103 protein-coding genes are annotated in these 111429 nt (G+C 63.4%); 44 read left to right on the top strand and 59 right to left on the bottom strand.

Annotation, left to right across the window (positions count from 1 at the left end):
• Positions 1-211: 211 nt before the first annotated feature.
• The 3 genes from ACNFBR_RS08550 to ACNFBR_RS08560 all read right to left on the bottom strand — a co-directional run bounded on the left by ACNFBR_RS08550 (position 212) and on the right by ACNFBR_RS08560 (position 2847).
• Entirely contained in the window at positions 212-724 is a 513-nt protein-coding gene (locus tag ACNFBR_RS08550) for an RHS repeat-associated core domain-containing protein (RefSeq protein WP_416734509.1), read from the bottom strand.
• A gap of 50 nt (positions 725-774) precedes the next feature.
• Positions 775-1722 carry an RHS repeat-associated core domain-containing protein gene (locus tag ACNFBR_RS08555; protein ID WP_416734510.1) on the bottom strand — a complete coding sequence of 316 codons (948 nt, stop codon included), beginning with the start codon at positions 1720-1722 and terminating at the stop codon, positions 775-777.
• A gap of 237 nt (positions 1723-1959) precedes the next feature.
• A complete protein-coding gene (locus tag ACNFBR_RS08560; protein WP_416734511.1) occupies positions 1960-2847 on the bottom strand; it encodes a LysR family transcriptional regulator in 888 nt (295 codons plus the stop codon).
• Between the two features lie 110 nt (positions 2848-2957).
• Between ACNFBR_RS08560 and ACNFBR_RS08565 the strand changes: the two genes are divergently transcribed.
• The 3 genes from ACNFBR_RS08565 (at position 2958) to ACNFBR_RS08575 (ending at position 5970) form a co-directional block, all read left to right on the top strand.
• On the top strand, positions 2958-4019 hold the full coding sequence (locus ACNFBR_RS08565; RefSeq protein WP_416734512.1) for a YeiH family protein: 1062 nt from the start codon (positions 2958-2960) through the stop codon (positions 4017-4019).
• A 160-nt stretch (positions 4020-4179) separates the two neighbouring features.
• Entirely contained in the window at positions 4180-5553 is a 1374-nt protein-coding gene (gene ppnN, locus ACNFBR_RS08570; protein WP_416734513.1) for a nucleotide 5'-monophosphate nucleosidase PpnN, read from the top strand.
• Positions 5554-5649: 96 nt separating this feature from the next.
• A complete protein-coding gene (locus tag ACNFBR_RS08575; protein ID WP_416734514.1) occupies positions 5650-5970 on the top strand; it encodes a DUF2790 domain-containing protein in 321 nt (106 codons plus the stop codon).
• Here the strand turns inward: ACNFBR_RS08575 and ACNFBR_RS08580 are convergent, their stop codons facing one another.
• Positions 5971-6132 (bottom strand): hypothetical protein, encoded by a 162-nt coding sequence (locus tag ACNFBR_RS08580; protein ID WP_416734515.1) that lies wholly within the window; start codon positions 6130-6132, stop codon positions 5971-5973. It lies immediately after the preceding gene.
• A 623-nt stretch (positions 6133-6755) separates the two neighbouring features.
• On the bottom strand, positions 6756-7901 hold the full coding sequence (locus tag ACNFBR_RS08585) for a GGDEF domain-containing protein (RefSeq protein ID WP_416734516.1): 1146 nt from the start codon (positions 7899-7901) through the stop codon (positions 6756-6758).
• 332 nt (positions 7902-8233) lie between these two features.
• Here ACNFBR_RS08585 and ACNFBR_RS08590 point away from each other — a divergent pair, with 332 nt between their 5' ends.
• A complete protein-coding gene (locus ACNFBR_RS08590; protein ID WP_416734920.1) occupies positions 8234-8554 on the top strand; it encodes a hypothetical protein in 321 nt (106 codons plus the stop codon).
• Here the strand turns inward: ACNFBR_RS08590 and ACNFBR_RS08595 are convergent.
• Positions 8499-9440: a LysR substrate-binding domain-containing protein gene (locus ACNFBR_RS08595; protein WP_416734517.1), complete on the bottom strand. Its 942-nt coding sequence runs from the start codon at positions 9438-9440 to the stop codon at positions 8499-8501. The genes ACNFBR_RS08590 and ACNFBR_RS08595 overlap by 56 nt on opposite strands.
• 102 nt (positions 9441-9542) lie before the next feature.
• Here ACNFBR_RS08595 and ACNFBR_RS08600 point away from each other — a divergent pair, with 102 nt between their 5' ends.
• Positions 9543-10502, top strand: a complete 960-nt coding sequence (locus ACNFBR_RS08600) for a DMT family transporter (protein WP_416734518.1) — start codon at positions 9543-9545, stop codon at positions 10500-10502.
• 38 nt (positions 10503-10540) lie between these two features.
• Here the strand turns inward: ACNFBR_RS08600 and pssA are convergent, their stop codons facing one another.
• Positions 10541-11872, bottom strand: coding sequence for a CDP-diacylglycerol--serine O-phosphatidyltransferase (gene pssA / locus ACNFBR_RS08605; protein ID WP_416734519.1), 1332 nt, complete (start codon positions 11870-11872; stop codon positions 10541-10543).
• Positions 11873-12052: 180 nt separating this feature from the next.
• Between pssA and ACNFBR_RS08610 the strand changes: the two genes are divergently transcribed.
• Entirely contained in the window at positions 12053-13060 is a 1008-nt protein-coding gene (locus ACNFBR_RS08610) for a GlxA family transcriptional regulator (RefSeq protein WP_416734520.1), read from the top strand.
• 68 nt (positions 13061-13128) lie between these two features.
• Here the strand turns inward: ACNFBR_RS08610 and ACNFBR_RS08615 are convergent, their stop codons facing one another.
• The 4 genes from ACNFBR_RS08615 to ACNFBR_RS08630 all read right to left on the bottom strand — a co-directional run bounded on the left by ACNFBR_RS08615 (position 13129) and on the right by ACNFBR_RS08630 (position 19602).
• Positions 13129-14463: an MFS transporter gene (locus ACNFBR_RS08615; RefSeq protein WP_416734521.1), complete on the bottom strand. Its 1335-nt coding sequence runs from the start codon at positions 14461-14463 to the stop codon at positions 13129-13131.
• A gap of 166 nt (positions 14464-14629) precedes the next feature.
• Positions 14630-15841, bottom strand: coding sequence for a M24 family metallopeptidase (locus ACNFBR_RS08620; protein WP_416734522.1), 1212 nt, complete (start codon positions 15839-15841; stop codon positions 14630-14632).
• A 263-nt stretch (positions 15842-16104) separates the two neighbouring features.
• A complete protein-coding gene (katG, locus tag ACNFBR_RS08625) occupies positions 16105-18360 on the bottom strand; it encodes a catalase/peroxidase HPI (RefSeq protein WP_416734523.1) in 2256 nt (751 codons plus the stop codon).
• Positions 18361-18723: 363 nt separating this feature from the next.
• A complete protein-coding gene (locus tag ACNFBR_RS08630) occupies positions 18724-19602 on the bottom strand; it encodes a DMT family transporter (RefSeq protein WP_416734524.1) in 879 nt (292 codons plus the stop codon).
• Positions 19603-19846: 244 nt separating this feature from the next.
• Between ACNFBR_RS08630 and ACNFBR_RS08635 the strand changes: the two genes are divergently transcribed.
• A complete protein-coding gene (locus ACNFBR_RS08635; RefSeq protein ID WP_416734525.1) occupies positions 19847-20671 on the top strand; it encodes an aldo/keto reductase in 825 nt (274 codons plus the stop codon).
• A 154-nt stretch (positions 20672-20825) separates the two neighbouring features.
• Here the strand turns inward: ACNFBR_RS08635 and ACNFBR_RS08640 are convergent, their stop codons facing one another.
• From ACNFBR_RS08640 to ACNFBR_RS08650, 3 genes are all read right to left on the bottom strand, one after another.
• Complete coding sequence (locus ACNFBR_RS08640) at positions 20826-22922, bottom strand: putative bifunctional diguanylate cyclase/phosphodiesterase (RefSeq protein WP_416734526.1); 2097 nt, start codon at positions 22920-22922, stop codon at positions 20826-20828.
• A gap of 165 nt (positions 22923-23087) precedes the next feature.
• Entirely contained in the window at positions 23088-23582 is a 495-nt protein-coding gene (locus ACNFBR_RS08645) for a GNAT family N-acetyltransferase (protein WP_416734527.1), read from the bottom strand.
• Between the two features lie 197 nt (positions 23583-23779).
• On the bottom strand, positions 23780-25267 hold the full coding sequence (locus ACNFBR_RS08650; protein ID WP_416734528.1) for an aldehyde dehydrogenase family protein: 1488 nt from the start codon (positions 25265-25267) through the stop codon (positions 23780-23782).
• Between the two features lie 202 nt (positions 25268-25469).
• Between ACNFBR_RS08650 and ACNFBR_RS08655 the strand changes: the two genes are divergently transcribed.
• The 8 genes from ACNFBR_RS08655 (at position 25470) to ACNFBR_RS08690 (ending at position 32237) form a co-directional block, all read left to right on the top strand.
• Complete coding sequence (locus tag ACNFBR_RS08655; protein WP_416734529.1) at positions 25470-26621, top strand: amine dehydrogenase large subunit; 1152 nt, start codon at positions 25470-25472, stop codon at positions 26619-26621.
• A gap of 15 nt (positions 26622-26636) precedes the next feature.
• Positions 26637-27173, top strand: coding sequence for a MauE/DoxX family redox-associated membrane protein (locus ACNFBR_RS08660; RefSeq protein ID WP_416734530.1), 537 nt, complete (start codon positions 26637-26639; stop codon positions 27171-27173).
• 4 nt (positions 27174-27177) lie between these two features.
• Positions 27178-27819, top strand: coding sequence for a methylamine dehydrogenase accessory protein MauD (mauD, locus tag ACNFBR_RS08665; protein ID WP_416734531.1), 642 nt, complete (start codon positions 27178-27180; stop codon positions 27817-27819).
• A gap of 14 nt (positions 27820-27833) precedes the next feature.
• Complete coding sequence (locus ACNFBR_RS08670; RefSeq protein WP_012271870.1) at positions 27834-28355, top strand: methylamine dehydrogenase light chain; 522 nt, start codon at positions 27834-27836, stop codon at positions 28353-28355.
• 4 nt (positions 28356-28359) lie between these two features.
• The gene (locus ACNFBR_RS08675; RefSeq protein ID WP_416734532.1) at positions 28360-28878 is read left to right on the top strand and encodes a cytochrome C; all 519 of its coding nucleotides are present in this window, start codon (positions 28360-28362) and stop codon (positions 28876-28878) included.
• A 329-nt stretch (positions 28879-29207) separates the two neighbouring features.
• Entirely contained in the window at positions 29208-30122 is a 915-nt protein-coding gene (gene feaR, locus ACNFBR_RS08680) for a transcriptional regulator FeaR (protein WP_416734533.1), read from the top strand.
• A 231-nt stretch (positions 30123-30353) separates the two neighbouring features.
• On the top strand, positions 30354-30752 hold the full coding sequence (locus ACNFBR_RS08685) for a c-type cytochrome (protein ID WP_416734534.1): 399 nt from the start codon (positions 30354-30356) through the stop codon (positions 30750-30752).
• Positions 30753-30917: 165 nt separating this feature from the next.
• A complete protein-coding gene (locus tag ACNFBR_RS08690; RefSeq protein ID WP_416734535.1) occupies positions 30918-32237 on the top strand; it encodes a hypothetical protein in 1320 nt (439 codons plus the stop codon).
• A gap of 152 nt (positions 32238-32389) precedes the next feature.
• Here ACNFBR_RS08690 and ACNFBR_RS08695 read toward each other — a convergent pair whose 3' ends face one another.
• Positions 32390-32902: a nuclear transport factor 2 family protein gene (locus ACNFBR_RS08695; protein ID WP_416734536.1), complete on the bottom strand. Its 513-nt coding sequence runs from the start codon at positions 32900-32902 to the stop codon at positions 32390-32392.
• Complete coding sequence (locus ACNFBR_RS08700) at positions 32895-34028, bottom strand: amidase (RefSeq protein ID WP_416734537.1); 1134 nt, start codon at positions 34026-34028, stop codon at positions 32895-32897. The genes ACNFBR_RS08695 and ACNFBR_RS08700 overlap by 8 nt, the downstream gene beginning before the upstream one ends.
• 146 nt (positions 34029-34174) lie before the next feature.
• Between ACNFBR_RS08700 and ACNFBR_RS08705 the strand changes: the two genes are divergently transcribed.
• Positions 34175-34654: a MarR family winged helix-turn-helix transcriptional regulator gene (locus ACNFBR_RS08705; protein WP_416734538.1), complete on the top strand. Its 480-nt coding sequence runs from the start codon at positions 34175-34177 to the stop codon at positions 34652-34654.
• Between the two features lie 114 nt (positions 34655-34768).
• Here the strand turns inward: ACNFBR_RS08705 and ACNFBR_RS08710 are convergent, their stop codons facing one another.
• The 10 genes from ACNFBR_RS08710 to ACNFBR_RS08755 form a co-directional block, all read right to left on the bottom strand.
• The gene (locus tag ACNFBR_RS08710; protein ID WP_416734539.1) at positions 34769-35266 is read right to left on the bottom strand and encodes a flavin reductase; all 498 of its coding nucleotides are present in this window, start codon (positions 35264-35266) and stop codon (positions 34769-34771) included.
• 11 nt (positions 35267-35277) lie between these two features.
• On the bottom strand, positions 35278-36237 hold the full coding sequence (locus ACNFBR_RS08715; protein WP_416734540.1) for a PDR/VanB family oxidoreductase: 960 nt from the start codon (positions 36235-36237) through the stop codon (positions 35278-35280).
• 47 nt (positions 36238-36284) lie between these two features.
• Positions 36285-37025 (bottom strand): SDR family NAD(P)-dependent oxidoreductase, encoded by a 741-nt coding sequence (locus tag ACNFBR_RS08720; RefSeq protein WP_416734541.1) that lies wholly within the window; start codon positions 37023-37025, stop codon positions 36285-36287.
• Positions 37026-37035: 10 nt separating this feature from the next.
• Positions 37036-37512, bottom strand: coding sequence for an aromatic-ring-hydroxylating dioxygenase subunit beta (locus ACNFBR_RS08725; RefSeq protein WP_416734921.1), 477 nt, complete (start codon positions 37510-37512; stop codon positions 37036-37038).
• On the bottom strand, positions 37512-38795 hold the full coding sequence (locus ACNFBR_RS08730; RefSeq protein WP_416734542.1) for an aromatic ring-hydroxylating oxygenase subunit alpha: 1284 nt from the start codon (positions 38793-38795) through the stop codon (positions 37512-37514). The genes ACNFBR_RS08725 and ACNFBR_RS08730 overlap by 1 nt, the downstream gene beginning before the upstream one ends.
• A 16-nt stretch (positions 38796-38811) precedes the next feature.
• Positions 38812-39174 (bottom strand): IacB protein, encoded by a 363-nt coding sequence (locus ACNFBR_RS08735; RefSeq protein ID WP_346646050.1) that lies wholly within the window; start codon positions 39172-39174, stop codon positions 38812-38814.
• A 17-nt stretch (positions 39175-39191) separates the two neighbouring features.
• Positions 39192-40361, bottom strand: a complete 1170-nt coding sequence (iacA, locus tag ACNFBR_RS08740; protein WP_416734543.1) for an indole-3-acetate monooxygenase — start codon at positions 40359-40361, stop codon at positions 39192-39194.
• Between the two features lie 629 nt (positions 40362-40990).
• On the bottom strand, positions 40991-41926 hold the full coding sequence (gene catA / locus ACNFBR_RS08745) for a catechol 1,2-dioxygenase (RefSeq protein ID WP_416734544.1): 936 nt from the start codon (positions 41924-41926) through the stop codon (positions 40991-40993).
• 43 nt (positions 41927-41969) lie between these two features.
• Positions 41970-42260 carry a muconolactone Delta-isomerase gene (gene catC / locus ACNFBR_RS08750; RefSeq protein WP_003256111.1) on the bottom strand — a complete coding sequence of 97 codons (291 nt, stop codon included), beginning with the start codon at positions 42258-42260 and terminating at the stop codon, positions 41970-41972.
• A 21-nt stretch (positions 42261-42281) separates the two neighbouring features.
• Complete coding sequence (locus ACNFBR_RS08755) at positions 42282-43403, bottom strand: muconate cycloisomerase family protein (RefSeq protein WP_416734545.1); 1122 nt, start codon at positions 43401-43403, stop codon at positions 42282-42284.
• 135 nt (positions 43404-43538) lie between these two features.
• Here ACNFBR_RS08755 and catR point away from each other — a divergent pair, with 135 nt between their 5' ends.
• Positions 43539-44414: an HTH-type transcriptional regulator CatR gene (gene catR / locus ACNFBR_RS08760; RefSeq protein ID WP_416734546.1), complete on the top strand. Its 876-nt coding sequence runs from the start codon at positions 43539-43541 to the stop codon at positions 44412-44414.
• A 366-nt stretch (positions 44415-44780) separates the two neighbouring features.
• Here catR and ACNFBR_RS08765 read toward each other — a convergent pair whose 3' ends face one another.
• On the bottom strand, positions 44781-45692 hold the full coding sequence (locus ACNFBR_RS08765; RefSeq protein ID WP_416734547.1) for a LysR substrate-binding domain-containing protein: 912 nt from the start codon (positions 45690-45692) through the stop codon (positions 44781-44783).
• A 97-nt stretch (positions 45693-45789) separates the two neighbouring features.
• On the opposite strand from ACNFBR_RS08765, the gene ACNFBR_RS08770 reads away from it, so the two are divergent.
• The 5 genes from ACNFBR_RS08770 to ACNFBR_RS08790 all read left to right on the top strand — a co-directional run bounded on the left by ACNFBR_RS08770 (position 45790) and on the right by ACNFBR_RS08790 (position 52263).
• Positions 45790-46881, top strand: a complete 1092-nt coding sequence (locus tag ACNFBR_RS08770; RefSeq protein WP_416734548.1) for a tartrate dehydrogenase — start codon at positions 45790-45792, stop codon at positions 46879-46881.
• A gap of 195 nt (positions 46882-47076) precedes the next feature.
• Positions 47077-48675 (top strand): BCCT family transporter, encoded by a 1599-nt coding sequence (locus ACNFBR_RS08775; RefSeq protein ID WP_416734549.1) that lies wholly within the window; start codon positions 47077-47079, stop codon positions 48673-48675.
• A gap of 139 nt (positions 48676-48814) precedes the next feature.
• Positions 48815-49936 carry an aromatic ring-hydroxylating oxygenase subunit alpha gene (locus tag ACNFBR_RS08780; RefSeq protein WP_416734550.1) on the top strand — a complete coding sequence of 374 codons (1122 nt, stop codon included), beginning with the start codon at positions 48815-48817 and terminating at the stop codon, positions 49934-49936.
• A gap of 78 nt (positions 49937-50014) precedes the next feature.
• Entirely contained in the window at positions 50015-50986 is a 972-nt protein-coding gene (locus ACNFBR_RS08785) for a PDR/VanB family oxidoreductase (protein ID WP_416734551.1), read from the top strand.
• A gap of 197 nt (positions 50987-51183) precedes the next feature.
• Positions 51184-52263 (top strand): PAS domain-containing protein, encoded by a 1080-nt coding sequence (locus tag ACNFBR_RS08790; protein WP_416734552.1) that lies wholly within the window; start codon positions 51184-51186, stop codon positions 52261-52263.
• Between the two features lie 133 nt (positions 52264-52396).
• Here the strand turns inward: ACNFBR_RS08790 and ACNFBR_RS08795 are convergent, their stop codons facing one another.
• The 16 genes from ACNFBR_RS08795 to ACNFBR_RS08870 all read right to left on the bottom strand — a co-directional run bounded on the left by ACNFBR_RS08795 (position 52397) and on the right by ACNFBR_RS08870 (position 72925).
• A complete protein-coding gene (locus ACNFBR_RS08795; RefSeq protein WP_416734553.1) occupies positions 52397-53287 on the bottom strand; it encodes a helix-turn-helix transcriptional regulator in 891 nt (296 codons plus the stop codon).
• Entirely contained in the window at positions 53284-54696 is a 1413-nt protein-coding gene (locus tag ACNFBR_RS08800; RefSeq protein WP_416734554.1) for an aminotransferase, read from the bottom strand. Before ACNFBR_RS08800 ends, ACNFBR_RS08795 begins: the two co-directional genes overlap by 4 nt.
• Positions 54697-54730: 34 nt before the next feature.
• Complete coding sequence (locus ACNFBR_RS08805; RefSeq protein WP_416734555.1) at positions 54731-55834, bottom strand: polyamine ABC transporter substrate-binding protein; 1104 nt, start codon at positions 55832-55834, stop codon at positions 54731-54733.
• A 247-nt stretch (positions 55835-56081) separates the two neighbouring features.
• On the bottom strand, positions 56082-56783 hold the full coding sequence (locus ACNFBR_RS08810; RefSeq protein WP_416734556.1) for an NAD(P)H-dependent oxidoreductase: 702 nt from the start codon (positions 56781-56783) through the stop codon (positions 56082-56084).
• Between the two features lie 43 nt (positions 56784-56826).
• A complete protein-coding gene (locus tag ACNFBR_RS08815) occupies positions 56827-58239 on the bottom strand; it encodes an aldehyde dehydrogenase family protein (RefSeq protein ID WP_416734557.1) in 1413 nt (470 codons plus the stop codon).
• Positions 58232-59422: a pyridoxal phosphate-dependent aminotransferase gene (locus ACNFBR_RS08820; RefSeq protein ID WP_416734558.1), complete on the bottom strand. Its 1191-nt coding sequence runs from the start codon at positions 59420-59422 to the stop codon at positions 58232-58234. Before ACNFBR_RS08820 ends, ACNFBR_RS08815 begins: the two co-directional genes overlap by 8 nt.
• Before the next feature lie 24 nt (positions 59423-59446).
• Complete coding sequence (alr, locus tag ACNFBR_RS08825) at positions 59447-60676, bottom strand: alanine racemase (protein WP_416734559.1); 1230 nt, start codon at positions 60674-60676, stop codon at positions 59447-59449.
• Between the two features lie 32 nt (positions 60677-60708).
• On the bottom strand, positions 60709-62316 hold the full coding sequence (locus ACNFBR_RS08830) for a 5-guanidino-2-oxopentanoate decarboxylase (RefSeq protein ID WP_416734560.1): 1608 nt from the start codon (positions 62314-62316) through the stop codon (positions 60709-60711).
• Entirely contained in the window at positions 62309-64426 is a 2118-nt protein-coding gene (locus ACNFBR_RS08835; protein ID WP_416734561.1) for an acetate--CoA ligase family protein, read from the bottom strand. Before ACNFBR_RS08835 ends, ACNFBR_RS08830 begins: the two co-directional genes overlap by 8 nt.
• 17 nt (positions 64427-64443) lie before the next feature.
• On the bottom strand, positions 64444-65604 hold the full coding sequence (locus tag ACNFBR_RS08840; protein ID WP_416734562.1) for an acyl-CoA dehydrogenase family protein: 1161 nt from the start codon (positions 65602-65604) through the stop codon (positions 64444-64446).
• Between the two features lie 33 nt (positions 65605-65637).
• Positions 65638-66432 (bottom strand): enoyl-CoA hydratase/isomerase family protein, encoded by a 795-nt coding sequence (locus ACNFBR_RS08845; protein WP_416734563.1) that lies wholly within the window; start codon positions 66430-66432, stop codon positions 65638-65640.
• Positions 66433-66863: 431 nt separating this feature from the next.
• Positions 66864-68270, bottom strand: a complete 1407-nt coding sequence (locus ACNFBR_RS08850) for an amino acid permease (protein WP_416734564.1) — start codon at positions 68268-68270, stop codon at positions 66864-66866.
• A 196-nt stretch (positions 68271-68466) separates the two neighbouring features.
• Positions 68467-70719 (bottom strand): ATP-binding protein, encoded by a 2253-nt coding sequence (locus ACNFBR_RS08855; RefSeq protein WP_416734565.1) that lies wholly within the window; start codon positions 70717-70719, stop codon positions 68467-68469.
• On the bottom strand, positions 70716-71492 hold the full coding sequence (locus ACNFBR_RS08860) for a substrate-binding periplasmic protein (RefSeq protein WP_416734566.1): 777 nt from the start codon (positions 71490-71492) through the stop codon (positions 70716-70718). The genes ACNFBR_RS08855 and ACNFBR_RS08860 overlap by 4 nt, the downstream gene beginning before the upstream one ends.
• Complete coding sequence (locus tag ACNFBR_RS08865) at positions 71489-72205, bottom strand: response regulator (RefSeq protein ID WP_416734567.1); 717 nt, start codon at positions 72203-72205, stop codon at positions 71489-71491. Before ACNFBR_RS08865 ends, ACNFBR_RS08860 begins: the two co-directional genes overlap by 4 nt.
• A gap of 75 nt (positions 72206-72280) precedes the next feature.
• Entirely contained in the window at positions 72281-72925 is a 645-nt protein-coding gene (locus tag ACNFBR_RS08870; RefSeq protein WP_416734568.1) for a TetR family transcriptional regulator C-terminal domain-containing protein, read from the bottom strand.
• A 99-nt stretch (positions 72926-73024) separates the two neighbouring features.
• Here ACNFBR_RS08870 and ACNFBR_RS08875 point away from each other — a divergent pair, with 99 nt between their 5' ends.
• Complete coding sequence (locus ACNFBR_RS08875; RefSeq protein ID WP_416734569.1) at positions 73025-73771, top strand: enoyl-CoA hydratase; 747 nt, start codon at positions 73025-73027, stop codon at positions 73769-73771.
• 159 nt (positions 73772-73930) lie between these two features.
• Here the strand turns inward: ACNFBR_RS08875 and ACNFBR_RS08880 are convergent, their stop codons facing one another.
• From ACNFBR_RS08880 to ACNFBR_RS08890, 3 genes are read right to left on the bottom strand one after another with little or no spacing between them, the layout of a single operon-like run.
• Positions 73931-74986: a lipocalin-like domain-containing protein gene (locus tag ACNFBR_RS08880; protein ID WP_416734570.1), complete on the bottom strand. Its 1056-nt coding sequence runs from the start codon at positions 74984-74986 to the stop codon at positions 73931-73933.
• Positions 74976-77429 (bottom strand): FtsX-like permease family protein, encoded by a 2454-nt coding sequence (locus ACNFBR_RS08885; protein WP_416734922.1) that lies wholly within the window; start codon positions 77427-77429, stop codon positions 74976-74978. The genes ACNFBR_RS08880 and ACNFBR_RS08885 overlap by 11 nt, the downstream gene beginning before the upstream one ends.
• The gene (locus ACNFBR_RS08890; protein ID WP_416734571.1) at positions 77426-78094 is read right to left on the bottom strand and encodes an ABC transporter ATP-binding protein; all 669 of its coding nucleotides are present in this window, start codon (positions 78092-78094) and stop codon (positions 77426-77428) included. The genes ACNFBR_RS08885 and ACNFBR_RS08890 overlap by 4 nt, the downstream gene beginning before the upstream one ends.
• A gap of 321 nt (positions 78095-78415) precedes the next feature.
• Here ACNFBR_RS08890 and mrdA point away from each other — a divergent pair, with 321 nt between their 5' ends.
• The 5 genes from mrdA (at position 78416) to ACNFBR_RS08915 (ending at position 83924) form a co-directional block, all read left to right on the top strand.
• Positions 78416-80311, top strand: coding sequence for a penicillin-binding protein 2 (gene mrdA, locus ACNFBR_RS08895; RefSeq protein ID WP_416734572.1), 1896 nt, complete (start codon positions 78416-78418; stop codon positions 80309-80311).
• Between the two features lie 297 nt (positions 80312-80608).
• Positions 80609-81169 (top strand): FMN reductase, encoded by a 561-nt coding sequence (gene msuE / locus ACNFBR_RS08900; protein ID WP_416734573.1) that lies wholly within the window; start codon positions 80609-80611, stop codon positions 81167-81169.
• A gap of 9 nt (positions 81170-81178) precedes the next feature.
• Positions 81179-82366, top strand: a complete 1188-nt coding sequence (locus ACNFBR_RS08905) for an acyl-CoA dehydrogenase family protein (protein WP_416734574.1) — start codon at positions 81179-81181, stop codon at positions 82364-82366.
• A gap of 9 nt (positions 82367-82375) precedes the next feature.
• A complete protein-coding gene (gene sfnR, locus ACNFBR_RS08910; RefSeq protein ID WP_416734575.1) occupies positions 82376-83476 on the top strand; it encodes a sigma54-dependent transcriptional activator SfnR in 1101 nt (366 codons plus the stop codon).
• Positions 83477-83606: 130 nt separating this feature from the next.
• The gene (locus ACNFBR_RS08915; protein WP_416734576.1) at positions 83607-83924 is read left to right on the top strand and encodes a DUF2388 domain-containing protein; all 318 of its coding nucleotides are present in this window, start codon (positions 83607-83609) and stop codon (positions 83922-83924) included.
• A 122-nt stretch (positions 83925-84046) separates the two neighbouring features.
• On the opposite strand, the gene glcC is transcribed toward ACNFBR_RS08915, so the two are convergent.
• Positions 84047-84811, bottom strand: coding sequence for a transcriptional regulator GlcC (gene glcC / locus ACNFBR_RS08920; protein ID WP_416734577.1), 765 nt, complete (start codon positions 84809-84811; stop codon positions 84047-84049).
• A gap of 194 nt (positions 84812-85005) precedes the next feature.
• Here glcC and glcD point away from each other — a divergent pair, with 194 nt between their 5' ends.
• From glcD to ACNFBR_RS08940, 4 genes are read left to right on the top strand one after another with little or no spacing between them, the layout of a single operon-like run.
• Positions 85006-86505: a glycolate oxidase subunit GlcD gene (glcD, locus tag ACNFBR_RS08925; protein WP_416734578.1), complete on the top strand. Its 1500-nt coding sequence runs from the start codon at positions 85006-85008 to the stop codon at positions 86503-86505.
• Entirely contained in the window at positions 86505-87557 is a 1053-nt protein-coding gene (gene glcE, locus ACNFBR_RS08930) for a glycolate oxidase subunit GlcE (RefSeq protein WP_416734579.1), read from the top strand. The genes glcD and glcE overlap by 1 nt, the downstream gene beginning before the upstream one ends.
• A gap of 9 nt (positions 87558-87566) precedes the next feature.
• Positions 87567-88802: a glycolate oxidase subunit GlcF gene (glcF, locus tag ACNFBR_RS08935; protein WP_416734580.1), complete on the top strand. Its 1236-nt coding sequence runs from the start codon at positions 87567-87569 to the stop codon at positions 88800-88802.
• The gene (locus tag ACNFBR_RS08940; RefSeq protein WP_416734581.1) at positions 88795-89193 is read left to right on the top strand and encodes a heme-binding protein; all 399 of its coding nucleotides are present in this window, start codon (positions 88795-88797) and stop codon (positions 89191-89193) included. Before glcF ends, ACNFBR_RS08940 begins: the two co-directional genes overlap by 8 nt.
• 114 nt (positions 89194-89307) lie before the next feature.
• Here ACNFBR_RS08940 and ACNFBR_RS08945 read toward each other — a convergent pair whose 3' ends face one another.
• Positions 89308-89886 carry a flavin reductase family protein gene (locus ACNFBR_RS08945; RefSeq protein WP_416734582.1) on the bottom strand — a complete coding sequence of 193 codons (579 nt, stop codon included), beginning with the start codon at positions 89884-89886 and terminating at the stop codon, positions 89308-89310.
• Between the two features lie 196 nt (positions 89887-90082).
• Here ACNFBR_RS08945 and ACNFBR_RS08950 point away from each other — a divergent pair, with 196 nt between their 5' ends.
• Both ACNFBR_RS08950 and ACNFBR_RS08955 read left to right on the top strand, forming a co-directional pair.
• Positions 90083-90421: a hypothetical protein gene (locus ACNFBR_RS08950; RefSeq protein WP_416734583.1), complete on the top strand. Its 339-nt coding sequence runs from the start codon at positions 90083-90085 to the stop codon at positions 90419-90421.
• A gap of 335 nt (positions 90422-90756) precedes the next feature.
• Complete coding sequence (locus ACNFBR_RS08955) at positions 90757-92190, top strand: PLP-dependent aminotransferase family protein (protein ID WP_416734584.1); 1434 nt, start codon at positions 90757-90759, stop codon at positions 92188-92190.
• Here ACNFBR_RS08955 and ACNFBR_RS08960 read toward each other — a convergent pair.
• Positions 92183-93379, bottom strand: a complete 1197-nt coding sequence (locus ACNFBR_RS08960) for a cyanate transporter (RefSeq protein WP_416734585.1) — start codon at positions 93377-93379, stop codon at positions 92183-92185. The genes ACNFBR_RS08955 and ACNFBR_RS08960 overlap by 8 nt on opposite strands.
• Positions 93380-93580: 201 nt before the next feature.
• Here ACNFBR_RS08960 and ACNFBR_RS08965 point away from each other — a divergent pair, with 201 nt between their 5' ends.
• Positions 93581-94018, top strand: coding sequence for a carboxymuconolactone decarboxylase family protein (locus ACNFBR_RS08965; protein ID WP_416734586.1), 438 nt, complete (start codon positions 93581-93583; stop codon positions 94016-94018).
• A 180-nt stretch (positions 94019-94198) separates the two neighbouring features.
• Here ACNFBR_RS08965 and ACNFBR_RS08970 read toward each other — a convergent pair whose 3' ends face one another.
• Entirely contained in the window at positions 94199-95209 is a 1011-nt protein-coding gene (locus ACNFBR_RS08970; RefSeq protein WP_416734587.1) for an AraC family transcriptional regulator ligand-binding domain-containing protein, read from the bottom strand.
• Between the two features lie 168 nt (positions 95210-95377).
• Between ACNFBR_RS08970 and ACNFBR_RS08975 the strand changes: the two genes are divergently transcribed.
• Genes ACNFBR_RS08975 through ACNFBR_RS08985 form a run of 3 tightly spaced genes read left to right on the top strand, consistent with a single transcriptional unit; the run spans position 95378 to position 98018 of the window.
• Positions 95378-96562, top strand: coding sequence for an acetyl-CoA C-acyltransferase family protein (locus tag ACNFBR_RS08975; RefSeq protein ID WP_416734588.1), 1185 nt, complete (start codon positions 95378-95380; stop codon positions 96560-96562).
• Positions 96563-96575: 13 nt separating this feature from the next.
• The gene (locus ACNFBR_RS08980) at positions 96576-97424 is read left to right on the top strand and encodes a 3-hydroxybutyryl-CoA dehydrogenase (RefSeq protein ID WP_416734589.1); all 849 of its coding nucleotides are present in this window, start codon (positions 96576-96578) and stop codon (positions 97422-97424) included.
• Between the two features lie 12 nt (positions 97425-97436).
• Positions 97437-98018, top strand: a complete 582-nt coding sequence (locus ACNFBR_RS08985; protein ID WP_416734590.1) for a TetR/AcrR family transcriptional regulator — start codon at positions 97437-97439, stop codon at positions 98016-98018.
• A gap of 109 nt (positions 98019-98127) precedes the next feature.
• Here the strand turns inward: ACNFBR_RS08985 and ACNFBR_RS08990 are convergent, their stop codons facing one another.
• The 5 genes from ACNFBR_RS08990 to ACNFBR_RS09010 are packed head-to-tail and all read right to left on the bottom strand — an operon-like array spanning position 98128 to position 104627.
• Positions 98128-98505 (bottom strand): response regulator, encoded by a 378-nt coding sequence (locus ACNFBR_RS08990; RefSeq protein ID WP_136914262.1) that lies wholly within the window; start codon positions 98503-98505, stop codon positions 98128-98130.
• Between the two features lie 44 nt (positions 98506-98549).
• A complete protein-coding gene (locus ACNFBR_RS08995; protein ID WP_416734591.1) occupies positions 98550-99776 on the bottom strand; it encodes an ATP-binding protein in 1227 nt (408 codons plus the stop codon).
• Positions 99770-100345: a chemotaxis protein CheB gene (locus tag ACNFBR_RS09000; RefSeq protein WP_416734592.1), complete on the bottom strand. Its 576-nt coding sequence runs from the start codon at positions 100343-100345 to the stop codon at positions 99770-99772. Before ACNFBR_RS09000 ends, ACNFBR_RS08995 begins: the two co-directional genes overlap by 7 nt.
• Positions 100342-101163, bottom strand: a complete 822-nt coding sequence (locus tag ACNFBR_RS09005) for a CheR family methyltransferase (protein WP_416734593.1) — start codon at positions 101161-101163, stop codon at positions 100342-100344. Before ACNFBR_RS09005 ends, ACNFBR_RS09000 begins: the two co-directional genes overlap by 4 nt.
• Positions 101160-104627 carry a response regulator gene (locus ACNFBR_RS09010; RefSeq protein WP_416734594.1) on the bottom strand — a complete coding sequence of 1156 codons (3468 nt, stop codon included), beginning with the start codon at positions 104625-104627 and terminating at the stop codon, positions 101160-101162. The genes ACNFBR_RS09005 and ACNFBR_RS09010 overlap by 4 nt, the downstream gene beginning before the upstream one ends.
• A gap of 247 nt (positions 104628-104874) precedes the next feature.
• Between ACNFBR_RS09010 and ACNFBR_RS09015 the strand changes: the two genes are divergently transcribed.
• Positions 104875-105225, top strand: coding sequence for a response regulator (locus tag ACNFBR_RS09015; RefSeq protein ID WP_416734595.1), 351 nt, complete (start codon positions 104875-104877; stop codon positions 105223-105225).
• A gap of 93 nt (positions 105226-105318) precedes the next feature.
• Here ACNFBR_RS09015 and cobF read toward each other — a convergent pair whose 3' ends face one another.
• The gene (cobF, locus tag ACNFBR_RS09020) at positions 105319-106068 is read right to left on the bottom strand and encodes a precorrin-6A synthase (deacetylating) (RefSeq protein ID WP_416734596.1); all 750 of its coding nucleotides are present in this window, start codon (positions 106066-106068) and stop codon (positions 105319-105321) included.
• A gap of 67 nt (positions 106069-106135) precedes the next feature.
• Positions 106136-107425: an OprD family porin gene (locus ACNFBR_RS09025; RefSeq protein ID WP_416734597.1), complete on the bottom strand. Its 1290-nt coding sequence runs from the start codon at positions 107423-107425 to the stop codon at positions 106136-106138.
• A 360-nt stretch (positions 107426-107785) separates the two neighbouring features.
• On the opposite strand from ACNFBR_RS09025, the gene ACNFBR_RS09030 reads away from it, so the two are divergent.
• From ACNFBR_RS09030 to ACNFBR_RS09040, 3 genes are all read left to right on the top strand, one after another.
• Positions 107786-108145 (top strand): histone-like nucleoid-structuring protein, MvaT/MvaU family, encoded by a 360-nt coding sequence (locus ACNFBR_RS09030; protein WP_416734923.1) that lies wholly within the window; start codon positions 107786-107788, stop codon positions 108143-108145.
• A gap of 225 nt (positions 108146-108370) precedes the next feature.
• Complete coding sequence (gene gloA, locus ACNFBR_RS09035; protein WP_012271788.1) at positions 108371-108898, top strand: lactoylglutathione lyase; 528 nt, start codon at positions 108371-108373, stop codon at positions 108896-108898.
• Positions 108899-108995: 97 nt separating this feature from the next.
• Positions 108996-109238: a hypothetical protein gene (locus ACNFBR_RS09040; protein ID WP_416734598.1), complete on the top strand. Its 243-nt coding sequence runs from the start codon at positions 108996-108998 to the stop codon at positions 109236-109238.
• Between the two features lie 126 nt (positions 109239-109364).
• Here the strand turns inward: ACNFBR_RS09040 and ACNFBR_RS09045 are convergent, their stop codons facing one another.
• Positions 109365-110186: a shikimate 5-dehydrogenase gene (locus ACNFBR_RS09045; RefSeq protein WP_416734599.1), complete on the bottom strand. Its 822-nt coding sequence runs from the start codon at positions 110184-110186 to the stop codon at positions 109365-109367.
• A 162-nt stretch (positions 110187-110348) separates the two neighbouring features.
• Between ACNFBR_RS09045 and ACNFBR_RS09050 the strand changes: the two genes are divergently transcribed.
• Both ACNFBR_RS09050 and ACNFBR_RS09055 read left to right on the top strand, forming a co-directional pair.
• Complete coding sequence (locus ACNFBR_RS09050; protein ID WP_416734600.1) at positions 110349-110702, top strand: hypothetical protein; 354 nt, start codon at positions 110349-110351, stop codon at positions 110700-110702.
• Between the two features lie 94 nt (positions 110703-110796).
• Positions 110797-110979, top strand: coding sequence for a hypothetical protein (locus ACNFBR_RS09055; protein WP_012271784.1), 183 nt, complete (start codon positions 110797-110799; stop codon positions 110977-110979).
• A 79-nt stretch (positions 110980-111058) separates the two neighbouring features.
• Here the strand turns inward: ACNFBR_RS09055 and ACNFBR_RS09060 are convergent, their stop codons facing one another.
• Entirely contained in the window at positions 111059-111373 is a 315-nt protein-coding gene (locus ACNFBR_RS09060) for a chemotaxis protein (RefSeq protein ID WP_416734601.1), read from the bottom strand.
• Between the last annotated feature and the right edge of the window lie 56 nt (positions 111374-111429).

A 111429-nucleotide genomic window follows, 5' to 3' on the forward strand; every position in this document is an offset into this window, starting at 1 on the left:
CAAGTGTCCGATCGAGGTTATGGACGAGGTGATGCAGGAAGCTATGGCTATGCGGCATGATGCTCCAGCTTCAATTCAATAACCGTGTTGCACTCAGCTCCTGTAACCGCCAAGATATTTTTATGAACCGCATATTTACCAGCCGGCAGAAACTCAATAGGACCCCCAAACTCAAAACTCATGCTGAAGCTATCACCATCAAAAGAGTATTTCAAATTCCACTTATTGTACGCATAATGCAGATGATGCTTCTTATATAAACGCGCAACAACAACCTCACCTGAAAATCTGCTTTCGTGCTTTTTTTGGCCGTCTGCCTAAAGTGCTCAAGCTGAGGTCGTAAACTTCTCGGGAATTTTGCTTTATCCAGAGCGAAGCTATCCAATTTGTGTCTGTCTTGACGCGCTTGCGCCCAAGCGCTATACCTGTTTCGCCCAGAAGGGTCTACATAATTCACAGGATCGCCAGAGCAATAAGCATACGCATTCATCCCCCCGCGATCAAACGGGCTTAACCCATCAGGACTGGTAAAACGGCTGACTGTCGGACTGTACATGCGACGACCATTTCCTAGCGGGTACAAGCCACTCACCGCGTCACACCGCTGTCCGGCGAATCCGACTAAGGACGTATGTTGTGATCTGCAGAAAAAACCGTAAGGCGTATAAGTTAGATCAAGACTTAGACAACGCTGGAAGCTGATAATCCGAATGGGAGAATCCATCGTAGAACCACTCCAAGCATCAAGCGCACGTCTGAAATGGAATTAATTTGCTATTGCCTTATGGATGGTACTTGTGCACTCGGGCCTGCATAAGGTGGCGGTGGCACATCAAATGACAGTGTTTCAAAAGATGGAGGTGGATCATAAGGTGGAGGTGGAGGTTCAACGGGGTCACTGAATGGGCTAGGATCGTTGGGCCCAAAGGATCTATAGCCATAGCCTTTAATGCCTTTGGGGAGGATCTCCTTGTCCACCGCGATGATATGCCCTGTTTTACTACTTATCACGAGTTCAGTCGGATGGAAGTCCTCAAAAAAACCTGCCTCAACTTGTCCGAGGCTTACTTTCCCTCCAGCTTTTAACAGTTTCATAGATACATAGTCGCCTCCATCAGGTTTAGCGAGCAAGGCATTAACATCGCCTGCGCTTTGAGCAAAATGCTGGACGAATGGTTTTAGACTCTTTGGTAAATCATTACTTTTTAGTAGTGCAGTAGCACCGGTCTTTTCCACTACACCGAAAAATTTACCCACTCCAGAAACACTAGGCATTCTTAAACGACCAGAAGGGTCTGAGTAGTTGATCGGATCTCCAGCACAATAGGCGTATGCATTCAGCCCTCCGCTAGCAAACGGGCTCAATTCGTCAGGTCCAATGAAACGCCGGAGTGCCGGGCTGAATAATCGATGTCCGTGGCCCAACGGATAGTATCCTGTCTGCGTGTCACGCCGCTCGCCAGTGAAGCCAACCATTGCCAGATTATTCCGGGCGGACGAAAAACCATACGGTGAATAAGCGTCGCAAGCGCGACGGCCATCAGCTTGCACAGCCATCACGGTATTAGCGCCATCAACCTGTAACAACGTAGCCGAGACGTGCACCTGGGCCATCACCGTGCCATTAGCACGCATCAACCGCGTGTTTTCTGAGCCCACTTGACATACCAGCCTACTCTTTGCGTAGAAGAGACGCATAATGGTGGCCTTTGTGTCAGTCATGTCAGATCGTTCTCTATTTGGTAGCGTGCTCTTAAACAGTACATACCAGACGACCGGGCAGCCACTAGCAGTTTTATCAGGTCACATGCCCTTTCAACACCAGGTGGATTAAATATCTACGACTGCCAGGCGAACCGCAGTGAGCTTTGGCATTGGCACCCGGCTGACCTGCGATATCCTAGGGGTTCCGTGCTGTACCTGTGAGAGCAGCCTTGCGCTGCAAAGAGGCCGGTACGGTCAACCCACCTCCTGCATGGCAACACACAACTCAAGAAACCGCGAAGCAGCCCGCGAAGGCGTAGCCGCATGCGGCAACAGAATGGAAAACCGCCGCACCAGCGCCTGGGGTGCAACTTGCAGCCGGTGCAGCGCGCCATCTTCATGGCGAATGGACATTGCCGACACAAAGCCAACGCCCATCCCAGCCCGCACCGCTTCTTTCACCCCTTCTACGCCAGCAATCTCCAGCGCCACACGCATGGCCACCCCGTCACGAGCAAACGCCCGCTCGACAATCTGCCGCACACCCGAGCCGCTCTCGCGCAGTACCAACGGGTAGGCCCCCAGTGACGCCAGCGTCTGCTGGTCACCATCAGCCAAGGGATGACCACGCGGCACGATGGCCACGATTTCGTCTTCGCGCCACGCCGTCACTGCCGTACCCAGCGGCAACTCCTGCCCAGGCGGGCCTTCGATCAGGGCGATGTCGACGCTGTCCAGTGCGGCGACGATCTCCGCCGTGTTCCCATGGGAAGTGGTTACCAGTACGTCGGGATAGCGCCCGTGAAAATCGGCAATCAAGTAAGGCAGCAGGTAGCTCGCCGGCGTAGTGCTGGCGCCGATGCGCAAAGTCCCGCGCTCCAGCCCGCGCATGGCCTCGCGCAGCGCCTGGGCCTGACGGAAGGTTTCCCGCAGTCGCTCGGCGTGCGCCAGCAACTGCTCGCCCGCCGCCGTCAACCTCACGCCACGGCCGGCGCGTTGATAAAGCGGTTCGCCAAAGGCCTCCTGCAACAGCTTGAGCTGGCCGGACACCGCCGGCTGTGACAAGTGCAGGGCCTGTGCCGCGTGGCTGATGTTGCCGTGCTCGGCAACGGTGGCGAACGTTATCAGCTGTTCTGGGGTCATGAATTAAAAATATCAGCTATTCGGATATTTGCCATCCTAAATTACGATTTTTTATAAGCTTATAACCAGATTAACGTAGGCCTTGTCGAAACACTTTCCGGAGGACTCACATGGCCACGGTTCCGTCCAACCCTGCCTTTGCCCCTACCCTCTCCACCCGAGGGCGGCTCAATGGCATCCTGTTCGTTGCGCTGTTCGCGCTTGCCGTCACTCAACTGGCGGCCATGCCCGCCATCGCCAACCTGGGCATCAGCCCGCTGATCGTCGGTATCGTCGCCGGTGCGCTGTATGGCAATGCGCTGCGTGATGGTGTACCGGCAAGCTGGGCGGCAGGTATCAACTTTTCCGCTCGCGGCCTGCTGCGTATCGCCGTGGCATTCTTTGGCCTGCGGGTAAGCCTGCAGGAAATCGCCGAGGTCGGCTGGTCGGGGCTCATCGTATCGGTGCTGGTGGTGTCCAGTACCCTGCTGATCGGCCTGTGGTGCGGCATGAAGCTGTTCAAGCTGGACCGTGATACCGCCTTGCTGACCGCCGCCGGCAGCGCCATCTGCGGCGCCGCCGCCGTGCTGGCATTCGAATCGGCGCTGCGCAGCGCCCCGCATAAAAGCGCCATGGCGGTCGGCAGCGTGGTGCTGTTCGGCACCTTGTCGATGTTCCTTTACCCACTGGCGATCAACGCCGGCTGGCTGAACCTCGACACCATGGGCGCCGGGCTGTTGCTGGGCGGCACCATCCACGAAGTGGCGCAGGTGGTCGGTGCGGCCAGCAACGTCAGCCCCGAGGCCACGCATATCGCCACCATCGTCAAGATGACCCGGGTCATGCTGCTGGTGCCGGTGCTGTTGGTGGTGGGCCTGTGGATCAGCCGTTCGCGCCAGGCTGGCCAAGCGCAGGGCAACGGGCGCATCGCCATGCCCTGGTTTGCTTTCGGCTTCCTTGCACTGGTGCTGGTGAATTCGCTGCAGATACTTCCCGGCAGCGTGACCCAAGCCGTGAACAGCCTGGACACCTTCGCCTTGACCATGGCCATGACTGCCCTGGGGATGGAAACGCGCTTCAGCCAAATCCGCCAGGCCGGGCCAAAGGCCCTGGCTACCGGGGCGATTCTGAACCTGTGGCTGGTCGGTGGTGGGCTGGCGATTACCCTCGGTGTGCAAAAGTTGCTGGGATGATCCGAGACCGATTCGCCTGCTCCCACCCTGTGGGAGCGGGCGAGCCCGCGAAGAAGCCAACTTGATCTCAAGGTTTTTCAGTATCCCCCTCGTTGCCGTCCACATTTCTCGGTATGGTGTTGTCAAAGAAGGATGTTTTACCCGCACAGGAAAGACTTAGATGCCTCAACGCCATGTCATCAATGCATCCGTCAGCCCCAAAGGCAGCCTGGAGACGCTGTCACAACGTGAAGTGCAGCAACTGAGTGAAGTCGGTACCGGTAGCCTTTACACCCTGTTCCGCCAGTGCGCCCTGGCCATCCTCAACACCGGCGCCCATGTCGACAATGCCAAGACTATTCTCGAGGCCTACAAGGACTTCGAGGTCAAGATCCACCAACAAGACCGTGGCGTGCGCCTGGAGCTGCTGAATGCCCCGGCCGACGCTTTCGTCGATGGCGAAATGATCGCCAGCACCCGTGAAATGCTGTTCAGCGCCCTGCGCGACATCGTCTACACCGAAAGCGAACTGGCCAGCCAGCGCATCGACCTGGAGAGCTCCCAGGGCATCACCGATTACGTTTTCCACCTGCTGCGCAACGCACGCACCCTGCGCCCTGGCGTAGAGCCGAAGATGGTGGTGTGCTGGGGCGGCCACTCGATCAGCAGCGAGGAATACCAGTACACCAAGAAGGTCGGCCACGAGCTGGGCCTGCGCAAACTCGACGTGTGCACCGGCTGCGGCCCTGGTGTGATGAAGGGGCCGATGAAGGGCGCCACCATCGCCCATGCCAAGCAGCGCATGCACGGCAGCCGCTACCTGGGCCTGACCGAGCCGGGCATCATCGCCGCCGAGGCGCCTAACCCGATCGTGAACGAACTGGTGATCCTGCCGGACATCGAGAAGCGCCTGGAAGCCTTCGTGCGTGTCGGCCACGGCATCATCATTTTCCCTGGCGGTGCTGGTACGGCAGAGGAGTTCCTCTACCTGCTGGGCATCCTCATGCACCCGGACAACCACGACCTGCCGTTCCCGGTAATACTGACCGGCCCGCGCAGTGCCGAGCCGTACCTGCAACAGCTGCACGCCTTCGTCGGCGCCACCCTGGGTGAGGCAGCCCACCGCCTGTACGAGATCATCATCGACGACCCGGCGGAGGTTGCCCGGCACATGGTCGAAGGGCTCAAGGCCGTGAAGCAGTTCCGCCGCGAGCGCAACGATGCGTTCCACTTCAACTGGTTGCTGAAGATCGAGGAGAGCTTCCAGCGCCCGTTCGACCCGACCCACCAAGCCATGGCCGAGCTGGACCTGCGCCGTGAGTTGCCGCCCCATGAACTGGCGGCCAACCTGCGTCGGGCGTTTTCCGGCATCGTCGCTGGCAACGTCAAGGACAAAGGCATCCGTCTGATCGAGGAGCACGGGCCGTATCAGATCCACGGCGACAGTGCCGTGCTCGACCCACTCGGCCGGCTGCTGCAGGCGTTCGTCGACCAGCACCGGATGAAGCTGCCCGGCGGCGCGGCGTATGTGCCGTGTTACCAGGTGGCGACCTGATCGTCCCTTTCTGAAATGTAAGTTTACCGTCATGCCCCTGTGGGTTGGCCATCGATAGCCTGAGTGCCGAGATGACTGACCTACAGGGGTTCGACGATGAAAGCCTTCCTTTTTGGCGGCGTATTGCTGCTATCGCTGACTGGACAAGCGCTGGCCTTTTCCGATGACCGTGCCGAGCAGTTGCTGGCTGAACACCAGCAGGCGGTTTCGGCGTTTGCGGCCAAGGTTGGCAAGCCGATGCCGACGGTCGAGGATTATCGCTATGGCATGAAGCTGGATATCGCCAGTGTCGTGCGCCAGTCCGGTGACCCTCGAACCTGCACGGTTACGCCGAAACTAATGACGTTCGAAGACAGCCAGGGTCGCTTGCAGACCATTCGCTACAGCGCGCAGTCGCAGTGCATCAACAACAAGTAATCAAAGCCGCCACACCATACATGCGTTGGCTTTGCTCTTGCTCTTGCTCTTGCTCTTGCTCTTGCTCTTGCTCTTGCTCTTGATCTTGATCTTGCTTTTGATCTTGATCTTCGCGACTTCAGGAGGCCGAACGCAGGCCTTGCGGAGGGAGGTGACGGGCATGGATGCCCGTCAAGCGCTGGGCCCCAGGATGGGGCCTGCAGCGCGGTCCTCCCGGGAGCAAGGCCGGAGTGAGGGAACCCCGGAGCGCAGCGCAGGGGCCGGATGATGGGAGCGCAGCGTTTTTTGGTTACTTTTTGTCGCGTTTGACAAAAAGTGACTCGCCGTAAGGGCGAAAAGGTGACTCAGCGTCGCCATCGCAAATGGACTGTTCGCTGAGTCAAAACAGACAAATCTGCTTCTTGCTTCTTGCTTCTTGCTTCTTGGATGTGGGCCTTCACACCGAGTAAACATTCATTCGCGCAGGTGGCGCTGAGTCACCTTTCCGCCCTTACGGCGGGTCACTTTTTGTCAAACGCGACAAAAAGTAACCAAAAAACGCTGGCTCCTATCATCCGGCCCCTACGCTGCGCTCCGGGGTTCCCTCGCTACGGTCTTGCTCCCGGGAGTACGCGCTGCAGGCCCCATCCATGGGGCCTCAGCGCTTGACGGGCATCCATGCCCGTCACCTCCCTTCGCAAGCCCTTCGCTCGGCCTCCTGAAGTCGCAATCGGCGTCGCCTGAACTACCGCGCGCTTAAAAGCCAAAGCCTAAGCCAAAGCCAAAGCCAAAGCCTAAAAAACAGACTAGTGGCTAATGTCTGCCATGGGTCGTTCCACAAACCGAATGCTATCGCGCCCCCCACGCTTGGACTGGTACAACGCCACATCCCCCTGCTCGATCAACGCCGCCAGGCTGGCCGGTGGCTGGTCGAACAGGTTGGCACCAATGCTCAAGGTAACCGCCTGCGGCGTTGGCACCGTCTTGCTTGCATATTGCTGAAACTGCTCACGCAGCAACCCACCTAGTTCCATGACCCGTTCGCTACTCGCCCCACTCAGTAAGATGACGAACTCATCCCCCCCCAAACGCGCCGCCAGCGAACGCTCGGGCAGCAACGTGCGAATCAGCTCGCTCAAGGCAATCAGCAATCGGTCCCCGGCTATATGCCCGTGCAGGTCGTTGACCAGCTTGAAGTTGTCGATGTCGATCAACAGCAACGCCCCAGGTTGCGCTGGGCTCACGTCTTTGAAGAAATGCCCCGCCCGCACCTCCAGCGCACGCCGGTTGTACAAAGCGGTCAGCGGGTCACGGGCTGCCAGCCGGGCGATTCGCTCCTCACGCCGATATCGCACGGTGCCCGTCATCGACAGGGCAATCAGCATGATCGCCATCGTCCCCTCGACCAAGGAAATCTGAATGATCAGCCCGCCAAACGTGGCCAGGTCAATCAACGTACCCGGCGTGATCGCAATGATCGCCTTGGCCACGTAGAACGCCCCATGGATCAGCAACACATAACGCAGCTGCACTGCCCCGACACTCAGCGACCTGCCATGCGGCCGCAACAGGAAACTGGCCTTGAGCGTCAGCGAAGCCACCAACAACGAGTTGACCATCAGCATCACCTTCGACCACTGCGGCCCCACGGGCAACAGCAGCAAGGCGAACCAGGCCACCACGACCATCAGCCAGGCACGCGACAAGCGCTCCTGGGTAAAGCGCAGCACGCCCACCAGGAAAAACCAGTGCGCTACCACCAACAAGCCATTGGCCAACCAGATACCGATAAACAACAAACCGCTCCCACGCAATAACGCGAGGGTGCTACCAACCGTAATCGTGGCGAAACCCGCGCTCCAATACAGCAACGAGGATTCGCGGACACTGCGCCATTCAATTGCCAGGTACAAGGCAGCCGCAGCAGCCAAGGCAACCGAAATGGTCAGCATCGTGGGTGGATCTAGCGCCATATACGCATTGGCCTATCTGGTTAACGAAGAGAGGCCCGATTGTATGCGCTCGTGATGACTTTTCAGAGGGGCCTTGCACGGCTTCCTGCAAAGGATAGCCCAGCCCTTGCAGATGCCCGTGCGAGCGACATGTCATATTGACATCATCGTGTCATTCACACCACAAGAACCTCGGTCGTAATGACCACACTTGATCGGAAAGCGCCGTACTAGAAAGGCTGGCCAACTGGCACGAAAGCTGAAGCGTGATCTTTCGCCACTCACTGCCTTGCGGACCAAAAACCATGAAAAATCTACTGCTTTCTCTGGCGATGACCCTGACCATCGCCCTACCCGCCTGCGCCGACCAGGTGCTCACGCAAAGCGCCGATAATACCGTCGGCTATGGCGCCGGTGGTGTCAGCGGCCTGATGGTCGGCGCCGCGCTTGGCGGCCCGTTCGGCGCCATCGCCGGCGCTGCCCTGGGTGCCTTTGGCGGTGCCGCCGTACAACAAGGCAGCGGGCACAGCGACCCGGCCTACGTGGTGCGCCACGATGACGGCAGCACCCAGCGCTACCGCTCGCCGAATGCCCACTTCAAGCCCGGTGACCAGGTGCGGGTGAGTGGTATTCGCCTGGCCCCGGCGCAGTAAGCCGTTGCCCGGACAAAAAGCTCACCAGTTGACGCCCGTGCGAACTCAGGCGCTCCCAGTCGCGAAAGCACAAGCGCAGCTCCAGGGTGGCCCAGCTTTCCGCCAGGGCCACCCACCGTACTGGCAATTCCTGCGCGGCGCGTACGGCAGCTGTTTCAGGCAGCATGGCCACGCCTGCGCGCTGTGCCACCAACTGGGCGATGGCCTCGAAACTGGGTGCTCGCACGCGCACCTTCAGCGGCATGGCCAGGTTCATTGCCAGTTCTTCGACAAAACGCTGCATCGGCCGCCCAGCCGGTAGGCAGATGAACGCATAGCCCAAGGCATCGACCAGGCGCAGCTGCTCGCGCCCGGCCAGGGGATGGTCGGCGGGCACCAGCATGACCAGGCGCTCGGTGCGAAACGGCAGCGATACCACCCCCTCACTGGGCAAAATGCCGTCGTACACGCCGATCTCGCACTCATTGGCTACCACCACCCGCAACACGTCCACGCTCTTGTGCTCCATCAGTTGCAGGTCGACTTCCGGATAATCCGCCAGAAACGGCCCCAGTATCGCCGGCAGCAGTGTGCTGTTGGACACCGTAGAGGCCGCCAGGCGCAACGTGATGCGGTGCTCGCCAGACAGATGCTGCAAGGTCTCCTGCAGCTTTTGCGCCTCGCCCAATACGCTGCGTGCACCCTCCAGCACCAGACGCCCGGAAGGCGTCAACTGCATGCCATCGGCCCTGCGGGTGAAGAGCACCAAACCACAGCGCTCTTCCAGCAGGCGCAGGCGATTGCTGGCCGCCGACACAGCCACCGGGAAGGTAGCGGCCGCCTTGCTCAGGCTGCCCGTGGCGGCAATGGCCAACAGCAGGCGAAGGTCTGTCAGGTCGAATGGCATGCCTTTCTCCAAAAACGAACACCCTGTTCGATAAAAAGCGATTCTAGCGTGGCGGCCTTCTGTTCAGAATAAGCCTTGCCTTTATTCTGCCGCAGGTACCCCATGAACGCATTCCGTAGCCTGATTCAGCGCCAGTTGCAAAGCGGCGCCCTGTACGCCGTGCTGGCGGCCCTGGGTTTCAGTTTCAAGGCCATCTTCGTCAAGTTGGCTTATGCCGCCGGCCCGGTGGACGCCATCAGCCTGCTGGCATTGCGCATGGGCTTGGCACTGCCATTGTTCGCCTGGCTGGTATGGGCAAGCCGCAGCCAGGGCGGCGCTCCGCTCAGCCTGGGTGACGGGCTGCGCGTCGCCTTGCTCGGGCTGCTGGGCTACTACTTGGCCAGCCTGTTCGACTTCTATGGTTTGCAGTACATCAGCGCCGGGCTGGAGCGGTTGATCCTGTTCACCTACCCAACGCTGGTGCTGGTGTTCCAGGCCATTGCCCTGCGTGAACGGCCAAGCCTGCGCACCTTGTCTGCCATGGGCCTGTGCTACCTGGGGCTGGGCATTGCCTTTGTCCATGACGTCAGTGTCGCCGGGGTTGGCCAGCAGGTGGTGCTGGGTTCGCTGTGGGTGTTCGCCAGCGCGGTGACCTACGCGCTGTACTATTCCGGCACCGGGATGATGCTCAAGCGCATGGGCTCGATGCGCCTGGCCGGGCTGTGCGGTACCGCCTCCTCGCTGATGGTGTTGGCGCATTACCTGATGGTGGCGCCGGTCGGGCAGCTGTGGCAGTTACCGAGCGCAGTGTGGATGAATGCCGGGTTGATGGCCGTGTTCTCCACGGTGTTGCCGATCTACTGGGTTGCGCTGGCGATCCAGCGCCTGGGGCCGACCCATACCGCAGCGGTGGGCAACCTCGGCCCGGTGCTGACCGTGCTGGCATCGTGGGCACTGTTGAGTGAAGCGATTTCGCTGTACCAGATCGTCGGGCTGGCAGTGGTGCTGTTTGCCGTGTCACGCCTCAAGCCGAAGGGTAAGAAGGACGTCGCGGTGGCACCCGGCAAAGGTGCCACCGCCTGAGTTTTCGGCTAGCGGCAGTAGGGTCGGTACAGGTGACGTCAGAGCACCCGCTTGATCAACGGCTCCAGCCGGCTGAAACGCAAACGCCGGAGAAACTTGCGCACTTCCTTAGGGTGTTCGGCCTTGACCCCCAGCGCCTCTGCCGAGCCGATTTTCGCTGCATATCGGCGCAGTTCGTTCAATTCCGCCTCCCGAGGTACCAGCCATTGTCCTTGCGGGTCATCGATCAGCAGGCCATTTTCCAGGTCCAGGTTGAACCCGCGCGGGTTCAGGTTGTTGCCCGTCAGCAGCGAATAGCGCTGGTCGATCCACACGCCCTTGGCATGGAAGGTATGCCCGGGATCGTTCCAGATGCGCACCTGCAACTGGCCACTGGCGATCGCGGCGTGGCGCCGCCGCACGAAGGCACGCAGGTTGTCCTCATATAGATAGGGCAGCGCACCACTGGCACTGAACGGCTCGCCGGGGGCGATGTAGAAGTCGTTGGCGGTACGATCACCGACTATCAACTCCACCCCGACACCCCGCGCCAGGGCATGGTCAAGTTCGCGCATCACCACCCGCGGTGGGTTGAAATACGGCGTACTGATGATGAGCTGCGTACGCGCTGCCGCCAGCAAGGCGCATAGCGCCCGGTTCAGCGGGTTGCCACGGCCCACACCCAGCAGTGGGATCACCCGCAGCCCCTGTTGCTCCCCGGTGCTGGCCGGTGCCTCGTAGGCCATGCGCCGTAGCCGTGCGCGTAAGCGCCTAATGTCACCGCGCAAGTTACGCGTAGAAGGTGGCGCCGGCAGGTCGAGGCGTGGCGTGGCGGTGTGGTGCAGCAAACGTTGCACCAGGCCGACCATGGCATCGGCCAGTGCCGCTGACTGGAACAGGTGGTAACGGTCCAAACGATAACGGTCGAAGCGGTGCAGGTAGACGTTGTTCAAGCTGGCACCGGTATAGATCACGCAGTCATCGATGATGCTGCCCTTCAGGTGCAGCACCCCGAACAGCTCGCGGGTTTGCACGGGCACGCCATGGATGACGATATCCAGCCCGCGCAGCTGGCGCTGAGCCTGGTACCAGGCGGCGTTGCCCGGTTGGCGCCCGGCGCCGAGCAAGCCGCGACGGGCGCGGAACCAATCGACCACGATGGTAATTTCCAGGTCAGGCCGTGCGGCCTTGGCCTGGTACAAGGCATCCAGCACTTCCTGGCCAGCCTCGTCTTCCTGCAGGTACAGCGCGACGATGACAATGCGCCGGGTCGCCGTGCGGATGCGCTCGAACAGGCAGGCCCGGTACGCCTTGGCATCGGGCAGCACCTGGATCGACTCGGGCGCCATGGCGTAGCCTGGCAAGCCCGCCAGCATGGATTCGGGGTTCACTGACTCTCACCTTATCTGTGCAATCACTGTCGGCCCTGCCAGCCGGCGGGCCATTCCTGGCCGTTGCATCCGGGGTGTAAGATCAGCCCGGCAACGACCCATAACAACAAGAACCACGCGAGGCTGTAATTTCTCACTGCCCCTGACGATCCATGCCTCAGCTTGCACAGGAACAGCGCAATGGTCCACCCCGCTTCTGCAAACCTACCGCCGTCTATTGTAAATAGTTGTTCCGTAAAGACCTTCGGCTTTCTGATTTTGCCCAATTTCACCACCATTGGCCTGGCGTCGGCGGTGGAGACCCTGCGCATGGCCAACCTGGCCGCGCGCAAGCCGCTGTTTCGCAGCGTGCTGATCGCCGCGGACGATGCACCGGTGGCGGCCAGCAACGGCATGCGCGTACTGCCCGACTACAGCATTGCCAACGCCCCCGCGCTGGATGCCCTACTGGTGGTCGGCGCCAACCCGATCGACCGTGGCCGTGGCAACCGCCCGTTGATCGACTGGCTGCGCCAACTGGCCCGCCAACGCTTGCCACTGGGCGGCATCTGCACCGGCAGCTACCTGCTGGCCAAGGCCGAGCTGCTCAAGGGTTATCGCTGCACCATCCACTGGGAAGACTTGCCGACCTTGCAGGCGCACTTTCCCGGCATCGTGATTTCCAGCCAGCTGTTCGAACTGGACCGCGACCGTTACACCTGCTCGGGCGGCGTGGCAGCCATGGACATGATGCTGCAACTGGTGGCGCGCGAGGCCGGTGGCCAGGACATCGCGGCCAAGGCCGCCGAACTGCTGCTGTGCGACCGCGTGCGTGGCGAGCGTGAGCGCCAGCGGGTGCCGCTGCGCACCCGGCTCGGCAGCGCCCAACCCAAGCTGAGCCAGGTGGTGGCGATCATGGAAGCCAACCTGGAAGAACCGCTGGGGCTGGAGGAACTGGCCAGCCTCAACGAAGTGACCGTGCGCCAATTGGAACGGCTGTTCCACAAGTACCTGCAACGCACGCCCAGCCAGTATTACCTGGAGCTGCGGCTGTCGCATGCGCGGGAGTTGCTGCTGCGCAGTGACGTGCAGGTGCGCGAGGTGGCGCTGGCCTGCGGCTTCAGCTCGCCGGCGCATTTTTCCAAGAGTTACAGCCGGTTCTTTGGGTTATCGCCGTTGGGAGAGCGGCGGCAGGCTTCGTTGCACTGATTCAGAATTTACCTTGCCTATACCGGCCTCTTCGCGGGCACGCCCGCGAAGAGGGCGGTAAAGGTTGATCAATCCTCCAGGGCCGTGTGGGCCGTTTCCCGGCACATCAACATGGCCACCAGCGCCACCAATGCTGCCGCCAGCAAATACCCCGCCGGCGCCAGCTTGCTGCCTGTCACCTGAATCAGCCAGGTGGCAATGAACGGTGCGGTCCCGCCAAACAGCGCATTGGCCAGATTGAAGCTCAGGGCAAAGCCACTGAAGCGCACCCGGGTCGGGAAGATTTCCGCCAGCAGGCACGGTAAAGTCCCGTCGTTCATCGCCAACATCGCCCCGAAAAGAATCTGGATAGCCAGAATCACCAACAGCGGTTGCCCATCAAGCAGGCGGAACAACGGCACGGTCAACCCCAGGAACAACAGCGAAGCCACCACCAGCATGGTCTTGCGGCCAAACTGGTCGGACAGCCGCCCCATCAGGAAGATCAAGCCGATATAGGTAGCCAACGACACCGTCGAGGCGATGAACGAATCCCGCTCGCTCATGCCCATTTCACTGGACAGATAGGTCGGCATATAGCTCAGCAGCAGGTAGAACGCCACCGCATTCAGGCAGGTTACGCCAATGCCGATGGCCAAGCTGCGCCGGTGTTGCCCCAGCAGTTCGCGCAGCGGCGTCGGTGCCATGCAGGCCTTGTGTTCCAGGCGCTGCTCCATCTCCAGGAACTTGGGCGTGTCCTGCAAGCTCATGCGGATATAGCGGCCCACCAGGCCGAACGGCGCCGCCAACAGGAACGGCAGGCGCCAGCCCCACTCATGCAAGGCTTCGCTACTGAGCAACTCGTGCAGCACCGCGACGAACGCCGCACCGAACAGCAGCCCCGCTGCCGTGCTGGCCGGCACGATGCTGGTGTACAAGCCACGCCGGCTGGGTGGTGCATATTCGGCCAGGAACGCTGCGGCGCCGGCGTATTCGCCCGAGGCGGAAAAGCCCTGCACCAGGCGTATCAATAGCAACAAGCCCGGCGCCCACAGGCCGATTTGCGCATAACCGGGCAGCAGGCCGATGCAGAACGTGGACACCGACATGATCAGAATCGACCACGACAGCGCGTTGCGTCGGCCATGGCGGTCGCCGAAGTGGCCCCAGACAATGCCACCCAGCGGGCGTACCAGGAACGACAGGGCGAATACCGCGAAGGTCGCCAGCAGGCCAGTGGTCTTGTCGGTCTGCGGGAAGAAGGTGGCGGCAATGATGGTGGCCAGGTAGCCGTAGGCGGCGTAGTCGAACCACTCGACGAAGTTGCCCATGAAGCTGGCCCGGGCGGCCTTGCGCAGGGCTTGGCGTTCGGCGTTGTGCGCGGGGCCGGTGACAGCGGATGGGTCAAGGGTGGTGCTGGACATGACGGGTACCCTCTGGTTCTTTTAATTGGAGGCAGGGTCTGGTGGTCATACAGTGATATTTTTGTTGTCTGGGCTGGCCCCTTCGCGGCCAAGGCCGCTCCCACGCGGACCACTACAGGTGCTGCTGTGGGAGCGGCTTTAGCCGCGAAGCAGGCGACGCCGATGCTTACTTGCGAATGATGTTGTGCTCCGGCCCGTACGGGAACTGGGTGATGTTCTCGGCGCCATTGTCGTTGACGATCAGGATGTCATGCTCGCGATAGCCCCCCGCCCCCGGCCGCCCTTCGGGCAGCATGATCATCGGCTCGATCGACACCACCATGCCCGGTTCCAGCACCGTATCGATGTCCTCGCGCAGCTCCAGCCCCGCTTCGCGGCCATAGTAGTGGCTCAAGGTGCCGAACGAGTGGCCATAGCCGAAGGTGCGGTATTGCAGCAGGTCGTGGCGCAGGAAGACCTCGTTCAGTTCACGAGCGATATCGCTGCAGCGCATACCCGGGCGCACCAGTTTCAGCCCGGCTTCGTGCACTTCGACGTTGGCCTGCCACAGGTGCAGGTACTCGTCCGGGCAGTGATCGAGGAACAGCGTACGCTCTAGCGCGGTGTAATAGCCGGCGATCATCGGGAAGCAGTTGAGGCTGAGGATCTCGCCCTTGGCCACCCGACGGCTGGTCACCGGGTTGTGTGCGCCATCGGTATTGAGCCCGGACTGGAACCAGGTCCAGGTGTCCATCAGTTCGGCGTCCGGGAAGCGCTTGGCAATTTCCCGCACCATCGCCTGGGTGGCATGCAGCGCCACCTCGAACTCGGGCACATGCTCACGCAGGGCCTCGACCACCGCCGCCCCGCCGATATCGGCCACCTGCGCACCATGACGGATCAGTGCCTGCTCCTCGGCCGACTTGATCATGCGCATGCGCATGCACGGCGCGCCGATGTCCACCAACTCGGCCTTGGGGTAGCAGGCGGCGAGTTTGCCGTAGTTCTGCAGATTGAGGTGGTCATGCTCCACGCCGATGCGCGAGGCCAGCGGCAACGCCTGCTGGATCGCGACGAAGTAGTTGTCGCGCTGCCAGTCGGTGTAGACGATGTTGTCGGTGCCGACCGTGCGCCGCCAGGGTTGCCCGCCATCGATGTTGGCGCTGATCGAGACCACCTTGTCCTGGGTGATCACCAGCGCGTAGGGGCGACCGAACGAGCAGTAGAGGAAATCGCTGTAGTAGTTGACGTTATGGTACGAGGTAAAAATGGCCGCCTCGATGTCCTGCTCGGCCATGTAGGCCCGCAGCCGAGCGTGGCGGGCAGCGTATTCCTGAGCGGAAAAGGTTGGCTGCACCTTGTCGCCATTGCGGATTTTCAGGGTCTTGGGCATTTGCATGGTCGGGGTTCCTTGTCGTTGTGAGCACGCTGTTCAGGCCGGCCGCCTGAGAAGCATTGCAACAGAACCGACGAGGACGCTTTTGTATCTATCCGACCTGGAATTGGCGGGATCGCCATTGGCCCTGAGGGCTGCTTTGCAGCCCATTCGCGGCACAAGGCCGCTCCCACAGGTCCAACGCAGCCTTCATGGCCTGCGCAAGACCTGTAGGAGCGGCCTTGTGCCGCGAATGGGGCGCAAAGCGCCCCCAATTACCAGCGTTGCTATTTCAAATCAAAGCGGTCCAGCTCCATGACCTTCTGCCAAGCCGCGACAAAGTCCCGCACGAACTTGTCACCGCCATCACTGCTGCCATACACCTCGCTCAACGCCCGCAACTGGGCATGCGAACCAAACACCAAGTCGACCCGGCTACCGCTCCACTTCACCTGCCCGGTCTTGCGGTCGCGGCCTTCAAAGGTTTCGTTGTCCGCCGAAGTCGGCTTCCACTCCACGCCCATGTCCAGCAGGTTGCGGAAGAAGTCGTTGCTCAGGGTACCGGGCTTGTCGGTGAACACACCCAGCTTGCTGCCGCCATGGTTGGCGCCAAGCACACGCAGGCCGCCAATCAGCACGGTCAGCTCCGGCGCGGTCAGGGTCAGCAACTGGGCCTTGTCCAACAACAGCTTCTCGGCCTTGACGCTGTAGCGGGCCTTGGTGAAGTTGCGGAAACCATCGGCCAGCGGCTCCAGTACCGCGAACGACTCGACGTCGGTCTGCGCCTGAGACGCATCGACCCGGCCCGGGCGGAAGCCCACGCTGCCACTGTAACCGGCATCCTTGGCGGCCTTTTCAACAGCTGCGGTACCCGCCAGCACAATCAGGTCGGCCAGGGAGACTTTCTTGCCGCCGTTGTTGAACTCGCCTTGGATTTTCTCCAGTGCCGCCAGCACCTTGTCCACACCCTGGTTGGCAGCCCAGCCCTTCTGCGGCGCCAGGCGCAAGCGGGCGCCATTGGCCCCACCACGCTTGTCGGAGCCACGGAAGGTTGATGCAGATGCCCAGGCAGTGGAGACCAGCTCGCCCACACTCAAGCCCGAGGCCAGGACCTTGGATTTGAGGCCGGCAATGTCTTGCTCGTTGAGCGTGGCTGGATCGGCTTTGGGCAAGGGGTCTTGCCACAGCAACTCTTCATTGGGCATTTCCGGGCCCAGGTAGCGCGCCAGCGGGCCCATGTCGCGGTGGATCAGCTTGTACCAGGCACGGGCGAAGGCATCCGCCAGCTGGTCAGGGTTGTCCTTGAAGCGGCGGGCGATCGGCTCGTAGATCGGGTCGAAGCGCAGCGCCAAGTCAGAGGTCAACATGGACGGGGCATGCTTTTTGCCCGGGTCGTGGGCATCTGGCACCGTTCCCGCGCCTTTGCCCTCTTTTGGCCGCCACTGGTGTGCGCCCGCAGGGCTCTTGGTCAGTTCCCAGTCGAAGTTGAACAGGTTATTCAGGTACTCGTTGCTCCACTTCGTCGGCGTGGAGGTCCAGATCACCTCCAGGCCGCTGGTGATGGCATCCCCACCCTTGCCGCTGCCGAACTTGTTGGCCCAGCCCAGGCCCTGCAGCTCAAGGCCAGCTGCTTCCGGCTCCGGGCCGACGTTGTCGGCAGGGCCAGCGCCGTGGGTCTTGCCGAACGCGTGGCCACCAGCAATCAGCGCAACGGTTTCTTCATCGTTCATGGCCATGCGGCCGAAGGTTTCGCGAATATCCTTGCCCGATTTCACCGGGTCGGGCTCGCCTTCCGGGCCCTCGGGGTTCACATAAATCAGGCCCATCTGCACGGCGGCCAGCGGGTTTTCCAGGTTCCGCTCGGCCGACAGGTCGCGATTCTGCTCTTCACCATGCTTGGCCGGTTCGGCCACCAGGTCACCCTGGCCTGGCGGCTGCGCCTTGACCTGATCCTTGCCATAGCGGGTATCGCCGCCCAGCCAGACCTTTTCCGAGCCCCAGTACACATCTTCGTCCGGTTCCCACACATCGGCGCGTCCGCCGGAGAAGCCGAACGTCTTGAAACCCATGGACTCCAGGGCAACGTTGCCGGTGAGCACGATCAGGTCGGCCCAGGAAATCTTGTTGCCGTACTTCTGCTTGATCGGCCACAGCAAGCGCCGTGCCTTGTCCAGGCTGACGTTGTCCGGCCAGCTGTTGAGCGGGGCGAAACGTTGCTGACCAGAGCCCGCGCCGCCGCGGCCATCGCCAATGCGGTAGGTGCCGGCGCTGTGCCAGGCCATGCGGATGAACAGCGGGCCGTAGTGGCCGAAGTCGGCCGGCCACCAGTCCTGCGAGTCGGTCATCAGGGCGGTCAGGTCTTTCTTCAGGGCCTGGAAGTCGAGGCTCTTGAACGCCTTGGCATAGTCGAAGTCCGGGTCGGGGCTGGACTTCGAGGAATGCTGGTGGAGAATTCTCAGGTTGAGCTGGTCAGGCCACCAGTCACGGTTGGTGGTGCCGCCACCTGCGGTTTGATGGAACGGGCATTTCGATTCGTTCGACATCTGCGGGTACCTTTGGGTCGGTTATCCAGATTTCCGGTCTATGCCAGGTGTTCTTTCAGCCGAGCATGTGGGCTCGTGCCACCCCTCATCAGGTCTACACGGGGCTTGCGAAGCTGTCACGGCGGGTTGGCGTAGCCTTGCACACAGGTGCTGACACGCCGCCCGGTCGCGGAATTCGCGGGGCCACGGGAAAGACTAGTCGAGCTTGGGCAGAGTTCTAATAGAGTGGCTATAGAGCGCTGATAGGCTGGCTCTGTCAGGCCTGCGCGTCACCTGTAGGAGCAGCCTTGTGCTGCGAAGAGGCCAGTACGACCGCTCCATTTCCAATGGCCGTAACGGCCCTTTCGCAGCACAAGGCTGCTCCTACTGGCGCCGCTGCATCCAGGCCGCCCCCAACCCACTGAGGCAGATCACTGAAATACCCACCAGGCTCAGGGTGTCCGGCACCTGCCGATAGAAGACCAACCCAAGCAACCCGGCAAATACGATCTGGCAATAGCTGAACGGTGCCAGCAATGCCGGCGCCGCATGGCGGAAGGCTTGGGTCAGCAGCAGGTGTGCGGACATGCCGAAGCCGCCCAGTGCCAGCATCAGCAGGGCATGGTCCCAACGCGGCACCTCCCAGAAGAACGGCACCAGTGCACTCATTGCCAACGTGTTGCACAGCCCTGCATAGAAGTTGCTGGTGGTCGGGCTGTCATACGCGGCGAGGATGCGCGTCAACAACTGATAAAAGCAGAAGCCCAACGCCGAACCGAACGGGTACAGAATGGCCGGGGTAAACATCGCCCCACCCGGGTGCACCACCACCAGCACGCCGATGAACCCCATCACCACCGCCACCCACTGCCCCACCGTCACCCGCTCTTTCAACAGCGGCGCCGACAGCGCGGTGACCAGCACCGGGGCAAGGAAGTTGACCGCCGTGGCCTCGGCCAGCGGCAGGTACTGCAAGCCGCTAGTGAACAGCAGGCTGGTGCTCAGCAGGCTCAGGGCCCGCAAGGTCTGCAGTACTGGCCGACGGGTGCGCAATACGTTGAGGCCAGACTTGGGCAGGAAGATGCCGGCCATCAGCAATGTATGCACCACATAACGCGCCCACACCACCATGACAATCGGGTACAGGCCACCGAGGAACTTGGACAAGGCATCGTGGCTGGCAAACAGGAACGTCGCCACCACCACCAGGGCGATACCGCGCAGGGGTTGGTTGACGCCGGACAGCGGTGTGCTGGAACTCATGGCTCTCTCGATGACGGCGCGGCGGCATGCCGGGCCCAGGGAAGGCCGCGCAGGCGCGGCCTGGCGGATGCAACAGCTCGAATTCTAGAAGAGATGCCGCAGGATAAGGAAGTTCATTTGCCGCTTGTCCATGCCAGCTGCAATTACCGTTCGCTAATCGACCACTTTCCCCATCGTGCACATGGCCCGTGCGCTGTTGATCACCGACCATCGAGCCACCCCCGCACACCTACAAGGAATTTACATGCAAAGGCTCACCACCCGTAACGGCCTGAACTTGCCTGCAATCGGCCTGGGCACCTGGCCCATGACCGGCAGCGAATGCACCCAAGCCGTGCATCAGGCACTGGACGTGGGTTACCGGCACATCGACACCGCCACTGCCTACGAGAACGAAGCGGCCGTCGGCCAGGCGCTGCGCGACAGCGACGTGCCACGCGAGCAGATCCACCTGACCACCAAAGTGTGGTGGGACCGCCTGGAGCCCAAGGCCATGCGCCAGTCGCTGGAAGACAGCCTACGCGCGCTGGGTACCGAGCAGGTCGACCTGTTCCACATCCACTGGCCCGGCAAGGACTGGGACCTGGCGCGCAGTATCGACACCCTGGTAGCCCTGCGTGACGAGGGCAAGACGCGCCACATTGGCGTGGCCAACTTCCCGTTGGGGCTGCTGCGCCAGGTGGTGGAAACCCTGGGCGCACCGTTGTCGGCGATCCAGGTGGAATACCATGTGTTGCTCGGCCAGCAACCGCTGCTGGACTACGCCCGCAGCCACGACCTGTTGCTCACCGCCTACACCCCGCTGGCACGCGGCCAGGCGGCGGCGCAGCCGGTGATCCAGGCGATTGCCCGCAAGCATGGGGTACTGCCCAGTCAGGTGGCGCTGAAATGGCTACTGGACCAGGACGGCGTGGCAGCGATCCCCAAGGCCAGCAGCCGTGAAAACCAGTTGGCCAACCTGGCAGCGTTGAACGTACAGCTGGATGAACAAGACCGCGCGGCCATTGCCGGGCTGCCGAAGGATCAGCGCGTGGTGAGCCCGGCGTTTGCGCCAGACTGGAACAGCTGAGTCACGCAGAAAACGTGTGGGAGCGGGCGTGCCCGCGAAGAAATCAACGCGGTGACTGGCACCGGCTGCGCCGGTGTTCGCGGGCGTGCCCGCTCCCACAAGAATTGCATAAGCGTTTAGCTTTTGAGCTCCCCGCAAGGGACCGCACAAACCATTAAAGCTGCGTAGTGACCTGCTTCAACCGCTCGCTCGCCGGCGCCGGCCGCCCGTACAGGTAGCCCTGGAAGTGCGAACACCCCTCCGCCGCCAACCGCAGCATCTGCTCTTCCGACTCCACCCCTTCAGCCGTGGTCTTGATCATCAGGCTGTTGGACAGTTCGGTAATGGCGCGGATGATCGACATCGCTTCGCGGCTGTCGCACATGTCATGCACGAACGACTTGTCGATCTTGATCCGGTCGAACGGGAACGAACGCAAGTAGCCCAGCGACGAGTAACCCGTGCCAAAGTCGTCCAGCGAAATGGACACGCCCAGGTCTTTCAGCGCCCGCAAGGTGCGCACGTTTTCCTCGCTGTTGCCCAACAGCACCGACTCGGTGATTTCCAGCTCCAGCCGCTGAGGCACCAAGCCCGAGTCGGCCAGCGCCAGCGCGACGATATGCACAAGGTTGCCATTTTTGAACTGCACCGCCGACAGGTTGACCGATACGGTCTGCTCGCTGTCCCAACTGGCCGCTTCCTGGCACGCCAGGTTCAGTGCACGGGTGCCCAGCTCGTGGATCAACCCGGTTTCTTCGGCGATGGGGATGAAGTCCATGGGCATGACCATGCCACGGGTCGGGTGCTCCCAGCGCAGCAACGCCTCATAACCGGTAACGCTGCTGGTCTGCTGGTCGACTACCGGCTGGTAATGCAGCTGCAACTGGCCCAGGTGCAACGCGGTGCGCAAGTCGGTTTCCACCAGGCGGCGCTGGCGAGCGGCGACGTCCAGCTCCACCTCGAAGCACTCGTAACGGTTACGGCCGTTGCGCTTGGCTTCGTACAGCGCCATGTCGGCGTAGCCGAGCAGTTGCTCGGCCTGGTCGTTGTCATCCGGGGCGATGGCGATGCCAATGCTCACCCCCACGCTGAACTGGTGGCCCTCGATCTGGAACGGCGGGCTGATGGCATTGATCAGGCGCTGCGCGGTGTTGCACGCGGCATCCCGCCCCTCCAGGCCGGTCAGCACCACGGCAAACTCGTCACCGCCCAGGCGGGCCAGGGTGTCGTGCTCGCGCAGCTCGCGGCGCAAGCGCTTGCCCAACTCGCGTAGCAGCTTGTCACCAAAGGCATGGCCAAGGGAGTCGTTGATGTTCTTGAAGTTATCCAGGTCCAGGCACAGTGCGGCGGTCTGCTTGGCATTTTCGCTACCGCGCAGCAGAGCCTGACGCAGACGTTCGTTGAACAGCGTGCGATTGGGCAGCCCGGTCAGCGCATCGTGGTGGGCCATGTGGTGGATCTGCGCATGGGCGGCCAGCTCCTCGGTGGCATCTTCGGCAACGAACAATACGTAATCGGTCTGGCCCTCGCGGTTCTGGCTCAGCAATGTACGGCTGCGCAGGGTGCGGGGACCGCGGGCGGTGTCAACGCGGGTTTCGGCGGCATGGCCCTTGGTGCTGCGGGCACCGCGGGCCAATTGCTGTTCCAGGTAGTCGGCGGCAGCCGGTGCCAGGCACTCGCCAGGCAACTGCCCGATCATGCTGCGCTGCGGCCCACCGAACAGGCGTTCGGCCTGCTGGTTGGCCAACAGGATGCGCTGGCTTTCCAGGTCCTGGACAATAACGCTGGCGGGGATGTTGGCGATCACCGAATCCAGAAACTGCGAGAGCTTGGCCATTTCCTGGCTGTACTGCTCGGCCAGTTCCTTGGCCTGCAGCAGTTCCAGTTCCTGGCGGTGTCGCTCGGAAATGTCGCGGGTGACCTTGGCGAACCCCACCAGTTGCCCGGCATCGTCGTGCACCGCTTCGATCACCACATGGGCGTGGAAGGCCGTGCCGTCCTTGCGCAAGCGCGAACCCATTTCTTCAAAACGCCCGGTGCTGCGCGCCTGCTCCAGGTTGAGCGCTGGCAACCCGGCCGCACGCTCGGCATCGGTGTAGAACAACGAGTAATGCTGGCCGACGATTTCTTCGGCATGGTAGCCCTTGGCGCGCTGGGCGCCGGGGTTCCAATTGGCAACGATACCCTCGGGGGTGAGCAGGTAGATGGCATAATCCACCACGCTCTGGATCAACAGCCGGTACATGATGTCGGGGTTTGCAGCTAGCGACATGAACTTTACCTGAACCTTCGAAGCGCATGAAAAGGAGCCCCGGCATGCAGTGGCCGGGTCATGGAAAGCGTTGATGGCATTATGCCGCTCGTGACGATTTTGTGAAGTAGGTCACAAAAAAGTCGCTTTCCCTCAATGCAAGGACGAACGAAGGCTGGCAAACCCTCAATGGCGGGCGCCACTGACCAGGAAATTGAGCAGATCAGGCTCATCGTCCAATGCAATTGCCTGTGCCGGGCGCGACAGGTTCGCCAGCACGGCGTTGCAGAACGCCACCGCAGGCGGGTCCTGCGCGTAGCAGCGCAACAGCCAGTCGCCCTCGCCGCTCAGCAACTGCAACGCCACTGCCTGGCCGATGCCCTGACGACGGTACTTTTTCAGGATGAACAGGTCGGCCAGCTCCCGTGCATGGATGCTCGGTAGCTCGCTGCGCTCGACCAGCACGAAGCCGGCGATGAAACCGTCCGCCAGCACCAGGTAGGCGCCCCAGCCGTCGTCCTGCCAGTAGCGTTGCAGGTGCTCGTCGTGGATGTAGAAGCGGCCATCCACCTCGACGTCCTCCTGCTCCCAGTCGGACGACTCGTAGGCGTAGAACTGGTAAAGGTTACGGATCAGCGGGGCCTGGTCGGCGGTGGTCGGCAGCAGCGCGATGGGCAGCATGATGGGGCGAGGCTCGGGTAAAAGCTGAATTCTATGCCATCACACACCGCCACTGCATCGCACCAAGCACGCCGCCGTTGTAGGAGCAGCCTTGTGCTGCGAAGAGGCCATTAGCACCCAAGAAACCATTGTGCTCATACGGGCCTCTTCGCAGCACAAGGCTGCTCCTACAAGTGCGGCGCGCGCCTGTAGGCGGGTCAGTACCTGATCATCACCGACTTGAGCTCGGTGTAATCCTCGATGAACGCGCTGCCGAACTCGCGCCCAACCCCCGATGCCTTGGTCCCACCAAAGGGCACCGCCGGGTCGAGGAAGGTGTGCATGTTGACCCACACCGTACCCGCCTCGATCTGCGGGATCAGGCGCAGGGCCTTGGACAAGTCGTTGGTCCACAGGCTGGCGGTCAGCCCGTAAGGGCTGTCATTCATCATCTCCAGCAACTGCGCTTCGTCATCGAACGGCAGCACGCAAACGATCGGGCCGAACGTTTCTTCGTGCAGCAACGGGTCCTGGGCGTCCTTGGCCAGCACCACCGTGGGCTCGACGAAGTAACCCGGCCGCTCGACGGCCCTGGCCCCGCACACCACCGTATTGTTGGCACGGGCACGCTCGAAGAAGCCAAGAATCTTCTGCAGGTGCGCGGCATTGGCCAAGGGCCCGAACTGGGCATCCGGGTCCAGGGCCGAGCCAATCTTCAATTGCCCCAGCGCGGCAGCCAGCTTGCCGGTGAACTCGTCCACCCGGCTGCGGTGCACATACAGGCGCTCTGGCGAGGCGCACACTTGCCCCTGGTGCACATAGGCGGTTTGCACGATGCCAGCGACAGCACCGTCGACATCCACATCGGCCAGCAGCGCCGCAGCGTTCTTGCCGCCCAGTTCCAGCGTGGCGCGGGTCAGGTTGGCCGCCATGGCCGCCTTGCCCACGGCGATGCCGGTCGGCACCGAGCCGGTGAACGCCACCTTGGCCACTTCAGGGTGCTCGATCAGCAGTTGCCCCGCCTGGCCACGCCCGTTGACCACGTTGAACGCACCGGCCGGCACCCCGGCCTCGACCGCCAGTTCGGCGATGCGCAGCAGGGTCAGCGGGGTGAACTCGCTGGGCTTGACCACGATGGTGCAGCCGGTGACCAGCGCCGACGCGATCTTCCAGATGCCGATCATCACCGAGAAATTCCAAGGCACGATCCCCGCCACCACCCCCACCGGCTCACGCAAGGTGAAGGCGGTGTAACGCTCGCCACCCACCGAGGGCAGCGACGGGGTCATGGTCTGCCCGGTGATCTTGCTCGCCCAACCGGCGAAATAACGCAAGAACACCACGCTCTGGGCGATCTCCAGCCCGCGCGACAGGTTGATCGACTTGCCCGAGCACAGAGTTTCCAGCTGCGCCAACTCCTCGGCATTGGCCTCTATCAGGTCGGCCAGGCGGTTCAGCACCACGCCTTTCTGGTACGGCGAAACTTCAGCCCAGCTGCCCTTGAAGGCTTGCCGGGCGCTGCGCACGGCGCGTGCCACCTCGGCGGCGCTCGCCTCGGCGACACGGCTGATGACCGCGCCGCTGGACGGGTCGTGAATGTCCACCGAAGGCCCGGCCTCACCCGCCTGGTAGCGGCCCTCGATGAAATGGCCATGGGGCCTGGCGAGGAACTCGACCACGGCGGGTAACAGCTGGATATCGCTCATGACATGCACTCCTGGATGGCGGCGCCAACGTGGCGCTGGGCCGATCTTCAAGCGCCCGCCTGCCCGCCTGCCAGCCCTGTGCGGCGTTTTGTCAGGCAGCCTCAAGAGAATGTCACGCAGGCCAAATCACCACGGCGTGCCAGGCGGCACACTGCGATGACTGCGATTTCTGCACAAACCATAACAACATCGGAGATAGCCAATGCGTCGCGTCGACAGGCTCAGCATCTCGGCAGCCCTGGCCTTGGCCTTGGCGGCAGGCAGCAATGCGGTGCGGGCCGACCTGCCCGCCGAAGAGATCGGCCACAACACCTTGCCGTTCCCGCCAGACCCTCACCGGGTCTACATCCTGGATGTGGACTTCAAGAACCCCATCGCCGGCAAGGTGGTGGTGGTGGACCCCAAGGCCAAGCGCATGCTCGGCATGACCACCAACGCCTTCGTTGCCCCTACCGCGCTGAGCCCGGACAACCGCACGCTGTATTCGGCCAACCTGTTCTACTCACGCGGCACCTACGGCGAACGCACCGATGTGTTGGTGGCCTGGGACACCCAGACCCTGCAGCCGACCTGGGAGGTGGTACTGCCGGCCAAGCGCGCCTCGACCCTGACCGAGAAGTACGCCATGGGCGTCAGCGCCGACAACAAGCTGGCCTACGTCTTCAACCTGACGCCATCGACTTCGGTAACCGTGGTCGACACTCAGACGCGCAAGGTCGCCAGTGAAGTGCCGATCAGTGGCTGCGTGCTCAACTACCCGGTGGGCAAGCGCAGCTTTGCCTCCCTGTGCGGTGACGGCCAGCTACTGGTAGTCACCCTGGATGACGCGGGCAAGGAAGTGTCGCGCACGCAAACGCCGTTCTTCGACCCAAACAAAGTGCGCCTCAACGAGCGCGCCATCGCCAATGGCGACACTTACTACTTCACCACCACCCAGGGCGAGGTGTACCCAGTGGCCTTCGAGGGCGGCAAGGCCAAACCGCTGCCCACCTGGTCGCTGGTCAGCGACGAAGAGCGCAAACAAGGCTGGGCACCGGGCGGCTGGCAGGCCCTGGCCGTGGCGCCGGGCCTTAACCGCCTGTATGCACTGATGCACGACCAGCACACCGACGGCAAATGGGAAGACCCAAGCACCACCATCTGGGCCTTCGACCTCAAGACCGGCAAGAAACTCGGCACGCTGGAGTCGCCCAAGCCGGTGTGGAGCCTGCAAGCCAGCCACGACAAGGCACCGATCCTGGTGGCCACCGACCTGGAAGGCGGCGTGCAGTTCTTTGACCTCACCACCGGCAAGCACAGCGGCGCCATGGACCAGATCGCCGACACCCCTGTGCTCACCCTGGCCCCTTGGTAAGCAGGAGAACGGACCATGCTCGACCCTGTCCTCGTGATTGCCAGCAGCACCGCAATCGCCGCACTGCTGGCCAGCGCCGCCAGCCACAAGCTGCGTAACCGGCGCGCGTTCAACACCATTGTCCGGGCCTATCAGTTGCTGCCGGCGCCGCTGGCGCCCGTCGCCACAGCCAGCCTGGCACTGATCGAACTGGCCTTGGCCCTGGCCCTGCTGCTGCCCGCCTGGCGCACCGGTGCGGCATTGGGGGTGACCCTGCTGATGGCGCTGTATGCCAGCGCCATTGGCCTGAACCTGTGGCGCGGCCGGCGTGACATCGACTGCGGTTGCTCCGGCCCCGGCGCCGCGCAGCCACTGCGCCCGGTGTTGCTGCTGCGCAACCTGGCAATCGCCCTGCTTGCCGGCCTTGCCGCGTGGCCCATGGCCGAACGCGCGCTGGGTGTGCTGGATATTTTCGTGGTGATCGCGGCGGCAGCCGTGGCGCTGCTGCTTCATGTCGCGGTGGATGGCCTGCTGGCCAACCAGCCGCGCCTTGCCAAATTGACCGGGAGATAACCCCATGCAACTGCTTATCGCATCGAACATTTTGCTCTGGCTGCTGCTGATCGCGGTCGCCTTCACCGTCATGGCCCTGGTGCGCCAGATTGGCGTGCTGCATGGCCGCATCGCCCCCGCCGGTGCGCTGATGGTGGACAAAGGCGTCACCGTGAACGACCCCGCGCCACAAGTGACTGCCGCCGACCGCCACGGCCGCCCGGTGAACATCGGCTACCGCGGCGAGCGTTCGCAACTGCTGTTTTTCCTCGCCCCCGGCTGCCCGGTGTGCAAATCGCTGCTGCCGGCGGTGAAATCGATCGCCAAGGACAACAGCGGCTCGCTGGAAGTGATCTATGTCAGCGACGGCGATTTCGCCGAGCAACAGGCGCTGATCGAGGCCAACGGCTTGCAGCAAGCCAGCTATGTGGTCGGCCCGGAAGTGGGCATGACCTACCAGATCGGCAAACTGCCCTATGCGGTATTGATCGACGCAGCCGGCACCCTGCGCGCCAAAGGCCTGGTCAACTCGCGCGAGCACCTGGACAGCCTGTTCGAAACCCTGCACCTGGGCAGCGCCAGCCTGCAGCACTACCTGCACGGCGACCCGGCGCACAGCCATGACCACGAGCACGCCCACACCCACCAGCACAGCGCGCAGCACTGACCGCGGAGCCGACCATGAGTTTTCTCGACAAACTGTTTGAACGCTCCAGCCGCCACGTCGCCGACACCACCTCGCGGCGCAAGGTACTGGCACGCCTGGGTTCGCTGATCGTCGCCGGCGCCGCACTGCCGGTGCTGCTGCCAATCGACCGCACCGCCAAGGCCCTGGCCGCCGAGCAACCGAAGATGGGCGACCCAGGTGACCCGACCAGTTGCGACTACTGGCGCAACTGCTCGATCGACGGCTTCCTGTGCTCCTGCTGCGGCGGCTCGATCACGTCCTGCCCGCCCGGCACCGAGGCGTCGCTGGTGACCTGGATCGGCACCTGCCGCAACCCGGCCGACGGCAAGAACTACATCATTTCGTACAACGACTGCTGCGGTAAGCACGCCTGCGGCCAGTGCGCCTGCTCGCGCAATGACGATGAACAGCCACTGTATCGGCCTTTCAACAACAACGACATCAACTGGTGCCTGGGTGCGGCCTCGAAGATCTACAACTGCACCGTCACCATCATCCGTGGCGTGGCGGTGTAGCGCCATGCGCGGTGTGACGCTGTTGCTGGTGGTGTGCCTGCTGGCCCCCGTGGCCCAGGCCAGGACCCTGCCAAACCCCAACCAGCGGCCAGCCCCCGGCAACGAAGTAGCACCGGTGCCGATTGCCCAGGCCGGCTACTCGGTGCCGGTGAACTACCAGCTGCAGTGCGCCGGCTGCCACCGTGACCACGGCGAAGGCTCGGCGGCCAACGACACACCGCGTATGCAGGGCTTTGTCGGCAACTTCCTGCGGGTGCCCGGCGGCCGCGAGTTCCTGGTGCGGGTGCCGGGCATTTCTCAGTCCGCACTGAACGACCAGCAGATCGCCGACCTGCTCAACTGGTTGCTGACGCGCGATGGCATGGCCGGTAACAGTTCGCCCGAACAGTGGCCGGCCTATACCGGCGCGGAAGTGCACCGGGTGCGCCAACAGAGCATGCTCAACCTGCCCACGGTGCGGGCAGGCTTGATCGAGGCCATGCGCGCCAGGGGGATTGCCATAGGCGACGGCCTTGGCCAATGACGATATTCGCAAGCGTTGTGCCTTCAGCCCGCCCGCTCAGCGGGCTTTTTTGTGCCTGTGCACGGCTCGGCACCACGAAACACCCAGTGGGTAGTTTTTGCACATTCTTGCAGCACGAGGCTCGCAAAAATCCTCAGCACACCTTGCTCTGGCAAGCCGGAAAACAATTTTAAATTTATAAATATCAATATTTTAAGATTAAGGCATATATTTCATACGTCTTACAGGGCCTGCTTTTTGCTTGAATATTCAAGTGAATTTTAAACTTAAAGCAACACACCAAGAGTCGCCCAAGCGACCCGTTTCAACGCTACCCGTGCGAGGCCCCCATGATCCCTGCAACCCGCGTTACCGACGACCGTTTCCAGGCCTGGCTCAGCCAGGTCAATGAAGCCTGTGGCCACTTCAACGGCCGCAAGCTCGACCCGGGGTTTGTCGGCCAGCTGGAAAAGTGCCAGGCAGGCCAGATCTCCATGAGCATCGTCGACATGACCCAGGTAAACCTGTTCCGCGGCCCGCGGGAAATCCGCGCCAGCGGTGCCGACAACTACTATGCCGTGCTGCAGATGGCCGGTACGTCGCATATCGAACACCAGGGTGCGCGCATCGAGTTGCAGGCCGGCGACCTCACCTTGATCGACGCCAGCGCGCCCCTGGACATGCACTTCCACCAGCGCTCGCGGCAGCTGTCGCTGATCCTGCCGCGCGCGCAGGTAGAAAGCGGCACCCGTGGCAGCGGCGTGGCCTGCGCCAAACGTATCGAGGCGCAGTCCCCCCTGGCCAGCATGGCTCGGCTGATGATGCTCGAAACGGGGCGTACCCGGCACATGACCGACCACGAAAGCCAGGCCGTGCTCGATGCGTTGATCGCCCTGCTGCGCCCGGCCATCAGCCACGACACGGTACCCGGCAGCCATGAGCGCATGTTCCGCAAGGCTCTGGCGCTGATCGACCAACGCATTACCTGCGAGCAACTCACGCCGGAATTCATTGCCCGTGAAGTGGGGATCTCGATGCGTAGCCTGTACCGCATCTTTGCCAAGCATGGGTTGGTGATTGCCCAGTACATCCGCAACCGCCGCCTCGACTTCTGCGCCGAGCACCTGCGCAACCCGGCGATGGACCAGAAGGTGTCGTCGCTGGGCTACGCCTGGGGCTTCTCCGATTCGAGCTATTTCAGCACGGCGTTCAAGGCACGATTTGGGGTGACGCCTGGGGAGTATCGGCGCCAGCATGCCAATTGACCGCAGACCTGTACCGGCCTCTTCGCGGGCACGCCCGCTCCCACAGGTGAATCACCGCCTGAGAGGACAGTGAGATACCTGTGGGAGCGGGCGTGCCCGCGAAGAGGCCGATACAGATCCCATTGTGGCAATGCCAGAAAACACCTTGGCAGGCACACTAAAACCCAGCGACCGACACTGGCGCACAATCCTGCCAAATACCAACAAGAACCCACCCAGGACCCGTGCGTGATGCCCACCTTCGCCCCCCGCAATTTCGCAATCCCGTTCCTGCTCGCCAGCCTGGCCAGCCCCCTCGCCCTGGCCGAAGACTGCGCCGCGCCAAAACGCCAGCAAGGCGAGCAGGTTTTCGCCCGTGACTGCGCAGCCTGCCATTCGGCGCAAAAAGACGGCCCGGTAATGATGGGCCCCAACCTTCACGACGTGGTCGGCCGCACCCCCGGCAGCGTGCCAGGCGCCAACTACTCCCAAGCCATGAAAAGCCGCCAGGCCAGCTGGACGGCGCAAGCCATCGGCGCCTTCATCGAGCAACCCCAGGCCGCAGTCCCCGGCACCTACATGCCCTACGCCGGGCTACCGGATGCTGGCGAACGCCAGGCGGTAACCTGCTTCCTCGCCGGGCTCAAATAGCCCTCTGCACCAAGGCCTCATTACGGGGCCTTGTGTTTTTTATCGGCCTGGCACAGTGCCAAACACAACTGGCAGCCAGGGCAAAAGCCCGTGCCAGGGCTTCCTGCATGATGGCTGGCATGTCTTCGGGACTTCTGCCAAACCCATAACAAAGGAAGCCAGACCATGCACCACCGCCCATTCCGCTTCACCTTGGCCGCGCTGTTGGCCGGGGCTTCGCTGGGTACCTGCGCGCAAGAGCTATACAGCGATGCCGAGCGCCATCTGAATGCCAATGTCGAAGCCGTGTTCGGTGTATTCCACAGCGAAGAAAGCTACGCCATCGCCCGCGACCAACCCGGCTCCACATCATGGCGCGAGGGCTACGTCAAATACGGCCTGAGCGGTGACCAACGCCTGGGCAGCGCCGGTTCAGTGTACGGTGCCTTCGCCCTGCTCAGCTCAGGCACCTGGGGTGACGGCGACGCCGCCGGCTTCAGCGATGGCAGCGAGCGCACCACCAAGATCGAGGACGCCTACCTGGGCTGGAAGTCCGGCAACCTGGTGCCGCTGCTGGGCGAAGACGGCATCGACCTGTCGTTCGGCAAGCAGATGATCGCGGTGGGCGATGGCTTCCTGATCCAGGGCGATTCGTTGAACGTTGGCCACGGCCTGGCCGAGGGTGAGTTCAACCGTGGCGGCGCGTACTACCTGGCCGCGCGCAAGAGCTTCGACAAAACCGCCGTGCTGCGCCTGGGTGGCAGCAAAGGCTGGCGCGGCGACCTGATGTGGCTGCAGTCGGACAACCGCGCCCAAGCCAATACCGAAATGCACGTGGCCACCTTGGAGCATGTGGCGGACGCGGGTACGGTCGGGCTGACCTACATCGGCACTACCCATGTCGACGAGCAGTACGCCTCGCCGCTGCAGCAGGAACGCGATGGCATGAAGACCTACAGCATTCGTGGCCAAGGCAATGCCGGGGTGGAGAACCTGTTCCTGTCCGGCGAATATGCCAAGCAGGACAAACCGCACACCAAGACGGAGGACGCCTGGTATCTGGAAGCGGGCTGGACCTTCGCCGGCCTGCCGTGGACACCGAACGTCAGCTACCGCTACAGCCGGTTCTCGGAGCAGTACGACACGCTGTTCTATGGCCTGGGCCGTGGGCTGGGCACCTGGTTCCAGGGTGAAGTGGCGGGCAACTATGCCGGGCCGTTCAACAGCAATGCGCGGATCCAGAAGGTGGGGCTGACGGTAAGCCCGACACCGTCGTTGAATGTGGGGCTGATGGGCTTCAAGTTCGACACCCTCGACCGCAGCCTGGGCAATGTGGATGGCCACGAGGTGGACCTGTACGCGGAATGGACCATCAATGAGCACCTGATGGTGGTGCCACTGGTGGGGCTGTACACGCCGGAGCGCAGCGCCGAGCAAGGCGGCACACAGTTGGGCAATGACAACAACAACCTGTATAGCCAGATCGTGTTCGTCAGTACCTTCTGAACAACGGACGCCGCCCCCTTGTAGGAGCGGCCTTGTGCCGCGAATGGGCCGCGGAGCGGCCCCATGATTTCAGCCTTGATGCATGAGCCGCCGGGGCCGCGCTGCGGCCCATTCGCGGCACAAGGCCGCTCCTACACTGACCGCGTGGAGGCTTATCGAGTAGGCACTGGCAGGGGTGCTTCACTGTTCCAGGCGGTGACCGGCCGGCTGAACTGGTTCTCGGTCTGGAAATGCGCCATGCGCCACTGCCCCTCCTCCAGCACAAAGCGCACCGTCAGCCGCGCAGCATTCAGGTGTGATGCACCGTCGGCAAAGGTGCTGGTCTGCAACATCACCCAGCGCCCCACTCCCTGCTCGCCATCCATCTCGATCACCTCACTGGTGAGAAAGTGCACGTTCAAGGCAAAGTGCGCCGGCGTTTTCATGTAGGTGGCAAACATTGCACGGATCGCCTCACGCCCACGGTACCCGCCAAAACTGGCGGCATACCGGGCGCCCTTGCCTTCCCACACGGCATCACGGGTGAACAAGCCGGCCAGTTCGTCCAGCGGGGTATTGGCATCGAGTTGGTCGCACAGTTCCATATAGCGATTGATGCACACCCGAATGGCCTGCTGGTGCTCGAACACCTGCAAACGGGCCTGCAACTCATGCAAGTCAGTCATTGCTGCCCCCGTTACCGCCATACAGGTTGAGCAGCAAGCGCTCGGCCACTGCCAGCAATTTTTCGTCCGCACCTTTGGCCCCCACCAGTTGCAGACCCACTGGCAGGCCGGCCTCGCTACCCAGTGGAATGCTCAACGCCGGGTGCCCGGACAGGTTGAACGGCCGTACCAGCGAGGTCATGCCGAGTACCGCGCGGGTGTCGCCGGCCTCCTCCAGCCGCAGCGGGAAGTCCGGCATGGTCGGCAACGCCAGTACATCGTAACGGGCGAGGGCCTGGTCGACTTCCTCGGTAAACCGTTGGCGTATCGCCTCTGCCTCAGCCAGCGCGGCATCACTGGTCTGCCCCGCCGCCGCCAGGCGCCCGGCGATGTCACTGCCGACCTTGCCGGTTTCCAGCAAGTGGCCACAGGCCTGGAAGGTCTCGCGGTTGATCACCACCATGCCGGCCTCGTAAGCGGCGCCAAAGTGCTTGAGCTCGACATTGCCCAGTACCAGGCCACTGGCACTCAAGGCACCCTGTACCACCTTGTGGATGCCCGCCTCGGCAGTAACCCGCAGCACACCGATACGGGCCTTGGCGGGTACCTGGGCGGGGACGAAGCTTGGGTCGATCATGCCCATGGCGCGCACCAGCATCGGCAGGCTCGCGGCGAACGGGCCAACGCAGTCGAGGCTGCTGTAGGCCGGCATCACCCCCTGGCGGCTGACCCGGCCAAAGGTCGGCTTCAGGCCGAACACCCCACAGCAACAGGCTGGCACGCGCACCGAGCCACCGGTGTCGGTGCCCAGGCTGAAGTCCACCAGCCCAGCGGCCACTGCAGCCGCCGAGCCGCTGGACGAGCCACCGGGAATGCGCCCCGGGAAACGCGGGTTGGCCGCCGTACCGGTATGGCGGTTGATGCCGGTCGTGCCGAAGGCCAACTCATGCAGGCCGACCTTGGCCGTCAGGCATGCCCCGGCAGCCAGCAAGTGGCTGACCACTTCGGCATGCCGCTCGGCCAACGGCGCATCCTCCAGCGCCTGGCTGGAGGCGCGGGTCGCGGTGCCGGCAACATCGATGGTGTCCTTGATGGCGACCCGTGGGCCATTGCCGCCAAGGGCGAGGGTTTCTACGATTATTGTCATTGTCATGCCGCCCTTAAAAATATGGATGCTTGCCAAATACATGAAATGTCAACTGAACATTCCAGTATTTCGATGCACCTTGGTGATAGCCAAACAGGCGGAAACGTCTATCATGTCGCGACTGTTTCCGCACAAGTAGTGAAGCGATGAGCACCTCGAAGAACAAAGGCCACAGCCATCACGACCCGGCCAGCGATGAATTTCGCAAGGAAGACTTCCCCTTCTACTGGCTGGCCCGTGTGCACGGCCGCTATACCCAGAACATGGAACGGCTGCTGAAGAAGATCGACCTCGACGTGCCGCGCTGGCGCGTGCTGTGGATCCTCAACGAGAACGGTGAATCGAGCATTTCCGAAATCTCCACCCATGCCATTGCCAAGCTGTCGACCATCACCAAGATCGTCTACCGCATGAAGGATGACGGCCTGGTCGACACCGCGCCCAGCCCCGAGGACGGCCGCGTGACCCAGGTGCGCATCACCGCGGCCGGGCTGCAAAGCATCGCACGCATGCAGGATGTGACTCGGGACTTGTTCCAGCGCAGCTTCAAGGGGCTGACCGAGGCGCAGGTGCAGCGCTTGAACAAAACGCTCGAGGTGGTTTTCCATAACCTGGACACCTTCTAACAGGCCGCCTCACCGCAATCCTGTAGGAGCAGCCTTGTGCTGCGAAGAGGCCGGTACAGCCACAACAGCTACTGGCCTCTTCGCAGCACAAGGCTGCTCCTACAAGGCGCGCGCTCAGCAGGCCTTGGAGGTATCGCACACCCGGTGATAGGCCCGGTTGAAATACACCAGCCCATCATCCGCACCGCCTTGGCGAATATCCTGGATCTCGCAGTAGAAGATGCTGTGCGAGCCCACCTCATGCACCTGGGCAATGCGGCAATCGAAATTCACCAGCGCCTCCTGCATCACCGGCGCCCCGCTCTCCAGTACCGTCCACAAGGTGGAAGCAAAGCGCTCCTCCATGCTCAGGTTGCGGTTGGCGAAAGCACCGGACAACTGCTGGTGCGTGCCGGCCAGTACGTTCACGCACAGCGCGCCATTGGCCTTGAACTGCTCGTTGGAATACGAAGCTCGGTTCATGCACACCAGCAAGGTGGGTGGTGAGTCGGTCACGCTGCACACCGCCGAAGCCGTGAAGCCGAAGCGCCCGGCAGGGCCATCGGTGGTGATGACTGAAACGGCGCCACCGAGCATGGCCATCGCGTTGCGAAAACGGGTTGTATCTACCATAGTCATGCTCCTCAGATGTCCAGCACCAGCTTGTTCGACTTGGCCCGCGAGCAGCACACCAGGATCTGGTCGTTCGCTGCCTTTTCTTCATCGGTCAGGTACACATCGCGGTGGTCGGGCTCGCCCTCCAGCACCTCGCACATGCAAGTGCCGCACACGCCCTGCTCGCAGGAAATATCGATGCGGATACCCACCTGGGCCAACGCATCGAGAATGGTCTGGCCCTGGGCGACCTGTACGGTCTTGTTGCTGCGCGCAGCGACCACTTCGAAGCCTTGGCCAGTGGCGTCGACCTCGACCTGGAAGTACTCCTTGTGGATTTGGCCCTCGGCGTAACCCTGCTGGCGAGCACCTGCGATCACCCAGTCCATGAAGCCCGACGGGCCGCAGGTGTACAGATGCGTGCCGGGTACGCCAGCACCGAGCACATCGGCCAGGTTCAGGCGCTGAGCCGCCTCTTCATCGTCAAAATGGGTCACTACCCGTGCCGCGAACGGCGCATCGGCCAGCGCTTGGAGAAACGCACTGCGGCTACGCGAGCGACCGCAGTAGTGCAACTCGAAATCGGCGCCTTGCTGGTGCAGGGCGTGGGCCATGGCGATCATGGGTGTGATGCCGATGCCACCGCCCAGCAGGATCGAGCGGGTAGCGCCAGCCGCCAGCGGGAACAAGTTGCGCGGCGTGCTGATCCGCACCTCGCGGCCTTCCATCAGGGCCTCGTGCACCCCCACCGAACCGCCTCGGGACGCCGGGTCTTTCAAGACGCCCAGGCGATACACCGACGCGTCGGCCGGGTCGCTGCACAGCGAATACTGGCGCACCAGGCCGGGCGCCACATGGATGTCCACGTGCGCGCCCGCTTCGAATGCCGGCAAGGCGCCACCGTCGGCACGACCGAGGTCGAGTACGACCACATCGGCCCCTTGGATCTCGCGCTTGCGCACGACTACGTTCAACAATTCTTCATTCATGCTCGGTGTCCTGTAGTAGCCAGGGGCGCTCAGGCACCCCATCAATGTCAACGCATGAACAGGCCGCCGTTCACATCCCAAGTCGCCCCGGTGGTGAAGTAGGCCTCGGGCCGTGCCAGTTGCACGATCAAGTCACCCAGGAAGTCGGCGTCACCCAGGCGCTGCACCGGGATGTTGGCCAGCAGCCCTGCCAGGCGTTCGCTGGGCACAGCAGCATGCACCGCCGGCGAGTCGATCGGGCCGGGGGCGATGGCGTTGACGGTGACGCCGCGAGCGGCGAACTCCTTGGCAAACACCTTGGTCAGGGTGACGATCGCGCCCTTGCTCGCCGCGTAGTGCGCGCCGGTGGCGGTGCCGCCGTTCTGCCCAGCCAGCGAGGCCATGTTGATGATCCGCCCGTAACCAGCCTCGGCCAGGTACGCGCCGAACACCTGGCAGCCGAGGAACACGCTGCGCAGGTTCAGGCCGACCACGGCGTCGAACTCTTCCGGGCTGATCTGCATCAGTGGCGTGGTCCTGGTCACGGCGGCGTTGTTCACCACCGCATGCAAGGCACCGAAGTGTTCCAGCACTTGGGCCAGTGCCTGCTCGAAATCAGCCTTGCTGCCGACATCCAGCTTCACCGCCAACGTGCGTCCAGCCTGCGGTTGCAACTGCTCGGCGGTGGCCTGGGCAAGTGCCAGGTCACGGTCCGAGACCACCACGTCGAAGCCTGCGGCCAGCAACCGGGCGCAGAAACGCTGACCCAACCCCTGGCCAGCGCCGGTCACCAATGCGACTTGGTTCATGGCCATCTCCTCAGAGGATGTAGCCGATACCGGCGAGGGTATCGTCGCTGTTGATCAGGCTGATCACCTTGCGGTGGATCTTGAACCCGCCTTCGGCACGCACCAGGGTGTAGGTGAGGTCGGCGCTGTAGTGCTTGAGGCTTTCCTTGCGAAACTCGCGCACGTTCTGCGCAGCACGCACGGTCAGGTTGACGCCGTCGTCCGAAAGCACACGGATACGCGAAATCGTGCGCACGGTACGTGGCTGCGGGCTGGTGGAGATCGACTCGCCACCAATCAGCCGCTGCACACGCAAGCGGCGCATGTGATGGTCGTCATAGGCATAGTTGAGGGTGTTCTCGTAGTCGGTTTCCCTGGGGTCGATCGGGATGATGTAGCTCCCTTTCTCGGTCCACAGGTTGAGCCAGGCGTCGTACTCGCCATGGTCGAGCATGTCGCCTTCCTGCCAAATGAACGCGGTGACTTCGTTAAACAGGTTCAGGTTCATCATTTGGCCTCCGCGCTCATCATCTTCTTCCACTGCTGGTACGCCGCGCGCATGCCGGTCTCGGCGCTGACGTCGGAAATCAGCCCATCGACACTGGGTTTTTCGCCTGGTAGGCCACGGTTGAGCATGATCCACAGGTCCTCACCGGCGCGGGCGCCTTTTTGCACCCGCTCCCAGGCCTCGGAATCGTCCGGCGTGCCAAAGCCCATGGGCCCCTGGAAGTGTTCGTGCAGGCGCAGGCGGTAGCGGTTGGCCGCTGCCGGGCCACCGTCCATGGTGATCACCGCGTGATGGATTTCGGTTTCGCTCACCGAAATCGGCTGCAGCACGCGGAAGAACGCCATCGAGCAGGCCACATTGGGGAACAGGTTGAGGTTGAAACCCGAACCGCCGACCGCACGCACGATACGCCGTACCTGCAACTCGTCGATGCCTTCGTCGCGCAGCTCGGCGGCAAGGCTCTCGAACCGCTCCGGGATCGGTTTGTCGAGGTCGGCCTCCAGGTCGACCAGCTCGGGAATCATCACCATCACGCTGTGGCCGTTGCCCAGGTCCTCGACGTAGCCGGGGCCTTTGACGAAGTCGAACAGCTCCAGGGTCTGTTCGTCGACCGAGGACAGGAAGCTTTTATGCACCAGCGGGAAGTGATAGGCGTCAGTGGTGTTTTCCAGCTGGATTTTCCAGTTGCCAGGGAAGCGGAAGCGGTGTTCGCCCGGTACCTTGATGCCGTAGCCGGCACCCTGCTTCATGAACAGGTCCATCCACTTCTTCGCCGCGCCAAGGAAGTCCTGCAACGGTTCGATATCGTCCTTGAAAGTGGCGAAGACCATGCCGGCGTAACTTTCGGTGCGCAGGCTGACCAAGGGCAGCTCGGCTTTGTCCAGGCAGTCGCCGTAGCTTTCCGGGTGCGGAATACCGCGCAGCGAACCGTCCAGGGCATAGCCCCAGCCGTGGTAGGGGCAGACGAAGCTGTTGGTCTTGCCCTTCTTGTGCTCGCACACGGTCGCGCCCCGGTGGCGGCAACGGTTGAGCAGCACGTTGATGGCCTTCTTGCGGTCGCGTACCACGATCACCGGCTGCTTGCCGATGTAGGTGGTCTTGTAGCTGCCGGCCTCGGGGACTTCGCTTTCATGGGCGACCCAGATCCAGGTGCTGTGGAAGATTTTCTCCAGCTCGGCATCGAACAGCGCCGGGTCGGTATACAAGGAGGTGTGCACGCGGTCGGGCTGTACCAGCTCGGCCGGGTCGATTGCCAGGTTGATGGCGGGGATCAGGTTGCTCACGGGATTATTCCTCTTCTCAGGCGCGCTGGATGATCAGTTCACGGCCGACACGGGCCTCGACCTTGGCGTAGCGCCACAGCTTGTACGGCCCCTCGCCCACTGCCGTGGTGCGGAACAGGTTGCAGGCGGCGTGCACGGTTTCGATGTTGGGCACATCGGCCAGCAGGTAGGTGGTCCAGGGGAAGCCGTCGGACGGCCCGACCATGGCCTGGTCGTCATCCATGTTGCCCAGCACGCGCACCCCGGGCAGGTCGTGGATGCCGTTCCACATGGCGCTGAAGGCGGCCCACACCTGCAGCTGCTCTTCACGCGGGGCATCGAAGAAGTTCTGGTTGATGCCCATGCAGAACAGCACGCGCAAGGCTTTGGTGTCGCTCATGACAAATCTCCCGAGGGTTACAGGTAGCCCGGCAGGGGCTGTTTGCCGAAGAACATGGCTCCGGCGTTCTGGTAGGTGACATCGCCCATGAAGGCGTGCTGGGTGACCACTTGCGCGTCGTTGACGCAACGCGCCAGAGGGCTCTCGTTGTAGATGCCGGTCATGCCGGACAGCAGTTGCGCACTGCGCGCCACTTCGGCGGCGACGCGCGCGGCATGGGTCGAGGACAGGCGCAAGAGGTTGGTCACCGCCACCGGCACCGGGTCGCCAGCCAGCACATGGCCCCAGGCCTGCTCGATGGCTTCGTAGAAGAACGCCCGCGCCGAACGCAGCGCGGCTTCGGCCTTGGCCACGTCCACCTGGGCCAGTGGCCGGTCGGCCAGGGCTGGTGCGCCGGTGACCGAGATACGCCCGCTGGCCATGCCCGACAGTTCGTCCAGTGCGGCGCGGGCAATGCCCAGGCCGACCACCGACAGCACCTGGGTGGCGAACGACAGCGACGGGTAGCGGAAGAACGGCTCGTCCAGGTTCGGCTTGCCGCCGCGCACGAAGGTCCACTGCTCGCCCACCCGCGCATCCTCGACCACCAGGTCGTGGCTACCGGTGCCGAGCAGGCCAACGGTGTCCCAGGTTTCCTCGATGCGCGCCTGGCTGCGCGGCAGCACAGCCAGGCGCGGCAGGTCGAGCTTGTCACCGTTGCGCGGGGTGATGCCGACGCCAACGATATCGGCGCCCATCGCGCCGCTGGAGTATTTCCAGCGGCCGTTGACCTTGAAACCGCCGGGCACGGTTTCCGCCGGCTGTGGCGGGAAGATGCCACCGGCAAACACGGTGTCGGGGCTGTTGCCGTAGATTTCGGCGATGGTTTCCAGCGGCAGCGCAGCCAGGTACACCGGGCTCATGCCGAAGCTGGCGACCCAGCCGGCAGAGCCGTCGGCGTGGGCGATGCGTTCGATCATTTCGCAGAAGGCCGCTGGCGAGCACTCAAGCCCGCCAAAGCGCTTGGGCACCAGGGCGCGGTACACGCCGTGCGCCTTGAACGCATCGATCACGTCGCGGGAAATATGGCGCTGGCGATCGAACTCGCCGAGGCGGGCACGCTCACGAACGCCGTCAAGCAAGGCCTCGAAAGCAGGGCCGGAGGCAAGCGCCGACACGGGCGCGTCACGCAGGCAAAGCGAATCCATGGATGATCTCCGTCTCAGGCGCGGTTTGGGTGGTAAGGCTGGGGATGACGGGCGGCGCTGGCCGTTGGCAAGCACCAGCCACGCAGGGAAGCGAAGGCGGGTTGGGGCGGCATATCTGTCTCTCTTGTTTTGGGTGCCGGTGACAGATATTTGCGATTATTTACGTGAATTGTCAATTGAATTTTCACGGTAAAAATACAGAAAAAACCCTTAAAAAGCCGCCCAATTGGACAGGTAAATCCACGCAACACAATGATTTACATTGGTTATTTTGTAATGAATCAGGATTTCAACGCTTACATCGGCGGCAAATTTTTTAGACCACTTTTCACGTATTTCAATGAGCGCTATTTCGAAAGGACGGGGGGGGGAAAATCAGGCGGGAAATGCAGAGGGGTTTTCAGCAGACGGCAAAAAGCCCAGGCCCTCCCCGCACGGAAAGGCCCAGGCAAAATAAAACTAGGCGCATGCAACTCTCGAGCTTGATTGGCCCCTGTGGGAGCGGGCGTGCCCGCGAATCAGGCAACGCGGTGAATGGCACCGGCCATGCCGGTGTTCGCGGGCACGCCCGCTCCCACAGAGATCGTGCAAGCCATCACGTTCTGAGCAATGCAGTAACTACAGCCCGTTCAGCCTTCCTGCAAGGCTCGCGGCCGATGGCTGCGCGCCTCGGCTTCCGGCGCCTTGGCCGCCTGCAGGTGGAAGTCGAACGCAAGCTCGGCAAAGCGCTCGCCTTGTACGCCACGGTCACGCGCCGCCGCCGCATCCTCGACAAAACGCAGCTCGCCGATCAGCCCGTCACGGGTGGCATAGGCAAAGTCGTCCCACAGGTACTGGTCACCGGCAAAGTTGATCTGCGTGGTCAAGTGACGGTGACCCGGCGCCGAGATAAAGAAGTGCACGTGTGCCGGGCGTTGGCCGTGGCGGCCGAGTTGGTCCAGGCATTCCTGGGTCGGCCCCTGCGGGTCGCAACCATACCCCGACGGCACGATCGAGCGCGCGCGGTAGCGGCCCTCGGCATCGGTGATGATGCGCCGGCGCAGGTTGTACTCGGACTGGGTCGAATCGAAGTACGAATAGGTACCCTGGGTGTTGGCGTGCCACAGGTCGACCGTGGCACCGGCCAGCGGCTTGCCATCGGCATCGAACACCTGGCCTTGGAGGAACATCACCACGCCTGGGTCGGTGCCGTCGTCCATGCGCGCCTCGCCTTGCGCCAGCGGCGCCCCGGCGACGTACAGCGGCCCTTCAATGGTACGCGGAGTGCCACCGCCAAGGCCGGCTTCGGCATCCTTGGCATCCTGCAGCAGGTCGAGGAAGTGCTCGATGCCCAGGCCAGCGGCCAGCAGGCCCGCCTCGTTACGGCCACCCAGGCGGTTGAGGTAATCAACGGCGTGCCAGAACTCGTCCTCGGTAATTTCCAGGTCTTCGACCAGGCGTGCAGTGTCTTGCAACACGCGCAGGATGATCTGCTTGAAACGCGGGTTACCTTCGGCGTGATCCAGGCCAGCGGCCTGGTTGAAGAAGGCTTGAATGTCGGCAGTGTGGGAAATTTTCACGGTCATCGTGCTTACCTCATATTGTTCTTGTCAGGCAGACAGGTACGGCTCAGCGGTCGTCGCTGTGGATCGACGAGGGATGCCGGCACAGGCCGTCGACCTCGATGTCCATGTACGGGAACAGTGGCAGTTGCATCAGCGTGTCATGCAGGGCCTCGACGCTTGGGACATCGAACACGCTGTAGTTGGCGTAGTGCCCGGCAATACGCCACAGGTGGCGCCAGGTGCCTTCGCGCTGCAGGCGCTGGGCCAGTTCCTTTTCGTCGGCCTTGAGCTGGGCGGCCTTGGCCGGGTCCATGTCGACCGGCAGTTTCACGGTCATCTTCACGTGGAACAGCATGGTTATCTCCTTGCTTGCTTATCAGCGACGGGCGAAACGCGCCAGGCGCTGTTCGTCCAGGGTCAGGCCCAGGCCTGGGGTATGGGGGATGTGCAGTTGGAAGTCGCGGTATTGAGGCGGCTCGTTGACGATCTCCTCGGTCAGCAGCAGTGGCCCGAACAGCTCGGTGCCCCAGGTGAGCTGGCGCAGGGTGAGGAAGGCATGGGCCGAGGCCAGGGTGCCGATCGAGCCTTCGAGCATGGTGCCGCCGTACAAGGCGATGCCCGCGGCCTCGGCGATCTGCGCAGTACGCAGGACAGCACGCGGGCCACCGTTCTTGGCGATTTTCAGGGCGAAGATGCTGGCGGCACCGTCGGCGGCCAGGCTGAAGGCATCTTCGACGCTTTCGATCGATTCATCGGCCATGATCGGTGCCGGGCTGCGCTGGTTCAGGCGCACCTGGCCACCACGGTTGATGCGCGAAATCGGCTGTTCGATCAGGTCGATGCCGTTGTCGCCGAGCACCTGGCAGGCACGGATGGCCTGAGACTCGTCCCAGTACTGGTTGACGTCGACCCGCACGCTGGCGCTGTCGCCCAGTTCGCGCTTGATCGCCACCACGTGCTTGAGGTCCTGCGCCACCGGGTTGGCACCGATCTTCAGCTTGAACACCCGGTGCCGGCGAATTTCCAGCATGTGCTGAGCTTCGGCGATATCGCGGGCGGTGTCGCCGCTGGCCAGCGTCCAGGCCACTTCCAGGCTGTCCCGCACGCGGCCGCCCAGCAGTTCACTGACCGGCAGGCCCAGGCGCTTGCCCTGGGCGTCGAGCAAGGCGCTTTCGAGGCCCGACTTGGCAAAGGTGTTGCCCTTGGCCAGCTTGTCCAGTTTGAGCATGGCGGCGTTGATGTTGTCTGCCGGCAGGCCGATCAGTGCGGGCGCCAGGTGCGCGTCGATATTGGCCTTGATGCCCTCGGGGCTTTCGTAGCCATAGGCCAGGCCACCGATGGTGGTGGCCTCGCCGATACCCTCTACGCCATCGCTGCAGCGCACGCGCAATACCACCAGGGTCTGCTGCTGCATGGTGTGCATTGCCAGCTTGTGCGGGCGAATGGTCGGCAGGTCGACGATAATTGCATCTATACGTTCAATCAGCGCGCTTGTCATTGTTGCCAGGTCCCGTCAGGTCGGGCTGCGAGTTGCAGGCCCGAATGGTGCATTTACTTGATTGTTCAAGGATTGCGCGAGACCCTGATGAGCGTCCAATATCAAATGAATCTCCCACCATACCCTGGAGGTCTGATGGAGCTGCGCCATTTGCGTTACTTCAAGGTCCTGGCCGAAACCCTGAACTTCACCCGCGCCGCCGAGCTGCTGCACATCGCCCAGCCCCCGCTGAGCCGGCAGATCAGCCAATTGGAGGACCAGCTCGGCACCCTGCTGGTGGTGCGCGAACGCCCGCTGCGGCTGACCGAAGCGGGTCGCTTTTTCTATGAGCAGACCTGTACCGTGCTGCAGCAGTTGCAGAACATCAGCGACAACACCCGCCGCATCGGCCAGGGCCAGCGCCAGTGGTTAGGTATCGGCTTTGCGCCCTCCACCCTCTACACCGTGCTGCCGGAGCTGATTCGCGAATTGCGCCAGGACAGCGAACTGGAACTGGGCCTGAGCGAGATGACCACGCTGCAGCAGGTGGAGGCGCTTAAAAGCGGGCGCATCGACATCGCCTTCGGGCGCATTCGCATCGATGACCCGGCCATTCACCAGCAGGTGCTGTGCGAGGACCCGCTGGTGGCCGTGCTGCCCAAGGGCCACCCGCTGGCGGGTAGCCCGCTCAGCCTGGCCCAACTGGCGGGCGAAGCGTTCATCCTCTACCCGGCCAACCCCCGGCCCAGTTACGCCGACCATGTGCTGGCGCTGTTCGCGCAGCACGGCATGAGTATCCGCGTCAGCCAGTGGGCCAACGAACTGCAGACTGCCATCGGCCTGGTGGCCGTCGGCGTGGGGGTGACCCTGGTACCGGCGTCGGTACGACAACAGCACCGGGCCGATATCGAGTATGTCAGCCTGCTCGATAGCGGCGCCGTCAGCCCGATCATCCTTAGCCGGCGCAAAGGTGATGTGAGCCCCATGGTGCAGCGGTGCCTGGGGTTGATTGCACAGCACCTTCCTTTGTAGGAGCAGCCTTGTGCTGCGAAGAGGCCATTGCAACCGAAGATAATCTTCAGCCTTACCGGCCTCTTCGCAGCACAAGGCTGCTCCTACAGGCTGATGCGGTAGCCTGACTGATGGTGCAAGGCAGTTGACCCCACAAAAAAACAAAAGATACCGGTGCCCTGAAGGCCACCGCGCTCCGCTTTTGATTTTTGTAGGAGCAGCCTTGCGCTGCGAAGAGGCCATTGCAACCGAAGATAATCTTCAGCCTTACCGGCCTCTTCGCAGCACAAGGCTGCTCCTACAGGGTGATGCGGTAGCCTGACTGATAGTGCAAGGCAGTTGATCCCACAAAAATCAACAGCGGAGCGCGTATGATTTGGGAGCGACCTACCCCGGCAAACTGTAACGCTCGGCAAAATACTGCCGGAAAAAGTCCACCGCCACCCGCACCTTGGCCGAGCTGGCCAGCGGCGAGGCGTACACCGCCCAGATATCCGCCGGCTGGTGGTAGTCCTCCAGCACTTGCACCAAGCGCCCGTCCTGCAGGCTGTCGTGCACATCCCACCACGAGCGCAGCAGTATCCCGCGACCGTCCAGGCACCACTGGTGCGCCACTTCGCCATGGTTGGTCGACAGCCCGCCCGTTACCCGCACACCCTCCTCACCTTCCGGGCCCATCAGCTGCCATACGCCGAACGGGTGGTCGCGCTCCTTGATCACCAGGCAGTCATGGCTGGCCAGGTCTCCCAGCGCCTTGGGCATACCGCGCCGGGCCAGGTAAGCGGGCGCGGCACAGAGTACCCGCCGGTTACGCGCCAACGGCTTGGCGATCAGGTTGGGGGCAATGGCATTGCCCACGCGAATGTCCAGGTCTACGCCTTCGGCAATCAAGTCCACCAGGCGGTCGTGCACGTCCAGGCGAATGTCCAACCGTGGGTAGCGCTCGGCCAGCTCCGACAAGGCCGGCGCCACAAAGCGCCTGCCCAGGCCCAGGCTGCTGGCAATGCGCAATTGCCCGGCCGGCTCGCGGTGCTGGGCACTGATGTCATCGCCCATACGCTGCACCGCATCGAATATCTGCAACGCCCACTGGTACACCCGCTCGCCCTCCTCGCTCACCGTCACCCGCCGGGTAGTGCGGTGCAACAGGCGCACTTCCAAGGTTTGCTCGAGCATGCGGATGCGCTTGCTGATGTACGCCGCCGACATGCCCAGTTCGTCGGCCACGGCCGCGAAACTGGCACGCTTGGCCACCTGCAGGAAGATGTTGAGGTCGTCGAGGTTGGGTAGATTATTCACGTAGCGTGTTCCAAGAATCCATGAATGGCCAGATTATCTCCGGTTCAAGCCGCTATAGCATAACCAGCACCTGTTCCCTGGACAACGAGTGCACCCCATGAGCAAGACATTCAGAATTGCGGCAATCCCCGGCGATGGCATCGGCAACGAAGTACTGCCAGAAGGCATTCGCGTCGTCGAGGCCGCAGCGCGCAAGCATGGCCTGGACATCAGCTTCGAGTTCTTCGAGTGGGCCAGCTGCGATTATTACCTCGCCCACGGCAAGATGATGCCGGACGACTGGTTCGAACAGCTCAAGGATTTTGACGCCCTGTACTTCGGTGCCGTGGGCTGGCCAGACAAGGTGCCGGACCACATCTCGCTGTGGGGTTCGCTGCTCAAGTTCCGCCGCGACTTCGACCAGTATGTGAACATTCGCCCGGTGCGCCTGTTCCCTGGCGTACCTTGCCCGCTGGCTGGCCGTGAACCAGGCGACATCGACTTCGTGGTCATCCGCGAAAACACCGAAGGCGAATACTCGTCGCTGGGCGGGCGCATGTTCGAAGGCACCGAGAACGAGTTCGTGCTGCAGGAGTCGGTATTCACCCGTCGCGGCGTCGACCGCATCCTCAAGTACGCGTTCGACGTGGCCCAGACCCGCGAGCGCAAGCATGTCACCTCGGCGACCAAGTCCAACGGCATGGCCGTGAGCATGCCGTACTGGGACGAACGGACTGCGGCGATGGCTGCCAATTATCCGGAAATCAGCTGGGACAAGCAGCACATCGATATCCTCTGCGCGCGCTTCGTGCTGCAGCCGGACCGCTTTGACGTGGTAGTGGCTTCGAACCTGTTCGGCGACATCCTCTCCGACCTCGGCCCAGCCTGCGCCGGCACCATCGGCATCGCGCCATCGGCCAACCTCAACCCCGAGCGCAAATTCCCGTCGCTGTTCGAACCGGTGCACGGTTCGGCTCCGGACATCTACGGCAAGAACATCGCCAACCCGATCGCGATGATCTGGTCGGGTGCGCTGATGCTCGACTTCCTCGGCAACGACGGCGCCGACCCACGCTACCGCGCCGCCCACGACGACATCCTCAAGGCGATCGAACACGTCATCGCCGCCGGTGATGTCACCCGCGACATGGGTGGCCAGCAGTCCACCCAGCAAGTGGGCCAGGCCATCACCGCGCTGGTCGAAGCCTGATGCACAGGGGGCCGATTGTCAGAAGTGTCTGACAATCGGCCCCTTGCCTCTTGCGAGCAGCGAAGATTGTATGCAAAATCTGTTAACCATTAGATATTAGTAAACTAAAGGTTAACAACCACGGAAGGAGTTGCACCGCTACACCCCGGATGCCTGCCGGGTATGACAAGTACGCCAACGTCCCAGGAGACGATGATGTCGCACAAGAATAAAAAGATTGATGTGTTCCTGATTACCGTGAGCCTGATTGCCGTGCTGCTCACCGTAATCGGCCTTGCAGCCTTCCCCGCCCAAGCTGAAAGCGCTGCAAACCAGTTGTTCGAACTGTCCACCCGCACCTTCGGTACCAGTGTGCAGGTGCTGGTGTTCGCCAGTACCCTGGCCGTGCTGTACCTGGCTTTCAGCAAGTACGGCAACATCCGCCTGGGCAGTGGCAAGCCTGAATACGCCACCGCCACCTGGGTGTTCATGTTCATCTGTGCCGGCATGGGGTCCTCGACCCTGTACTGGGGCGTGATGGAATGGGCCTACTATTACCAGACCCCAGGCCTGAACATCGCCGCCGCCACCCCCAAGGCGCTGGAATACAGCGTGGGTTACTCGTTCTTCCACTGGGGCATCAGCGCCTGGTCGATCTACGCCTTGGCGTCGCTGGCCATGGCCTACCACTTCCATGTACGCAAGAAGAGCGGCCTGAACCTGGCCTCGATCGTCGAAGCGGTGACCGGCTTCAAGGCCACCGGCCCGGTAGGTCGCAGCGTCGACCTGATCTTCCTGCTGACCATGATGGGCGCGCTGACCGTATCGCTGGCCCTGACGGCTTCCACCCTGACCCGCGGCCTGCATGACCTGACCGGCACCCCGGACACCTTCACCGTGCAATTGATGGTGATCGGCGGCGTGGCGGTGATGTTCTCGCTCAGTTCCTACATCGGCATCGATGGCGGCCTGCAGCGCCTGAGCAAGATGGTGTGCATCGGCGCCCTGGTGTTCGCCGCCGTGATCCTGTTGGTCGGCCCGACCCAGTTCACCATCAACAACACGGCCAATTCGATTGGCCTGATGATCCAGAACTACGTGCACATGAGCCTGTTCACCGACCCGGCCGGCGACGGTGCCTTCACCCGCAACTGGACAGTGTTCTACTGGCTGTGGTGGGTGTCGTACGCCCCGGGCGTGGCCATGTTCGTGACCCGCGTTTCGCGCGGCCGGCAGATCAAGGAAGTGGTCCTGGCTTTGCTGCTGGGTGGCAGCTTCGGTTGCTGGTTCTTCTTCGGCGCGCTGGAAAGCTACAGCATGCACCAGTTCATCACCGGCGCGGTGGATGTGCCGAAGATGCTCGCCGAACAAGGCGGCGAATCGGCTGTCACGCACCTGCTGCTGGCCTTGCCATGGGGCCAAGTGTTCCTTGGCGTGTACCTGTTCATCATGGCCATCTTCTGTGCCTCGCACATGGATGCCGCAGCCTACGCGGTGGCTGCCACCAGCACCCGCAACCTGCGTGAAGGCGACGACCCGACGCCAACCCACCGCCTGTTCTGGTGCGTGGTGCTGACCCTGGTGCCGTTGGCCATGCTGTTCGCCAAGGCCTCGCTATCGACCATGAAAACCGCCGTAGTGCTGACCGCCATCCCGTTCATGGTGATTCTGCTGGTGAAGATCTACGGCTTCTTCAAGTGGATGATCGCTGACTACGGCCAGGTATCGGCCCACGTCATCGAAGAAGAAGCTGCACGCATGGCCGGTGAGGAATCTACCGAACAGGCCCCGCGCAGCGCTGCCGCCGTGCACTGATAACCCTTGTAGGCGCGAGTTTGCTCGCGATGGGGCTGCAAAGCAGCCCCTTGATCACTGCAAATTTTTTTGCCTGATCTGTTAACCAACAGATACGTGTTAACCAACAACTACAAACCGAGCTTGTGAGAACCCTGTCATGAACGACTTCAAACGCCTGCCCGCCGATTTCTGCGCGAACGCCGACGAGGCCTTCACCATCCCCGCCAACTTCTACACCCAAGGCGCGGTATTCGAGCACGAAAAGGAAGCCATCTTCGCCCGCAGCTGGATCTGCGTAGGCCACCGCAGCGAAGTGGCAGACAACAACGCCTACATCACCCGTGAAGTGATTGGCGAAAGCATCATCGTCGTACGTGGCCGTGACAGCGTGCTGCGCGCGTTCTACAACGTCTGCCCGCACCGTGGCCACCAGTTGCTCAGCGGCAGCGGCAAGGCCAAGAACGTCATCACCTGCCCGTACCACGCCTGGACCTTCAAGCTCGACGGCGAACTGGCCCACGCGCGCAACTGCGACAACGTGGTCAACTTCGACAAGGAAAACTCCACCCTGGTGCAACTGCGCGTAGAGGAATACGCCGGTTTCATCTTCATCAACATGGACATGGACGCAGGCTCCGTCGAAGACCAGCTGCCAGGCCTGCAAGCGCGCATGCGCGAAGCCTGCGCGGTGATCGACGACCTGCACCTGGCTGCGCGCTTCGTCAGCGACACCCCGGCCAACTGGAAGTCGATCGTCGACAACTACCTCGAGTGCTACCACTGCGCCCCTGCCCACCCCGGTTTCTCCGACTCGGTGGACGTTGGCCAGTACAGCCACAGCCTGCACGGCAACTGGACCCTGCAATATGGCCTGGCCAAGCCTTCGGAGCAGTCGTTCAAGTTCGATGACAACGTCAAAGACCCGTCGTTCGCCGGCTTCTGGGCCTGGCCGTGCACCATGTTCAACGTGCCGCCAGGGGCCAACTTCATGACCGTGATCTACGAGTTCCCGGTCGATGCCGAAACCACCCTGCAGCACTACGACATCTATTTCCTCAACAAGGACATCACCGAGGAACAGCAGAAGCTGATCGACTGGTACCGCGAAGTGTTCCGCCCAGAAGACCTGCGCCTGGTTGAAAGCGTGCAGAAAGGCCTGAAGTCACGCGGCTACCGCGGCCAGGGCCGGATCATGGCCGACCGCCAGCGCAGCGGCATGAGCGAGCACGGCATTGCCCACTTCCACAACCTGATCGCCGTGGCCCACCTCGACGATTGATGGCAACCGCTCCACGTTTATATGCACGTAAAGGTGCGCGGCAGGGCCTGCCGCGCACCCAGGCAGTCGAGGTGACCCATGGCCAACACTTATGAAATGTTCAGCGTACGCGTGACCGACGTGGAACAAGCCACGCCGCTGATCAAGCGCTTTACCCTGGCCCGCGAAGACGGCGCGGCGATGCCCGCCTTCACCGGCGGCAGCCATGTCATCGTGCAGATGCAAGGCGCCGACGGCAGCCAGTTCAGCAACGCCTACTCGCTGATGAGCGACCCGCGCGACACCCGCAGCTACCAGATTGGCGTGCGCCTGGAAGAGCAGTCCAAGGGTGGCTCGGCGTTCATGCACCAGCAGGTGGAAGTCGGTACCTGCCTGACCATCTCCTCGCCCAACAACCTGTTCGCCCTCGACCCTTCGGCTGGCCGTCATGTGTTGATTGCCGGCGGCATCGGCATTACCCCGTTCCTGGCCCAGTTGCACGAACTGGAAGGCGGCAGCGCCGACTATGAACTGCACTATGCCTTCCGCGCGCCGGAGCACGGCGCGTTCCAGGACCAGCTGGCCAGCGGCCCGCATGCTGCCAACACCCATTTCTACATCGACAGCCTCGACCGCAAGCTCGACCTCAAGGTCCTTTGCGCAGGGCTGGACGAGCAAGCGCACCTGTACGTGTGCGGCCCCAAACCGCTGATCGACGCGGTCATCGCCTGCGCCGCCGAGGCCGGCATCGCCGAGCATCGCGTGCATTGGGAACAGTTCGCCGCCACCCCGGTCACCGGCAGTGCCTTCACCGTGGTCCTGGCACAGTCGGGTGTGGAACTGCAGGTGGAAGAAGGCATGACCATTCTGCAGGCCATCGAGAAGTCCAAGGCTGCCAAGGTCGAGTGCCTGTGCCGCGAAGGTGTGTGCGGCACCTGCGAAACGGCCATCCTCGAAGGTGAAGCCGAGCATTACGACCAGTACCTGAGCGACGAAGAAAAAGCCGCCCAGCAGAGCATCATGCTATGCGTCTCGCGTGCCCGTACGGCGCGGCTGGTGCTTGACTTGTAAGTATTGAAGGTTTGTGCGGGCTTCTGTGGGAGCGGGCTTGCCCGCGAACACGGGCGAAGCCCGTGCCAGCCACCGCGGTGTCTGCTTCGCGGGCAAGCCCGCTCCTACAGGTACTGCGTCCCGCGCCCCAACGTCAACCCAAAGTTGACAAGTTGCGTATACTGGCAGGCTCTTGCCCAGATCAGGACACCCTGCCGATGTTGGAAAACAGCTTCGCCTTCCGCCTCAAGGAACTGCTCGAGCATCACAAGCTGACCCTGCAAGCCGTGGGCACGGCCCTGGGCATCTCCCGCACCGCCGTGCATAAATGGACCCGGGGCGGTGAGATCGACTACGACAACCTGCGCAAGCTGGCCGACTTTCTCAAGGTCAACTGGATCTGGCTGCGCTATGGCGACGAAGCGCTGCAAAACATCCAGCAACCGCAGGTGGTCGAGCTGCCCATGACCGACCTGCGCCGGCGCCTGACCGCCGAGATCATGGAAAGCGAAACCCGCATGAAGCTGGCCCAGGAAGGTGCGCGCATCGTCACCTGGGAGTGGAACCTGATCAGCGACGAAGTCACCTACTCGCCCAATGTCGAGCAGGTGTATGGCTGGCCTGTCCATCACAACGAAGACTTCTGGAAGCACCTCCCCGACGAAGACGTGCAGCGCATGCAGGTGATGTACGCCGATGCGGTGGCCGACGGCAGCGGTTGTGAATGTGACTTCCGCATTACCCGCCCAGACGGTGAAGTGCGCTGGATTTCCTCCCGCGCCACGGTAGTGCGTGACAGTGCCGGCCGCTCGGTGAAAATGGTCGGCATCAGCATGGACAACACCGAACGCCAGGTGGCCCAACAGGCGCTGAGCCAAAGCGAGGAGCGCTTTCGGGCGATCTTCGAGCTGGCCTGGGGCGCCCTCGCCTACATTGCCCCAGACGGCACCTGGCAGCGGGTCAACAACAGCCTGTGCGAGCTGCTGGGCTACCGTGCCGACGAGCTGTATGGCATGACCTTCCAGCAGATCACCCACACCGACGACCTGGCGCAAAACCTGCAATTGCTGCAGCGCATGCTGGCCGGTGAAACCGAGCGTTACGAGGTGGAAAAACGCGTGCGCCACAAGAACGGCGAATACATCTGGGTACGCGCCCGTACTTCGCTGCAGCGCCGAGACAACGGCGAACCGGAACACCTGATCAGCGTGTTCGAGGACATCAGCGCCGAACGCCAGGAGCATGAGCGGCTACAGGCGCACATTTCCGCCCTGGAAGCCCGCCTAGCGGGTTCGTGACCTACTCGAAATTTCAGAACTGACGCGATCCCTGTGGGAGCGGGCGTGCCCGCGAAACAGGCACCGCGGTGGATGGCACGAGCTTCGCCCGTGTTCGCGGGCACGCCCGCTCCCACAGGGACAGCGATAACTTCTAAATATCGAGGTGATCGCTGCGCAACCAGTCGATAAACCGTGCAAACAGCTCCGACTGCGAGTTGATCTCCAGCTTCAGGTACAGGTTCTTCCTGTGCATGCGCACGGTCTCCGGCGAGATGCCCAGTTCCAGCGCGGTGGACTTCACCGAATGCCCACGCAGGATCATGTGTGCCACTTCCCGTTCACGGTCGGTCAGCACCTGGCAGCCAAAGCTGTCGAACGCCGCCTGCAGGCTGCCGCGCTCGGCTGAGGCAGGCTCGGGTTCCAGGTTGTGCCGGGCATAGCGCCCCAGCAGTTCGCGGACCATCGGTTCCAGCGCACGCAACAGGTCGATCTGCCCGGCACTCAGGCGCGTGCCACTGCAACCCTGGAACAGGCTCAGCGACAGTTTGCGGCCTGCGCTGAGGTCGACGATGTAGTAGCTGTCTTCACTACACCCCGTACCCAGGTAATAGGCCTTGTAATAGTCGCTGTCGAAGAAGTTGTCGGGGGCGATTTCCTGCAGGTGGTAAAAGCCTTCGGCCAGCCCACCTTGCACGGCCAGGCAAAACGGGTCGAGCAGGTAGCCTGCGCTGAAATAGCGCTCCAGCACAGCGGCGCGGTGCAGTTCGGGTATGCCTTGCTGGTAGAGCAACTGCGGCGCACGCCCCTGGCACTCCAAACTGATCATCATCGACTCCACCTGCACCAGTTGGCCGATGGCAGCGGCCACATACGCCAGGGCTTCGGGGGTTTCGCTTTGCGCCAGCGCGCGCTGCAGCGCCGCGTGCCACTGCTGCAGCGCGCCCAATGTAAGGGTAAGCGGGGTGTCGGAGGAGGCCTGGGTCATGCCCGGCAGTCTAGCCTGCCAGGCACGCCCGCGCACAGCCCTTTGCGCCAGGTTCATCGGCCCTGGTACAGGCCAAGCGCAGTGAGTTCACGCGCGGTTTCGATGATGCACTGGCGCAGCGTCTCGACGATCTCGTCCACCTGCGCATGGGTGATGATCAACGGCGGCGACATCACGTTCAGATGCATGATCGGGCGCACCAGCAACCCTTTGGCCTGGGCCTTGCTGTGGATGCGCTCGCCAATGTTCACCTCATCGGCGAACAGTGCCTTGCTGGCCTTGTCGGCAACGAACTCGACGCAAGCCATCAGCTTCATGCAGCGCACATCCCCCACCAACGGCAGCTCGCGCAGGCTCTGCAGGCGCTGTTCAAGGTAACCGCCAACGTCCTTGACGTGATCGAGCAGCTGCTCGCGCTCGATGATCTCGATGTTCTTCAGCGCCGCCGTGCAGCACACCGGGTGGCCACTGTAGGTGAACCCGTGAGTGAAGCAGCGGCCCTTGCCCGGCTCGGCGATCACCTCCCAGATACGCTCGGAGAAGATGCACGCGCCCAGCGGCAGGTAGGCCGAGGTCAGGCCTTTGGCGGTGGTGATGATGTCGGGGGTGACGCCGAACAGTTCTTCGCTGGCGAAGAAGGTCCCCAGGCGCCCGAACGAGGTCACCACTTCGTCGGCGACGAACAGGATGTCGTAGGTCTGGCACAGCTGCCACATGCGCAGGAAGTAACCCTTGGGCGGAATGATCACCCCGCCCGAGCCCATGATCGGCTCGGCGAAGAACGCCGCCACGTTGTCGGCGCCCAGCGACAGGATCTTGTCCTCGAACTCGGCCACCAGGTAGTCGAGGAACTCGGCCTCGTCCATGTCGTCCGGCGCGCGGTACGGGTTGGGGTTGGAGACGTGATGGATCAGGTCATGCTGGTAATCGAACTCCGGCACTCGGTCGGCGGCCTTGTTGCCAATCGACATGGTCAGGGTGGTGGAGCCGTGGTAAGCGTTGTAGCGGGCGATGATGTGCTTCTTGTGCGGCTTGCCGCGGCAGTTCTGGTAGTACTGGATCAGCCGGTAGGCGGTATCGACCGCCGTCGAGCCCCCGGTAGTGAGGAACACATGGTTCAAGTCGCCCGGCGCCAACTGCGCGAGCTTCTGGCACAGTTCGATGGCGACGTCGTTGGCCATGTCGGAGAACGGGTTTGAATAGGCCAGCTGGCGCACCTGGTCGGCAATGGCCAGGGCCATTTCCTCGCGGCCCAGGCCGATATTGGTGCACCACATGCCACCGACGGCATCGAGGAAGCGGTTGCCGTGGGTGTCGCGAATGTAGGCGCCCTCACCGGCGACGATGTTCAATGCACCTTGCTCACGGTGCTCGTCGAACACATGGTAGCCGTGCATGTAGTGGGCCTTGTCGGCTTCCACCAGCGGGTCGTGGGCAATGACGAATGCTTTGCTTGGGGTGGCCATGGGCAGCTCCTTGGCGGGAATCGTTGGGCAGTGTTCAGAAACCGGTCTTGACCGTGCTCCAGACCCGGGTGATGGCGCGCATGTCCTTCGGGCTCTGGGTTTTCTGCGCGAACAGGCGTTCGCGGGTCGATGCGTCGGGGTAGATGGCCGGGTCCTGACGGATGTCATCACGCACCAGCGCGGTCGCGGCAGCGTTGCTGTTGGCGTAGTGGATGTAGTCGGTGACCTTGGCCATGGTCTGCGGCTGCAGCAGGAACTCGATGAAGCGGTGCGCATTGGCCGCGTGCGGCGCATCCTTGGGGATGTACAGGTTGTCGAACCAGATCAACGAACCTTCCTGGGGGATGAAGAACGACAGCTTGATGTCCTTCTTCGCCTCCACTGCGCGGGCCTGGGCGGTGGCATAGTCGCCGGACCAGGTCAGCGCCAGGCAGACATCGCCATTGGGCAGGCTGGTGAGGTAATTCACCGAGTCGAACTTGCGAATGTAGGGGCGGATGCCCAGCAGCAATTGCTCGGCCGCCTTGAGGTCGGCGGGCGATGCGCTGCGTGGGTCCTTGCCCAGGTACTGCAGGGCCAGCGGGATGACCTCGGTGGGGGCGTCCATCAGGGTGACACCGCAGTCGGCGAAGCGCGAGACGATCTTGGGGTCGAACAACATGGCCAGCGAACCGATCGGCGCGTCGGGCATGCGCGCGGTGATCTTGTCGACGTTGTAGGTGACCCCCGAGCTGCCCCAGGTGTAGGGCGCCGAATATTTCAGGCCCGGGTCGTAGCCCTGCAGGTTGTTCACCACTTGCTGGTCGAGGTTGTGCCAGCTGGGCAGTTGCTGCTTGTCCAGTGCCTGGAACACACCGGCGCTGATCAGCGGGGGGACCAGGGAAGCGTTGAGCATGACCAGGTCGTAGCCGGAACGGCCGGTGAGCAGTTTGGTCTGCACCGTTTCGTAGCCGTCGAAGGTGTCGTAGATGACCTTGATGCCGGTGGCCTTCTCGAAGTCGGCCAGGGTGGTTTCGCCGATGTAGTCGGTCCAGTTGTACAACCGCAACGTGTTACCGCTGTCCACCTCTGCCGCCTGGGCCAGGCTGGCGCCCGACGCCAGCAGCAGACCACCGATCACCTTCAGTACCTTGCGCATGGCAACTCCATCGTGTGAGTGCTCCGGATCGAGCCGATGGGTTCACTATCGGGGGATTTGCCGAGGGCGGACATACCCCGAATGTGTGGGTGGTCGTTTTTGTCGCTACGAGCAGGCTTTTGTAGGAGCAGTCTTGTGCTGCGAAGAGGCCGGTACGGACGAAGCATTTGTATCGTCCGTACCGGCCTCTTCGCAGCACAAGGCTGCTCCTACAGATTCACCGCCAGTATTGAAAGCAGTGTGGGGATCAGGTGAGGGGGTACAACGCCTCATCGAACTGCGCCAGCCGCGGGAACACCAAGGGTTGGTCGTCCGACAGCTGCTCCAGGCGCTGCTGGTATTGCTGCAGAAAATCCTGCCGCGCCTCGGCACTGATATACGGCACATGCCAGGCCACGAACGGCGGCAGCACGTCAAAGCCGACATAGGCCAGCGTGCCCCGCAGTATCGGCCGCAGCATATCCTCCAGCGGCCCATGAATCGCCCCCTCGCCAAACATGTGCTCACGCCCGCCCAGGGTCACGGTCACCAAGGCCTTCTTGCCGGCCAAACCGCCCTGGTCGTAGAAGCGCTTGCCGCCGTAACACACCCCCGACACCAGCACCCGGTCGATCCAGCCCTTGAGCATGGCCGGTGCCGAGAACCAGAAGATCGGGAAGTTCAGCACCAGCAAGTCAGCCCACAACAGCTTGTCCAGCTCCTGCTGGATATCCGTGGCAATGGCGCCGCGCTTGACGCCCTGACGCTGCTCCAGCGCATACACCAGGTACTCGGGGTTCTCGCGCTGGGTAAAGTCATCGGCACTGGCCACCGGGTTCCAGCCCATGGCGTACAGGTCGCTGACTTGCACCTGATGGCCCTGGGCGCGGAAGGTTGCCACAGCCTGGTCACGCAGGGCGGCCGTGAACGATTGCGGCTCGGGGTGAGCGTGGACGATCAGTACATTCACAAACATTCTCCTCAGACGAAACAGGTTGTCTTGCCGCAGTGGCTCAGCACTGCACCGCTTTGACCTCGACGAATTCCGCCAGGCCCTCCTCGCCCCACTCACGGCCGTTGCCCGACTGCTTGTAGCCACCGAACGGCGCCTGGTAGTTGAACCCGCCACCGTTGACGAAGCACTGCCCGGCACGTATCTGCCGCGCCAAGGCCAGGCCCTGCTCGCGGCTGCCAGCCCACACTGCACTGGACAAACCGAACGGCGAGTCATTGGCCAGTGCCAGGGCCTGGGCTTCGTCGGCATAAGGTATCAGGCACAGCACCGGGCCAAAGATTTCCTCCTGGGCGATGCGCATGCGGTTGTCGACGTCGGCGAACAACGTCGGCGCCACGTAGAAACCGCGCTCGAAGCCGCCACGATCACCACCGCACAACAAGCGCGCGCCCTCCTCCTGGCCCAGGCGAATGTAATCGAGCACCGTGCGTCGCTGGCCTGCCGAACACATCGGCCCGAGGAAGCTGGCCGGGTCACGCGGATCACCCATGACCAGTGCACGGGTTTCGGCCTCGGCAATCTCCAGTGCCTCGGCATAGCGGCTGGCCGGTAGTAGCATGCGGGTCAGCGCCGTACAGGTCTGCCCGGAGTTGATCATCACATCCTGCACGCCATGGCGCACCGCCGCGTGAAGGTCGGCATCGGCGGTAATCAGCAGCGGCGATTTGCCGCCCAGTTCCAGGCATACACGCTTCACCGTCGGCGCCGCCGTCTGCGCCACCCGCACGCCGGCACCGGTAGAACCGGTGAAAGACACCATGTCCACCTGCGGGTGCCGGGCCAATGCCTCGCCCACCTTCGCCCCTGGGCCGCTGACCAGGTTGAACACCCCGGCAGGCAGGCCAATGGCCTCGATCATCTCGGCCAACAGAAACGCGTGCAGCGGTGTTTCCTGGCTGGGCTTGACCACGACGGTACATCCGGCAGCCAGGGCTGGCGCCAGCTTGCCAATCATCTGGTGCAGCGGGTAGTTCCACGGGTTGATGAATGCGCACACGCCAACGGCTTCGCGGTACACCAGCGAGTTGCCGACTTCGCGCACTTCATCCATCAGCCCGGCCAGCTCCGCGTACTGCTCCAACCCGGTGATCGGGCCTTCGACCTGCACCGCCTGGCACCACTGCACTGGCATGCCCAGCTCGTCGGTGATGACCGCTGCCATTTCCGCCACACGGTTTTTCAGCTGCGTGGCCAATGCCCGGATATACCCCGCGCGCACGCTGGCCGGTGTGCGCGACCAGCCGTCGAAGGCCCGCCGCGCCGCCATCACCGCCCGCTCGACATCCGCCTCGTCGCCTAGCGGTACTCGGCCGATGGCCTGCTCGCTGGCCGGGTCGATCACCTCGGCCATGCCCTGCCCGCTCGGCACCTGCCAGGCGCCGTCGATGTACAGCCGCGCATACTCACGCATCGGCCTGCTCCTGGATCAGTTCGCCGGCACAGCGGGCAATGCGCTGGCAGGCGTCAGCCAGGGCCTCCATGTCGAGTACCAAACCCAGGCGGATATGCCCGGCGGCGCTCGGCCCAAAGGCCTCACCGGCCAGCACCGACACGCCCTGGCTGTCCAGCAGGCGGTCGGCAAAGGCCTGGGCGCTGAGGCCGGTTTCACGGATGTCGACCATCACGAACATGCCGCCGTCGGGCTTGAGTGCCTTTATCCCAGGGCAGCCTGCCAGTTGCTCGCATACCAGGTCGCGGCGCTGGCGGTAGGCTTCACGCATGGCGTCCAGCTCAGGCAGTTGCTGCTCCAACGCCACCACGGCGGCGTCCTGGATAAAGTCCGGCGAGCCATACAGCATGCACAACGCAAGGTTTTCCAGGTGCGTGGCCAGCTCGGCCGAGCCGACTACCCAGCCCATGCGCCAGCCGGTCATGGCATGCGACTTCGACAGGCTGTTCAGCGTGGCTGTGCGCTCGGCCATGCCCGGCAGGCTGGCCGGGCTGACATGCTCGCCTTCATACAAAAGCTCGCTGTACACCTCGTCGGAAATCAGCCAAAGATCATGGGCAATGCACAGCTCGGCCAGGGCTTCCCAGGTGGCGCGCGGCAGGCTCGCCCCCGAAGGGTTGTGCGGGCTGTTCAGGGCCAGCGCGCGGGTGCGCGGGGTGATGCGTTCGGCAACGTCATGCGGGCACACGCGAAAGCCGTTCTCCGGCTTGACCGGTACCGGCACCACCTTGGCGCCACAGGCCCCGAACACCGCCTCGTAGGTGACATACATCGGTTCGGCGACGATCACCTCGTCGCCCGGGTCGAGCACGCACTGGGCCACGCAGTACAGCGCGCACTGGGCCCCCGCCAGCACCGTCACCTGGTCGGCGCTGACCGCCTGGCCGCTGCGCTGCCGGTGGCGGTTGGCGATGGCCTGGCGCAGCGCCAGCTTGCCGCGTACATCGGCGTAGTGGGTATGGCCGGCCCGCAAGCTGTCGATGGCCGCCTCGACGATGGGCGCGGGGGTGTCGAAGTCCGGGTCACCCACCGACAGCAACAAGATGTCCTTGCCCTCGGCCTGTAGCGCCAGGGCGCGGTAGTGGATGTCCCAGGCCGCGGCTCCGTCGCCGGCGATGCGTTGGGTGAGCGTGGCGTAGCGCATGGCAATCTCCCTTCCAATGGCGGTTTAGTCGACGAGAATCTTCGGGTTGGAACTGCCCCACACGGTGTACAAGTCGGCGAGCAGCGCGCCGTTGATTTCTTCCATTTCGGCCTGGGTGATCTCGCCCCCGGCCTGCTTGCCGAACAGCACTACTTCGTTACCTCCCTTCACGTCCGGGAAGTCGGTGACATCGACCATCAGCGTGTTCATCGACACCTTGCCCACCACCGGCACGCGGTGGCCGTTGATCAACACATGGCCCTTGTTGGTGAACACCCGGCGGTAGCCATCGGAGTACCCGACCGTGATGTTGGCCAGGCGCGAATCACGGGCCAGGGTAAAGGTGCGGTCATAGCCCACGGTGTTCCCGGCCGGGTAGCTGTGCACCGCCGCCACGTGCGACTTGAACTGCATGGCACGTTTGTACTCGGTGCGCTCGGGCACGGTATCGCCGAACAGCGCGCCGCCGGTACGCACCATGTCCAGGCGCGCCTCCGGCACCTCCAGCGTAGCGAACGAGTTGGCCGCGTGCAGGGTGAGCTGGCGGCGGTCGAGCTTGGCGTGCTTGATCAGCCAGTCGGTCTGTTCGTTGAATGCCGCCAGGCCCTTGCGTACATCGTCCTTGTCTTCCACGGCGAAGTGGGTCATTAGCGCGACCAGCTTGAGGTGCTTCTGGTCGGTGATCTGCAACGCTTCGCCACGGCCGGACCAGGTGCCCATCTCCACCCCGTTGCGGCTCATGCCGCTGGAGTTGAGCGCCATGTGAATACGCAGGGTCTTGCCGTGGCGCGCGGCAATCGCATCGACCTGGCGGGCGAATTCGGCGCTGCCCACCAGTTCTTCCATGTCGTACTGCAAGGCATCTTCCAGCTCGCTCAGGCTGGCCAGGCGTACCCGCACCAGTTGCCCGGTGAAGCCGCTGGCGCGGACCACGCGGGCCTCCTCGTTGCTGGCCACCGCCACGCACGGCACGCCCTGGGCGATGATCGATGGCATCACCAGGCCGATCCCGTGGCCATAGGCATCGGCCTTGAGCACGGCGCACAACTTGGACTTGCCGGCCAGCTCCGCCTGCAGGGTGCGGATGTTGTGCTGCAGGGCGCTGGCGCTGATTTCGACCCAGGCGTTGCTGTTCTGCACGGTCAGTGCGTTGGTGCCGTTGTCCATCGACAACGGCGGTGCGGCATATAGTGGAGCCTGGCCGGTGATCAGCAGGGCCAGGGAGGCGGCCAAAAGGGTGCGGCGAAATGGCATGGTGTTTACCCTAGTTCTTATCGTTGTGCGTGTTAACAAACGCAGGTGTGTTTGAGTTCGATGAAGCTTACGCCTGGGGTGGCGAAACCGCTGGCCAGGTCGGCCTGCAATGCATCCAGGTCGCGTGGCTGGCGCACTGCGCAACCGAAGGCGCGAGCCAGGCCGATGAAGTCCGGGTTGCGCGGCAGCACGCCGACCGGCTCGATATCCAGGCCGAGCATATCGTCGCGGATCTGGCCGAGGGCGTCATTGTTCCACAGCAACACCACCAACGGCCGCTGCAGTTCCTCCACCGCCGTGGCCAGCTCCTGGGCGGTGTAGAGGAAGCCGCCATCGCCAACCAGCACCAGGCCAGGACGGTGGTCGGTGGCGAACATACCGCCGATGCCGGCCGGCAGGCCGTAACCGAGAGTGCCGTAGCCGGTGGGGTGCAGCCAGCTGCGTGGCGCCCGGCTGGCAAAGGCGTAGTTGCCGGTGTAGGCCAGCTGGGTCATGTCGCTGCTGATGAAGGCATCGTCGGGCAGCACGGCGGCAATGCGGTCCAGAATGGCCTGGTGGGTGGCCTGCAACGGTGCATGCCCATTGCGGATGGCCTGGCGCAGGTCGGCCACCGCCGCGCTGGCTTGGGCGGGGTCGCGCTGGAGTGCTGGCAGGTGATCGAGCAAACCGGCCACGGTTTGCCGGGCATCACCCTGCAGGGCAATGGCACAAGGGTAGAAATCGTTGAACTTGCGCGGGTCGATGTCCACCCGCAGCAGCTCGCCGTTGATCGGCAGGCGTTCACGCCAGAAGTCGGTGTCGGCCATTTCGGTGCCGACGGCCAGCACCACGTCGGCCTGGCTGATCAGGTGCCAGCCGGGCTCGACGCACAGGCTGGCGCCGGCATTGAGTGGCGCGTCCGGCGCCAGCAAGCCCTTGCCGGCCACGCTGGTGAACAGGGGCGCCGCCAACCGGGTGCTCAACTGCGCCAGTTGCTCGGCCGCATCCAGCGCGCCACCACCGGCAATGATCATCGGCCGCTTGGCCGCTGCCAGCTTGAGGGCGGCCTGGTCAAGGGTTTCGCGGCACGGCAGGCCTCGCGCGGGGCGACGCACCACCTCATCGCTCCAGTCACGGCTGACGCGCGCCGCCAGCACGTCCAGCGGCACCGAGATGTGCACCGGGCGCGGCCGTTCGCTGTCGAACACGGCCCAGGCGCGGGCGATCAGCTCAGGCAGGTCGTCACCGCGCAGGGCCACGGCCGAAAACGCGGTGATTGGCGCCGTCATGGCGCGCTGGTCCTGGGTTTCATGCAGGCAGCCCCAGCCCTTGCCCAGGCTGGCGGTGTGGTTGACGCTGGAAATCACCAGCAGCGGCACCGAGTCGGCATAGGCCTGGCCGATGGCGGTGGCCACGTTGGTCACACCCGGACCGGTGATGACGAAGCACACCCCTGGCTTGCCGCTGACCCGGGCGTAGCCGTCGGCCATGAAGCCGGCGCCCTGCTCGTGGCGAGTCAGTACGTGGCGGATGCCGCTGCCCGGCAGGCCCCGATAAAGCTCCAGGGTGTGTACCCCCGGGATGCCGAACACGGTCTCCACGCCGTAGTTGGCCAACAGGCGCACCAGCGCCTGGCCGGCCGTCAGGGTAAGGTCATTCATGTCGTTCTCCTTGCGCCTGGCCGAGGCGGATCAGCGCGTCGACCGCGGTGGTGCCGTTAGCACCGACCATCAATGGGTTCACATCCAGCTCCAGCAACCGTTCGGCGTTTTCGCAGGCGTAGTCGGCCACCGCGCGGATGGCCGCGACCAAGGCGTCGAGGTCGGCGGCCGGGCGGCCACGGAAGCCTTGCAGCAGGCTGGCACTGCGCAGGTTCAGCAATGCCGCGCGGATGGCGCTGTCGGTGGTGGGCAGCAGCAGGCTGACACTGTCCTTGAGCAGTTCGACCAGCACGCCGCCGGCGCCGATCACCAGGGCCAGGGCAAAGTCGTGTTCACGCTTGATGCCGACTATCAACTCGGCCAACGACGGCTCGGCCATGGGTTCGAGCAGCACGTGATCGAACGCAACCTGCGGGGCGTAGGCAGCGATGCGCTGGCGCATCTGCACCAGGGCCGCTTCCAGGGCGGCGGCATCGCGCAGGTTCAGCGCCACCGCACCGGCTTCGGTCTTGTGCGGCAACTGCGCGCTGACCGCCTTGAGCACCAGCGGGTAGCCAACGCGGGCAGCGTCGGCCACGGCGCGCTCGGGCGTACTCAGCACGCCCGCTGGCACGGGCAAGCCGAAGGCGCGCAGAGCTTGTTTGGATTGCCATTCGTCCAGCAAGCGGCTTTCGCCCGTGAGGGCCTGCGGGCAAAGCGGAACCCGCACAGCCTCACCCTGCTCCAGCAGCCGCTGGCGGTTGCGCTGATAAGCGACGATGCTGCCCCAGGCCGCCAGGCCGTCTTCCACGCCCTGCAGGGCGGCGATGCCCCGCGCATGCAGGCGCTCGCGCGCGCTGGCAGGCAACAATTCCGGAAATGCCGAGGTGACGAAACCGAGCTTGCCGTGACGTTCCAGGGCATCGCAGTACAGCCCTAGCAGCAGGTCACACTCCTTGCGCTCGCCGGTGAACGCCGCCGGATAGTCCAGCACCAGCATGGCCGCGTCGGCGGCGCCGCTCAGGGTGCTGTCGAGCATGCGTTGCAGTGCAGCTTCGTCGCCCCAGATGGCCGTGGTGAAGTCCAGCGGGTTGACCAGGTTGGCATAGGCCGGCAACACCTGGGCCAGTGCCGCCACCTGCCCTTGCTCCAGCTTTGGCAACTGCAACTGGTTGCGCTCGGCATAGTCGGCTATCAGCCCGGCATCGCCGCCTGAGCAGGCCAGCGCAATCAGTTCGCCCGAGGCCGGCAAGCGCCCGCAGGCGGCGGCCTTGAGCGTTTCGACAAAGCTCACCGGGCCGCTGACGCGGATCACGCCCAGACGCTGGAACAGGCTGTCGTACAGGGCATCGGAGCCGGACAACGAGCTGGTGTGGCTAAGCGCCAGTTCGGCGCCGATCTGCGAAACGCCCGTCTTCAGTGCAATGATCGGCGTGCCTTGCCGCAGCGCCTTGCAAGCGGCGCGGGCAAAGCCCGGTACGTTCTTCAAGCCTTCCAGGTGCAGGCCGATGGCGGTGACCCGTGGGTCGTCGAGCAGCACATCCATCAGCTCGGCCACGCCCAGTTGCGCCTGGTTGCCGACCGAGGCCATGTAGGCCACCGGCAGTGAGCGGTCGCTCATGGACAGGTTGTAGGCGAAGTTGCCACTTTGCGTCAGGATCGCCACGCCCTTCTCCACCTGCTGGCCACCATGCGCCACCGGCCACAGGGCGGCGCCGTGCAGGTAGTCAAGCAGGCCGTAGCAGTTGGGGCCGAGCAAGGCCATGTTGCCGGCGGCGTCGAGCAGGCGCTGCTGCAACTGGCGCCCCTCCTCGCCGCTTTCGGCAAAGCCCGAGGCATAGCAGATGGCGCCACCGGCGCCGCGTGCGGCCAGCTCGGCAACGCACTGCACGGTCAGCTCACGGTTGGTGGCGATGAACACCGCGTCCGGGGCGTAGGGCAAGTCGGCCACGCGAGCCACACAGGGGATGCCCTCGAGGCTTTCATGCTGAGGGTTGACCAGAAACAGTTCGCCGCCAAAGCCGCCTTCGGCGCAGCGCTTGAGCGCCCGCGCCATGCTGCGCCCGCCGACGAAGGCCAGGTGCCGGGGCGCCAGCAGGCGCTTGAGATTGTCACGAATCGATTGCGACATGGGTGTTCTCCTGGCGCTTAGCGCAGCAGCGGACGCAGCAGTTCGCGGGCGATAATGTGCCGCTGGATTTCCGAGGTGCCCTCCCAGATGCGTTCGATGCGCGCGTTGCGCCAGATGCGCTCCACCGGCCCTTCGTCCATCAAACCCATGCCACCGAAGATCTGCACGGCTTCGTCGGCGACCTTGCCCAGCGTTTCGCTGGCAAACAGCTTGGCCATGCCGGCTTCGCCATCGGTCATGCTGCCCTGGTCCATCTTCCAGGCGGTATGCAGGGTGAGCATCTCGGCGGCGCGAATCTGCGTGGCCATGTCGGCCAGCTTGAACGATACCCCCTGGTAGCTGCCGATGGCCTGGCCGAACTGCTTGCGGTCGGCGGCCCATTGCAGCGACAGGTCGAGCGCGCGCTGGGCCTGGCCCACGCAGTTGGCGGCAACCATCACCCGGCCAGCGGTAAGCCAGGCGTTGGCCACTTCCCAGCCCTTGCCAACTTCGCCCAGCACCTTGCTGGCCGGCACCCGGCAGTCGTCGAAGAACAGCTCGTAGGTGTGGTAGCCACGGTTACTCACGCATTTTGGGCCACGGCGGATGGTCATGCCCGGCGTCCCCCGGTCGACCAGCAAGGCGGTCACCGCATTGCGCTTGCGCCCGTTGTGCTCGTAGGTGTCGGTGACCGCGAAGACGATGGCGAAATCGGCATGGCCGGCGTGGCTGATGAAGTGCTTGCTACCGTTGATGACAAAGTCATCGCCCTGGCGCACGGCGCGGGTCTTGATGGCGTTGGCATCGGAGCCGGCGCCCGGCTCGGTGAGGGCGAAGCAATCGATTTTCTCACCCTGCACGCACGGCAGCAGGTAGTCGTCGATCTGCTCGTCCTTGCAGGCCATAAGGATTTTCGACGGACGCGCAACGAATACATGCAGGGCCCAGGACACCTTGGACAGCTCACGCTCGATCAGCGCCTGGGACAGGTAATCCAGGCCGCCACCGCCAACTTCCTCGGGCATGTTGAAGGCATAGAACCCGGCAGCGATGGCCTTGCCCCGAATCTGCGCGGCCAGTTCGGGTGATACGGCATCGGCGCGGTCCACCGCTTCTTCATGGGGCAGCAACTCTTTGGCAACAAAGCTGCGTACCGCTTCCACCAACATTTCTTGTTCTTGGGTCAGTTGGAAATTCATCTGCGAAGGTCCTGATGTGGGTCGAATATCGGGTTACTGGCCGGTGAAACGGGGGGCGCGGCGTTCCATCGAGGCCTGCAGGGCCTCGGCGCCATCCTGGCTACGGCCGCACAGCAGGCCGGCGTGGCGCTCGGCTTCCAACTGTTCGGCCAGGGTGCGTCGGGCACCGTCGCGGATCAGCTGCTTGGTCTGCGCATAGGCGAACGTCGGGCCGTTGGCCAGGCGCCCGGCAAGCTCGGCGGCAACGGCGGGCAACTGCTCGTCGGCGCACACTTCGCTGACCAGCCCGGCGGCCAAGGCGCGTTCGGCCCCCCACAGCTCGTCGAGGAACAGCAAGCGCTTGGCCTGTTCGCTGCCGATCAGCCGTGGCAAATGCCAGCTGGCACCGGCATCGGGGCTGTAGCCCATGCTGGTGTAGCCGGCCTTGAAGCGCGCCGAGGCAGCGGCGATGCGCAGGTCGCAGCACAGGCTGAGGTCCATGCCCCCCCCCACGGCGGTGCCGTTGATGGCGGCGATGGTGGGTTTGGCGAGGCTGTGCAGGCGCAACATCAGGGCATGGGCGGTTTCGGTCCAGCCGTAGCTTTCCAGGGTACCCGCGGCTTCGGCGGCCGCCCATTCGGCCAGGTCGGCGCCGGCGCAGAAGCTACGGCCGCTGCCGGTCAGCACCACCGCGCGCACAGCCGGATCACGGTCATGGCTGTCGAGCAAGGCATGCAATTGCTTGAGGGTGGGGATGTCCAGCGCATTGCGCTGCTCGGGGCGGTTGAGGGTGATCCAGGCAACGCCGGCTTCGACCTTGCTCAACAGTGACGACGACGGGGTGGTCATGGGGGGCCTCGGTGTTGTTGTGATGGTTTGGGGAGGACTTGATGAGGGAGATACTAAACGAGTGTTCAACAAGGCGGGATGGGCTGTTACAACTTCGCACAACTCGGGTTTCGGTGTTACACAGCTGGTTTTCGCCTTTGCATTTTCAGGGTCTGTGAGATCGAGCGCCGCCCGCGCGGCGCATCGCGAGCAAGCTCGCTCCTACATTTGTTTCGGGCCAGTTTTTTCTGCGCCACCGCACGCGACCGCCTTGGCGCTTGGCTCGATATCGAATGGTACGAACAAGGGGTTCGCGCGCGTTTCTCACAGGAATGATTGGCCCGAAACAAATGTAGGAGCGAGCTTGCTCGCGATGCGCCGCGCGGGCGGCGCTCGATCTCACTGGCTACAAAAATCCTCAGACGAACACTTAAAACCAACGAGCCATGAATTCACGCCCCCGGCGCGCTCGGCTCGAAGGCCGCTTGCCGGCGACGATTGACGAAGTAGTACGCCGCATAGCACAGGGTAATGAAACCAAACCCCCAGTACAGCGACGGCCGCTGGGTTTCATCCAGTGCCAGGAACACGAACAGCGAGCTGCACAGGGTGATGCACAGCAGCGGCACCAACGGATACAGCGGCGCTTTGTACTTCAGGTCCTGCAACTGCCCGCCGTCACGCAGGTAGGCTTTGCGGAAGCGGTACTGCGCCAGGGCGATGACGATCCAGGTCACGGTACCCGACATGCCACTCACCGCCATCAGCACCATGAACAGCGTGTCGGCGGCAATGAAGCTGGTCATCAACGAGATCAGCGCAAAGCACAGGGTGATGCTCAGCGCCCGCAGCGGCACGCCACGCTTGCTCAGTGGCGACAGGCTTTTCGGGGCCATGCCGCTCTTGGACATGGCCCAAAGGATGCGCGTGGAGGCATACAGCCCCGAGTTACCCACCGAAAGGATGGCGGTGAGGATGACGAAGTTCATCAGGTCGGCGGCGTAAGGGATGCCGACCATGTCGAACACCTGCACGAACGGGCTTTCCATCAACCCGGCCTGCTCGTACGGCACGATGGCCGACAGCACGGCAATCGCCAGCACGTAGAAGATCAGCACGCGGAACACCACGTTGCGCACTGCCCGTGGGATGCTTTTTTCCGGGTGTTCGGTCTCGCCAGCGGCCACGCCCATGATTTCGCAGCCCTGGAAGGCATAGACCACGGTCATCATCACTGCGAATACCGCCGACAGGCCGTGGGGGAACAGCGACTCGCCCACCAGGTTGTTCAGCATCGGTGCGGGTGCCCCGCTGCTCAGCGGGATGGCGCCGAAGATCACCAGCAGGCCAATGACGATGAAGCCAAGGATGGTCGCCACCTTGATGCCGGAGAACCAGTATTCGGCCTCGCCGAAGGCGCGGGTGGCCAGGGCGTTGAGGCCGAACAGCACCACCACGAACAGCGCCGACCAGTACCAGATCGGCACCTCCGGGAACCAGCGGGTCATCAACATGCCGGCAGCCGTGAACTCCAGGCCCACGGTGGTGGCCCAGCTCATCCAGTACACCCAGCCGATCATGAAGCCGGTGGCCGGGCCGATGAACTTGGTGGCATGGGCCTGGAACGAACCGGACACCGGCATCTGCACCGACAGCTCGCCCAGGCAGACCATGACCAGGTACATCAGCAAGCCCGCGACCAGATAGGCCAGGATCGCACCCACCGGCCCGCCCTGGTTGATGGTCACGCCCGAGCCCATGAACAGGCCGGTGCCAATTACCCCACCCAGCGACAGCATGAAGATGTGTCGGCTTTTCAGGGCGCGGGTGAGCTGGATCTTTTCAACGGCGTCAGTCATGGCACACCTCGCCATTGCGACCGGTGCGTGGGGTGGTGCGAGAGAGGGGCTGAGCGCTACGGCATGTCATTATTCTTGTCTCCAATAAGCCTCATGGACCGCGTGCAACACGGTTGCCATGGATTATTGGAAACGGATGTAAGGCGCCGTTGTACGAACGGATCGAAGATGTAAAAAGTCGTAAGTTTTTTGTACGTCAGCGCTGAATCAGCTGTTCCAGGGTGGCGCGGGCCTGACTTAGCTGGGTGGCCAGCGGTTCGCCGAGGGCTTGCAAGGCCTGTACGTCATGCTGGCGGGCCGCCTCCTCCAGGCCATGTAACAACGCGGCCAGCCCGGTAAACCCCAGGGAATCGCAACTGCCGGCCAAACGGTGGGCCAGGTGCAGCACTTCGGTGAAGTCCTGGGCCGGCAGTGCCTCGGCCAGCGCGGCGGCATGTTGCTCCAGCGACTGGCGCAGCACCTTCAACAGGCCTTGCAGCTTCTGTTCGCCCAACAGCGAGCGGTGGGTGTCCAGCAATGACCAGTCCATGTCTGCGTCGGCGCTGGCCATTTCGCCGGGCGCTGCCTCGGCCAATGCCTTGCGCAGGTCGTCCAGTCGCAAGGGCTTGGCCAGTACGCCTTGCATACCAGCGTCCAGGTAGCCCGATACCTGGCCCGGCTGCACGCCGGCCGTCAGTGCCAGGATGCGGCTATGCCGGTTCGGCCCAGGCAAGGCACGCAGCTGTCGGCATAATTCCACCCCGCTCATGCCCGGCAAGTGCACGTCGAGCAGGACCAGGTCGAAGCGCCGCTGAGCACACGCCCGCAGGGCTTGCCCGGCGTCTTCGGCAAAGCTCACTCGGTGACCGTCGCGCAACAGCAGGCCTGCCGCCACCTCGCGGTTCAGCGCAACGTCCTCGACCACCAGGATATCCAGGCGGGGTAACGGCAAAGGCGCTGGCGAGCCCGCAGGCACGGGCTGCCCGCGAGCCACATCGAGCTCGAACCAGAAGCAACTGCCCTGCCCTTGCACGCTCTCAAGGCCGATGCAGCCTCCGAGCTTTTCCACCAAATGCTTGCAGATCGCCAAGCCCAGGCCAGTGCCACCATAACGCCGGGCCACAGCTTCGCTGGCCTGGACGAAGCGGTCGAAGATTTTCGCCTGCACGGCGGGCTCGATGCCGATGCCATTGTCCCGGACCGACAGCCGCAAGCGCTGCGAGCGCTCGGTACCGGCGAGCACCTGTACCCTAAGCTGCACCTGGCCATGCTCGGTGAACTTGATGGCATTGGCCAGCAGGTTGCTCAGCACCTGGCGCAGGTATTGTTCGGCGCCATGCTGGTACGCGGCAACCTGCTCATCGACCTGCAGTTGCAGGGTGTCGGCGTTCTCCATGGCCATGGGTTCGAGCAACGCCAGCACCTCCTGGCACAACTGACGCAAGGAAAACCCCACCAGCTCGGCGCGGCTCTCGCCCTCTTCGAGGCGGGCGAAATACAGCACTTCGTTGAGGATCGCCAGCAGCCCCTCGCCGGCCTTGTACAAGGCCTCGACGCGCTGGCGATCGGCCGCCTCCAGGCGCCCGCCGCGCAGCAATTCGGCCATGCCCAAAATACCGTTGAGCGGCGTGCGCAGTTCATGGCTCATGGTCGCCAGAAAGCGCGACTTGGCCAGGTTGGCAGCTTCGGCCTCGTCCTTGGCCCGGGCCAGGCTGGCCGTACGCCGCTCGACCATGGCCTGCAATTCGTCACGCTTGCCCTGCAGTTCCAGGCGGTCGCGCTCACGGCGCTCGACATCGCTGAGGATGGCGCGGCGCATATCGTCCAGCGCGTTGGCCACCGTGTCGATTTCGTCGGGGCGCGATGAACGGCGGCGGCCCAGGCGCAACGGTTCCTGCCACTGGCCGGCGCCAATCCGGCGGGCAAACTCGGCCATCACTTGCAGGTGGCGGGTGACCAGGCGGTAGAACAGCCCCGACAGGGCCACCGCCAGGCCGCACAGAAAAACGCCCATCCACAGCAGGCTGGCGAGGCCCGTGGCGTACAGACGACGGTGCACCGCGCCCAGGTCGATGCTGACTTCCAGCTCGCCCAGGTGCCTGGCCGGCCCGGAGGGTGGCTGATAGTCGAGGGGGAAGCGCTCGATGCGTAGCGGCCCTTTGGGATCGGCCTCGCCGCGTAACAGTTGAAAATCATCACTGACCAGCCGCACCCGCGCCACATCGGAAAAGTCCACCAGGCCACGCAACTGCACATCCAGCTGGGCCTCGTCCAAATCCCACAGGCTGCGCTCCAGGCTGGCCAGGTAGCCGGCGCGGATCAACGCCATGCGTGCGTCTATATCGCGCATTTCGCGGCGGTACTCGAAGTACAGCTGCACGCCACTGGCCAACACGGTGAAGCACAAACTGAACAGCAGGATGAACAACAGCAGGCGACGCAGCAGGCCATCTGTGCGCAGGCGGATCATCGGGCGTCCGCCGGCAGCTTGATCATGTCACGGTAGGTGACTTCGCTTTGCTCCAGCCAGCGCTCGATCTCGCCGGCCTGGTTCATGCGCCGCAGTTGCGCGTCGATTTCATCCATGTGTTGGCTCAAGGGGGACTGCCGCGACACGGCTACACGCAGATAGTCCACGCTCAGGGCGGTGGGCAACACGCGGATATCCTGCGCGCCGGGCAAGTGCTCGATGAACAATTGGCCCGTACGCCGCTCCTGGATCACGTAGTCGATACGGCCGCGAATCAGCTTGCCGAAGTTCTGCTGGCTGGACGACACCCGCTCGATGTTCTGATGACGGGCGACGAAGCGGTCGAATTCGGCGCCATAACTTTCGCCGTACAACAGGCCACCACGGTAGCCAGCCAGGTCTTCCAATTGCTGGAACTGCACCGGCCGCTTGCGGTTGTAGAATACGGCCACTTCCTCACGTATTACCGGCACCGTGGAAAAACGCATACGCTGGTCGCGCTGGTCGCTGTTGTAGGCCAGCACCACGTCCACCTGCCCTGCAGCGGCGTCCATCAGGCAGCGCTTCCAGTTGCCCAGCACCACGGTTTGCACCGGGTAGCCCATGCGTGCGAACAGCTCGCGCACCACCGTTGGGGCCAGGCCTCGCACCTGGTGACCGTCGCTCCAGGAAATGGGTGGGTACACCGGGTAGTCGCAGTAACGCACCGGGTCACTGGCACTGGCCTGCGCGGCCAGCAACGCCAGCGCCAGCAGCCACGCGCGGTGGCTCATGCTGCCACGCTGGCGGTGAACAGGTAGCCGGTGCCATGAATGGTGATGATCAGTTGCGGCTCTGCCGGGTCGTCATGCAGCTTGCGCCGCAGGCGGCCGACCAGCACATCGATGGAGCGGTCGTTGGGCACCCACTCACGGTTGCGAATCTGGTCCATCAACTGGTCGCGGCTGAGGGTGTGGCCGCTGTTGCGCAGGAACACGCTGAGCAGCTGGAATTCACCGTGGGTCAGCAGGGTTTGCCCGCCACGGGCATCGATCAGGCGGCGGCGGTCGATGTCCAGTGCCCAGTCGGCGAACTGCTTCAGCGACTGTGTGCAAGCCGGTGCCGGGTGCACTTCACGGGCATGGCGCACGCGGCGGATCAGGTTTTTCGCGCGGGACACCAGCTCACGGGGGTTGAGTGGTTTGATGACATAGTCGTCGGCGCCGCATTCCAGGCCGACGATGCGGTCGATGTCATCGTTGCGCCCGGTGATGAGAATGATGCCGACCTCCGAGCGCACCCGCAGCTCGCGGGTCAGGGTAAGGCCATCCTTGCCGGGCAAGCGGATGTCCAGCAGCACCAGGTCGACATCCTGGCTGCCGAGCAGGGCCTCGGCCCTCTCCGCCGTGTCGGCGCAGTGTACATCGTAGCCTTCCTGGGACAGATAGGCCTGCAGCAAGTCACGAATAAGCGGATCGTCATCGACGATCAATACCCGAGGCGTCATTGCGTGTCGTCTCTTTTTTTATTGGTGTTGTTCTACACACTCGCGACAGCAGCGTACTCGTTACTGAACAGGTGATCAACAGCCCTCTGGCAGACTGAAGCGCCGCCGACCGCCGGCCTGCAGGCCGTCGACCCAGGCTTCGCAGATGATCACGCCCTGCTCTGGGCTGAAGGTGCCGGGGTTGAGCCCCGACTCCAGCCACAGGCCGTCGAGCAAGGCGCTCAGGCTGATCGCCGCCAGGTCGGCATCGAAGCCCTGCCAGTGCTCTTCCTCGGCGAGTTTGGCCAGCAGCCGGCTGAGTTCGTTACGGTATTCGCCGTAGGAGTGATCATGTACCTGGTTGATCGCGTCGGCGGTTTTCACCGCGCCCCAGAAGGCCAACCAGGCATCGAGCAGTTGCGGGTCGAGCAGCTCGGCGCAAAAAGAGGCGCGGAAGAACGCCGACAGCCGCTCGCGGGCATTGGGCGCGGCCTGGGCCATGGCCTCGCGCAGCAAGCCCATCACCCGACCCGTGACGGCCATGTAGGCCTCGGCCACCAGTTCGTCCTTACCCGCGTAATGATGGCTGATCAGCCCGACCGAAACCCCGGCCTCGGCCGAGATCTTGCGGATAGATGCCCCCTGAAACCCGTGGCGCTTAAGGCACACCAAGGTCGCCTCGACCAGATTGGCTTTGCGCAATTCCGGCAGCATGCGGTGGTAGCGGGCTTCCTGAGTCATCGGCGGGTCTCGGGTTAGGGGCTGGACTGAACGACTGTACAACAAGCCGGACAGCGTGATAAACCCTTGTCCCTGCCCACAACGATAAAAGCGGCTGCCATGAACGACCTGATCTCACGCGACCTGGACCAAGGCCTGCTGACCCTGGCCTTCAACCGCCCCGACAAGCTCAATGCCCTGAACACCGCCATGTACCAACAGCTGGGCGACCTGCTGCTGACGGCAAGCGATGACCCGGATGTCGATGCCATCATCATCACCGGTGGGCCGCACTGCTTCAGCGCAGGCAACGACCTGCGCGACTTTCTCGACAACCCGCCCGCCGACCAGGACAGCCCGGTGTTCCGCCTGATGCGGGTGGTCATGGGCCTGGACAAGCCGCTGATTGCTGCGGTCAGTGGCCCGGCGATCGGCATCGGGGCCACCCTGTTGCTGCATTGCGACCAGGTGCTGGTCAGCCGCTCGACCAAACTGCGTATGCCCTTCGCGCCGTTGGGTGTATGCCCGGAGTTTGGCTCCAGCCTGTTGCTACCGCGCTTGCTGGGCCAGGCCCGCGCCGCCCGCCTGCTGCTGGGTAACGCCTTGCTCGATGGCGAGCAGATGGTGGCCTGGGGGCTGGCCAATGAGCTGCATGAGGACGGCGAACAGTGCCTGGCGGCTGCCCGCACGCTGGCGCGACAGCTGCAAGGTTATCCGCAGGCGGCACTGCGCATCAGCAAGCGGCTGCTCAAGGACAGCCAGCGGGCGGAGCTGGAAGAAACAGTGGCGCGGGAAAGCCGGTTGTTCGTCGAATGCTTGCGCACAGAAGAGGCGCGGGCCGTGTTGCGTGGGTTGATCAAAGACTGAAAACCTGGGGCACATCGGCCCCACGCCCTGTGCGGTACCTGTAGGAGCAGCCTTGTGCTGCGAAGAGGCCATTGCAGCCGAAGAGGGTCTTTCGCCCTACCGGCCTCTTCGCAGCACAAGGCTGCTCCTACAAGTACGGCGCCGGTCAGAAGGCTAGCGCTAATACCCGGTCATCTCCAGATACCCGCGCCCACCAACACGCCCGCTCAGCCGCACCGGCCCTTCCCAATACGGGAACCGTGTCTGCATCCACGCCTGCGGCTCCACGGCATCAACCTGCACATCAACCCCATGTTCAGGTACCTGCACCCGCCACCGTGTCGGTACCTTTTTGCCGTTTTTCTGCGCAGACCAAGCCTGCGCCTGCAACTGGATCTGCGCAGCGTCCAGCGCTACCACCTCACCCTGCGGCCCAACCCAGGTCCCGGCGCGATAAGCCTCCCCCTGCGCCTCGCGTACCTGAAACAGCATCAGCTTTGCGCCACTGTCCAGATGCAGCGAAAACCAGTCCCAGCCCGTTTGCCCCGCGGCCAGGGGCTGGCTGCTCCATTCCCGGTCCAGCCAGGCCTGGCCGCTGACCGCGATGCACATGCCTTCACGCTCCACTTCCCCATGCACGCGGTAAAACGGCTGACTGTAATAGTAAGAAGCCTGCCCCTTGCCGGACTTCTCGCTGTAACCCTGATCGCCGTGCAGCACCAAAGGCCGATCACTGCGCAAATGCAAGTCGTAGCGAAAGCCCTCGCCACCGGCAACCATCTGCAGGCTTTCGATGCCGCCCCGGCCCTGCAACGACCAATCATTGATCCACGCCTGGAACGGCTGGGCCTGCACCCCGGCCTGGCCGATACCACCACGCGCCAGGGTTTCGCCAGACTGGTGCCCGCCCGGGCCAGTCAGCGCCGCGTGGCCCATCCACACATTCGGGCTGCTCCAGCCAGCGGTTTCCGGACCAGGCCGCAGGGCCGAGCGGAACAGGGTCCACTGCACGCCCCAGTCACGCCCTTGGGCGTCGCTGAGGTTGGCGGTGACATACCACCATTCGATTCGAAAGCCATCATGAGGGCCATGATCACGCGGGAACTCCAGGCGCTGCTCACGGACCACCTGGTTGAACCCATCCACCTGCTGCCCGAGCCCGGCATAGCCTTGCGGCGCCGGCTGGTCACAGCCGCTTAACAGGCAGCACAGCAACAACCAGGCCTTAGGCTTCATCGGCAAACGGCCTCAACAGTTCGCGGGGCTGGCGATGCGCCAGTTGCCACAGCGGCCAGGCGCTGGCCAGCAGGCTGACCAACAGGCCCAGCGCTGCCAGTTGCAGCAACTGCGCCGGGAACACGTAGAGCGGCAGGCGCCAGCCGAACGCTTGTACGTTGACTACCGCCACCAGGCACCAGGCCAGCAACACACCCAACGGGACTGCCAACAGCACCGTGATACTGCTCAGCATCAGTGTCTGCCCCAAGCTCAGCCACACCAGTTGCCTGCGCTGCACGCCCAACGCCCACAGCGGTGCCAGCTGGCTCAGCCGCACCTGGCCCAGCGTCAGCAAATTGATGAACAGCGCCACCCCGGCCACGCCAAGTGTGAGGCTATTGAGCGCGGCGGTGGCAGCGAAAGTACGGTTGAATACCTCGGTAGACCAGCGTTTCAAGCGGGCCTGCTCCACCACACGGCTGTCGTCCAGGGCGAAATGCCGTTGCAACGCGGCCTTGATGACGGGCACTTGCTCAGTGGGCAGGTCCACGCTCAGCCCGCTGAGCGCTGCCTGTGGCCAATGCGTGCGCAACCAGCCGGCATTGACCAGTACATGGCCCTTGGGGTTGCCGTAATCGGCATAGATCCCCACTACCGTCATGGCCTGCGAAGGCAGCGCCAGACGGTCGCCCAGTTGCAACTTCAAGCGCCTGGCCAGCTGTTCACTGAGCATCACGGCATGCCCGCTGGCCAGCTTTTCCCAAGCGCGAGGCTGCTGCTCCAGCAACGGCCAACGCTTGAGGTAGAGCGGATGATCGACAATCCCCTGGAGCTGCACCGGCCAGCTGCGCAACTGCGCTTCCACACGCCAGCCGGGCAGGACCACGCTGGCTGCCGATTGCTGCCCTAGCCACTGGGCAATCTGCAGACCTTGGGCGGTATCCCGAGGGGTGACATACAGGTCGGCTGACAGGCGCAGGTCCAGCCAGCCGACAAAGGTCTTGCGAAAGCCCTCGGTCATGCTGCCCACGCCGACACTGGCAGCCAGCGCCAGCAACAGGGCCATCAGCGCCAGGCTCAGGGCTGGCAGTTGCTGGCGACTGTCGGCAACGAACCATTGCGCCAAGGGCCGCCGGCAAGTGCGCGTCAACAGGGCCAGTACCCGGTCGAGCAAGGCCGGCAACAACAGCGCCGCCGCCAATAGCAGCCCAGCCAGCATGGCAAACGCGCTGACCAGGCTGTTACCCAGCACGCCACAACCCACTGCTTGCAACACCAGCAAGCCCGATGCACAGGCCTGGCGCCTCAACCACGGCCCCTGCGCGAGCCGCCAGGCCTGGGGATGCGCCAGCGCCAGCAATGGCAACCGGGCCGCACGCCATACACTGCTCATCCCCGCCAGCAGTGCACCCAGCACACACATGAGCACCCCTGCCATCCACCACCACGCGGGCAGGTTCAGTGTGCCGGCGACCTGGGCGCCATACAGGCCGCGCAAGCTGGCAGCCACATCGGGCAACAACCACGCAGCCAACGCATAGCCGCTGGCTACTCCGGCCAATCCGCCCAGAACTGCGAACAGGCCAAGCTCTAGCGCCAAGGCACACAACAGAGTGTTCAAGCTGACACCACAGGCGCGCAGGTTGCGAAGCAAACCACGGCGCTGCTCCAGCGCCAGACCGATGGCGGCATGGGCGATAAACAGGCCCACGACGAACGCCAGCAGGCCGAGGGCGGTCAGGTTGAGGTGGAAGCTCTCGGTCAGCCGCTGCAAGCCGCCGTCGTCCTGCTGAGGTTGCAACTCCAGGAAAACCGCGATATCAGCAGGCAGCGGCGCCGGCTTTCCAGCCACCAGCAAACGTGACAACTGCCCAGGTGCGTGCAGCAACCGCTGGGCATGGCCGATGTCGACCACCATCACCCCAGGCGCCAACGCAGGCTGCATGAGCATGGGCGGGAGCAGTTGCCCTTCGCTGTCGCGCACTGCCGCCCCAAGCGCTGCGCCCAGTTGGCGCAAGGTGTCTGGCCCGACCCACGTTTGCCCGGGTGTACCGATGAATGCCTGGACGTCGAATGCTTGCGGCTGCACGCCGGCAATGCTGCTGGTCGGCGGCAGGCTCAAAGGGTCGATGCCAAGCAGACGCACGCTGCGAGCGGGCTCCCCAGGCAAGCGCAAGCGCCCTTCCAGCACTGGCGTCACCGCCCAACCCAGCTTGCGCAACTGCACGTACAGCCGCTGGTCGAAGCGCTCACCGTTGCGCGGTACCCACTGCGCCTGTAACGGACCGGCCAGCACGGTACTGGCCCGGGCGTAGTCGCTGCGTGCCTGGCTATTGAGCGCCTGCACGCCCGTCCATAGCGCCGTGGCCAGCCACAGGCCGGTGAAAATGCTGAAAAACTGCACACGATGGCGCCGCCAATGGCTGAGCAACGCCATCAGGGCTATCGACAAATGCCTCAACATCCCTGTTCTGGCTTAACGCGGCCGGCCTGCAAGTAGCAACGCTGCTGCAAGCGTGCCGCCAACCGGGGGCTGTGGGTCACCATCAGCACACCGCTGCCGGCTTCGGCGACCAACTGCAGCAGCAGGTTCAGCACCTCGTCACTGCTGGCTTCATCCAGGCTGCCGGTGGGTTCGTCGGCCAACACCCAGGCCGGGCGCCCGGCCAGCGCGCGGCCGATGGCGACCCGCTGCTGCTGGCCGCCGGACAATTGTTCCGGGTAACGCGCAAGCAGGTCCGCAAGGCCCAGGCGCTGCGCCAGGTAAGCCGCCCAATGCGGGTCATGCCGCCCGGCCAGACGGGCCTGGAAGGTTAGGTTCAGGCCCACGTCCAGGCTGCTGATCAGGTTGTACTGCTGGAACACCAGGCCAATTCCCTCCCGCCGCCACTGCGCCAGCGACGCTTCCGAACGGCCGTCGAGCGGAACGTCATCGATCAGGATGCGGCCGCTGTCGGCCCGGTCTAGGCCAGCCACCAAGTGCAGCAAGGTGCTCTTGCCGCTGCCCGACTCGCCCATCAACGCCAGGCTGCTGCCGCGCGCCAGGCGCAGATCGACACCCTGCAAGACCGGGAGTGGGCCTTGGGGGGTGGAGAATGACTTGTGGAGGTTTTCGATGGCTAGCATCGAGGGGCCTTGGTGAGCGATGTGTCTGCTTAGTAATAGCAGGTACTGACCCGCAGGGGCTTAGAGGCGGTTGGTGGTCTGTTCGAAAGCCGCGGTTCGCACGAACACCTGAAGGGATACGCTGTGCACCCTGTCCAGAACAGCTCAGCCATGAACAAATCTTCATGTTTGCCGCCAACGCCCTGATCACGGGACACACAGGCGTAACCAGGGTGCCGCCAATCGCGGCTCGCCTTGAGGGCGCGGGATGTGTTGCGTAGCATCCCCGGCCCGTTCGCGCGCCCGCACGGCGAGCGCGATACCTGTAGAAAAGAGCCCCTGATGCCGCAACCCATCCCCCTCAAGGACCACGAAAAGGAAAAACACCTGGTCAACCGCCGGCTTCTGGCCTGCGCCGCCCTGGTGTTCAGCCTGTGTGCCGTGCTGGTGGGCCGGCTCTATGTGCTGCAAGTGCTGCAGCACGACCAGCAGACAGCGGTGTCGGAAAACAACCGCGTACACGTGCTGCCCATCGCCCCAGAACGCGGGCTGATCTATGACCGCAACGGTGTGGTGCTGGCCGACAACAAGCCCAGCTTCGACCTGACCATGACCCGCGAGAGGGCCGGCGGCGATTCGGCCAAGGTACTCGACACCCTGACCCAAGTGCTCGGTTTGACCGAGGACGACCGCAAGCAGTTCGACAAGGACCTGCGCCGTGGCCGCAAGCCGTTCGAGCCGGTGACCCTGATGGTGGGCCTGAGTGAAGAGCAAATCGCCCTGGTCGCGGTCAACCAGTTCCGCCTGCCGGGCCTGGAGGTTGAACCGCAGTTCATCCGCGAGTACCCGCTGGCCGAGCATTTCGCCCATTCGGTAGGTTATGTGGGGCGCATCAACGAAAAAGAGGCCAAGGTCCTCGACAGCACCGAATACCGTGGCACCCAGTCGATCGGCAAGACCGGCATCGAGCACTTCTATGAAAGCCAGCTGCACGGTCACGTCGGCTACGAAGAGGTCGAGACCAACGCCCAGGGCCGGGTGATGCGCGTGCTCAACCACAAGGACCCGACCCCAGGGCAGGACATCGTCCTGACCCTGGACGCCCACTTGCAGGTGGCCGCGGAAAAGGCCCTGGGCGACCGCCGTGGTTCGGTGGTGGTACTGGACCCGGCCAATGGCGACGTGCTGGCGATGGTCAGCAACCCCAGCTTCGACCCCAACCTGTTCGTCAAGGGCATCAGCTTCAAGCAGTACGCCGCCCTGCGCGACTCCATCGACCGGCCACTGTTCAACCGCGTGCTGCGCGGCCTGTATGCCCCGGGCTCCACGGTGAAGCCGGAAGTGGCCATCGCCGGCCTGGACAGCGGCGTGATCACCCCCGGCAGCCGGGTGTTCGACCCTGGCTACTATGAGCTGCCCAACTACGACCACAAATACCGCAACTGGAACCGCAGTGGCGACGGCTGGGTGGACATGTACACCGCCATCATGCGCTCCAACGACACCTACTTCTACGACCTGGCACACAAGCTGGGCATCGACCGCCTGCACGATTACATGGCCGAATTCGGCCTGGGCCAGAAGGTGTCGCTGGACATGTTCGAGGAGGCCTCGGGGTTGATGCCCTCGGCCGAGTGGAAGCGCGCCACGCGGCGCCAGGCCTGGTTCCCGGGCGAGACACTGATCCTCGGCATTGGCCAGGGCTACATGCAGGTCACCCCGCTGCAACTGGCCCAAGCCACCAGCCTGCTGGCGAGCAAAGGCGTGTGGCACCGCCCGCACCTGGCCATGACCGTGGGCGGCGATGCGCCGGTCGACCCCAACCCGATGCCCAACATCGTGCTGCACGACAAGCATGCCTGGGACCAGGTCAGCCAGGGCATGCAGATGGTCATGCATGACCCGCGCGGTATCGCCCGCGCGGCGGCCGCCGGTGCGCAGTACCGCATTGCCGGCAAGAGTGGTACCGCGCAGGTAGTGGCGATCAAACAGGGGGAACGCTACAACCGCGACAAAACCCTGGAACGGCACCGTGACAACGCGCTGTTCGTCGGCTTTGCCCCGGCTGACCACCCGAGCATGGTGGTGGCCGTGATGATCGAGAACGGCGAGGCGGGGGGGCGAGTGGCAGGGCCGGTGGTGCGGGAGGTGATGGATGCTTACCTGCTGGATGAACAGGGGCATTTGAAAGCGGAATTTGCAGGCGGGGTATCCCCTCGGAACGTGCCACACACTTAGGGTGCTTGGGGTTGCTTCGCCGCACCAGGCAACCCCTTAAAGATATAACTGGAATAACAATATGAATTCTTATTCTTTTTTTATCATTCATTAATCCTCTATAACTCTCCCAACTGTACAGCCGCCAACACCCGGCCAACTGTCTGCAGCGCAACACTCGATCAACAGAAAACGCCCGCACGGCAACAGCAGCGCAGCCATGATAATGCGCTAACTTGTTGATTTAAAAAGTAATTAAAACCAGGCACGACGATTGCTCAAGCAAAGTCCCGCTCAACCAGAACCGGAGACCTGCCCATGAGCACCCCACTGAACGTCGTCGCCCTGTCCGGCGGCACTTCCCGCCCTTCGCGCACCCTGGCCCTGACCGAGGCCATCCTCGCCGAGCTGGCCGAACACCTGCACATCAAGCCGCACCTGATCGAACTGGGCGAGATTGCCCGACCGCTGGGCAGCGCCCTGTGGCGCAGCGAACTGCCCGATAGCGTCGAACAGCAACTGCGCCTGGTGGAACGGGCCGACCTGCTGGTGGTGACCACACCCGTGTACCGAGGCAGCTTCACCGGCCACTTCAAGCACCTGTTCGACCTGATCGGCCAGGACGCCTTGGTCGACACCCCGGTACTGCTCGCGGCCACCGGTGGCAGCGAACGCCACGCGTTGGTACTCGATCACCAACTGCGCCCGCTGTTCATCTTCCTGCAGGCCCTGACGCTGCCCATCGGCGTGTTCGCCAGCCAGGCGGAAATGGCTGAATACCGGGTTTCCAGCGACGCCCTCGCGGCCCGTATCCGCCTGGCCGCCGAGCGTGCCGTGCCGCTGTTCGGTGCCCACCACGCACTGCGTAAAAGCGCCTGAGGAGCGGCCATGAATGCACGTGTAACTACCCCACTGCTTCCGGCCTTGGCGATCGCCCGCGAATTGGCCGGGCAGTTCGCCCAGACCGCCGTCGAACGTGACGAGCGCGGTGGCACGCCGAAAGCCGAGCGCGACGCTTTGCGTGACAGCGGCTTGCTGTCACTGGCAATCCCGCAGGCTTTCGGCGGCCAGGGCGCCAGCTGGCACGACACCTTCGCGGTGGTGCGCGAGTTTGCGCGGGTCGACAGCTCCGTCGCCCACGTATTCGGCTTTCACCACCTGATGCTGGCCACCGTGCGTCTGTTCTCGCGCCCGGACCAATGGCAACCGTGGTTCGAACAGACCGCCCGCAAACAGTGGTTCTGGGGCAATGCCCTGAACCCGCTGGACACCCGCACCGTGGTCAAGCACTTCGACGGCTGGTGCGAGTTCTCGGGCAAGAAAAGCTTCTGCTCCGGCGCCAGCGATTCGGAAATGCTGATTGCCTCGGCGGTGGACGAACGTGCCGGCGGCAAGCTGCTGATTGCCGCCATCCCCAGCGGCCGCACGGGCATCAGCCTGCACAGCGATTGGAACAACATTGGCCAGCGCCAGACCGACAGTGGCAGCGCCACCTTCGAGCGGGTACGGGTCGAGCACAACGAACTGCTGCTCGACCCCGGCCCCTTGAGCACCCCGTTCGCTGCCTTGCGCCCACTGATAGCCCAGCTGCACTTCGCCAACCTGTTCCTCGGCATTGCCGAAGGCGCCTTCGACGAAGCCCGCCAGTACACCCTCAGGGAAAGCCGGCCGTGGTTCCGCTCCAGCGCCGCCAGCAGCGCCGAAGACCCGTACGTACTGCGCCATTACGGCGAGTTCTGGGTTGGCCTGGAAAGCGTGCGCCTGCTGATCGACCGGGCCGCGCGCCAGCTGGATGCCGCCTGGGCCAAGGAACACGCGCTCACGGCACAAGAGCGCGGCGACCTGGCCCTGGCCATCGGTACCGCCAAGGTCGCCGCCAGCCGCCATGGCCTGGACATCTGCAATCGCCTGTTCGAGGTCACCGGTGCCCGCGCCACCCATGCCTCGCTGCGCTTCGACCGGCACTGGCGCAACTTGCGCACGCAAACCCTGCACGACCCCGTGGACTATCGCATCCACGAACTCGGCGAGTGGGCCCTCAACGACAAGCGCCCTGCTCCATCCTTCTACTCCTGAGGACTGCCCATGCAACTGCTGACCCTCCCCCCGTCACCGACACTGGCCACCTCGATCAGGGCGACCGCACAGGTCTTCGAAGACCCCAGGTCGCAGGCGCTGCTCGCCCACTTGCAACAGGTCGCTCCCAGCGAGGCCAGCGTCCTGATCATTGGCGAAACCGGCACGGGCAAGGAGCTGGTCGCACGCCACATCCACAACCTCAGCGGCCGGCGCAACGGCCCGTTCGTTGCTGTCAACTGCGGCGCGTTCTCCGAGTCGCTGGTGGAAGCCGAGCTGTTCGGCCATGAAAAAGGCGCCTTCACCGGCGCCCTCGCGGCCAAGGCCGGCTGGTTCGAAGAGGCCAACGGCGGCACCTTGTTCCTCGACGAAATTGGCGACTTGCCGCTGCCGATCCAGGTCAAGCTGCTGCGCGTGCTGCAAGAACGCGAGGTGGTGCGGCTGGGCTCGCGCAAGAGCATCCCGATCAATGTGCGGGTACTGGCCGCGACCAATGTACAGCTGGAAAAGGCCATCAATGCCGGACATTTCCGTGAAGACCTGTATTACCGGCTGAACGTGGTGACCTTGCAGTTGCACCCGTTGCGCGACCGCCCGGGCGACATCCTGCCGCTGGCCCGACATTTCATCCGCAGTTACAGCGACCGGCTGGGTTACGGGCCGGTGGAACTGAGCCCCAAGGCCCAGGCGAAACTGGTGGAGTACAGCTGGCCAGGCAACATTCGCGAACTGGAAAACGTGATTCACCACAGTTTGCTGACCTGCGGCGATGGGACGATCCAGGCCCAGGACCTGCGCTTGTCCAACTTGCGTATCGAGCGGCAGGAAGAGGAAGCAACGGGCAATGGCGTGGACGATTTGCTGCAACGGGCGTTCAGCCGCTTGTACGAGGAGCAACCGAACGACCTGTACGAGAAGGTGGAAAATGCCCTGCTGCGCTCGGCCTACCGGTTCTGCCACTACAACCAGGTACATACTGCGCAGTTGCTGGGGTTGTCGCGCAACATCACACGCACGCGGCTGATTGCGATTGGCGAACTGGTGGTGAACAAGCGGCGGGGGCAGGAGCAACAGGTGCTGGACAATCGGGTGGTGCGGTTGTCGATCTGAGCCTTGAGCACTGCGCTGTACCTGTCCCTCACGTCATTACAGCCAGGAAAGGGAACTACCCGCACTCGCCTGCTCTCTTAAACACTGAGTGGTTTATTTCCCTGTGCTTCACGCTACTGGAGAACACGCCATGCGCCACCTACTCCTCGCCCCTGCGCTGCTGCTCCTGCTGCCTGCCGGTGCCGCCCTGGCCCGCGTCGATGCGGGCGACGTCGCCACCTCGGCCGGTATTTCCGCTTCGCTGTATTCGACCTTCAAGGACGACAAACGGATTATCCCGGCCCGTGACGAGCTTTCAGCGTTCGTCGCCAGCGGCGGTGCCATCCGTGGCGCCTATGTGGAGTCGGCGCTGGAACAAGCCCGCAAGGACCACCCAGGGTTGCAGGCCAATGATGAAGAACTGGCCCGGGCCATTCTCGCCCAGGATGACCGTATAGCCGACCATTGAGGTCAGCCTGTAACGGCCTCTTCGCGGGCAAGCCCGCTCCCACAGGGAACGCACCAAGCCTGATGGCTGTGAGGTTCCTGTGGGAGCGGGCTTGCCCGCGAAGAGGCCGGTACAGGGTTACTTCACCCCCAACCATCCATGCGCATGGTCGCCCTGACCAAGCGCTGCTCTTCCTGCTCGATCTCGCGCAAACTGTCGCGTATGCCGTTGATGTGCTCACGCGCCGCCCGCTGTGCCTGCTCGGGCTGCTGCTCCATCACCGCGTGATACAACCGCGCATGCTGCCGGTCGATCTGGCGTTTCTGCGCGGGCCGGCAATACAGGTTATTGACCGAAGCGAACACCGTGCTCAAGGTCAGGTCACTGAGCGATTGCAGCGTGTGCACCAGCACTGGGTTATGCGACGCCTCGCTGATCGCACGGTGAAAGGCATGGTCACGACGGGCGTGCTCACGGGCATCGAGCGCTTCTGCGGCCTGGTGGGCGGCCAGCATTTCTTCGTAGCGCCGGCGGATCAGCAAACGGTCGACCTCGGTGGCACGTAACGCCGCCAACCGCGCCGACTCCGCCTCCAGCAACGCCCGTACCTCCAGCAGGTCGAACAGCGTGCGTGGTTGCGAGCTGAACAGGTGCATCAACGGCGTGACGCCCACTTGCCCGGTCAGGTCGGCGACGAACGAGCCGCGCCCCTGCTCGGTGTCGATGATGCCGCGCCCCCGCAAGATGCGCAGGCCTTCGCGCAGGGCCGAGCGCGAACAGCCCAGCTTGTCCACCAGCCGCCGCTCCGACGGCAGCGCCTGGCCGACTTTCAGCACGCCTTCGACGATCAGCCGCTCGACCCGCTCGGCCACCTGATCGGCGACCTTGGCCTTGCCCTCAGTACCCATCACACCGCTCCTACTGGTAGGACCACTTGCACCGCTGACACCAATCTAGCCGGACAAAGCCATCAATAACCACTGCCTGGTAGAAAAACTGGTAGGACCAGTACCTGACGCACTCGACCACAGCCGCTGGCACGCGCACGCTGCCAGGGTGACCGCTTTGCCAACAACAACAAAAACCGTTGCCGAGTGAGCCGATGAATATCCTGTACGACGAACGCGTCGATGGCGCGCTGCCCAGCGTGGACCAGGCAGACCTGTTGCAGGTACTGCGCGCTGCCCTGCCAGACCTTGAGATCCTGCACCGCGAAGAAGACCTTAAACCCTACGAATGCGACGGCCTGTCGGCCTATCGCACAGTGCCTCTGCTGGTGGTGCTGCCTGAGCGCCTGGAGCAAGTGCAAACGCTGTTGAAGCTCTGCCACCAGCGCGGTGTACCCGTGGTAGCCCGTGGCGCCGGTACCGGCCTGTCGGGCGGTGCCCTGCCGCTGGCCAAGGGCATCCTGCTGGTGATGGCACGCTTCAACCGCATTCTTGAGGTCAACCCACAGGGTCGCTACGCCCGTGTACAGCCAGGTGTACGCAACCTGGCCATCTCCCAGGCCGCCGCGCCCCATGGTATGTACTACGCACCCGACCCGTCCTCGCAAATTGCCTGCTCCATCGGTGGCAACGTCGCCGAAAACGCCGGCGGCGTGCACTGCCTCAAGTACGGCCTTACCGTGCACAACCTGCTCAAGGTGGAAATCCTCACGGTCGAGGGCGAACGCCTGACCCTCGGCAGCGATGCCCTGGACAGCCCAGGTTTCGACCTGCTGGCCTTGTTCACCGGCTCCGAAGGCATGCTCGGTATCGTCACCGAAGTGACCGTCAAGCTGCTGCCCAAGCCCCAGGTGGCGCGGGTACTGCTGGCCAGTTTCGACAGTGTCGAGGACGCCGGCCGGGCAGTTGCCGAAATCATCGCGGCCGGCATCATTCCTGGCGGCCTGGAGATGATGGACAACCTGGCGATTCGCGCCGCGGAAGATTTCATCCATGCCGGCTACCCGGTGGACGCGGCGGCGATCCTGCTGTGCGAGCTGGATGGCGTGGAGGCCGATGTACATGACGACTGCGAACGGGTCGCCGCCGTACTGGCACAAGCCGGGGCCCGCGAGGTGCGCCTGGCCTGCGACGAAGCCGAGCGCGTGCGCTTCTGGGCCGGGCGCAAGAATGCCTTCCCGGCGGTAGGGCGCATTTCCCCGGACTACTACTGCATGGACGGCACCATCCCACGCCGCGAACTGCCACGGGTGCTCAAGGGCATCAGTGACCTGTCCGCGGAATACGGCCTGCGCGTGGCCAACGTGTTCCATGCCGGTGACGGCAACATGCACCCGCTGATCCTGTTCGATGCCAACCTGCCCGGCGAGCTGGAGCGCGCCGAAGCCATCGGCGGCAAGATCCTCGAACTGTGTGTGGCGGTGGGCGGCAGCATCACCGGTGAACACGGCGTGGGCCGCGAGAAGATCAACCAGATGTGCGCGCAGTTCAACAGCGACGAAATCACCCTGTTCCACGCGGTGAAAGCCGCCTTCGACCCGCAGGGCCTGCTCAACCCCGGCAAGAACATCCCCACCCTGCACCGCTGCGCCGAATTCGGCGCCATGCACGTGCACCACGGGCAACTGCCCTTCCCCGAGTTGGAGCGCTTCTGATGAGCATGGACCGCGACATGAGCCAGGCGCTGCTGGAGCAGGTCAACCAGGCGCTGAACCAGCGCACGCCACTGCTCATCCAGGGCAGCGGCAGCAAGGCGATGCTCGGCAACCCGGTGGCCGGCGAAGCGCTCGACAGCCGTAGCCACCGCGGCATCGTCAGCTACGATCCGACCGAGCTGGTACTCACCGCCCGCGCCGGCACGCCGTTGCGCGAGATCGAGGCGGCCCTGCACGAGGCCGGCCAGATGCTGCCCTGCGAGCCCCCGCACCTGGGCCCCGAAGCCACGTTGGGCGGCATGGTCGCGGCTGGGTTGTCTGGCCCTAGGCGACCGTGGGCCGGGTCGGTGCGCGATTATGTACTCGGTACACGTGTGATCACCGGCCACGGCAAGCTGCTGCGCTTTGGTGGCGAGGTGATGAAGAACGTGGCCGGCTACGATGTGTCCCGCCTGATGGCGGGCAGCTTCGGTTGCCTGGGGTTGCTGACCGAGGTTTCTCTTAAAGTGCTGCCACGCCCGCGCCAATGCCTGAGCCTGCGCCTGCCGATGAGCCAGCATGAAGCGCTGGCCGAGCTGGCCGAATGGGGCCAGCAACCACTGCCTATCAGCGCCGCCTGCCATGACGGCGAAGCACTGTACCTGCGCCTTGAAGGCGGCGAAGGCTCGGTGCAGTCGGCATCCCTGCGGCTGGGGGGCGAAACACTCGATAGCCAATTCTGGAGCGACCTGGGCGAACAGCGCCTGGCGTTCTTTGCCGGCACCACACCGCTGTGGCGCCTGTCAGTGCCCAACGCCACCGGTGAGTTGAACCTGCCCGGTCCGCAGTTGATCGATTGGGGGGGTGCCCAACGCTGGCTCAAGTCCAGCGCACCGGCACAGGTCATTCGCGATCAGGTCGCCAAGGTCGGTGGCCACGCCACCTGCTACGCCCCCGGTGCCGCCAGCAGCCCACCGCTGCCCGCCGCACTGATGCGCTACCACCGCGCCCTCAAGCAGCAGCTCGACCCCCAGGGGGTATTCAACCCCGGTCGGCTATACCCGGACCTATGAGGCCAGACCATGCAAACCAACCTCAGCGAAGCATCCCGCCGCCTGGCCCGCGCCGAAGAGGCCGAAAGCATCTTGCGCTCCTGCGTGCACTGCGGTTTCTGCACTGCCACCTGCCCCACCTACCAACTGCTGGGCGACGAACTGGACGGCCCGCGCGGGCGCATCTACCTGATCAAGCAACTGCTCGAAGGCGAGCCGGTCACCCGCAGCACGCAACTGCACCTGGACCGCTGCCTGACCTGCCGCAACTGCGAAACCACCTGCCCGTCCGGGGTGAAGTACCACGACCTGCTGGACATTGGCCGTGCAGAGGTGGAACAGCAGGTGCCACGCCCGCTCGGCCAACGCCTGCTGCGCCAGGGCCTGCGTGCGGTAGTGCCACGCCCGGCACTGTTCAAGGCCCTTACCCGCAGCGGCCAGGCGCTGCGCCCACTGCTGCCGGCCACGCTCAAGCGCAAGCTGCCGGCGCGCATTACGCCACCCGGCGAACGCCCCGCGCCGCGCCACGCGCGCCAGGTGCTGATGCTGGAAGGCTGCGTGCAGCCGGCCCTGTCGCCCAATACCAATGCCGCTGCTGCGCGCCTGCTCGACCGCCTGGGCATCAGCGTACAACCGATTCGGCAGGCCGCTTGCTGTGGCGCGGTGGACTATCACCTGAATGCCCAAGAGCAAGGCCTGCAGCGAGCGCGGCGCAACATCGACGCCTGGTGGCCAGCCATCGAAGCGGGTGCCGAGGCTATCGTGCAAACCGCCAGCGGCTGTGGCGCGTTTGTCCGCGACTACGGCCACTTGCTGGAAAAAGACCCTCTTTACGCCACCAAGGCGGCACGGGTCAGCGCGCTGTCCCGCGATCTGGTAGAAGTACTGCGCGATGAGCCGGTCGAGCAACTGGGTCTGTGCGCCGAACAGCGCCTGGCCTTCCACTGCCCGTGCACCCTGCAGCACGCGCTGAAGCTGGGCGGTGTGGTGGAAGCATTGCTGATGCGGCTGGGCTTTACTCTGACCTCGGTGCCCGATGGCCACCTGTGCTGTGGCTCGGCTGGCACCTATTCGTTGACCCAGCCTGAATTGTCGCTGCAACTGCGCGACAATCGCCTGAATGCACTGGAAAGCGGCAAACCGCAAGTCATTGCCACTGCCAACATCGGCTGCCAGGCCCACCTCGACGGGGCTGGGCGCACGCCAGTGCGGCACTGGATCGAAATCGTCGAAGCAGCCTTGAACCCGGAGAACCCCCATGCATAGCAAGCTCGTGATTGGCCAGGCCGAAATCACCCGCGTACTGACCGCCGCCCGCCAGGAGGCTCAGGCCCAACAATGGAACGTGACCATCGCCGTGGTCGACGACGGCGGCCACCCGTTGGCTCTGGAGCGCCTGGATGGCTGCGCGCCGGCCAGTGCCTACATCGCGATGGAAAAGGCGCGCACGGCGGCGTTGGGGCGCAAGGAGACGCGGGATTATGAAGAAATGGTCAATGGTGGCCGTACGGCATTCGTGACCGCACCCCTGCTGACCAGCCTGGAAGGTGGCGTGCCGCTGCGGGTGGAAGGCCAGGTAGTCGGTGCCATTGGCGTGTCCGGGGTCAAGTCCGAGCAGGATGCCCAGGTGGCCAAGGCAGGCGCTGCCGCCCTCTGAGTCCTGTGTCGGCCTCTTCGCGGGCTTGCCCGCTCCCACAGAATAGGGACAGGCCTTCAGGCCTGCGCAGTACCTGTGGGAGCGGGCAAGCCCGCGAAGAGGCCGACACAGGCGTCACTGCGACTCAACCACCAGCGCCTCGCCAATCGCATAAAAATGCCCACCGGCCACGTAGTGCAGGCTGCGCCACTGCGGGTCGGCACTCTCATAGGCCCAGTGCCCGTCCCGGAACACCCGGTCATCGGCCCAGGCTGCCACCACCTCGCCGATGAACAGGTCATAGGTATTCTGGTTGTGCGGCTCGTCGATCACCCGGCACATCAACCACGCCGAGCAGCCCTGCACCAACGGCGCCGCATGCCCTTCGACCCGCGCCAATTGCACACCAATGCTGGCCAATTTATCAGGCTGGTCGAACAGGCTGCGGGTACCGACTTGGTGGGTCAGTTGCGCCTGTGCCGCGGTCGGCACCTGGATCACGAACCAGCCGCTGCCCTCCACCAACTGCCGAGTGCGGGCGATCTTGTCGAGCACCACGGTCACCTTGGGCGGGTCGAAGTCCAGTGCGCACGCCCAGGCCGCGGCCATGACGTTGTCCACCCCTTCATGGCTGGCCGACACCAGCACCGTCGGGCCGTGGTTCAGCAGGCGATAGGCCTTTTTCAGGTCGACAGGCTGGAAATGGCTGTTCATGGCAATCCTCGGCAGGGCGGGTGTCAGACGCCGGATTGTGCCGCAGACACTTGTCTCCCGCCAGTCTAGGCTGCCACCCCTTAACGCTCAGAAATTTCCCACAACACTCCCAGAAGCGTCCTACTTGCTGACGCTACCCTCAGAAAACAAGATCAGCATCGGACAACGCAAGGTCGCTATCCAGAGGAGGCTCCGTATGCACTTGTACGCCCGCTCCATCGCCGAACTGCGCAGCAGCCTGCGCGAAATGCTCGCCCATGACATCAGTAACCCCGATGAAGACCCTCACCTGTCGGGCGTGATGTTCTTTTGCGCCACCGACGAACACTCACGGCAACTGATCGAACGTATCGAGTTGCTGGCCAGCGAGGTGTTCTTCGACCTGAATGGGCGGGCCATTTCAGAGCACATGAAAGCGGCGGCGGTGGACGGCGTGCGCATCAAGCGCAACCGCAAGGCGCCGGCGGACGAGACGGTGATCCGTATAGCGGTGGCGGACAAGGGTTTTATCACGGTGAGTACGGCCCGGTTCTGAGCGCATGCCTTGCCATCTTCGGTGCCTGCGAGATCGAGCGCCGCCCGCGCGGCGCATCGCGAGCGAAGCTCGCTCCTACATTTGTTTCGGGCCAATTATTCCTGTGGAATTTGCGCGCGAACGCCTTGGCGCATGGCGCGATATCGCGTCGTGCAAACAAGGCGGTCGCGCGCGCCTGTCACAGGCGATACTGGCCCGAAACAAATGTAGGAGCGAGCTTCGCTCGCGATGCGCCGCGCGGGCGGCGCTCGATCTCACAGGCACCAAAATCCTAACGACAAACACCCGCCCCCCCAATCCGCTATCCTGAGCACTCTCCCGCTCCGGACCGCCCCATGGAACTGCACATTCGCCTGGAGGGCCGCAAAGGCCTGGCCGACCAGCTATACCAGCAATTACGCGACGGTATCGACAGCGGCCACCTGGCCGCCGGCACCCAACTGCCGCCAACCCGCCTGCTGGCCGAACGACTGGGCGTATCGCGCAAAACCGTGGCCGAGGCCTATTCACGGCTGACCTACGACAACCTGCTCAGTGGCGTGGTCGGCCGAGGCACCTTCGTCAGCCCGCGCCATCCCCTGCGCAACAATGAATCAGCCACCCTCCCCCTGGCCGGCGCCGCATCCCTGGAGCGCTGGCAGCAGCGCGCCACCGTGCTCGGCCAACGTCAGTTGCAAGCGCCCTCGCGCTATGACTTCGTCGGCGGTGCATCGAGCAAGGCGCAGTTCCCCTTCGACCAGTGGCGCAGCTGCCTGAACTACGCCCTGCGCCGTAGCCAGCGCCATACCGAGCGACAGTTCCCGGCCCAGGGCCTGCCGGAACTGCGCGAGGCCATTGCCCACCACATCGCCTACGCGCGCGGCGTGCACTGCAGCGCTGCTGACCTGTTGGTGTGCAATGGCGCCCAACAGGCGCTAGACCTGATCGCCCGGGTGCTGGTCGAACCCGGCTGCCAGGTGGCCATGGAAGACCCCGGCTACCCGCCGGCACGGCAACTGTTCCTGGCCCTGGGTGCGCGGCTGCAATCCGTACCGGTGGATGATGAAGGCATGTGCGTGGAACAGATCGCCGCCGGCACCCGGCTCATCTACGTAACACCCTCGCACCAGTTCCCACTGGGCATGCCGATGAGTGAGCCCCGTCGGCACGCCCTGCTGGCGCGGGCTGCCGAGTTGGGTGCATTGATCATCGAAGACGACTACGACTGTGAGTTCCGCTACCACGGGCCTGCCTCGGACGCGCTGCAGCGTTTGGACCGGCACGGGCTGGTGGCCTATGTAGGGACCTTCTCCAAGACCTTGCTGCCCGAGCTGCGCCTGGGCTATGCCGTGCTACCGCCCGCCGTGCTGCAGGCAGCTTGCGTGGCCAAGCACCTCAGCGACTGGCACAGCCCGACGTTGCTGCAGTGGGCACTGGCGCGCTTTTTGAGCGAAGGCCACCTGCACAAGCACATCCGCCGTTGCCACGAGGTCTATAGCGCCCGTCGCGAACGCATCCTGGCGCGCCTGGGCGGCGACCTGGCACCGTGGTTCAGCGCCATCCCCGCCAGTGCGGGCTTTCACCTCAGCGCCCTGGCCACACCCGAGGTGAATGTGGAGTTGTTGGCCAACCTGGCACGCAAGGTAGAGGTCGGCCTGTATTCGCTGGCACCGTTTTTCAACGAAGCGCCGGTACGCCCAGGGCTGTTGCTGGGCTTCGGCGCCATCGAACTGCTGGACATCGACCCGGCGCTGGACCGGGTGCGCGATACCCTGCAACGCCTCAGCTGACCGTCGCGGCCTTGCCCGCTGCTGACGGACGGGCGATGGCCGCCGCGTAGCCGCGCGGGTTGAAGCACGCGGTCACCAGCAGCATGGCCAGCACAGTCACGGTCAGCAGTGTCCACGAAGCCTGGAAGTCACCACTCACGTCTCGCAGCCAGCCTGTGATGTACGGCACGATGCCGGTGATGATGAAGCCGATGCCCTGCACGAACGCCGCCAGGCTGCCGGCTTCGGCAGGGGTCTTCAGGTGTTCCAGGGTCAACGTCAGGCTCTGGCTGAAGCAGGCGCCCAGGCCAAAGCCGATCATGGCCACCCACAGCCCCGAAGCCACCGTAGGTGCCAACAGCAAGCCGAGGAAGCCCGCCAGCTGGATCGCCAGTGCCAGCCACAGGCCAGGGCGCCGATCTACCCAGCGCCGTAGCAGCAACGGCAGGCCGAGCGCACCGGCTACCTGGAAGACGGTCATCAGGCCAACCAGGTCGGCGCCGCCCTGGGCGCTGCCGCCATGCTCGATATGGTAGGCCGGCAACCAGGCCACCATGCTGGTGTAGCCGCCGTTGATCAGGCCAAAGTACAGGGCCAGCAACCACGCCCGGCGGGTGCCGAACCAGTGGCCGCCGGCGGCCCCTGCCAGCGTCGGTGCTTCCTGGCGTGGTCGCAGCACGGCCCAGGCCAGCACCGCCAGCACTGCCGGGATCGCCCAGACCCCAAGGCCGGCCTGCCAGTGACCGAAATGGCCGCTGATATGTGGCCCGAGTACCGCAGCCAGGCCGCCACCACTCATCAGCGCCGCCGAATACAAGCCCATCGCCGCGGCCAAACGCCCAGGGAACCAGCGGTTGACCAGGCCTGGCATCATGCCCTGCACCACCGCCACGCCCAGGCCGGCGACCACCGCACTGGCGATCAGCGCCCAGGCACTGTCCAGTTGCAGGCGCCACAGGCAGGCCAGAGCAATCGCGGCCAGGCCCCCGAGCATGCCGCCATGCTCGCTGATCCAGCGGCGTAGCCAGGGTTGCAGCAACGGCACCAGGCCCATGCACAGCACCGGCAGCGCCGTTAGCAAGGCGGCCTGCTGGTAACCCAGACCGGTGCTGGCGCGCATGGGTTCGAGTAACGGGCCGATACTGGTCAGGATCGGCCGCAGGTTCAGCGCCAGCAGGATCACCAGCAACAGGTTCAGTGCAGCTCTCATTGTGAATCGGTTCTCTTGAAGCAAGACCTGGCCATTATCCCGGCTTGGCAGGCCTGGCAGAAATGAAGAGATTGGATGCATGTCAGTGGTCGCCTGAATGGGCGATTGGCCTCCTGACCAAGCGCACGATTGGCTATCGGGGTGGCCAATGGTCGGCGCTACAGTAGCGCCATCACCACCCCACAGTTTTTGGAGACTGCCATGCATAACCGTATCGAATGGGCTAAACACGCACCCGAGGCCTACAAGGCCATGGTCGGTCTGGAACAAGCCCTGGCCAAGAGTGGCCTTGAGAGTTCGCTGCTGGAGCTGGTACGCCTGCGCGCTTCGCAGATCAACGGCTGCGCCTACTGCGTCAACCTGCACGCCAACGATGCGCGCAAGGCCGGAGAGACCGAGGCTCGCCTGCAAACCCTGTGTGTGTGGCAGGAAACCAACTACTTCACGGCGCGCGAACGTGCGGCGCTGGCCTGGGTCGAGAGCCTGACCCGCTTGCCTGAACTGGGTGCGCCGCAAGGGCAATATGAGGCGCTGCAGGAACACTTCGAGCCGGCCGAGGTGGCCAACTTGACCTTGGCGATTGCCACCATCAATGCCTGGAACCGCTTCGGAGTAGGGTTTGCCATGGTGCCTGCCTGATCTTTCTACAGGTACAGCGTACCCCTTCGGGTCGGCGCCGGACCTGTAGGAGCAGCCTTGTGCTGCGAAGAGGTCATTGCAGCCGAAGACGGTCGTTAGCCATACCGGCCTCTTCGCAGCACAAGGCTGCTCCTACAGATTCCGCGCATGCCTTGATGGCTTGCGCGGTACAGCTAGCAACTAACGGCTGGCCAAACGCGCCCGGTAGCTCCCCGGGCTCTGCCCGGTCCACTTCTTGAACGCCCGGTGAAATGCGCTGGGCTCCTGAAACCCCGCCTGCTCGGCAATTTCGGCAATGCTCAGCGCCCCTTCCCGCAACCGCTCGAAGGCCATCGCCCGGCGCACCTCATCCTTGATCTGCTGGTAGGAGCGCCCTTCCCGCTCCAGCTGCCGGCGGAAGGTACTGGCACTGACCCCCTGCCGCTGCGCCAGCGCGGCCAATGTCGGCCACTGCCCATAACGCAGGGCCCGCAGGTGGCGGTACACCTCGGCCACCAGCCCGTTCTGGTTGCGAAAGCGGATCACCAACCCCTGCGGGGCACTGCGCAGAAAGGTCTTCAAGGCTGCCAGGTCCTGCACCACCGGCAGGCGCAGGTAAGCACTGTCGAACTCCACCTCGGTGCGCCCGCTGCCCAGGCGCAAGTCCGGCCCCCACAGCAGCAGATCGTCATCCTGAGCCGGGCGCGATACCGCCAGTTCGGTACGGTCGATGGCAACTCGCCGCCCGGCCAGCCAGCACAGCATGCCGATCATCAGCACCAGGTAGGTTTCCTCGGCATACACCCGGGTCAGCGGGTCGGCAATGTTCGACTGCACGCTGATCAGCGCCCGCCCGCCACGTACTGTCAGGCTGCCGCGCAGGTCACGCAGGAACAGGCCGAAACCGCCCATGCACTGACGCAAGGCCTTTTCCAGTGTGGGTTCAAGGATCAAGCCCCGGCAGATCAGGGCAAAACTGCCCAGCGGCATGCCGTGGCTGTCGAGGCGAAAGAACTCATCGTCCAGGCGCTGAATCAACGCCAGCCACAACTGGGCGAACGCCTTGGCCGGCACCCGCGCCTGGGGCTGATCGAGCAGTTGCGGGGCAATGCCCACCGCCAGCAACTGGGCATCGCGCTCGGCGGGGCTGTCGCGCAGGGCGTGGAGCATGGCGTTGAGGAAGTACACGGCGACTGAATCGCTATCGCGCATGGCGGCCTTCGCTGTCTATGCTGAGTGGCAAAAAGTGCCAGGTTGTTTGAACAGATCCGGCATAGGCTGCAACAGAGCCTTTGCCTAGACTCGATCCCACTTCGGGACCGCCGGCCATTCTCGCAGAGCCTGGCCCTGTCCCGCCATGCCTTCGCAATCGGAGCCCCTATGAGCAGCGCAGAAATCTTCGTCGTCAGTGCCGTCCGTTCAGCCATCGGTGGCTTTGGCGGTTCTCTCAAGGACCTGCCACTGGCCGACCTGGCCAGCGCCGTGACCCGCGCCGCCATCGAGCGTTCGGGCCTGGCCGCCGAGCAAGTCGGCCACCTGGTGATGGGCACGGTAATCCCGACCGAGCCGCGTGACGCTTACCTGGCGCGGGTAGCGGCAATGAATGCCGGCATCCCCAAGGAAACCCCGGCATTCAACGTCAACCGTCTGTGCGGCTCTGGCCTGCAGGCTATCGTCTCGGCGGCCCAGGGCCTGTTGCTGGGCGACACCGACGTGGCCGTGGCGGCCGGCGCCGAATCCATGAGCCGTGGCCCGTACTTGCTGCCACAGGCCCGCTGGGGCGCGCGCATGGGTGACCTGCAAGGCATCGACTACACCGTCGGCGTACTGCAGGACCCCTTCCAGCACTTCCACATGGGCATCACTGCCGAGAACGTCGCGGCCAAGCACGGCATCAGCCGCGAAATGCAGGACGAACTCGCCCTGACCAGCCAGCGCCGCGCCGCCCGCGCCATTGCCGAAGGCCGCTTTGCCAGCCAGATCGTGCCGCTGGAGCTGAAAACCCGCAAAGGCAGCGTGCAGTTCAGTGCAGACGAGCATGTGCGTGCAGATGTGACCGCCGAGCAACTGGCCGGTATGAAGCCTGTATTCAAGAAAGACGGCACTGTCACCGCCGGCAACGCCAGCGGCATCAACGATGGTGCCGCCGGCCTGGTGCTGGCCACAGGTGACGCGGTGCGCCGCCTCGGCCTGAAGCCGCTGGCACGCCTGGTGGGTTATGCACATGCCGGTGTCGAGCCCGAATTGATGGGCCTGGGCCCGATCCCGGCCACCCGCAAGGTGCTGGAGAAGACCGGCCTGAAGCTGCAGGACCTGGACGTGATCGAGTCCAACGAAGCCTTTGCCGCCCAGGCCTGCGCCGTGGCCCGCGAACTGGGCTTCGACCCGGAAAAGGTCAACCCTAACGGTTCGGGCATTTCCCTGGGCCACCCAGTGGGTGCCACTGGCGCGATCATCGCCACCAAGGCGATCCATGAACTACAGCGCATCCAGGGCCGCTACGCCCTGGCCACCATGTGCATCGGCGGCGGCCAAGGCATCGCCGTGGTCTTCGAGCGCGTCTGAGGGAGACGGACACATGAGCATTGAACACATCGCCGTGATCGGCGCCGGCACCATGGGCAACGGCATTGCCCAGGTGTGTGCGGCAGCTGGCTACCAGGTGCTGCTGGTGGATGTTTCCGACGCGGCGCTGGAGCGCGGCGTGGCCACCTTGAGCAAAAACCTCGAGCGCCAGGTCAGCAAAGGCACTCTCGACGCCGACAAGGCCGCCGCCGCGAAAGCCCGTATCCGTACCAGCACCGACTACGCCCAGCTCAACGCTGCGCAAATGGTGATCGAAGCCGCTACCGAAAACCTGCAGCTCAAGCAGCGCATCCTGCAGCAGGTGGCCGCCAACGTCGCCGCCGACTGCCTGATCGCCACCAACACTTCGTCGCTGTCGGTCACCCAGCTGGCCGCCAGCATCGAGCACCCCGAGCGCTTCATCGGCGTGCACTTCTTCAACCCGGTGCCCATGATGGCGCTGGTCGAGATCATTCGCGGCCTGCAGACCAGCGACAGCACCTACGCCCAGGCGCTGGTGGTGACCGAAAAGGTCGGCAAGACGCCGATCACCGCGGGCAACCGCCCGGGCTTCGTGGTCAACCGCATCCTGGTGCCGATGATCAACGAGGCGATCTTCGTGCGCCAGGAAGGCCTGGCCAGTGCCGAGGACATCGACACCGGCATGCGCCTGGGCTGCAACCAACCGATCGGCCCGCTGGCCCTGGCCGACCTGATCGGCCTGGACACCTTGCTGGCGATCATGGAGGCCTTCCATGAAGGCTTCAACGACAGCAAATACCGCCCTGCCCCGCTGCTCAAGGAAATGGTCGCGGCCGGTTGGCTGGGGCGCAAGAGCGGCCGCGGTTTCTTCACCTACTGAGGACAAAGCGCCATGCCCCCGGTCAATGCCGCAATGCGCTGTGCCAACTTTGAAGAGCGACGTGACCGGGCCATGGCATTGTTTGCCGAAAAAGGCTTTGGCCAGGTCAGCATGCGCGAGCTGGCGGCCCACGTGGGGCTGACCGCCGGCTCGCTGTACCATCATTTCCCCAGCAAGCAGGACCTGCTGTACGACTTGATCGAGGAGTTGTACGAGGAACTGCAGGCCACCTTGGACCAGGGGCGACGGGCCATGGCACGCGGGGCGTCGGCGTTGAGTTGCCTGATTGCCGCGCACTGGCAGTTGCATGCCGAGCGGCCGCTGCAGTTTCGCCTGGCCGAGCGGGACTTGTGCTGCCTGAGTGATGAGCAGCGGGCGCGCCTGGCGTTGTCGCGCAAGCGTTACGAGGCGGGGTTGCTACGCCTGATCGCACCGCAGGCGAAGTTGCAGGGGGAGGCGTTGGTGGCGACAGCGCATGTGGTGGCGACGTTGCTGAACCAGTTGCCGGGGATGTTGAAGGCCTTGCCCGAGGAGCAAGGGCTGGCGCTGATGGAAAGCATGCTGATGGGGGGTATTGAGCGGACCCTGCGGTAACCGGTTGCAGCCTCTTCGCGGGCAAGCCCGCTCCCACAGGTACACCGCAGGTTTCAAGCACAGTGGGATACCTGTAGGGGCGGGCTTGCCCGCGAAGAGGCCAGCACAGTTAACGCAGGAGTGCCTGGATCTGCTCGTGCAACGTGTCCAGGTCAAACGGTTTGGCCAGGATCGGCGCCTTGCGGGTGATCGGGCTGCCAGACTCGAGAATCTCCGCCGGGTAGCCACTGATGAAAATTACCTTCAGGTCTGGCCGCAGCTTCACCGCTGGCTCGGCAATGTCCACCCCGGAGATTCCCCCCGGCAAGCGGAAGTCCGTCACCATCAGGTCCAGGTGCGGTTTGCTGGCCAGGATGGCGAACGCCTGCTCGCCATCTTCGGCCACCAGCACGTGGTACCCCTCACCCGCCAGGTAATCGCGCAAAATCATGCGTATCGCCGGCTCATCCTCGACGACCAGAACCACATCTTGTGCATCTTCACTCATGTTAACGCCTTGAAATACTTACAGTTGGCCATCAGACCCCAGGCTTACGCAGAGGTTGCCCGCGCCTGGTCGTTTTGTTGTTCGTATGTTGCCAGCGGCAATTGCAAGGTGAAGGTGGCGCCTTTGCCCTCTTCACTTTCAACCCGTATGTGCCCGCCATGGGCTTGGACGATCTGTTCCGAGATGTACAACCCCAACCCCAACCCGCCACTGGCCTGCTGAGCGGCGACCCGCTCGAACTGCTGGAAAATGCGCTGCTGGTTGGCCGCGCCAATGCCGATGCCCTGGTCCTGCACTTCTACGCACGCCAGGCCATCCTGCTCGAACACGCGCACCTGCACCGGCTTGCGTTCGCCGTAACGCAACGCATTGGACAACAGGTTGGCCACCACTTGCTCAATGCGAAACTCGTCCCACTCACCCTGCAGCGCTTCGCAGCGTTGCAGTTCCACGTGGGTTTCCAGCGCCGTCGCTTGCGCGGCAAAGTTCTCTACCAGCCCGCGCACCAGTTGCCCCAGGTCGAACACCTTGGGGCGCAGCGACAGCTTGCCGGTGCGAATGCGCGAGACATCCAGCATGTCCTCGATCAGGCGGATCAGGCTGTTGATCTGCCGTTCGTCGCGCTCGACCATGGCCTGCAGCTTGTCGCCGCTGAACGCGGCAAGGTTGCTACGTGCCAGGTGCATCTTGCGCAGTTGGGTTTCCAGAATCAGCCCATTGAGTGGCGTGCGCACTTCGTGGGCGACGATCGACATGAAGTCATCACGCATGCGCACGGCATGCTCCAGCTCAGCGCGCGCCGTCTGCAACTGGGCCAACAGCAACTCCTGCTCCTGGCGGCTACGCTCCAGGGCCTGCAACTGGCGGTCGAGCACCTTGCGCTGGCGATACAGGTCGACGAACACCGACACCTTGCTCTTCACCGCCAGGGTGTCGAGTGGCTTGTACAGGAAGTCCACCGCACCGCTCTCATAGCCCTTGAAGGCATAGTTCATCTCGCGCCCGGCAGCGGTGACGAAGACGATAGGAATATTGCGGGTCTTTTCCGTGCCACGCATCAGCTCGGCCAGCTCGAAGCCGTTCATGCCCGGCATCTGCACATCGAGGATGGCCAGGGCGAACTCGTGTTCGAGCAACAGCGACAACGCGGCTTCGGCGGACTGGGCCTGGTGCACCTCGCGGTCTTCGCCCTGGATCAGGGCGTCGAGGGCCAGCAGGTTCTCCGGCAGGTCGTCGACGATCAGCAGTTTGGCGATGGTGTGGCTTAGCATGCGCTGGGTTCCAGGGCGGCGAGCAACTGCTCGATGCCACTCAGAGAAAGAATATGGTCGGGCTGGTGCAAGGCCAAGGCGGCCTCCGGCATCAGCGCAACCTGTGCGTCATGAGGGTCCTGGACGATGGTCCGGCCCCCATTGTTCTTGATATAGGCAAGCCCTTGAGCACCATCTTCGTTGGCACCGGTGAGCAGCACGCCAAGCAGGCCATCGCCATAGGCGTCGGCAGCGGACATGAACAGGTAGTCGATTGCCGGCCTGGAAAAATGCACCGGCGGCTCCTGGCTCAACGACAGGGTGAAATCGCATTCCACCGAGAGGTGGTAGCCCGGCCCGGCCACGTAGATTTGCCCGGGGCGCAGCGGCTCCTTGTCCCGTGCCTCGTGCACCGGCCGGTGCAGGCGGCGCTGCAACACCGTGGCCAGCTGACTGTGGCGGCCATCCGGCAAGTGCAACACGCACAACACCGGGAGGGTGAAGCCGGCTGGCAACCCACCCAGCACCGTGAACAGCGCCGTCACGCCGCCTGCCGAGGCACCGATCACCACCGCGCGTACGCCGTTCATGATTTACGGTAGATCCGTTCGGGCTTGACCAGCGGCTCGAAACGCTCGCTGTAGGCGGAAAAGTCCACCGACTCCTTGCTGCCCAGCACCAGGAAGCCGCGGTGGCACAGCGACTCATGGAACAGGCCAAGGGCGCGGTCCTGCAGCTCTTTGTTGAAGTAGATGAGCACATTGCGGCACGACACCAGCTGGGTTTCGGAAAACACGCTGTCGGTGGCCAGGCTGTGGTCGGCGAAGGTCACATTGTCGCGCAGCGTGCTGTCCATGATGGCGTTGCCGTAGGCCGCCGTGTAGTACTCGGCAAAGTCCCGGCGACCGCCGGCGATGCGGTAGTTCTCGGCGTACTCGCGCATGCTCTGCATCGAGTAGATGCCCTGCTTGGCTTTGTCCAGGGAATGCGGGTTGATGTCGGTGGCATAGATGATGGTGCGCTCCAGCAGGCCTTCTTCGCGCAGCAGGATGGCCATCGAGTACACCTCCTCGCCCGTGCTGCAGCCGGCAATCCACACCTTGATCGACGGCCAGGTGCGCAGCAGCGGCACCACCTCGTTACGCAGCGCCAGGAAGTGCCCCGGGTCGCGAAACATCTCGCTGACCGGGATTGTCAGGTACTGCAGCAACTGCATGAACATGCCAGGGTCGTGCAGCACGCGCTCCTGCAGCGCCGACACCGTCAGGCAGTCGAACTGACGCAGCGCATGCAGGATCCGGCGCTTGATCGACGCGCCGGAATAGTTGCGAAAATCGTAGCTGTACTTGAGGTAGATGGCCTCGATCAGCAAGCGGATTTCAATGTCGGTGTTACGTTCGCTAGTCAAATTCGCTCCAGTTGCGGCAGCCATACACGGATCAACGAGAACAAACGGTCCAGGTCGATCGGTTTGGCCAGGTAATCATTGGCCCCGGCCTGCAGACAACGCTGCTGGTCATCCTTCATGGCCTTGGCGGTCACGGCGATGATCGGCAGCTTGCGCCAGCGCGGTTGCTGGCGGATCAGGCGGGTGGCCTCGAAACCGTCCATTTCCGGCATCATCACGTCCATCAGCACCAGGTCGATGTCGTCATGCTGCTCCAGGCGCTCGATGGCCTCGCGGCCGTTACGGCCGATCTCGACGATCGCGCCCTTGTGCTCCAGGGCGCTGGTGAGGGCAAAGATGTTGCGCACATCGTCGTCCACCAGCAGCACCTTGCGCCCCTCGAACACCTTGTCGCGGCTGCGAGCGGTCTTGAGCATGCGCTGGCGCTCGTTGGACAACTGCGATTCGACCTTGTGCAGGAACAGCGTCACTTCGTCGAGCAGGCGCTCCGGCGAGCGCGCGCCCTTGATGATGATTGAGCGCGAGTACTTGAGCAGGTCGGCTTCTTCTTCACGGGTCAGGTTGCGCCCGGTGTACACGATGACGGGCGGGAACGAACGGATATCCTCGGCGGTCATGCGCTTGAGCAGCTCGTTACCGAGCATGTCCGGCAGCTTCAGGTCGATGATCATGCAGTCGTAGATGTTCTCGCGCAGCAACGCAAGGGCATCCTGGGCCATGGCCACGGCGGTGATCTCGACATCGTCGTCGCCGATCAGGCGGGCAATGCTCTCGCGTTGCAGGTCGTCGTCTTCCACCAGCAGGATATGCTTGAGCTTCTGGGTCAGCTTCGCTTCCAGGCGGGCGAACACTTCCTTGAGCTCTTCGCGGCTGGTGGGCTTGACGGCGTAACCGACGGCGCCCATGTGCATGGCGGCCTCGACCCGGTCTTCCACGGAAATGATATGCACCGGTATGTGCCGGGTGCCAGCCAGCTCCTTCAGGCGTTGCAGCACCGTCAAGCCGGAATGGTCGGGCAGGCGCATGTCCAGCAGGATCGCATCGGGGATGTACTGGGCGGCCAGCTCGAAGCCTTCGTCGGCACCCTGCGCCACCAGGCAGCTGTAACCCAGTTCATGGGCCAGGTCGAAGAGGATGCGGGCAAAGTTCGGTTCGTCTTCGATCACCAGGATGCAGCGGTTGCTGAACGGTGCACGCTCGCGGTCGTCGGCAAATGCCAGCGCCGGGCGTTTAGGTGCCGGCACTACCGGCACCTGCGGCGCGGGGGGCAAGGTATCGACCGCCGGGCGCAGGCTCAGCGGCTCGACGTCCTGCGCCAGGCGCTCGAAGTGCTCTGGCAGGATCAGGCTGAACACGCTGCCCTGGCCAGGGCTGCTGTCGACGTTGATTTGGCCGCCCAGCAGATGCGCCAGGTCACGGGAAATCGACAGGCCCAGGCCGGTGCCGCCATAACGGCGGTTGCTGGTGCCATCGACCTGATGGAAGGCACCGAAAATCGCCTGCTGCTGGTCAGCGGCAATGCCGATGCCGGTATCGCGCACGGCAAACACGATGCCGGTACCAGGTTGGTAACCGATGTTCAGGCTGACCTGGCCGCGCTCGGTGAATTTGATGGCGTTGGACAACAGGTTCTTGAGAATCTGTTCCAGGCGCTGGCGATCCGTGAACAGGGTGGCCGGCACCTGCGCCTCGGCCGTGACTTCGAAGGCCAGGCCCTTGTGCCCGGCCAACGGTTCGAACATACCGCGCAGGCCCTCGACCAGGCGCTCCACCTGGGTGTTTTCCGGGCGCACTTCGAGCTTGCCGGCCTCGACCTTGGCGATATCGAGAATATCGTTGATCAGGTTGAGCAGATCATTGCCGGCCGAGTAGATGGACTCGGCGAACTTCACCTGTTCGTCGCTGAGGTTGCCTTCGCCGTTCTCCGCCAGCAGCTTGGCCAGAATCAACGAGCTGTTCAGTGGCGTGCGCAGCTCATGGGACATATTGGCGAGGAATTCGGACTTGTACTTGCTCGAGCGCTGCAATTCGTCGGCACGTGCCTGCAGCTCTTCCTGGGCCTGGACCAGTTCGTCGTTCTTGCGGTCCAGCGCCTCGGTGCGCTCGGACAACTGCTCGTTGGTCTGCTCCAGCTCCGCCTGCTGGGTTTCCAGATGGGCCTGGGACTCCTTGAGCACGCGAGATTGCTCTTCCAACTCTTCGTTGGCGGTTTTCAGCTCTTCCTGCTGCACTTGCAGCTCTTCGTTGAGCTGTTGGGTCTCGGCCAGCACCTCCTGCAGGCGCTGGCGGTAGCGGGCGCTTTCGATGGAGATGCCGAGGTTGCCGCCCAGGCGCTCCATCAGCTCGTTGTCGCGCGCCTGCAAGGGGCGCAGGAAGCCCAGTTCGACCACACCGTTGATCTGGCCATCGTCGATCGCGGGCATCAGCAAGGCATTGCGTGGCAAGCCGCTGCCCAGGCCGGAACTCAGGCGGTAGTAATCTTCCGGCAGGTTTTCAAGGCACAGCAAGCGGCCTTCGCGCACGGCCTGGGCCAACAGCCCATCATGATCGCCCTTGACCTGCTCCCGAGCCTGCTCCTCGGCATCCAGGCCATAGGTGGCCACCCGTACCAGGCGGCCATGCTCATCACGCACGTAAACCGCCCCCACCACACTGCCCAGATACGTGGCAAAGAAACGCAGAATGTTGTCACCGAGCATGGGCAAGGTCAGTTGGCCCAGCACCTGTTCGGCCAGTTGGGTCTGCCCGTTGCGCAGCCAGGCCTGGTGCTCCAGGCGCTCGGCCGCACGCTGCTGGGCCTTGGCGTTTTCTTCGTAAGTGCCAGACAACGCCAGCAGGTCGCGCCGGCCCAGGTAGGCCAGCAAGGCGCTGAGGCCGACGATGAACAGCACGAACACAGAAATGGCCGTGACGGTAACGCTGCTGACCTTTTCGTTGCGGGCCATGCGCAACTGCTGTTCGGTGCCGATCAGGCCGTCGAACTCCTTGCGGATCTCGTCAGTCAGGCGCTTGCCGCGGCCATTGCCGATCGACGCCTGATAATCGCCCTGGCTACGGCGCAAGGCAATCATCTCGCTGCCGAAGGTGTTCCAGGCTTGTTGCAAGGCGATCAGCCGGTCGATACGGTCGACCTGCTGCGGGTTGTCCTCGACCATGCCGCGCAGGCTTTGCAGGCTGCCAAGAATGCGTGGCTTGGCCACCTCGTAGGGGTCTAGAAAACGCTCGTCGCCCGTGATCAGGAAGCCGCGCATGCCGGTTTCCATGTCGATCGACAGCTTGACCGTTTCGTTGGCATTGCCGATCACCCGGTCGGTGTGCTCGACCCACTGCATGGCCGAAAGCAGGTAGTTGATCACCGCGACGAAGGCCACGGCCCCCAGCAGGCCCACCCCCAGGGGGAGGCCGATGTTGCGGCTCAACAGCTTGCGAAAGCTTCGCTGGTCCATCGAGGCTGCTTGAATCATGAGAAAACGCCCGAGCAAGAAAAGTCCATTGAAAGAGTGGCGGATCAGTCATTGTTGTTATCTGCCACTGCGCCGTCCTGATTAGCGAGTCTAACCAGCTTTGACGGGTCTGGCAGGGCATTTAGCCAGTATTTGAAGGTTGTGTTCGGCAATCGTTCCATCTATTTGCATGGATCGGTATCCTCGGGAACTTCTGATGCCACGCGGTGCACAGATTAAAGACACTCATTTGTACAGGATCCGAACCATGCACCTTCTGGTAGTCGAAGACGACGACATCGTACGCATGCTGATGGTCGAAGTGCTCGACGAGCTGGGTTACACCGTCATCGAGGCAGAAGACGCCGCAGCCGCCTTGCGGGTACTCGAAGACCCTAGCCAGACGCTGGCACTGATGATGACCGATGTGGGCCTGCCGGACATGCGCGGCGAGGCGCTGGCGATTAAAGCGCGCGAACTGCGGCCGCTGCTGCCGGTACTGTTCGCCAGTGGTTATGCCGATAGCTTCAATGTGCCCGACGGCATGCACCTGATCGGCAAGCCGTTCAGCATCGACCAACTGCGAGACAAGGTGCTGGCTATTCTGGGTAACCCTTGAGAACGGTATCGCCTGTTTCGCGGGCTTGCCCGCTCCCACAGGCCTGCCACAGGCGCCAAGGGCAGTACAACACCTGTCACGGATTGACGCTGACTACAGCTCCCTGCGTAAAAGGTAGGTGTCCATGATCCATCCCTTGCGCCGCCTCTCGCGCTCGCGCACCTCCAAAATGCGTGCCTTCACCGCTTGCAACGGCCCGGCGATCAGCACCTCGTCCTCTGTCCCCAGATACGCGCCCCAATAGATCATCAACGCCGGGTCATCGAGCTGGGCAAACGCGCACTGGCGGTCGAGCATCACCACAACATTCTCGACAGGCCCGTACCCGCCCAGGCGCCGCCCCGGCAGCACGGTCAGCGGCTCACCGATGCGGTTGAGCGGAACTTGGTGGCGTGCCGCCAGCGCCTGCACGCTGCTGATCCCAGGGATCACCTGCAAGCGCAGCGCCACGCCGCGCTCGCGGACCAGATCGAGAATACGCAGGGTGCTGTCGTATAGGGTCGGTTCACCCCACAGCAGAAAGGCGCCGGTTTCCCCGTCGCCCATTTCCTGCCCGATCAGCTGGGCATACAGCGCAGCACGCTGCCGGTGCCAGCCCTGCACCGCGCCCAGGTAGTCATCCGCCTGGCTATCGCGCAGCGGGTCGGCCACTTGCACCAGCCGATAACCGCCCTCGGGGCGGTAGCGTTGCAGAATGGCTTTGCGCTGGCGCACCAGTTCGTCCTTGTCGCTGCCCTTGTCGAGCACGAAGAACACACAAGCGCTACGCAGCGCATCGACCGCCTCATAGGTAACCTGGCGCGGGTCACCCGAGCCGATACCAATCAACAACAGGTCTTTCATCGCCCTGCCCTGTGCGGGAACCAGCAGTCATTGTCAGGCGGCTACCAGTATTTGGCAAAGCGACCGCTCAGAAGATCGAGAAGTTGTAACTGACAATGACCCGTGTTTCATCCATGTCACGCGCCCATTTTTCATAATTGCTGCGGTAAGTGGAATTACGCAGGCGCACGCTGACGTCCTTGAAAGTGCCACTTTGCACTTGGTACTTGAACTCCGTGTCGCGTTCCCATTCCTTGCCTTCAGCTTGGCTGCCCGGCACGTCGATAGAGTCGCCATTGATGTAACGGGTGAAGAAGGTCAAGCCGGGCACACCCAATGCCTTGAAATCATAGTCGTAGCGTACTTGCCAGGAGCGCTCCTGGGCCGCGGCGAAGTCGTTGACCTGGGCGTAGTTGACCAAGTAGGGGTTGCTGCCATCCAGATAGGGCATGGCACTGTCGCCATACATGCGCTGCCAGCCGACGCTGACCTTGTGGCCACCCAGGCTGTAGCCAAGCATACCGCTGAAGGCGCGGTGGTCGATGGCGCCGGCGCGGGCATTGCCGATGTCATCGCTCTTGATCAGGCGCAGGTCGGCGGACAGGCTGCCCACCGCCAACGGCTGGCTGGCCACCAGGCCGAGGAAGTGCTGGCGGTAGATGTTTTCCAGCTTGGCGACCTGGTACTGGGCACTGACCCGCTCATTGAAACGGTAATCGACACCGGCCAGGTCGAAGTGGTCGGCTTCGATATCGCAGGCATAGCGCTTGTTCTTGCAGTGCACGCGAATGTCCTGGCGGTCGGTGGAGTCCCGCGCGGTATATTTGTCCAGACGCGCCAGGGTGAACTTCAAGTCGCGCAGCTCTTCGGAGGTCAACATGGCGCCATGGAACATGGTCGGCAGCAGGCGGCCATCGTTGTATTTGAGCAACGGCACATCCGGCATCATCGAACCGTACTTGAGCACGGTATTGGAAACCTTGACCTTGGCCGCCAGGCCCATCTTCGCGTACTGATCGGCCGAGTGCCGCGGGTCATGGCCGGAGGACGGCAGCAAACCACTGTTACTGTCGGCCGGGCTGGAGTCCAGTTTGAAGCCGAACATGCCCAGTGCATCCACACCAAAGCCTACCGGCCCTTGCGTATAACCCGACTGCACATTGAGGATGAAGCCTTGTGCCCATTCTTCGCGCTTGGACGCGCCCTGGCTGGAACTGCTGTGCCCGTCGCGGAAATCTCGGTTGAAGTAGACATTGCGTGCTTCGACCTTGGCACTGCTGTCTTCAAGAAAACCGGCGGCCTGGGCATTGACGCCGGCACACAACAGGAACAGGCCGGCAACACGGCGCCCAGGGGCGTGAGGGAAAGGGGCAAACATCCGAAAAAACATCCAAATTGAAGACAAGTTAACAACCTGTGGCACACACTGGCCACGGTACTGCGGCGGGGCCGAACAATAGCCGGCCATCATCTGAAATGATCGCGCAACCGCTCTGTCACGGGCCATTGGACCATGGTCTAAGCGACTGGGCAGGCAACCGCAGAAAAACCGCGAATTACCGCACGCAAAACTAGGAAAGTTCCCGCCTTACTTATAAAAAGTTAGCGGTTTACCCCGTACTCATGAATGACTACACTCGATATCAGCGAACAGCGAAACCCACCTGCGTGGCCGGCGTTTTACTCTTCTTCAATGTTCGTCACGCCCTGCCACGACCGACGTACAGGAGTGATTACAGTGTCCAGACTTGCAGAGTTTCGTGCTGCCGAAAAAGCGCTCCAGGAACAGATGGCGCAACTGGAAGCGTTGAAAAAGGATGCCGGCCTCAAACGCGAAATCGAATTCGAGCAGAAACTAGTCGGCCTGATGAAAAGCTATGACAAGAGCCTGCGCGATATCATCGCCATTCTCGACCCGAAGGCGGTGGCCCGCGTCTCCAGCGCAGCGCCCAAGCAACAACGCCGTCCGCGCGTGGTGAAGGTTTACCAGAATCCGCACACCGGCGAGCGGATCGAGACCAAAGGCGGCAACCACCGCGGCCTCAAGGCTTGGAAAGAACAGTATGGGGCTAGCACGGTGGAGAGCTGGGTGCGCTGATGAAACATCCACACCGGCTTCACACTTTTTTCACAAGAGCTGGCTCAGTATCGAGACAGCTAAAGGACTAGCGACCCCATCACGCGCCCGCACATGCGGGCCTCTAATTCCAGCGCCCTGCCTTGTGCAGGGCGCTTTCATTTGCGCATTCGGCGCACTGCCGTATCATGGCCAGCCTGTCTGTTTTGCCGGCGCCCTGCGCCCGGCCCCGTCTCAGGAGTTCCCATGAGCCTGCACGATCTGCAAACCCTGCCTGGCGTCACCGCGCAGCCTGACGCTGCCACCGCCCAGTTCGTCTTCAACCACACCATGCTGCGCGTCAAGGACATCGAGAAGTCGCTGGACTTCTACACCCGTGTGCTGGGCTTCCGCCTGGTGGACAAGCGTGACTTCCCTGAAGCTGCTTTCAGCCTGTACTTCCTGGCCCTGGTCGACCCGGCGCAAATCCCCGCCGATGACACCGCACGCCACCAGTGGATGAAGTCGATCCCTGGCGTGCTTGAGCTGACTCACAACCACGGCACCGAAAACGATGCCGAGTTCGCCTACCACAACGGCAACACCGACCCGCGTGGTTTCGGCCACATCTGCATTTCGGTTCCTGACGTGCGCGCCGCTTGCGCACGCTTCGAAGCACTGGACGTACCGTTCCAGAAACGCCTGCAGGACGGGCGCATGAACCACCTGGCCTTCGTCAAGGACCCGGACGGTTACTGGGTCGAAGTGATCCAGCCGACCGAGCTCAAAGGCTAAGCGTTCGTCGTGGCTCGCTCGTCGGGCCGGGAACTCCCGGCCCCTCGCTGTGGTATATGAAGGTAACTGCTTCACATGCCACAGCGAGGTAAGGACGATGCAATCTCTTCACTGTGAATACCGCGAGCACACCATCACCGCCAGCGTGATGCCCCACCCCGACTCTCCCCTGCCCTATGCCGCCGGCTGCCTGATCACCACACCCGACGGGCACACCAGCAAGCGCATGTCGATGCCGATGCAGTTTTTCTCCGACCTTGAGAATGCGCAGCATGTGTCGCTGGCCCATGGCCGGTCGCTGGTCGACCATCAGCTGGATGACGGGCACAAGCTGTTCTGACCCTGTCATATTCTGTACCGGCCTTTTCGCGGCTAAAACCGCTGCCACAGGTACTTCACTGCATCTGAAAACCGTGCGGTACCTGTGGGAGCGGCTTTAGCCGCGCAAGGGCCAGTACAGCAATAATCAGATGTCCTGGGCGTACGCCACCGCAGCGTCCACCTGCGCCCGCGTCGGCCTTACCCCGGTGTACAGCACAAACTGCTCCAGCGCCTGCAACGCAATAACCTCCAGCCCAGTAATCACCGGCTTGCCCAACGCCTGGGCCCGACGGATCAACGGCGTCTGCGCCGGCATCGCCACCACATCGAACACCCGCTCCGCCGCCGCAATGGCCTGCTCGGAAAATGCCAGCGCCTCGGCCTCCGGCCCGCCTGCCATGCCGATCGGCGTCACGTTCACCAGCATCGGCGGGCAGATGTCACCCAGATCAGGCACCCAGCGATAACCACAGACATCCGCCAGCTGCCGCCCGGCCTGTTCATTGCGCGCCACGATGATGCCTTCGGCAAACCCGGCATCGCGCAGGGCGCTGGCCACGGCCTTGGCCATACCACCGCTGCCGCGCAGGGCAAAGGCGGTGCACGGGTCGACCTGGTGCTGCGCCAGCAACTGGCGCACGGCCAGGTAATCCGTGTTGTAAGCCTTCAACTGGCCATTGCTATTGACCAAGGTATTGACCGATTCGATGGCTGCAGCAGAAGGGTCGACTTCATCGACCAGGGCAATGCAAGCCTCCTTGTAGGGCATCGACACCCCACAGCCACGGATACCCAAGGCACGGATGCCCGCCACCGCCGCTGGCAGGTCATCGGTGCGCATGGCCTTGTAGTAGAAGTCCAGGCCCAACTGTTGGTACAGGTGGTTGTGAAAGCGCACGCCAAAGGTGCCAGGGCGACCAGCCAAGGAAATGCACAGAACGGTATCTCTGCTGGGAGTTGTCGACATAACCTGCTCCTTAGTCATAACTGAAACGTTTGTTCAGCGTAACAGAGGCAACCGCTGGTCGTTCCTTACACAACCTTTACCGTTTCCCTGTGCTCAGCTGACGGAGACTGGAGTCATAGTAGTAAGGCCCCAAGCGTGGGGTTTTCCTGCGAGGTTGTTTTTATGAACCGTCTCATTCCCGGAATCGCCCTTCTGGTCGGTGCCCTGGCCATCAGCGGGCCTGCCTCAGCCCACGGCGGTTATGGCGGCCATGGTGGCGGTGGTTGGTATGGGCCAGGCCCACTGCTGGGTGCCGCCATGGTCGGCGCTGTGGTCGGGGCGACGGTCTATGGCGGGCGTGACCGCACCGTGTATGTCGAACGCCAGCCAGTCTATTACGCGCCGGCGCCGGTGTACGTGCAACCGCCACCACAGCCGGTGTACTACCAGCCGTACTACGCGCCGGCGCCGCCACCCCCCGGCTACCGGACCTATTACGGCCCTCCACCGGTGTACTACGGCCCGCCGCGCTGGTAATGGTTGATAGAACTAATGAGCACTATCGAGGAAGTTGATTTCAAAGCGTTCCGGCTGCTGCGTATGGTAGAGCCATGTTTCACAGGAGGTCCTCATGGCCACTATCCAGATCATGTCCGTTGTTGGTAGCGCCGTCCCCGTTTCACTGCGTGAGCAGGGCTTGTTGGCGTGCTGGTACCTGGTGCGCAACGGCGAAGCCGTAAGCGGCCCGATGCCGACCCTGGCCTCGGCCCAGGCCTTGGTTGAACAGTTGCAACCAGGCACCTTGGTCGCCTGACCCGAATTTGTTGTGCGTTGCTCCCTACGCCCTTGTCGCCCGCCAATTTGGCGGGCTTTTTTTTGCCTGGCCGGTCCTCTCAGGATGGATCGCCACGGCTCTGCTGACGGGTCAGGGCCATGACCCTGCCTTGCAGCCGCCCCACGGTCAACACCAGCTCGTTTCGCTCCTTGGCGAGCTGATCAGCTGCGGCCTGAGCCTCCCTTCGTGCGTTCCGTTCGATGTCCAGCAACTCTGTCAGACGCCTGATGACTGCGATATCCGCGCGGTCCAAGGCGCGCTCGAGGGCATCCTTGGACAGCCACTTGCGCAGCCACAGAAACGCACCTAGCAACACAGTGCCCGTACCGCTCAGCCAAGTGACTGTGCCCGGGCCGAGGTCGGTCGGATCCATGTGAACCTCATTACAGATGATGATGTGATCAGCCCTGGAGAAAAATGTCTCGGTGG

Source organism: Pseudomonas sp. NY11955 (genome assembly GCF_048068035.1).
In the GTDB taxonomy this organism is placed as follows: Bacteria; Pseudomonadota; Gammaproteobacteria; order Pseudomonadales; family Pseudomonadaceae; genus Aquipseudomonas.

What these genes read in the sequence shown, in the direction of transcription:
- ACNFBR_RS08720 (WP_416734541.1), bottom strand. Translation starts at nt 37,025, where the DNA reads ATGAACCAAGTCGCATTGGTGACCGGCGCTGGCCAGGGGTTGGGTCAG.
- ACNFBR_RS08645 (WP_416734527.1), bottom strand. Translation starts at nt 23,582, where the DNA reads ATGCTGCCCATCGCGCTGCTGCCGACCACCGCCGACCAGGCCCCGCTG.
- ACNFBR_RS08580 (WP_416734515.1), bottom strand. Translation starts at nt 6,132, where the DNA reads ATGCCCGTCACCTCCCTCCGCAAGGCCTGCGTTCGGCCTCCTGAAGTC.
- ACNFBR_RS08690 (WP_416734535.1), top strand. Translation starts at nt 30,918, where the DNA reads ATGCACCACCGCCCATTCCGCTTCACCTTGGCCGCGCTGTTGGCCGGG.
- ACNFBR_RS08875 (WP_416734569.1), top strand. Translation starts at nt 73,025, where the DNA reads ATGAACGACCTGATCTCACGCGACCTGGACCAAGGCCTGCTGACCCTG.
- msuE (WP_416734573.1), top strand. Translation starts at nt 80,609, where the DNA reads ATGAGCACCCCACTGAACGTCGTCGCCCTGTCCGGCGGCACTTCCCGC.
- glcD (WP_416734578.1), top strand. Translation starts at nt 85,006, where the DNA reads ATGAATATCCTGTACGACGAACGCGTCGATGGCGCGCTGCCCAGCGTG.
- ACNFBR_RS08775 (WP_416734549.1), top strand. Translation starts at nt 47,077, where the DNA reads ATGTCGCACAAGAATAAAAAGATTGATGTGTTCCTGATTACCGTGAGC.
- ACNFBR_RS08685 (WP_416734534.1), top strand. Translation starts at nt 30,354, where the DNA reads ATGCCCACCTTCGCCCCCCGCAATTTCGCAATCCCGTTCCTGCTCGCC.
- ACNFBR_RS08855 (WP_416734565.1), bottom strand. Translation starts at nt 70,719, where the DNA reads ATGATCCGCCTGCGCACAGATGGCCTGCTGCGTCGCCTGCTGTTGTTC.
- ACNFBR_RS08845 (WP_416734563.1), bottom strand. Translation starts at nt 66,432, where the DNA reads ATGACCACCCCGTCGTCGTCACTGTTGAGCAAGGTCGAAGCCGGCGTT.
- ACNFBR_RS08655 (WP_416734529.1), top strand. Translation starts at nt 25,470, where the DNA reads ATGCGTCGCGTCGACAGGCTCAGCATCTCGGCAGCCCTGGCCTTGGCC.
- ACNFBR_RS08650 (WP_416734528.1), bottom strand. Translation starts at nt 25,267, where the DNA reads ATGAGCGATATCCAGCTGTTACCCGCCGTGGTCGAGTTCCTCGCCAGG.
- ACNFBR_RS08670 (WP_012271870.1), top strand. Translation starts at nt 27,834, where the DNA reads ATGAGTTTTCTCGACAAACTGTTTGAACGCTCCAGCCGCCACGTCGCC.
- ACNFBR_RS08800 (WP_416734554.1), bottom strand. Translation starts at nt 54,696, where the DNA reads ATGGCCACCCCAAGCAAAGCATTCGTCATTGCCCACGACCCGCTGGTG.
- ACNFBR_RS09055 (WP_012271784.1), top strand. Translation starts at nt 110,797, where the DNA reads ATGGCCACTATCCAGATCATGTCCGTTGTTGGTAGCGCCGTCCCCGTT.
- mauD (WP_416734531.1), top strand. Translation starts at nt 27,178, where the DNA reads ATGCAACTGCTTATCGCATCGAACATTTTGCTCTGGCTGCTGCTGATC.
- ACNFBR_RS08725 (WP_416734921.1), bottom strand. Translation starts at nt 37,512, where the DNA reads ATGAACCTGAACCTGTTTAACGAAGTCACCGCGTTCATTTGGCAGGAA.
- ACNFBR_RS08660 (WP_416734530.1), top strand. Translation starts at nt 26,637, where the DNA reads ATGCTCGACCCTGTCCTCGTGATTGCCAGCAGCACCGCAATCGCCGCA.
- ACNFBR_RS08560 (WP_416734511.1), bottom strand. Translation starts at nt 2,847, where the DNA reads ATGACCCCAGAACAGCTGATAACGTTCGCCACCGTTGCCGAGCACGGC.
- ACNFBR_RS09010 (WP_416734594.1), bottom strand. Translation starts at nt 104,627, where the DNA reads ATGATTCAAGCAGCCTCGATGGACCAGCGAAGCTTTCGCAAGCTGTTG.
- ACNFBR_RS08755 (WP_416734545.1), bottom strand. Translation starts at nt 43,403, where the DNA reads ATGACAAGCGCGCTGATTGAACGTATAGATGCAATTATCGTCGACCTG.
- ACNFBR_RS08700 (WP_416734537.1), bottom strand. Translation starts at nt 34,028, where the DNA reads ATGACAATAATCGTAGAAACCCTCGCCCTTGGCGGCAATGGCCCACGG.
- ACNFBR_RS08640 (WP_416734526.1), bottom strand. Translation starts at nt 22,922, where the DNA reads ATGTCGCTAGCTGCAAACCCCGACATCATGTACCGGCTGTTGATCCAG.
- ACNFBR_RS08835 (WP_416734561.1), bottom strand. Translation starts at nt 64,426, where the DNA reads ATGTCGCAATCGATTCGTGACAATCTCAAGCGCCTGCTGGCGCCCCGG.
- ACNFBR_RS08735 (WP_346646050.1), bottom strand. Translation starts at nt 39,174, where the DNA reads ATGAGCGACACCAAAGCCTTGCGCGTGCTGTTCTGCATGGGCATCAAC.
- ACNFBR_RS08600 (WP_416734518.1), top strand. Translation starts at nt 9,543, where the DNA reads ATGAACGCATTCCGTAGCCTGATTCAGCGCCAGTTGCAAAGCGGCGCC.
- ACNFBR_RS08970 (WP_416734587.1), bottom strand. Translation starts at nt 95,209, where the DNA reads ATGCGCGATAGCGATTCAGTCGCCGTGTACTTCCTCAACGCCATGCTC.
- ACNFBR_RS08615 (WP_416734521.1), bottom strand. Translation starts at nt 14,463, where the DNA reads ATGTCCAGCACCACCCTTGACCCATCCGCTGTCACCGGCCCCGCGCAC.
- alr (WP_416734559.1), bottom strand. Translation starts at nt 60,676, where the DNA reads ATGCCATTTCGCCGCACCCTTTTGGCCGCCTCCCTGGCCCTGCTGATC.
- catR (WP_416734546.1), top strand. Translation starts at nt 43,539, where the DNA reads ATGGAGCTGCGCCATTTGCGTTACTTCAAGGTCCTGGCCGAAACCCTG.
- ACNFBR_RS08820 (WP_416734558.1), bottom strand. Translation starts at nt 59,422, where the DNA reads ATGCGCTACGCCACGCTCACCCAACGCATCGCCGGCGACGGAGCCGCG.
- ACNFBR_RS09050 (WP_416734600.1), top strand. Translation starts at nt 110,349, where the DNA reads ATGAACCGTCTCATTCCCGGAATCGCCCTTCTGGTCGGTGCCCTGGCC.
- feaR (WP_416734533.1), top strand. Translation starts at nt 29,208, where the DNA reads ATGATCCCTGCAACCCGCGTTACCGACGACCGTTTCCAGGCCTGGCTC.
- gloA (WP_012271788.1), top strand. Translation starts at nt 108,371, where the DNA reads ATGAGCCTGCACGATCTGCAAACCCTGCCTGGCGTCACCGCGCAGCCT.
- iacA (WP_416734543.1), bottom strand. Translation starts at nt 40,361, where the DNA reads ATGGATTCGCTTTGCCTGCGTGACGCGCCCGTGTCGGCGCTTGCCTCC.
- ACNFBR_RS08990 (WP_136914262.1), bottom strand. Translation starts at nt 98,505, where the DNA reads ATGAGTGAAGATGCACAAGATGTGGTTCTGGTCGTCGAGGATGAGCCG.
- ACNFBR_RS08790 (WP_416734552.1), top strand. Translation starts at nt 51,184, where the DNA reads ATGTTGGAAAACAGCTTCGCCTTCCGCCTCAAGGAACTGCTCGAGCAT.
- glcF (WP_416734580.1), top strand. Translation starts at nt 87,567, where the DNA reads ATGCAAACCAACCTCAGCGAAGCATCCCGCCGCCTGGCCCGCGCCGAA.
- ACNFBR_RS08905 (WP_416734574.1), top strand. Translation starts at nt 81,179, where the DNA reads ATGAATGCACGTGTAACTACCCCACTGCTTCCGGCCTTGGCGATCGCC.
- ACNFBR_RS08830 (WP_416734560.1), bottom strand. Translation starts at nt 62,316, where the DNA reads ATGAATGACCTTACCCTGACGGCCGGCCAGGCGCTGGTGCGCCTGTTG.
- ACNFBR_RS08705 (WP_416734538.1), top strand. Translation starts at nt 34,175, where the DNA reads ATGAGCACCTCGAAGAACAAAGGCCACAGCCATCACGACCCGGCCAGC.
- ACNFBR_RS08780 (WP_416734550.1), top strand. Translation starts at nt 48,815, where the DNA reads ATGAACGACTTCAAACGCCTGCCCGCCGATTTCTGCGCGAACGCCGAC.
- catA (WP_416734544.1), bottom strand. Translation starts at nt 41,926, where the DNA reads ATGACCGTGAAAATTTCCCACACTGCCGACATTCAAGCCTTCTTCAAC.
- ACNFBR_RS08985 (WP_416734590.1), top strand. Translation starts at nt 97,437, where the DNA reads ATGCCCCCGGTCAATGCCGCAATGCGCTGTGCCAACTTTGAAGAGCGA.
- ACNFBR_RS08945 (WP_416734582.1), bottom strand. Translation starts at nt 89,886, where the DNA reads ATGAACAGCCATTTCCAGCCTGTCGACCTGAAAAAGGCCTATCGCCTG.
- ACNFBR_RS08695 (WP_416734536.1), bottom strand. Translation starts at nt 32,902, where the DNA reads ATGACTGACTTGCATGAGTTGCAGGCCCGTTTGCAGGTGTTCGAGCAC.
- ACNFBR_RS09040 (WP_416734598.1), top strand. Translation starts at nt 108,996, where the DNA reads ATGCAATCTCTTCACTGTGAATACCGCGAGCACACCATCACCGCCAGC.
- ACNFBR_RS08965 (WP_416734586.1), top strand. Translation starts at nt 93,581, where the DNA reads ATGCATAACCGTATCGAATGGGCTAAACACGCACCCGAGGCCTACAAG.
- ACNFBR_RS08770 (WP_416734548.1), top strand. Translation starts at nt 45,790, where the DNA reads ATGAGCAAGACATTCAGAATTGCGGCAATCCCCGGCGATGGCATCGGC.
- glcE (WP_416734579.1), top strand. Translation starts at nt 86,505, where the DNA reads ATGAGCATGGACCGCGACATGAGCCAGGCGCTGCTGGAGCAGGTCAAC.
- ACNFBR_RS08590 (WP_416734920.1), top strand. Translation starts at nt 8,234, where the DNA reads ATGACCCTGACCATCGCCCTACCCGCCTGCGCCGACCAGGTGCTCACG.
- ACNFBR_RS08575 (WP_416734514.1), top strand. Translation starts at nt 5,650, where the DNA reads ATGAAAGCCTTCCTTTTTGGCGGCGTATTGCTGCTATCGCTGACTGGA.
- ACNFBR_RS08840 (WP_416734562.1), bottom strand. Translation starts at nt 65,604, where the DNA reads ATGAATTTCCAACTGACCCAAGAACAAGAAATGTTGGTGGAAGCGGTA.
- ACNFBR_RS08715 (WP_416734540.1), bottom strand. Translation starts at nt 36,237, where the DNA reads ATGAATGAAGAATTGTTGAACGTAGTCGTGCGCAAGCGCGAGATCCAA.
- ACNFBR_RS08710 (WP_416734539.1), bottom strand. Translation starts at nt 35,266, where the DNA reads ATGGTAGATACAACCCGTTTTCGCAACGCGATGGCCATGCTCGGTGGC.
- ACNFBR_RS08870 (WP_416734568.1), bottom strand. Translation starts at nt 72,925, where the DNA reads ATGACTCAGGAAGCCCGCTACCACCGCATGCTGCCGGAATTGCGCAAA.
- ACNFBR_RS09045 (WP_416734599.1), bottom strand. Translation starts at nt 110,186, where the DNA reads ATGTCGACAACTCCCAGCAGAGATACCGTTCTGTGCATTTCCTTGGCT.
- ACNFBR_RS08620 (WP_416734522.1), bottom strand. Translation starts at nt 15,841, where the DNA reads ATGCAAATGCCCAAGACCCTGAAAATCCGCAATGGCGACAAGGTGCAG.
- ACNFBR_RS09015 (WP_416734595.1), top strand. Translation starts at nt 104,875, where the DNA reads ATGCACCTTCTGGTAGTCGAAGACGACGACATCGTACGCATGCTGATG.
- ACNFBR_RS08915 (WP_416734576.1), top strand. Translation starts at nt 83,607, where the DNA reads ATGCGCCACCTACTCCTCGCCCCTGCGCTGCTGCTCCTGCTGCCTGCC.
- ACNFBR_RS09025 (WP_416734597.1), bottom strand. Translation starts at nt 107,425, where the DNA reads ATGTTTGCCCCTTTCCCTCACGCCCCTGGGCGCCGTGTTGCCGGCCTG.
- ACNFBR_RS08795 (WP_416734553.1), bottom strand. Translation starts at nt 53,287, where the DNA reads ATGAACCTGGCGCAAAGGGCTGTGCGCGGGCGTGCCTGGCAGGCTAGA.
- ppnN (WP_416734513.1), top strand. Translation starts at nt 4,180, where the DNA reads ATGCCTCAACGCCATGTCATCAATGCATCCGTCAGCCCCAAAGGCAGC.
- cobF (WP_416734596.1), bottom strand. Translation starts at nt 106,068, where the DNA reads ATGAAAGACCTGTTGTTGATTGGTATCGGCTCGGGTGACCCGCGCCAG.
- catC (WP_003256111.1), bottom strand. Translation starts at nt 42,260, where the DNA reads ATGCTGTTCCACGTGAAGATGACCGTGAAACTGCCGGTCGACATGGAC.
- glcC (WP_416734577.1), bottom strand. Translation starts at nt 84,811, where the DNA reads ATGGGTACTGAGGGCAAGGCCAAGGTCGCCGATCAGGTGGCCGAGCGG.
- ACNFBR_RS08610 (WP_416734520.1), top strand. Translation starts at nt 12,053, where the DNA reads ATGGTCCACCCCGCTTCTGCAAACCTACCGCCGTCTATTGTAAATAGT.
- ACNFBR_RS08955 (WP_416734584.1), top strand. Translation starts at nt 90,757, where the DNA reads ATGGAACTGCACATTCGCCTGGAGGGCCGCAAAGGCCTGGCCGACCAG.
- ACNFBR_RS08630 (WP_416734524.1), bottom strand. Translation starts at nt 19,602, where the DNA reads ATGAGTTCCAGCACACCGCTGTCCGGCGTCAACCAACCCCTGCGCGGT.
- ACNFBR_RS08975 (WP_416734588.1), top strand. Translation starts at nt 95,378, where the DNA reads ATGAGCAGCGCAGAAATCTTCGTCGTCAGTGCCGTCCGTTCAGCCATC.
- katG (WP_416734523.1), bottom strand. Translation starts at nt 18,360, where the DNA reads ATGTCGAACGAATCGAAATGCCCGTTCCATCAAACCGCAGGTGGCGGC.
- ACNFBR_RS08805 (WP_416734555.1), bottom strand. Translation starts at nt 55,834, where the DNA reads ATGCGCAAGGTACTGAAGGTGATCGGTGGTCTGCTGCTGGCGTCGGGC.
- ACNFBR_RS08595 (WP_416734517.1), bottom strand. Translation starts at nt 9,440, where the DNA reads ATGCCATTCGACCTGACAGACCTTCGCCTGCTGTTGGCCATTGCCGCC.
- ACNFBR_RS08815 (WP_416734557.1), bottom strand. Translation starts at nt 58,239, where the DNA reads ATGCGTGAGTATGCGCGGCTGTACATCGACGGCGCCTGGCAGGTGCCG.
- ACNFBR_RS08850 (WP_416734564.1), bottom strand. Translation starts at nt 68,270, where the DNA reads ATGACTGACGCCGTTGAAAAGATCCAGCTCACCCGCGCCCTGAAAAGC.
- ACNFBR_RS08635 (WP_416734525.1), top strand. Translation starts at nt 19,847, where the DNA reads ATGCAAAGGCTCACCACCCGTAACGGCCTGAACTTGCCTGCAATCGGC.
- ACNFBR_RS09060 (WP_416734601.1), bottom strand. Translation starts at nt 111,373, where the DNA reads ATGGATCCGACCGACCTCGGCCCGGGCACAGTCACTTGGCTGAGCGGT.
- ACNFBR_RS08585 (WP_416734516.1), bottom strand. Translation starts at nt 7,901, where the DNA reads ATGCTGACCATTTCGGTTGCCTTGGCTGCTGCGGCTGCCTTGTACCTG.
- mrdA (WP_416734572.1), top strand. Translation starts at nt 78,416, where the DNA reads ATGCCGCAACCCATCCCCCTCAAGGACCACGAAAAGGAAAAACACCTG.
- ACNFBR_RS08980 (WP_416734589.1), top strand. Translation starts at nt 96,576, where the DNA reads ATGAGCATTGAACACATCGCCGTGATCGGCGCCGGCACCATGGGCAAC.
- ACNFBR_RS08865 (WP_416734567.1), bottom strand. Translation starts at nt 72,205, where the DNA reads ATGACGCCTCGGGTATTGATCGTCGATGACGATCCGCTTATTCGTGAC.
- ACNFBR_RS08555 (WP_416734510.1), bottom strand. Translation starts at nt 1,722, where the DNA reads ATGACTGACACAAAGGCCACCATTATGCGTCTCTTCTACGCAAAGAGT.
- ACNFBR_RS08950 (WP_416734583.1), top strand. Translation starts at nt 90,083, where the DNA reads ATGCACTTGTACGCCCGCTCCATCGCCGAACTGCGCAGCAGCCTGCGC.
- ACNFBR_RS08550 (WP_416734509.1), bottom strand. Translation starts at nt 724, where the DNA reads ATGGATTCTCCCATTCGGATTATCAGCTTCCAGCGTTGTCTAAGTCTT.
- ACNFBR_RS08940 (WP_416734581.1), top strand. Translation starts at nt 88,795, where the DNA reads ATGCATAGCAAGCTCGTGATTGGCCAGGCCGAAATCACCCGCGTACTG.
- ACNFBR_RS08785 (WP_416734551.1), top strand. Translation starts at nt 50,015, where the DNA reads ATGGCCAACACTTATGAAATGTTCAGCGTACGCGTGACCGACGTGGAA.
- ACNFBR_RS09000 (WP_416734592.1), bottom strand. Translation starts at nt 100,345, where the DNA reads ATGAACGGCGTACGCGCGGTGGTGATCGGTGCCTCGGCAGGCGGCGTG.
- ACNFBR_RS08960 (WP_416734585.1), bottom strand. Translation starts at nt 93,379, where the DNA reads ATGAGAGCTGCACTGAACCTGTTGCTGGTGATCCTGCTGGCGCTGAAC.
- ACNFBR_RS08565 (WP_416734512.1), top strand. Translation starts at nt 2,958, where the DNA reads ATGGCCACGGTTCCGTCCAACCCTGCCTTTGCCCCTACCCTCTCCACC.
- ACNFBR_RS08995 (WP_416734591.1), bottom strand. Translation starts at nt 99,776, where the DNA reads ATGCTAAGCCACACCATCGCCAAACTGCTGATCGTCGACGACCTGCCG.
- ACNFBR_RS08880 (WP_416734570.1), bottom strand. Translation starts at nt 74,986, where the DNA reads ATGAAGCCTAAGGCCTGGTTGTTGCTGTGCTGCCTGTTAAGCGGCTGT.
- ACNFBR_RS08675 (WP_416734532.1), top strand. Translation starts at nt 28,360, where the DNA reads ATGCGCGGTGTGACGCTGTTGCTGGTGGTGTGCCTGCTGGCCCCCGTG.
- ACNFBR_RS08890 (WP_416734571.1), bottom strand. Translation starts at nt 78,094, where the DNA reads ATGCTAGCCATCGAAAACCTCCACAAGTCATTCTCCACCCCCCAAGGC.
- sfnR (WP_416734575.1), top strand. Translation starts at nt 82,376, where the DNA reads ATGCAACTGCTGACCCTCCCCCCGTCACCGACACTGGCCACCTCGATC.
- ACNFBR_RS08860 (WP_416734566.1), bottom strand. Translation starts at nt 71,492, where the DNA reads ATGAGCCACCGCGCGTGGCTGCTGGCGCTGGCGTTGCTGGCCGCGCAG.